A 112,772-nucleotide genomic window follows, 5' to 3' on the forward strand; every position below is an offset into this window, starting at 1 on the left:
TCTTCAGCGGCTACGAGGACGGCAAGGACCGGGAGAAGGTCCTCATCGGGCACACGGCCCCGGCCTTCTACAAGTCCCAGTGGTGCAGCATCGACGCGAACGGCGACGGCCAGGTCACGGACGTCCGGCTCGGCAACGTCGGCACCAAGGGTGCCGGTGGCGCCAAGGACCCCGCCGACATCGCCGTGAAGGAGGCGCCCACCTGGGTCTACGCCGCCTACACCCAGCCGGACAAGAGCGTGGTCACGGCGGACAAGCCGGTGGAGTACACCACGAAGTCGGGGGTCAGGGGGAGTTACGTCAAGGCGCGCTCCTCGGGTGCCCAGCGGCCCAACCGCTGCGCGGGCGACGGCCAGGCGGTCGTCTTCGGCTTCAAGAACTCCCGGGGCGACCTCGTCTCCTGGGACTTCTACGGCCGCACGGGCGTCCCCGGCGCCGTCGACGACGCCCTGATCATGCGCATCCTGAGCACGGTCCGGCTGGCGGGCGACCCGAAGGACCCCGGCCCCGGACCGTGACCGCCCGCGGCCGTCCGCCCGCCGGTCCGCGCGGTCGCACCAGCCCTTCAGGAGCCGGGCCTCCGCCTCCTCGGCCAAGCCGTCCGCGAGGGTCAACTCGGGCTCGGGTACCGACAGCTGCCAGGCCCAGGTGTCGGTGACCGTTTCGGTGACCGGGCGGCATTCCAGGCCCGTTCTGGCGGAGCGCCTCCGGGGAGACCTCGCCGTCCAGCGTGAAGGCCCCGGTCTGCAGGTAGTAGGAGTCCTCGCCACCGCCGATGAACTCGAGCATCCGCCGCTGTTGAGAGGAGACGGGATGGAGAACTGCTTCTCCCGAAGACACTTAGATTCCCTCATTCGGTGAAGAATCGGCACTGCCGCTCGGCAGGCCGTCGGTGGGGCCGTCGGTGCGGCTCTCCGTGCTGCCGACGGCGACGGCGACGGCCTGGTCGAAGGCCTTCACGTTGGCCTCCAGATGCTCCACATCGGTCGTTCCGGTCAGAACCAGAGCACGCCGAAAATGCGTGACGTGGTACGTGAACGGGTTCGGGCCGCCGGCGAGGGCGCCCGAGGCCATGGGCCGGTTGAGCAGGGGGAGGACGGTGCCGCGCGCGTACTCGTAGGCCTCGGCGAGAACGGTGTTGCCGGTGTTGGCCGGGAACTGCACGGTGTCGAAGACCTGCGTGTCCAGCGCCAGGCGCAGGGCGTCCGGCGTGGACACGCTGGCGCCCAGGGCCGTCACCTGCATGGACGCCTTCAGGGCGGCGAACCAGCCGATGAGCGCGTCGTCGGCGAAGTCCGCGGCGGTGCACTTGTGCAGTTGCAACAGGTCGATCCGCTCCAGCCGTTCGATCGACGTGTCGAAACTGCGTCGCACGGCATCCAGGCTGTGATCGGTCCGTCCGCCCTCCTGCGGCGACCACTCCTCGCCGCACTTGGTGGCGATCAGCAGCCGGTCGCGCTCGGACCTCGGCAGGGTCGTCAGCCAGTCGCCCAGCCGCTGCTCGCTGGCTCCGTAGGCTGCCGCAGTGTCGAAGAACCGGATGCCGAGCGCGTGGGCGCGGTCCAGTAGGGTCCGGGTCTGATCGGCGGTGCTCACCGGGCTGTCCGAGCCGGGCCACGGCCGACCGATGCCGATGAGCCCGAGGCCGAGTTCCAAGCCCCGGAAGTCCTTGACACCCGTGCCGTTCATGCCTTGCTCCTGGGGTGGTAGGCGAGTTGGCGCTCGATCGGTGCCGAGGCGAAGTCGCCGGCGCCGTTCACGACGTCTCCGGTGTTCAGCCGCACGGCTCTGGCGAGTCCGAAGCCCTTCAGGACGGCGCCGCGCAGGTCAGGGTCCGGGCCGGTGAAATCCTGGCCGCCGCCCAACTCGACGCTCTGGGCAGCGACCGCTCCGATGATCTGCGAGCCGTCTCCCAGGAGGCTGGAGCCGACGATTTCGGCCCCGTTGAGCAGCCGAACCCCGTTCCCGATGCGCAGATCCGTCTTCGGCTGGTTGGCCTTGATCTGCACTCCGCCCGGACCCAGGGAGCAGCCGTCGCCGATGGTGACCCGACCCCCTGCCGCGGCAACTACGAGCGTGGCCGGGTGGAAGGTGTTGGCGTCGCCGATGCGGCATTCACCACCGCTGTCGCAGCGCACCACGACGCCCGGGTAGAAAACATTGCCGGAGCCGATCCGGGCGTCTCGGGCAATCAGAGTGGAGTAGGGGTCGAAGACGGTGTTCCGGGCCGCGAGGTCCATCATGTCCTCAAGCGTCAGGAACCCGTTCTGGACGCGGACGTCATTCAAGACGGTGTGCCAGGTGTTGTTTTGCATACTAATGACTACCTTGTGTGATCAGATCGTAGGAATCCATGGGGCGGCGCGTCACGTTTCTCTGTCCCAAGACGGAGAACACATGGCTCGCCACGACGTTGGCGCTGTAGGGAGCCTCGGTCATCTTTCCGGGGAGTACGACGACGGCGCTTTCTCCGAGGGGCAGCATGCGGATGTTCAAGGACCGGGCGCTGCCGGTGTGCTCCGTATAGTCGACCTTGACGCATGCCGTCCGTTGGGACCGAGTCATGTCAGCCTGCGGGAAGCGCCACCTCACGGCTTCGTCGAGTCGGTCGGCGACCTCGGCGTCGACTTCGAACGTGGGCGCATCGACGATCGTGGCGTCCTCGTTGAAGCCGACGATGCTCCACTGGTCGCGGTTGATCATCGCGGCCTGCTGGGGAGCGATGCCGAACACTGAGACGGGGGCCACCTTCGGCACGGTCACCAAATGGCTTCGCCAGAAGCGGACCTGGACTGCTGGCAGTTCAAGTTCCTTGCAGGCGCGCTCCATTCCGTATCCGGCCGCGCACACGATGAAGCGGTGCTGGAGCGCGAACGTCTCCTGGCGGGTCCCGATGTGCAGGTGTCGCCCGTCCGGCCCAGGATGGCCGCGCCCAAATGGATCCGGACGCCGCGGCTCTGGAGTTCGGACATCGGACTCGCTGCGAGCATCCGGGTGTTGATTCCCAGGTCATCGACGGCGAAGGCCGCCTCGTCGGCCTCGGTGCGGACATGGTCCGCCAGTTCCCGGCGGTGCTGCGCGGACAGGGCTGCGTGTCCGACGCGGCCTCCGCCCATCGGTCGAGGGTGGGGTCAGAGAGGCGCCGGGCACGATCGCGATGGCCTTCCCCTTCTCGAATTCCACGCACTCGGGAAAGGCTGCACCCGGGCGAGGTGACCGATCTCTCCGAACGGACGGTCGCCGCCTCCGCCTTCCCGCGGATCCGGCTGCACGATCCGCGGCACGTCGCCGCCTCGCCCCTGCTCGCGGCCGGCGTCGACGTCAAAATCGTGTCCGAGGCCCTCGGGCACTCCGACTCCCGGATCACTCGGGACATCTATCAGTCGGTCATGCCGAAGGCCGCCGCCGAGGCTACGGCCACCATGGTTCCGAGGGGGCCGTACGGCCCCCCGTTCAGGTCGCCGCTCCGGCCGAGGATGAGTTCGAGGTCACACCGGTACCTGCTCGGCAGAATGGGCACGCAATGGGCACGCAGGACGGCGCGAAGATCATCGCGTTCCGCCCCCGATTGGTCCGGACATAGCAAAAGCCCCGGGTCACGGCGAGTGATTCCCGGGGCTTCTACAGAGCCGCCTTCGGGATTCGAACCCGAGACCTACGCATTACGAGTGCGTTGCTCTGGCCAACTGAGCTAAGGCGGCGCCGCTGCTCAGACAAGTGTTCCCTCGAAGAGGGGCGCTCATCAGCAGCGGCGCCAAGTCTACAGGGTCTGGACGGGTGCCCTGAACCAGGTTTCGCAGCGGCGCGACGTAGGTCACATATCAGGGTGATTGCCGCATACCCGGCACGTTTTGCTACCCCGCCGGACGTGGGTCCCGCAGGTGCGCCGGGAGCAAGCCGTTCACCGGGGCGGCGGCCTCAGCACTTCTTGCCGTCCTGCGGGGCCTTGCCCTCCAGGAGGTAGCGGTTGATCGCGGTGTCGATGCAGGCGCTGCCGCGCCCGTACGCCGTGTGACCGTCGCCGTCGTAGGTGAGGAGCGTGCCCGATTCGAGTTGGCCGGCCAGCGCCTTGGCCCACTTGTACGGGGTCGCCGGGTCGCGCGTGGTGCCCACCACCACGATCGGCGCGGCGCCCTTCGCGGTCAGCTCCCTCGCCTTTCCGGTGGCCTTCACGGGCCAGTACGTGCAGTTCAGCGCGGCCCAGGCCAGGCCCGCGCCGAAGACCGGGGAGGCCTTCTCGAAGGACGGCAGGGCGGTGTCGACGGCCTCGGGGCCGCTGAAGGCCGGGGGCTGGTCGAGGCAGTTGACGGCGGCGTTCGCGAACATCAGGTTGGCGTACTTGCCGTCCGCCTCCCGCTCGTAATAGCTGTCCGCCAGGCTCAGCAGGCCCGACCCGTCGCCGTTCATCGCCGAGCTGAGCGCCTCGCGCAGCTGCGGCCAGGCGCTCTCGTCGTACAGCGCCGCGATCACCCCGGTCGTCGCCAGGGCCTCGCCCAGCGGGCGAGTCGGGTCGCCGCTCGCCACGGGCTGGGCGTCGACCTTGCGGAAGAAGTCCTTCAGGCGCGCCTCCACCGCGTCCGGGTCGCCCTTGCCGAGCGGGCAGTCGGGCTGCTTCGCACAGTCCTTGGCGAAGGCGGTGAAGGCCGTGTTGAAGCCCTCCGTCTGGTCCCGGTTCAGTTCGAGCGCGGGCCGGGTGGGGTCCATCGCCCCGTCCAGGACCAGTCGGCCGACCCGGCCCGGGAAGAGGTCCGCGTACGTGGCACCCAGGAAGGTGCCGTACGAGGCCCCGACGTAGTTGAGCTTCTCGTCCCCGAGCAGCGCGCGCAGCAGGTCCATGTCCCGGGCGGCGTCGACGGTGGAGACGTGCGGCAGGACCCGCCCGGAATTCGTCTGGCAGGCGGCCGCGAACTCCTTGAAGGCCTTCACCAGCTCGGCGCGCTCGGCCGGGTCGTCCGGCGTCTGGTCCACCTGCGTGTACTTGTCCATGGCCGGGCCGCTCAGGCACTCGACGGGGCTGCTGCGTTCCACCCCGCGCGGGTCGAAGGACACCATGTCGTACTGGGCCCGGACGGCCGCGGGATAGCCGATGCCCGCGTACGCCTGGAGGTAGCCGATCCCGGAACCGCCCGGGCCGCCCGGGTTGACCATGAGCGAGCCGAGGCGCTTGCCGGGGCCGGTGGCCTTACGGCGAGACACCGCGATGTCGACGTCCTGCCCGGAACCGGGGTTCGCGTAGTCCAGCGGGGCCTTCATGGTGGAGCACTGGAATCCGGGGACACCGCAGTCGCGCCAGGTCAGCTTCTGCTCGTAGTACGGGCGCAGCGCGGCCGCATCGGGGGACGGCTGCGCCGCGGCCGTGCCGGACTCCGGTGGGGAGAACGCGGCGGCCCCGGGTTCCCCCAGCCCACCCGAGGTGCACCCGGAGAGCAGCAGCCCGGCAGCTGCGATCACGGTTCCGGTGGTACGCAGCAGGCGACTGGTGTCCATCTCCGGAGCCTACGTCTTACCGGAGGACATGAGCGGGCGATCCGGGACCGGACGGCCGCACGCCTTCCGTGGTCCCCTCCGGACCCGGCACGGACCGGCCCCCGCACGGCCCCGGTAACCGGTTCGCCCGCACGGGTGACGCCGTCAACCGGGCGTGGACCACCGCCCGGCGGCCCGGACGCGGTCAGCCCGCGCGCAGGGCCATCGTCATCGCCTCGACCGCGAGGAGCGGGGCGACATTGCGGTCGAGGGAATCCCGGCAGGCGATGATCGCCTCGATCCGGCGCAGGGTCCGCTCGGGGCCCGAGGCACGGGCGACCCGGTCCAGGTCGTGCCGTATCTCCTCGTTCGCGATGGCCACGGACGAGCCGAGCTGGAGGGCCAGGACGTCCCGGTAGAAGCTGGTGAGGTCGGTCAGCGCCAGTTCGAGGGTGTCGCGCTGAGTGCGGGTGCGACGGCGCTTCTGCCGGTCCTCCAGCTCCTTCATCACGCCCGCCGTGCCGCGCGGCATCCGGCTGCCGGCGCCCGCTGAGGCGCCGAGCGCGGTCCTCAGCTCCTCGGTCTCCTTGGCGTCGACCTCCTCCGCGACCTGCTTGGCGTCCTCGGCGGCGGCGTCCACCAGCTCCTGGGCGGCCTTGAGGCAGGCCCCGACGTCGTCCACCCGGAGCGGGAGCTTCAGGACCGTCGCCCTGCGCTCCCGGGCCGCCTCGTCGGTGGCCAGCCGACGGGCGCGGTCGACGTGCCCCTGGGTGACCCGGGCGGCCGTCAGGGCCGCCGCCGGCTCGACGCCGTCGCGCCGCACCAGCATGTCGGCGACGGCCGCGACCGAGGGGGTGCTGAGGTTGAGGTGGCGGCAGCGGGAGCGGATGGTCGGCAGCACGTCCTCCACGGAGGGCGAGCACAACATCCAGACCGTGCGGGGCGCGGGCTCCTCCACGGCCTTGAGGACCGCATTGGCGGACTTCTCGTTCAGCCGCTCGGCGTCCTCGACCAGGATGACCTGCCAGCGGCCGGTGGCCGGGGACGTGTAGGACTTGCGGACGGTGTCCCGCATGTCGTCGACGAGGATCTGGCTGCCGACCGCGACGACGGTGGAGACGTCCGCGTGCGTGCCGACCATCGTGGTGTGGCAGCCGTCGCAGAACCCGCAGCCGGGCTCACCACCGAGGGCGCGGTCGGGACTGGTGCACTGGAGGGCGGCGGCGAAGGCCCGGGCGGCGGTGGTCCGCCCGGATCCGGGCGGACCGGTGAACAGCCAGGCGTGGGTCATCTTGGACGCCGCGGGCGGCTCGGTCCCGGCCGTGATGGCCGTGACCAGTGCGTCGGCGTCGCGAGCGGCGGCGGCCAGCTGCGCCTGGACCCGCTCCTGTCCCACCAGGTCGTCCCATACGGGCATCCCGCCCACCACCTTTCACTCTCCGTGCACCCATTGTGGCGGGCGGCACTGACAATCCCGTCCCCGCCGAGGTCAGCGGCGGCGGCGCGGTCCCCGCTCGCCCTCGTCGCCGTCCTCGTCGTCCCGGTGGCGGCCCAGCAGTTCGTCCGCCAGCGTCGGCAGGTCGTCCAGCGGGGTCTCCTCGGCCCAGTCCGGGCGCGGCCGGCGCGGCCGGCCCTCGCCGTCGAAGACGGGGAGCTCCCGCGTCCGATCGTTGCCGGAGTCCCGGAAGATGCCCGACGGCACCCGGTCGGCCGGGTTCTCCTCGGGACGCTGGGCCGTCGGCCGCGTGGCGGAGCGGGCGCGCCCGGTACCGCTGTCCTGCGGCGCCTGCGGGGCGGCCGGACGGACGGGCGGCAGCACCGCCGTCTCGTCGGCCGGGCGCACGGGCGGCAGCACCGCCGTCTCGTCGGCCGGCCGGACCGGCGGCAGCACCGCAGTCTCCGCGACGGAGGCCGGGTCGATCTTCGGCACCGGAACGGTCTGGGTGACGTCGTCCGGCTGGACGACCCTCTTGACCGGCTTGGCCGCCGGAGCCGCCGGGACCACCGGGGTCTCCACTGTCACCGCGTCGCCCGGGTGGGGCTCCGGCTCCGGCTTCGGCTCCGGCTTCTTGGTCATGGCGACCTTCGGCGCAGGGGTCGGAGCAGGAGTCGGAGCAGGCGCGGGCGCGGGAGCCGCCGGGGCGACCGCAGCAGCCTCCGCGGCCGCCACGGCCGCGGCAGCCGCCGCCTTCGCCGCCGCCTCGGCCGCCACCAGCCGGCGCGCCTCCTCGGCCTTCAGCAGGGCCTCCTCGGCCCGCCGCTGCTTCTCCAGCCGCCGTTCCTCGGCCTCGGCCCGCAGCCGGGCCTCCTCCTCGGCCTGCCGGCGCAGCCTCTCCGCCTCCGCCGCGCGCGCCTTCTCCTCGGCCTCCAGACGCAACCGCTCGGCCTCGGCCCGGGCCCGGGCCTCCTCCTCGGCCCTCAGCCGCGCTTCCTCCGCCTTACGGGCGGCCTCCGCCTCGGCCTTGATCCGCGCCTCCTCGGCCTCCCGGGCCAGCCGGGCCTCCTCCTCGGCCCGCAGGCGCGCTTCCTCCGCCTTGCGGGCGGCTTCTTCCTCGGCCTTGCGCCGGGCCTCCTCCTCGGCGAGGCGCCGGGCCTCCGCCTGGGCGGCGACCTCGGCCTCCGAGAGCGGAAGCATCCGGTCCAAGCGGTGCCGTACGACGGTGGTCACCGACCCCGGGTCCTGGCCCGCGTCGACCACGAGGTAACGGCCGGGGTCGGCCGCGGCGAGGGTCAGGAACCCGGACCGCACCCGCTCGTGGAACTCCGCCGGCTCCGACTCCAGCCGGTCCGGTGCCTCCGTGAACCGCTCGCGCGCCGCCTCCGGCGATACGTCGAGCAGCACGGTCAGGTGCGGGACGAGCCCGTCGGTGGCCCAGCGCGAAATCCTGGCGATCTCCGTCGGGGAGAGGTCACGGCCGGCGCCCTGGTAGGCCACCGAGGAGTCGATGTAGCGGTCCGAGATGACGACCGCGCCGCGCTCCAGGGCCGGGCGCACCACCGTGTCCACGTGTTCCGCCCGGTCGGCGGCGTACAGCAGTGCCTCGGCGCGGTTCGACAGACCGGCCGAGGAGATGTCGAGCAGGATCGAGCGGAGCCGCTTGCCGACGGGGGTCGCCCCGGGCTCCCGGGTCACCACGACCTCGTGGCCCTTGCCCCGGATCCAGTCGGCCAGCGCCTGGACCTGGGTGGACTTGCCGGCCCCGTCGCCGCCCTCCAGGGCGATGAAGAAACCGGTGGCGGACGCCGCCTGTGCGGGCTCCCCGCCGCGCAGCGCCTCGCGCAGGTCCCGCCGCAGGGGCACGCCCCGGCGGTCGTCGGCCTTGGTGAGCACCACCACGGCGACCGGCAGCAGCAGGGCGCCGACCAGCATCAGGGTGAAGGCGGCGCCGCCGTGGGCGAAGACGACCTCTGCGCCGGTCAGCCGGTGCGGGCCGATGGCCGCGGCCAGGACGGGCGCGGCAACGGCGCCGAGCGCCACGGCCACCCGTACGACCGCCTGGAGGTGCTCGGTGATCCGGGCCCGCCGGAACTCCTCGGTCTCCTGGTCCAGCAGGGTGTGGCCGGTGTTGGCCGCGACGCCCGCGGCGGTGCCGGCGAGCAGCGAGAGGAACAGCACGGTCGCCGTGTCGGGGACGAGCCCGGTCAGCAGCAGCGCGAGCCCGGTGACCGCCACGGCGAGGGCCATCAGCCGGCGGCGGGACAGGGCGGGCAGCACCTTGCCGGCCTGGGTGGCGCGGATGCCGGCGGCGGTGCCGCCGACCAGCGCGAGGACGAACAGCGCGAAGGCTGCCGGGCCGCCGCCCAGGTCGAAGGCGTGCAGTACGGACACGGACGCGGCGCAGGACACCGCTCCGGCGACCGCGGCGCAGCTCATGACGAGGAGGGGGATGGCGCCCGTCCGGCCCTTGTCGGGCCGGTCGCCCGCCTTGGGGGTGCGCAGGCCCTCCAGCGGCGATCGCGGACGCGGGGTCGCCCCGCCGGGCAGCACCAGCGGCAGCAGCAGCGAGACGGAGGCGGCGAAGAGTCCGGAGGCCACGTACGAGCCGAGGGCGGCCTGGTTCGCGGCGAACCAGTCGATGCCGAGGCCGAGCGCCTTGCCGACCAGGGTCGCGGCGAGCAGCGCGGCCGCGGCGATCGGGAGCGCCGCGAAGGACGTGCGCAGGGTCAGCCGCCGCAGCGCGTCCAGGTGGTCCGGGAGCGGCCGTACGGTCGCCCCCTCCGGCGGCGGCGCGGGCAGCAGGGTGGGCGCCGCGCTCTCCTTGGCCAGGGTCCACAGCCGCTCGGCGGCGCCGGAGACGAAGACGGTGGCCAGCAGCGCGATCAGCGCGTGGCCCGGGATCCAGTCGAGCCACAGCGGGGCGACGACGAAGAGCCCGAGGCGGAGCCCGTCGGCCCCGATCATGGTCCAGCGGCGGTCCAGCTTGCCGCCGGCGCCCAGCAGCCCGGCCAGCGGGCCGAGGAGGACCGCGCCGAAGAGCAGGGTGGCGAGGATCCGGACCCCGAAGACGGCGGCGACGGCGAGGGCCTGGCCGCGGTACCCGCCGCCGAAGCCCCCTTCCGAGGCCGCTGCCTGGAAGGCCAGCAGCACCAGCACCAGCAGGGCCAGGGCATCACCGATGCCGCTCACCAACTGGGCGCTCCACAGCCGGCGCAGCCTGGGAGTGCGCAGCAGTGCGCGCACCGCACGCTCGCGGGAATCCGCGGCTAGGGCTTCGTCGTAGGTGGGGTTCGCCGGGGCGGTCACGACCGCCGGCTGCTCGGCTCGCGTCATCCGCCCAGCCTATCCGCTGCGCTATGCGGGTGCGGAAGCCTGTGGACGAGGCCGCGTGTGACCCCGGACCCACCTTCAGGGGCTTCCGCCCCGGGCCCGGACCCCGGGGAGCGCCCGGGGTCCGGGCGCAGCGCCGTTGCGGGGGCGCTGCACCCGAGCCCCCGCGCCTCAAACGCCGGCGGGGCTGACGGTGCGAACGACTACTCGTCCGCGGGGGCCGCGGGGGCTGCGGCGGCCTTCTTGGTCGCCGTCTTCTTCGCCACGGTCTTCTTGGCGGTCGTCTTCTTGGCCGCCGTCGTCTTCTTCGCGGCAGCGGCCTTCGTCGCCGTCGCCTTCTTCGCCGGGGCCTTCTTGGCGGGAGCCTTCTTCGCCACCTTCTTGGCCGGGCCCTTCGCCCGCTTCTCCGCGAGCAGCTCGTAGCCCCGCTCCGGCGTGATCGTCTCGACGTCGTCGTCCCGCCGCAGCGTCGCGTTCGTCTCGCCGTCCGTCACGTACGGCCCGAAGCGGCCGTCCTTGACCACGACCGGCTTCTCGCTGACCGGGTCGGTGCCCAGCTCCTTCAGCGGCGGCTTGGCCGCGGCCCGGCCCCGCTGCTTGGGCTGCGCGTAGATCGCGAGCGCCTCGTCCAACGTGATCGAGAAGAGCTGGTCCTCGGTCTCCAGCGACCGCGAGTCCGTGCCCTTCTTCAGGTACGGGCCGTAGCGGCCGTTCTGGGCCGTGATCTCCACGCCCTCCGCGTCCGCGCCGACCACGCGCGGCAGCGACATCAGCTTCAGTGCCTCGTCGAGGGTGACCGTGTCCAAGTCCATGGACTTGAAGAGCGAAGCCGTCCGCGGCTTGACCGCGTTCTTGCCCGTCTTCGGGGTGCCCTCGGGAAGGATCTCCGTCACGTACGGCCCGTAGCGACCGTCCTTGGCGACGATCTCGTTCCCGCTGACCGGGTCCTTGCCGAGCTGGAACTCGCCGCTCGGCTTGGCGAACAGCTCCTCCGCGTACTCGACCGTCAGCTCGTCCGGAGCCATGTCGTCCGGGACGTCGGCCCGCTGGTGGCCCTCCGCGTCCTTCTCACCGCGCTCCACGTACGGCCCGTAGCGGCCGACGCGCAGCACGATGCCCTCGCCGACCGGGAAGGAGGAGATCTCCCGGGCGTCGATCGCGCCGAGGTCCGTGACCAGCTCCTTCAGGCCGCCGAGGTGGTCCCCGTCGGCCGGCACGACCTCGGTCGCGTCCTCCGAGCCGAAGTAGAACCGCTTCAGCCACGGCACGGACTGGGCCTCGCCCCGCGCGATGCGGTCGAGGTCGTCCTCCATCTTCGCGGTGAAGTCGTAGTCGACGAGCCGCCCGAAGTGCGTCTCCAGCAGGTTCACCACGGCGAACGACAGGAAGGACGGCACCAGCGCCGTGCCCTTCTTGAAGACGTAGCCGCGGTCGAGGATCGTGCCGATGATCGACGCGTACGTCGACGGCCGGCCGATCTCGCGCTCTTCGAGCTCCTTGACCAGCGAGGCCTCGGTGTAGCGGGCCGGCGGCTTGGTCGAGTGCCCGTCCGCCGTGATCTCCTCGGCCGCGAGCGCGTCGCCCTCCGCGACCTGCGGCAGGCGCTTCTCGCGGTCGTCGAGCTCGGCGTTCGGGTCGTCCGCGCCCTCGACGTAGGCCTTCATGAAGCCGTGGAAGGTGATCGTCTTGCCGGAGGCGGTGAACTCGGCGTCGCGTCCGTCCGAGGCACGGCCGCCGATCTTCACGGTGACGCTGTTGCCGACCGCGTCCTTCATCTGGGAGGCGACGGTCCGCTTCCAGATCAGCTCGTACAGGCGGAACTGGTCGCCGGTCAGACCCGTCTCGGCCGGGGTGCGGAAACGATCACCCGAAGGACGGATCGCCTCGTGCGCCTCCTGCGCGTTCTTGACCTTGCCGGCGTAGACGCGCGGCTTCTCCGGCAGGTAGTCGGCCCCGTACAGCTGGGTGACCTGCGCCCGCGCCGCCGACACCGCGGTGTCGGACAGCGTGGTGGAGTCGGTACGCATGTAGGTGATGAAGCCGTTCTCGTACAGCTTCTGCGCCACCTGCATCGTCGCCTTCGCACCGAAGCCCAGCTTGCGCGAGGCCTCCTGCTGGAGCGTCGTCGTGCGGAACGGGGCGTACGGGGAACGGCGGTACGGCTTGGACTCGACCGACCGGACGGCGAACGAGGTGTCGGCCAGGGCGGCGGCGAGCGCCCGCGCGTTCGCCTCGTCGAGGTGCAGCACCTCGCTCTTGAGCTGCCCGTTCGAGCCGAAGTCACGGCCCTGCGCGACGCGCTTGCCGTCCACCGTGTTCAGGCGGGCGACCAGCGTGGAGGGGTCGGAGGCGTCACCGGCGCGGCCGGTGGAGAAGGTGCCGGTCAGGTCCCAGTACTCGGCGGAGCGGAAGGCGATGCGCTCGCGCTCCCGCTCGACGACGAGACGGGTGGCCACCGACTGGACGCGCCCGGCCGACAGCCGCGGCATGACCTTCTTCCACAGGACCGGCGAGACCTCGTAGCCGTAGAGGCGGTCGAGGATGCGGCGGGTCTCCTGGGCGTCGACCATGCGCTGGTTCAGCTCGCGCGGGTTGGCGACGGCGTCGCGGATCGCGTCCTTGGTGATCTCGTGGAAGACCATCCGGTGGACGGGGACCTTGGGCTTGAGGACTTCCTGCAGGTGCCACGCGATGGCTTCGCCCTCGCGGTCCTCATCGGTGGCGAGGAAGAGTTCGTCGGACTCGGCCAGCAGCTCCTTGAGCTTCCTGACCTGGGCCTTCTTGTCCGCGTTGACGACGTAGATCGGCTGGAAGTCGTGCTCGACGTCCACACCGAGGCGGCGGACCTCGCCGGTGTACTTGTCGGGAACCTCGGCCGCGCCGTTCGGGAGGTCGCGGATGTGCCCGACGCTCGCCTCGACGACGTATCCGGGGCCGAGGTAGCCCTTGATCGTCTTCGCCTTGGCTGGGGACTCGACGATGACGAGTCGGCGGCCGCCCTTTGCGGTCTCGCTAGTCGGGGACAACTTGGCTCTTCTCTCCGGTCGGCACTCGGTCGCAGTACGGCGACGCTGCGGAGTGTGACGGTACAACCCGCCCCCGTGTCAAACGGCAGAAGCCCGCAACGGCCACTCGAACGGTAACCCGACAAGTGCCGTTTCTGCCGCCCGGATGCCGCGCCGGGGCGTTCCCGATCACCGGGCAGGGTGGCCTGGGGGCCGTCTGGCCGCGCCTTCGTGCCTGGTCCCGGGCCTGCTGCGACCTCGGCTTTCCGGACCGGATCCGCGGCCGCGTCCGGGTCCGCCCGGGTCCCTCGATCTCGGTGCCGGAGCCGCGCGGGGCGCCCCGGCCCCAGGGCCTTCGCCGCCCCGCGGACGAGCCCGGCCGGCGCTTCGACCGAGACGGGGCGCGCGCCCTCCGCCACCAGCACACGGTGGAAGAGCACGCGCCCCCGTCAGGCCTGCTGAGCGGCCCCGAACAGCGGGAACACGGCCGCCGCGAAGATCGCCGGACCGTGTTCCGCGCCGATTCCCCTTACCCCCGGGCCGCTCTCGGGATCCCCCCGGATCCCCCTGCGCAGGAGACTGACAGCCCTGTGGATACGGCGGGCGAACCCCGGGTTACATCCCGGGGTCGACTACTGCGCGGGGCCCGCCACGGGGTCCAGGAAGCCCTGCTCGACCAGCAGCCGGATGGCCTCCGGAGTGCGGTCCCGCAGCACGATCGGGTCCTCCTGGACCAGCTGCGCGATCGCGTCCAGGATCCGGCCCGCGCTCAGTGAGCCGTCACACACTCCGGCGAAGCCGGCGCCGACCGTGTCGACCTTGGTGGCGCGCCGCATTCCGCGGTTCTGCCGGAGCACGACATGTTCCGGATCCTCCGCGCCGGGCGCGCCGACCTGCTCCTGGACCACTTCCTCGGCCAGCGCGAAGTAGGCCTCCAGCAGGGCCGCGTCGTCGTGCTGCCGCAGGTAGTCCTGGCGCGCGAAGTGGGCCAGGACGGCCTCGCCGAGCGGCTGCTCCACCGTGTGGGGCCACTCCTCGACCACGATCGAGGGCTCGGCCGCGTCCGTCCGGCGCAAAGTGATCCATCCGAAGCCGACGGACTTGGTCCCGCGGGCCTCGAACTCGTCCAGCCAGTCCTCGTACCGCTGGGTGTACTCGGCGGGGTCGGTCCGGTGGTCGCCGGCGTCGCGCAGCCACAGTTCGGCGTACTGCGTCACGTCCTGCACGTCACGCTGCACGATCCAGGCGTCGCAGCCGCGCGGCACCCAGGAGCGCAGCCGGTCGCGCCAGTCCTCGCCCTCCACGTGCTGCCAGTTGCCGAGGAACTGCGCGTACCCGCCCGGGTTGAGCCGCGCACCGGCCTCCTGGACGAGGGTCCGGCACAGGTCGTCGCCGCCCATACCGCCGTCCCGGTACGTCAGCCGGGCGCCGGGGGAGATCACGAACGGCGGGTTCGACACGATGAGGTCGTACGTGGCCTCGCCGACCGGCTCGAACAGTGACCCTGCGAGCAGCTCGGCCTCCGGGGCCCCGGACAGGGCCAGCGTCAACCGGGTGAAGTCCAGGGCCCTGGGGTTGACGTCGGTGGCGGTGACCCGGGTGGCGTGCCGGGACGCGTGCAGCGCCTGGATTCCGGATCCGGTGCCGACGTCGAGGGCGGAACCGACCGGGGTGCGGACGGTGATCCCGGCCAAGGTGGTGGAGGCGCCGCCGACGCCGAGGACCACGGCTGTGCCCGGCTGACGCCCCCGGCTGCCGATCCCGCCGGCCCCGCCGACGGAGCAGCCGAGGTCGGAGACGATGAACCAGTCCTCGCCGTCCGGGCCGCCGTACGGGCGTACGTCGACGGTGGCGTGCACGGTGTCCTCGCCATCGGCGACCTCCTCCAGCCGCAGCCAGCCGTCGGCCAGCGCCGCCTCGACGGGCAGCGCCGCCTCGGCGTGCGCGTACGGCTCCGGCTGCTGGAGCAGGAACAGCCGGACCAGGCTCGCGAGCGCTCCGTCGCCCGGACCACGGGTGGCGCGCAGGGCGGGGACGGTCTCGCTGCGGGCCAGCGCGGCGTAGGCGGGGGCGCCGAGCAGGTCGAGCAGCCCGTCGGCGGTGAAACCGGCGGCGAGCAGGGCGGCGCGGAGCTCGAGGGCGCGATCGGGCTTGGGGAGGCTGGTGGTACTCACGCGTCCCATTGTGTCCGCTGGGACCCGTCCTGCCGATCACACCGGGCCGCGAACGCGAAAGGGCGGCCGCGGCCCCTTCCGGGACCCCGGCCGCCCTGAACGACGTACCGCGCGCAGCACCGCCTGAGCGGTCGGCCGCGCTACTGGCCGGACGCCGGCGCCGCCGCGACCTGGCAGCCCTTCTGGCTGTTGATCGCCGGGCCGAGGCCGCCCGCCTTGAGCTGGGCGAGGGCGTCCTGGCCGCCCTTCGTCACGTCCTTGAGTCCGCCCGCGACCTCCTTGAGGCCGTCGGCGAACTTCGTCTTGTCCTGGGGGTCGAGGGCGTCCGTCTTCGCCTTCAGGTCGGCGTAGCCCGTGGAGGTCGTCTCGAAGCCCTTGGCAGCCGCATCCTGGGTCGCGGAGCCGTTCTTGACCGGCGGAACGCCCGCCGACCGCAGGGCGTCCGCCATCGCCTTGTACGACTCGGTCATGGTCGCGAACGCCGCCGAGTCGGTCTTCTGGACCTCGTCGGGCTTGCTGCTCTCCGAGGCCACTCGCTTGATCTCGACGTTGGCCGCTTCGATCTTCTCGATCTGAGGCTGCCACTGGTCACAGACCTTCTTGGCCCAGGAGCTGGCCTTCTGGTCAGTATCGTCCCCGCCGCCGCATCCGGACAGGACGAGCATCAGTGCCGCACCGCCCGACAACGCGGCCGCAATCTTCTTGTTCACCGGATTGGTCCCTTCGAAGGCTCTCGGCCCGGAAGATACACGCCCACCCTGCGCAGACGCACAAAGGCGGACAGACGGCGCGTGAGTCCGCGCCGCCCATCCGCCTTTCGGGCGTACCGGCCGGCCCTGCCCGGCCCTACCCGTACCGCTGACCGGACCTCGGGTCAGGAGACCGTCGCGGGGTCGGCCGGCTGGGCCACCCGCTCGGCGGCTCCGCCTTCGGGCTCGTCACCGACGGCGATGCCGCGGCGCTTGGAGATGTACACCGCGCCGATGATCACCCCGATGGCGAGGACCGCGACGATCGCCCGCACGATCGGGCTGCTGTCCCCGCCGTAGCTGAACTGCACGACCGCGGGGGCGATCAGCAGCGCCACCAGGTTCATGACCTTGAGCAGCGGGTTGATCGCCGGTCCGGCGGTGTCCTTGAACGGGTCGCCGACCGTGTCGCCGATGACGACCGCGGCGTGGGCCTCGCTGCCCTTGCCGCCGTGGTGGCCGTCCTCGACGAGCTTCTTCGCGTTGTCCCACGCGCCACCGGAGTTGGCGAGGAAGACCGCCATCAGGGTGCCCGTGCCGATGGCGCCGGCGAGGAAGGCACCGAGGGCGCCCACGCCGAGGGAGAAGCCCACGGCGATGGGGGTGAGCACGGCGAGCAGGCCGGGCGTGGCGAGCTCGCGCAGCGCGTCCTTGGTGCAGATGTCCACGACGCGCCCGTACTCGGGCTTCTCGGTGTAGTCCATGATCCCGGGGTGCTCGCGGAACTGGCGGCGCACCTCGTAGACGACGGCGCCCGCGGAGCGGGAGACGGCGTTGATGGCGAGGCCGGAGAACAGGAACACGACGGCCGCGCCCAGGATCAGCCCGACGAGGTTGTTCGGCTGTGCGATGTCCAGGCTGAGGTTCATCTCCCCGGCCTTGGCGCCGACTTCCTTGACCGCGGTGGCGATCGCGTCGTTGTACGAGCCGAACAGCGCCGCCGCGGCGAGCACGGCCGTGGCGATGGCGATGCCCTTGGTGATGGCCTTCGTGGTGTTGCCCACGGCGTCCAGGTCGGTCAGGACCTGCGCACCGGCGCCCTCGACGTCGCCGGACATCTCGGCGATGCCCTGGGCGTTGTCGGAGACGGGCCCGAAGGTGTCCATGGCGACGATGACGCCGACGGTGGTGAGCAGGCCGGTGCCGGCCAGGGCCACCGCGAAGAGCGCGAGCAGGATCGACGTGCCGCCGAGCAGGAACGCGCCGTAGACGCCGAGGCCGATGAGCAGGGCCGTGTAGACGGCGGACTCCAGGCCCACCGAGATTCCGGCGAGGACGACGGTGGCCGCGCCGGTCAGGGAGGACTTGCCGATGTCCCGGACGGGGCGCCGGTTGGTCTCGGTGAAGTAGCCGGTCAGCTGCTGGATCAGGGCCGCGAGCACGATGCCGATGGCGACGGCGACGACGGCCAGGATCCGCGGGTCACCGGTGTGGTTGGTGATCGCCGGGTTCTCGACGCCGACGAGCTCCTTGTAGGTGGCCGGCAGGTAGGCGTAGACGGCGATCGCGACCAGCGCCAGGGAGATCACGGCGGAGATGAAGAACCCGCGGTTGATGGCCGTCATGCCGCTGCGGTCGCTGCGGCGCGGGGAGACCGCGAAGATGCCGATCATCGCGGTGATGACGCCGATCGCGGGCACGATCAGCGGGAAGGCGAGGCCCAGGTCGCCGAAGGCGGCCTTGCCGAGGATGAGCGCGGCCACCAGGGTGACGGCGTAGGACTCGAAGAGGTCGGCCGCCATTCCGGCGCAGTCTCCGACGTTGTCGCCCACGTTGTCGGCGATGGTCGCGGCATTGCGCGGGTCGTCCTCCGGAATGCCCTGCTCGACCTTGCCGACCAGGTCGGCGCCGACGTCGGCGGCCTTGGTGAAGATTCCGCCGCCCACGCGCATGAACATCGCGATCAGGGCGGCACCGAGACCGAAGCCCTCCAGGACCTTGGGGGCGTCGGCGGCGTAGACCAGGACGACGCAGGAGGCGCCGAAGAGGCCGAGGCCGACGGTGAACATGCCGACGACGCCGCCCGTCCGGAAGGCGATCTTCATCGCCTTGTGGGAGACCTCGGTCAGGTCCTTGGCGGGCTCCCCCTCGGCCGGGGTGGCCTCGCGTGCGGCAGCGGCGACACGGACGTTGGCGCGGACCGCCAGGCGCATGCCGATGTAGCCGGTGGCGGCCGAGAAGATGGCGCCCACGAGGAAGAAGGCGGAGCGCCCGCCCCGCTGCGTCCAGTCGTCGGCGGGGAGCAGGAAGAGCAGGAAGAAGACCACGACGGCGAAGATGCCGAGCGTGCGCAGCTGGCGCCCGAGATAGGCGTTGGCGCCTTCCTGGACGGCTGCGGCGATCTTCTTCATGCTGTCGGTTCCCTCGTCGGCGGCGAGGACCTGGCGGACCAGGATCTGCGCGACGACGAGTGCGGCGAGTGCCACGGCCGCAATGACGATCACGATGAGCCGATTGTCATCGGTAAGTACTGCGGCTGCCAGATCTGTGGTGCGATCGGGCGCGATAGGGGTGAAGAGCCCCGTCATTCGTCCTCCTTGACGTGATGAGCTCAAGATGTGGACGGATTGTAGGGAGCGCGCCCCGATCAAAACAGTGCGCAGGAAACGCAATTGGCGCGCTCTCGCTCCTCAGCAATAGATCGCGTCACTCCATTACCCTCGAAAGTGGTAATGGGGCAAAGGCATTGACGCCTCATCATGGATCTAGGGAAATGAAAAAGGCCCTGCTCAGCAGGGCCTTGATAAAGATCAGAAGATACGAAGGATTGGGCGCGGAGCGGATCCCGCTGGACCTCAGGGAAGCTCGGAAACTCCGGAGACGGGCCAGCTCATCCGGATGGTCCCGCCCGATTCCCCGCTGCTCACCTCGACGTCGTCGACGAGCCCGCTGATCACCGCGAGACCCATCTCGTCCTCGGTCTCGCCCTCGGACTCCAGGACGGCGGTGATGCCGGACACCGCATCGGTCGTGCTGCCGGACGGCCCGGGGACCTCGTCGCCGACCTCGATGGAGAACGTCTTGTCCTCCTCGGTCAGCACGACCCGTACGGGCGCAGTCAGTCCGTTGCTCCGATGGAGTCCGACGGCACGCGAACAGGCTTCGCCCACGGCGAGGCGGACCTCGTCGAGGACGGCGTCGTCCACGCCGACCCGGCGCGCCACGGCGGCCGCGACCAGGCGGGCCGTCCGGACGTGTTCGGGCTGGGCGCTGAAGCGCAGTTCAACGGTGGCCATGCGCATCCCCCTCGGACTACGGGCGTGCCTTGACAGGGGCCCCGGCCAACCATGGCCCGGTACCCCCGCTCTCCTTGTCGGCTCCCTGCCGCCCGAAGGCCACAGGGAGCCGCGCGGAGCCGTCAGTCGGTGGCGTTGACTGCGTCTTCCACCGTGGTGTGGATCGGAAACACCTTGGTCAGACCGGTGATGCGGAAGATCTTCAGGATGCGCTCCTGGTTGCACACCAGACGGAGCGAGCCCTCGTGCGCACGGACGCGCTTGAGGCCTCCCACCAGCACACCAAGGCCGGTGGAGTCGAGGAAGTCCACCCGCTCCATGTCGACAACCAGGTGGTAGCTGCCGTCGTTCACCAACTCGACCAACTGCTCGCGCAGCTTGGGCGCGGTATACACATCAATCTCGCCACCGACCTCCACGACCGTACGGTCGCCGACAGTGCGAGTCGACAGGGACAGGTCCACGGATCCTCCAGCACCTTGCTATCGAGCGACGCCCCCTCACCCGAAGGTAGGCGAGGGATTGGCTGCCGCGATGGCATTCAATCACTTACCGGCAGGCGCGCACGACGCCTTCGGACCATTGTCCCGCACGCCGGTGACACACTCGGTTCCGATGGCCCACACTCACGGTCCCGGACGGCCCACGGCACCCACGGACCCACGACCCACCCCCGACACGGTCCTGGACCGCCTGTCACGGGGGCCTTCCCGTGCTGCGCGCATCACTCATACGGAGCACTTGCCCCCTCGGGCGGGTCGTCATGCCGTCTGGCCGGACCGCATCCGAACAGACGTCGTAGCCGCGATCGGATCGGCCGGAATCGACCATCCGTGGGAACACCAGGCCGCGGCGGCCGAGCTCGCCCTCGACGGAACGTCCGTGGTCGTGGCCACCGGAACCGCCTCGGGCAAGTCCCTCGCCTACCTGGCGCCCGTGCTCTCCGCCCTCGCGGACGGCGCCGAGGCCCCGAACGGCCGGGGCGCGACCGCCCTGTACCTGGCCCCCACCAAGGCCCTGGCGGCCGACCAGCGGCGCGCCGTACGGGAACTGGCCGCCCCGCTGGGCAACGCCGTACGCCCGGCGGTCTACGACGGGGACACGCCCGTCGAGGAACGCGAATGGGTGCGCCAGTACGCGAACTACGTCCTGACCAACCCGGACATGCTGCACCGCGGGATCCTCCCGGCCCACCCGCGCTGGTCCTCCTTCCTGCGTTCCCTGCGCTACGTCGTGATCGACGAGTGCCACACCTATCGCGGGGTCTTCGGCTCCCACGTGGCACAGGTACTGCGCCGACTGCGACGGCTGTGCGCCCGCTACGGCGCGGAACCCGTCTTCCTCCTGGCCTCCGCCACCGCGAGCGACCCGGCGGCGGCCGCGTCCCGGCTGACCGGCGTACGGGTGACCGAGATCACCGACGACGCCTCACCGCGGGGCGAGGTGGTCTTCGCCCTCTGGGAGCCGCCGCTGCTCACCGAACTGCGCGGCGAGAAGGGCGCGCCCGTACGCCGTACGGCCACCGCCGAGACCGCCGACCTGCTGACCGACCTGGTGGTCCAGGGGGTGCGAACGGTCGCTTTCGTCCGCTCCCGGCGCGGCGCCGAGCTGATCTCCGTGATCGCCCAGGAACGGCTCGCGTCCGTCGACCGGTCCCTGGTCCGCCGGGTCGCCGCCTACCGGGGCGGCTACCTCCCCGAGGAGCGCCGGGCCCTGGAGCGGGACCTGCACTCCGGCGAGCTGCTCGGGCTGGCCGCCACGACGGCCCTGGAGCTGGGTGTGGACGTCTCCGGCCTCGACGCCGTCCTGATCACCGGCTACCCGGGTACGAGGGCCTCCCTGTGGCAGCAGGCGGGCCGCGCGGGGCGCTCGGGCCAGGGCGCCCTGGCCGTGCTGATCGCCCGGGACGACCCGCTGGACACCTACCTCGTCCACCACCCGGAGGCGCTGTTCCAGCGGCCGGTGGAGGCGACCGTCCTGGACCCCGACAACCCGTACGTCCTCGCCCCCCACCTGTGCGCCGCGGCGGCGGAGCTACCGCTGACCGACGCGGACCTGGAACTCTTCGGCCCGGCGACCGAGGAACTCCTTCCCCAGCTCGAAGCGGCGAAGCTGCTGCGCCGCCGGGCGACCGCCTGGCACTGGACCCGCCGGGAACGGGCCTCGGACCTGACCGACATCCGCGGTGGCGGCGGCCGCCCGGTGCAGATCGTCGAGGCCTCGACCGGCCGGCTGCTGGGTACGGTCGACGAGTCGGCGGCCCACACTGCCGTCCACGAGGGGGCCGTCCACCTCCACCAGGGCCGCACGTATCTCGTGAAACACCTGGACCTGGAGGATTCGGCGGCCCTCGTGGAGCAGGCGGACCCGCCCTTCTCCACCACGGCCCGCGACACCACCTCCATCTCCGTCCTGGAGACCGAGACCGAGATCCCGTGGGGCTCGGCCCGGCTCTGCTTCGGCTCCGTCGAGGTCACCAACCAGGTCGTCTCCTACCTGCGCCGCAAGCTGATCACCGGCGAGGTGCTGGGCGAGGCCAAGCTCGACCTGCCGCCCCGCACCCTGCGCACCCGGGCCGTGTGGTGGACGGTGACCGAGGACCAGCTCGACGAGGCCCGGATCAACCCGGAGATCCTGGGCGGCGCCCTGCACGCCGCCGAACACGCCTCCATCGGCATGCTCCCGCTGTTCGCCACCTGCGACCGCTGGGACATCGGCGGAGTCTCCGTGCCGCTGCATCCCGACACCCTCCTCCCCACGGTCTTCGTCTACGACGGCCATCCCGGCGGCGCCGGCTTCGCGGAGCGCGCCTTCAACACCGCCCGTGCCTGGCTGACGGCGACCCGCGACGCGATCGCGGCCTGCGAGTGCGAGGCCGGCTGCCCTTCCTGCATCCAGTCCCCCAAGTGCGGCAACGGCAACGAGCCCCTGCACAAACGCGGCGCCGTCCGCCTCCTGACACGCCTCCTCTCCGAATCCCCGACCACCCCGACCACACCGCCCGCCGCACGCGCCGAGCCCTCCGAGGCCTGACGGGACCCGCCACGGCCCCGTACCGGGCCCCGGGCCCCCAGGGCCTCAGCCCGGCGGGCCGGGCGGGCCCGCTCTAGCCCGGATCGCCACGGTGAACGGGCCAGCGGTGACCCGGGCGGTGACCTCGGCGACCTCGCCCCGGAGCAGGCACCCGCCGAGCGCCGCGCCCTGCGCCCGGGCCACCCGCAGGGCCGCCGCGCACGCCGTCTGCGGCCCGTGGGCCCAGGTGGCCGCCGCCGCGAGCGCCGCCAGGTCGGCGGCCGCCGCCGCCCGGTGGCGGGCCACGACCGCCTGGCCGAGCAGCAGCACCCCGCCGAACACCGCCCCCAGCACCGTCGCCACCAGCGCCGCCCACACCGTGGCCGAACCCCGGTCCCGGCTCACGGCGGCGGCCCCACGCTGTCCTCCGCCAGGGCCACCGCCTGCGCGCCGAGCCGTACCGGCAGCCCGCCCGGCCCGGGCGCCTTCGCCGCCACCCGGACCCGCCAGAGGTCGCCCGTCCGCTCCAGCTCCACCCGCGCCCCCGGCGGGGCGGCCTCCCGGGCCGCCGCCTCCGCCACCTCCACCGGCTCCGACCTGGCCGCCGCCCGGGCTCCGGCCCGGGCCGCGTCCACGCACCGGATCTGCGCGGCCGCCGCCATCAGAGCCCATACGAGCAGCGCCGCGAACAGCACCAGCGCCGGAATCACCAGGGCGGCCTCCGCCGTCACATATCCCCGGTCCGACTTTCCCCGGGCGCGCCGTGACGCACCCTCAGAACGGCACATCGAGCGCCTTTCCGATGGTCGACTGAAGGGCCGTGGCGACGACTTCACTCGTCACCACCTTGTAGAGGACGGCCGCGAATGCGCAGGCCGCGATCGTGCCCATCGCGTATTCCGACGTGGACATCCCCTTGTCGCCCCCGTGCGCCCCGAACGCCGTCCGCACACGAAACCAGATGATCCTCATGACACCCTCCTGTGAATTTCCGCTGTTGCTACTTGTGACCCATGCGACTTCAGGGGCTCGAGAGAAGTCCCGAGGCCATACCGATCACCACCGGAGCGACCCCGATCGCGAGAAAAGCGGGGAGGAAACACAGCCCCACCGGTGCAGTGACGAGGACCGCCGCCCGCTGCGCCCGCGCTCCCGCCGTCCGGGCCCGGTCCTCCCGGAGCCCGGACGCGAGACGGGAGACCGGCTCCGCCGCGGGCGCCCCCGTCCGCGCGGCCCGTTCCAGGCACTCCGCGAGCGCCCGGGCACCCGGTATCTCCGCCAACCTCCCCCATCCGGAGCCCGGTTCGCCGCCGAGCCGCAGCTCCGCCCCAGCCCTCGCCAGCCGGTCGCCCACCGGGCCGCCCAACGACTCCCCCACCACCTCTGCGGCTTCCACCGGGCCCGCCCCGGCCGCCAGGCACGCGGCCAACAGGTCAGCTGCGAACGGCAACTGACGCTCCGACTCCCGCGGATCCGCTCCGGCCGGCGGCCGCGCCCTGGCCTGCCACCGCCGCACACCGAACGCGGCCAGAGCGCCGACAGCCACCCCCGTCGCCCCGCCCACGAGCACCCAGCCCACCAGCAGCGCCCCGGCCGGCCCGGCCCACGCGGACACCACACCCCTCAGCATGGAGCCGAACACCGGCCCTCTGAGCCGCGGTCCAGCTCCCCACAGGGCCGCGGCCCTGCGCCCGGCCGCCCGCGTACGGAACCGCGCTATCACCGCCGACACCAGCCACAGCGCGACCACGGCCGTGCAGGCGGCGATCCCCAGCCTGTGGACGACGAAGCCGCCCATCACCGCTCCCCCGCCCGGACGATCCGCCGGCACCACAGCAACCCGAGCGCCTCCAGCACCCCGCCGGCCAGCAGACAACCCCACCCCATCGGCGTGTGCAGCAGCACGCGCAGCGGATCCGCGCCCAACCCGGTGCCGATCAGCAGGCCCACCAACGGCAGCAGGGCGAGCACCAGCACCGTCGACCGCGCCCCCGCCAGTTGGGCCCGCAGCGATTCCTGCCGGTCCCGCTCGGCCCGCAGGGCTCCCTCCAGCCGTTCCAGTCCGGCGGCCAGTCCCGCACCGCCGTCCACCGACACCCGCCAGCAGGCCGCCATCCCGGCCAGCCCTTCCGCCCCGGGCTCCCGCGCCGCCTGGCGCAACGCACCGGGCACGTCCCCGCCGAAGGCCGCGGCGGCCAGCACTCCCGTCTCCGCCGCACCCGGCCCGCCGGGGCCGACGGCCGTCCTGCGCATGGCGGCCGTCAGCGCCTGCCCGGGCTGAGCTCCCGCCCGCAACTCACCCACCACCGCCCCGCACAGGGCGACCACCTCGGCGGCCCGCGCCGCCCGAGCCCGCTCCCGCGCCCGTACCCGCAGCCACCGGCGCACCAGCGGCACCGCCGTCGCCCCCGCCAGCAGCGGGATCACCGATCCGCCGAGCACCGCCACCAGCAGCCCCGCTGCGAGGCAGACCCACTCCCGCCACCGCGCCGCCCGCACCCGTACGGCGATCAGCAGCCGCTCCCGACGCAGCGGACCGACCGGAACCACCGGACCGCTCCCGGCGAGCACCACCTGGGCCCGCCGGGACACCCGGTCGCCACCGGCCAGCCCCCAGGCGGCCGCCCCGGCACACAGCACCCCGGCGAACAGCGGCACCGGCAGCCCCGCCCCCGCGTTCACCGGACGCCTCGCAGCAGCGGGCGGAGCCGTTCCCAGCCCCGCTCCCGTACGAAGCCCCGGGCGGCCCAGCGCAGCGCCGGTACGGTGACCACCAGTCCTGCGGCGTCCCGCTCCAGCACGTGCACCTCGGCCAGTCGGCGCCGTCCCTCCCGGTCCCGGACCAGATGCAGCACCAGGGTCAGCGCCGCGGCCAACTGGCTGTGCAGGGCCGCCCGGTCGAGCCCGGCGGCCGTCCCGAGCGCCTCCAGCCGGGCGGGGACATGGGCGGCGGCATTGGCGTGGACCGTCCCGCAACCCCCCTCGTGCCCGGTGTTCAGGGCTGCGAGCAGGTCCGCCACCTCGGCGCCCCGCACCTCGCCCACCACCAGCCGGTCGGGCCGCATCCGCAGCGCCTGGCGGACCAGGTCCGCCAGGGTCACCAGACCCGCCCCCTCCTGGTTGGCCGGCCGGGCCTCCAACCGCACCACGTGCGGATGATCGGGGCGCAGCTCGGCCGAATCCTCGGCCAACACGATCCGCTCGCCGGGACCGACCAGCCCCAACAGGGCACTGAGCAGGGTGGTCTTGCCCGTTCCGGTACCGCCGGAGACGAGGAACGACAGCCGCGCCTCGACCATGTCCCGGAGCAGACGCTGTCCGCCCGGTGGCAATGTCCCCGCGGCAACGAGCTCTTCCAGCGTGAACGCCCGCGGCCGCACCACCCGCAGCGAGAGGCAGGCCGAACCGACCGAGACCGGGGGCAACACGGCATGCAGCCGGGTGCCGTCGGGCATTCGGGCGTCCACCCAGGGCCGGGCGTCGTCCAGGCGCCGCCCCGCGACGGCGGCCAGCCGCTGGGCGAGCCTGCGCACGGCCCCGGCGTCGGCGAAGGTCACTCCGGTCAGCTCCAGTCCACCACCGCGGTCCACCCACACCCGGTCGGGGGCTGCCACCAGCACATCGGTGACCTCCGGATCGCCGAGCAGCGCCTCCAGCGGGCCTGCGCCGACCAGCTCGGACCGTAACTCGGCGGCCACACCGAGCACTTCGGCGTCCCCGAGCAGCCTGCCCTGGGCCCGTAGGGCGGCCGCCACCCGCGCCGGGGTCGGTTCCGCCCCGCTCTCGGCGAGCCGTCGGCGCACCGCGTCCAGGAGCACCGCGCTCATGCCGGCACCCCCTGGGCGGAGCCGAGGGCCCGCTGCCAGAAGCCGTCGCAGAAACGGGCCAGCGCGCCCTTCCCCTGCGTCCCCGGCGGTTCGCCCTCGGCCACCCGCCCGGGAAGTCCCACCTCGACGGGCACCTCCCCGGCCAGCGGCGCCCCCAACAGCCCGGCCACGGACTCCGGATCGAGGCCGCCCGCGCAGCGTCCCCGTACGACGACCCGCACGTCCCGGGCCACCATCCGGACCCCGGCCGCCACCCGGCCCGCGGCGGCCACCGACCGCAACTCGCCCGGCACCACCATCAGCACCAGGTCCAGCTGGGCCAGCACCTCGGCCACGGGTTCGTCGACCCGCCGCGGAAGGTCGACCACCACCACCCCGCCCCGGCGACGCGCGGCAGCCACCACCGACCGGATCGCAGCGGGCGGCACCACCACCCGGTCACCACGGTCCCAGCTGAGCACGCGGAGGTCGTGCAGCTCGGGCAGGGACTCCTCCAGCGCTCCGGCGCCGACCCGGCCCCGCGAGGCCGCGAAGTCCGGCCAGCGCAGCCCTTCGGCGCTCTCGCCCCCGAGCAGCACGTCCATGCCCCCGCCCAACGGGTCGCCGTCGATGAGGATGGTCCGCTCCCCGGCACGGGCGGCCCGTACGGCGAGCGCGCAGGCCAGGGTGGAGGCTCCGGCGCCACCGCTGCCGCCGATCACCCCCACGGCGAGGGCGGGGCGCCCGGCGCCCTCCACGACATCGGCGATGCGGTCGACGAGCCGGCTCTCGGCGTCGGGGAGCCGCAGCACCTCCTCGGCGCCGATCTCCACCGCCCGTTGCCACACCTGGGGGTCGTCCAGGTCCCGGCCGACGAGGAACACGCCGGTCCTGCGCGGTGCGCCGCGCATCCGTCGGGCGGCGTCGTCGCCCACCAGCACGAGCGGTGCGGATTCCCATCCCGCGCTCCCCGCCTCACCGCCCACCCCGACGGCCCCGCCCCGCTCGGGAACCCCGTGGCGCACATGCGGCTCGGCACCCGCCGCGGCACACAGCCTCAGCAGATCGTCGAGCAGCAGCGGGTCCTCGGTGATGATCAGCGGCCGCCCGCCAGCGGGTGCGGATCCGGCCACGGAACCGGTTCCGAGGCCCGCCCCGACCCCCGTCCCCCTTCCGCCGACCACGGACTCCCGCGTTTCACACGACTTCGATCGGGCCACGATCTCCGCCCCCTTCTCACTGCAAATGCTTCCGCCACGGACTTCGCGGCTGGAATCACCGTGCAGCGATCAGGAAAAAGAAGTGGATCTTGTTGGATAACTGTGGACAACCCATCGGTTGTGAATAACTCGGTCACCCTCTCAGGTGAGTTCCGGAGCGCGGCGGAACCACTACGCAGCGTCACGAGTCTGATGGGGTGAGGGCCTTCGCCACGTCGGCCCCGCACAAGAGGAGGGGCCGGAGGATGGTCACTTGGGGCCGAAGGCAGGGCCGCGAACCGCGTCCGGACATGCGACGACCCCCGCCGGGGGGGAGAGCGGGGGTCGTCCCCACGGTCCGACTCGGGGGGGGAGGAGCCAGACCGGGTTAGCACGGTCGCGAACGATCCGTGACTTCCATGGTGTACCCGAGAGCCTTCTCAGGCAAACCCACGCGCCACACCTTACGCCGAATGGTGGGCGCATATGCTCGGGGCGTGGAAAATCAGCCCTTGCCGCGCTCCTCGCCTCGCACCGCAGCCTTCTTCGACCTGGACAAGACGGTCATTGCGAAGTCGAGCACCTTGACGTTCAGCAAGTCCTTCTACCAAGGCGGTCTGATCAACCGGCGAGCCGTGTTGCGCACCGCGTACACCCAGTTCATCTTCCTGGCCGGCGGCGCCGACCACGATCAGATGGAACGGATGCGGGAGTACTTGTCCGCCCTCTGCAAGGGGTGGAACGTGCAGCAGGTGCGGGAGATCGTCGCCGAGACCCTGCACGACCTCATCGACCCGATCATCTACGACGAGGCCGCGTCCCTGATCGAGGCCCACCACACCGCGGGCCGCGACGTGGTGATCGTGTCCACCTCCGGCGCGGAAGTCGTCGAGCCCATCGGGGAAATGCTCGGCGCGGACCGGGTCGTCGCCACCCGCATGGTCGTGGGTGAGGACGGTTGCTTCACCGGCGAGATCGAGTACTACGCCTACGGGCCCACCAAGGCGGAGGCGGTACGCGAACTCGCGGAGTCCGAGGGGTACGACCTCACCCGCTGCTACGCCTACAGCGACTCGGCCACCGACATCCCGATGCTCGAAGCGGTCGGACACCCGCACGCCGTCAACCCCGACCGGGCGCTGCGGCGGGAAGCCGTGGCGCGCGAGTGGCCGGTCCTGGTCTTCAACCGGCCCGTGCGGCTGAAGCAGCGCCTTCCCGGGCTGTCCATGCCGGCCCGGCCCGCCCTGGTCGCCGCGGCGGCCGTGGGCGCGGCAGCCGCCACGGCCGGGCTGGTCTGGTACGCGAGCCGGCGCCGCGCCCATGCGCTGGCCGCAGCCGGCTCTGCCTGAATGTCCTGACCTGCGCGGATAAAGGCTGTCCGGTTCGCCCTCGGTCGTCCCGGAAAGTAAAAAGTGGAGCTAGGGGTTTCGCATGGCTCCGAAGCGGAGTACAAATAAAGCAACGGCCCGCGAGACCAAAGAACATCCGAGAGGATCATCTTTAAAACGCAGTAAGGCCCACGGACCGAAGCATGAGCGCCGAGCACCCACGCGACGTCGACCCGTCGATTACGGGCCAGCCGCACCAGGTAACGGGCAAAGACCCCGACCTGATGGGCAACTTTCGAGGACGCTTGGTAACTGGGCGTAAATGCCAGCGGCGACACCAAAGCAAGACGGTGTCGCCGCAACCCATGTCCGGGGCCCGAATGCTCCGGACACGGGCCGAACGGGTGGAGCGGACCGAACGGATAGAACGGGCGGTTCAGGCCGCGCCGCGCTGCAGGGCTTCGCAGACCGCCGTCGACTCGCGGACACCCAGCTCGACCGCCCGGCCGCAGTGCGCGATCCAGGCGGACATGCCCTCCGCGGTCCCGGACACGTAGCCCTCGAAGGCGGCCAGGTAGGCGTCGGTCCCCTGCTCCGCATGGCCGACCTCCGCCGGGCAGATGGCCTTGGGGTCCAGACCGCTGTTGATCAGGACGATCCGCTCTGCCGCCCGCGCGACCAGCCCGTTGTACGAGGCGAACGGACGCAGCGCCAGCAGTTCGCCGTGCACCACCGCGGCCGTGATCAGGGCCGGGGCGGAACCGCCCGCGATGATCAGGCGGGAGAGCCCGTCGAGGCGGCCCGCCACCTCCTCGGCGCTCGGGAGCGGGAGTCCGACCAGGGGTTCGGTCACCGGCTCGCCCGCCAGCCGGGGCCGGCCCACCACATCGCCGTCCGCCGTCGACCCGCACGCCACCAGGTGCAGCCGCGCCAGGACCCGTAGCGGCGACTGCCGCCAGATGCTCAGCAGCTGTCCGGCCTCCGCCGTGAGCCGCAGCGCCGCACCCACCGTCAGCGCCTCCGGCTCCGACCCGAAGTCGGTCCGGCGGCGCACCTCCTCCAGCGCCCAGTCCGCGCCGGACAGCGCCGCGCTCCCGCGGGCCCCGCGCAGGGCGGCCTCCGAGGTGATCTCGCCGCTGCGGCGCCGCATCACGCGGTGCCCGTAGACGCGGTCCACGGCCTTGCGTACGGAATCCACGGACTCGGCCACACCGGGCAGCCCGGCCAGGGGGGCCAGCGGGTCAGAAGCGCTACTCATAAGTAGGGAGCCTACGCACTGCGCACCCATAGCACCGACCCCTCCTTGGAGTGGTCTTCTTCACTCACCTTGACAACACAGCGCTATCGAACCGCTACGCTTGGTGAACATGAAGATCGCTTTCGTAGGGAAGGGCGGCAGCGGCAAGACGACCCTGTCCTCCCTCTTCATCCGCCACCTCGCCGCCAATGAAGCCCCCGTCGTCGCGGTGGACGCCGACATCAACCAGCACCTGGGCGCCGCGCTCGGACTCACCGAAGAGGAGGCAGGGGAACTGCCGGCCCTCGGCGCGCACCTGCCCCTGATCAAGGAGTACCTGCGGGGTTCCAATCCGCGCATCCCGTCCGCCGACGCGATGATCAAGACCACCCCGCCCGGCCGCGGCTCGCGCCTGCTGCGCGTCACCGAGGACAACCCGGTGTACGAGGCCTGCGCGCGCACGCTCCTGCTCGACGGGGAGCCCGTACGCCTCATGGCCACCGGACCGTTCACCGAGGCCGACCTGGGCGTGGCCTGCTACCACTCCAAGGTCGGAGCGGTCGAGCTCTGCCTCAACCACCTGGTCGACGGCCCCGACGAGTACGTGGTCGTCGACATGACGGCCGGCTCGGACTCCTTCGCCTCGGGCATGTTCACCCGCTTCGACGTGACCTTCCTGGTCGCCGAACCGACCCGCAAGGGCGTCTCCGTCTACCGCCAGTACAAGGAGTACGCGCGGGACTTTGGGGTCACGCTCAAGGTGATCGGCAACAAGGTGCAGGGACCCGAGGACATCGAGTTCCTCCAGGACGAGGTGGGCGAGGACCTGCTGGTCACCGTCGGGCACTCCGACTGGGTACGGGCCATGGAAAAGGGCCGGCCGGCCCCCTTCGAGCTGCTGGAAGCGTCCAACCGGCTCGCCCTCCAGGAGCTCCAGGACGCCGCCGACGACTCGTACGCGCACCGCGACTGGGCCCGGTACACGGAGCAGATGGTGAGCTTCCACCTCAAGAACGCGGAGAGCTGGGGCAACGCCAAGACCGGGGTCGACCTGGCGGACCAGGTCGACCCCGGATTCGTCCTGCGCGAGGGTACCGAGGCGCTCGTCAGCCCTCGTCCGCACTCCCCCCGGCCGGCTCCTCAGCCGGCTTGACGCCCGCGGGGGCGGCCGGCGCCGCCGGCGGCCCCGCGGTCAGGAACTTCCCCCAGCCCTCCTTCGGCACCTCGCCGACGTCGAGCGTGCGCATCCACTCCAGGGCCTTCGGGTCCTGCGCGTCCAGCCAGTCCGCCAGCTCCCGGAACGGGACGCAGCGGACCTCCTTCTGGGTGCACATGGTCTTGATGGACTCCTCGACGGCGCGCATGTAGGTGCCGCCGTTCCAGGACTCGAAGTGATTGCCGATGATCAGCGGCGCGCGGTTGCCCTGGTAGACGCGGTCGAAGGCCTCCCGAAGGCCGTCGCGCATCTGGTCACCCCAGTACGCGTGCTGGGAGGGGTCACCCTGGGAGGTCGTCCCGGACTGGTTGACCATGTAGTTGTAGTCCATGCTCAGGGTGTCGAAGGCACGCCCCGGCATGGGCACCAGCTGGAGCGGGATGTCCCAGAGCCCGTCCGTCTTCTTGGGCCAGATCTGCTTGCTGATGCCGCTGGAGTCGTAGCGGAAGCCCATGTCCTTCGCCGCCAGCATGAAGTTCTTCTGGCCTTCGAGGCAGGGCGTGCGGGCGCCGATGAGCTCCTTGTCGTAGTTGAAGGGGAGCGCCTCCTGGTCCTTCAGGCCGGAGTTGGTCTTCCAGTTCTTGACGAAGGACTTCGCCTGGTTGATCTCGCTCTTCCACTCCTCCACGGACCAGGTGCCGACGCCGCCGTCGGGCCCGCAGAAGTGCCCGTTGAAGTGGGTGCCGATCTCATTGCCCTCCAGCCAGGCCGCGCGGACCTGGGTGGCGGTGTCCTTGATGCCCTGGAGGTCGCCGAAGCCGATGTCGGAGCGGCCGGGCGAGTGCTGGGGCGCCGTATAGAGGGAACGTTTCTCTTCCGGGAGCATGTAGACGCCGCTGAGGAAGTACGTCATGCGGGCGTTGTACTTCTTGCCGACCTCGCGGAAGTGCGAGAAGAGCTTCTGGCTGTCCTCGCCGGCCCCGTCCCACGAGAACACCACGAACTGCGGCGGCTTTTCTCCGGGCTTGAGCTTCTGCGGCTTCTGCACGTTCGGCTGCATACCGGTGTACGCGGTCGAACCGTCACCGATGGGCCGGTTGACGCTGCCCGGAGCCTCCGGAGCGGCGGCCCCCTTCAGCGCGTTCGGGGCCCCGGGAGCCGGGGACTTGGCGGGTTCCGAGGTACTGCACCCGGCGGCTCCCAGGACCAGCGCCGTGGCGACAAGGCCGCCGGCGATCTTCTTCGTGGCGGCGATCATCCGCCCCACCTCTCCCTCGCAGTTCCATCGCAGGACTTCCGCGCCGCAACGTCCCATGCGGTCCGCTCGGGAGAAGGTATGACAAGCCGTACAAAATGCTTAATCACCCTTGAGTGCTAATTCGTACGTCATTTGCCCGTATTATTCACCACTCACCTTTACTCTCCATTACCATTCATTTACCGAGCGTTGAGACTCCCGCCCCTTCATCCCTCCCCAGAGGAGACGGGAACCCATGACAGCCACCTCCCCCACGAGCACCACCCCACAGATCCGCAAGGACCTTCCCGCGGATCTCTCCGCCTCCATCGCAGTCTTCTTGATCGCCCTGCCACTCTCGCTCGGGATCGCCCTGGCCACCGGCGCGCCGCTCCAGGCGGGGCTGGTCGCCGCGGCCGTCGGCGGGATCGTCGCCGGGCGGCTCGGTGGCGCCCCGCTCCAGGTCAGCGGGCCCGCCGCCGGACTCACCGTGGTCACCGCCGAGTTGATCCAGCGCTACGGATGGCGCACCACCTGCGCCATCACCGTGCTCGCCGGCCTCTGCCAACTCGGCCTCGCCGCGCTGCGCACCGCCCGGTCGGCGCTCATGGTCAGCCCGGCCATCGTGCACGGCCTGCTCGCCGGGATCGGCGTGACCATCGCACTGGCTCAGCTGCACATCGTGCTCGGCGGCAACCCTCAGAGCTCCGCCGTGGCCAACGTCCTCGGACTGCCGGCCCAGTTGGCCGATCTGCATCCCGCGGCACTCGGCGTCAGCGCCCTGACCCTGGTCGTCCTGCTGGCCTGGTCGTGGCTACCCGGACGGGCCGGACGGATCCTGCGCAAGGCCCCCGCCGCGCTGGCGGCCGTGGCCGGGGCCACGGCCGCCGCCGCGCTGTCCGGGCTCGCCCTGCCCAGGGTGGACCTGCCGTCCTGGCGCAGCCACGCCCTGCCCGAGCTACCCGACGGGCCCGTCCTCGGCATCCTCGCCGCCGTCCTGACCATCGCCCTGGTCGGCAGTGTGCAGTCCCTGCTCTCCGCGGTCGCGACCGACAAACTGATCGCCTCCGAGCGGCGAACGGGCAACCGCCCGCCGCGCGCCGACCTCAACCGCGAGCTGTGGGGTCAGGGTGCGGCAAACATCGTCTCCGGCGCGCTCGGCGGACTGCCCGTCTCGGGCGTGGCCGTCCGGAGCGTGGCCAACGTCAAGTCCGGCGCGGTCAGTCGGAGGTCGACCATGCTGCACGGCCTCTGGGTGGTACTGGCGGCCGGGCTGCTGGTCCCGGTCCTCGACCTGATCCCGCTCGCCGCGCTGGCCGCCCTCGTCATGGCGGTCGGCGTGCAGATGGTCAACATCACGCACCTGCGCAGCGTCACGCGCCACCGGGAGATCCTGGTCTACGGAACGACGATCGTCGCCGTGGTGCTCGGCGGGGTCCTGGAAGGCGTGGCCATCGGTATCGCCGTGGCCGTCGCGCTGGCCCTGTACCGGCTCACCCGGACCCGAATCACCGTGGAGCGGCTGGACAGCGGGGCCCACCGGGTGCGGGCACGCGGGCAGTTGACCTTCCTCGCGGTGCCCCGGCTGAGCCGGGTGCTGAACCAGATTCCGCACGACGGGCACGCAGTGGTCGAGCTGGACGGCTCGTTCATGGACCACGCGGCCTACGAGACGCTGCACGACTGGCAGGATTCCCACCTGGCGCACGGGGGCTCCCTGGAGGTCACCGGCCGCGCCGGATCGTCGGCGCGACTGCCCGAGTCCTCGCCCGGAGCCGCGTCCGCAGCCGCGCCCGACGACGGGCCCGCTGACGGGAGCCACCACGCGGACCGCTCCCGCCGCGCGCCGCAGCGCGGCGTGCACCAGTGCTGCCGCCCCTGGACCCCGTGGCAGAACCACTGCGACCACCGCCCCGTCGGCACCCGTACGATCACTGCCGCGGCCGCGGCCAAAGCAGCCGAGGCGGCCACCGAGGCGAAGCCGGAGGCAGCCGCCGAGCAGGCCGGCTCACCCGCTCCCCGGCGGCGCGGCGCGGGCCAACTGGCCAATGGAATCAGCGCCTTCCAGCGCGACACCGCACCCCACGTGCGGGACGAGCTGGCCCGGCTGGCCCGCGAGGGGCAGCGGCCCTCCCAGCTCTTCCTCACCTGCGCGGACTCCCGCCTGGTGACCAGCATGATCACGGCCAGCGGACCGGGCGACCTGTTCACGGTCCGCAACGTCGGCAATCTGGTCCCGCTGCCCGGCGCGGAATCCACCGACGACTCCGTCGCCGCGGCCATCGAGTACGCCGTGGACGTACTCCAGGTGGACAGCATCACGGTGTGCGGGCACTCGGGCTGCGGCGCCATGCAAGCCCTGCTCTCCTCCACGCCCGGCGCCCCGATGACCCCGCTGCGCCGCTGGCTGAAGCACGGGCTGCCCAGCCTGGAGCGGATGGCCAGCCGCCACCACGCATGGGCCCGGATCTCGGGCCGGCTCCCGGCAGACGCGGTGGAGCAGCTGTGCCTGACCAATGTGGTCCAGCAGCTGGACCATCTGCGGGCCCATGAATCCGTGGCCAGACGACTCGCCGAGGGCACCCTCGAACTGCACGGGATGTACTTCCACGTGGGCGAGGCACAGGCGTATCTGCTGTCCGAGGGCGAGGACTTCTTCGACTGCCGGGTCTTCGACAGCGTGGGTCAGCACGCCTGAACCGATACCCTCCCGTATTCGTGCAATCGTTTGGCCCCTTCCCGCCCCCTGCCGCGGGGAGGGGCCATTCGCACTCCGTTCTCGCGCGGACCAGAACGTGATATAGGTCTAAACCAATTCTCGGCTACCCCTTGTCACCTGGGCCGCTGACTGATGAGCTATGCCCGGGGACACAACGGACACCCTGGGAAAGGGAGATGTCGTGAGCAATGAGAGCCTGGCCAATCTGCTCAAGGAGGAGCGGCGGTTCGCACCGCCCGCCGATCTGGCCGCCGCCGCCAATGTGACCGAGGCTGCGTATGCACAGGCCGACGCGGACCGGCTGGGCTTCTGGGCCGAGCAGGCCCGGCGGCTGACCTGGGCCACCGAGCCGACCGAGACGCTCGACTGGACGAACCCGCCCTTCGCGAAGTGGTTCGCGGACGGCAAGCTCAACGTCGCGTACAACTGCGTGGACCGCCACGTCGAAGCCGGCAACGGCGACCGCGTCGCCATCCACTTCGAGGGCGAGCCCGGCGACAGCCGCTCGATCACCTACGCCGAGCTCAAGGACGAGGTCTCCAAGGCCGCCAACGCCCTGACCGAGCTGGGTGTCGAGGCCGGCGACCGCGTCGCCGTCTACCTGCCGATGATTCCCGAGGCGGTCGTCGCGATGCTCGCGTGCGCCCGTGTCGGCGCCGCGCACTCCGTGGTCTTCGGCGGTTTCTCCGCCGACGCCGTCGCCTCCCGCATCCAGGACGCCGACGCCAAGCTGGTCATCACCGCCGACGGCGGCTACCGCCGCGGCAAGCCCACCGCCCTGAAGCCCGCCATCGACGAGGCCGTCGCCAAGTGTCCGCAGGTCGAGCACGTGCTCGTCGTGCGCCGCACCGGCCAGGACACCGCCTTCTCCGAGGGCCGCGACCTCTGGTGGCACGACGTGGTCGGCCGGCAGTCCGCCGACCACACCCCGCAGCCGTTCGACGCCGAGCACCCGCTCTTCATCCTCTACACCTCGGGGACCACGGGTAAGCCCAAGGGCATCCTGCACACCTCCGGCGGCTACCTCACGCAGGCGGCGTACACCCACCACGCGGTCTTCGACCTGAAGCCGGAGTCCGACGTCTACTGGTGCACCGCCGACATCGGCTGGGTGACCGGGCACTCCTACATCGTCTACGGGCCGCTCGCGAACGGCGCCACCCAGGTGATGTACGAGGGCACCCCCGACACCCCGCACCAGGGCCGGTTCTGGGAGGTCGTCCAGAAGTACGGGGTGACCATCCTCTACACGGCGCCCACGGCCATCCGCACGTTCATGAAGTGGGGCGACGACATCCCCGCGAAGTTCGACCTGTCGAGCCTGCGCGTACTGGGCTCGGTCGGCGAGCCGATCAACCCTGAGGCCTGGATCTGGTACCGCAAGCACATCGGCGGCGACCGCTGCCCGATCGTGGACACCTGGTGGCAGACCGAGACCGGCGCGATGATGATCTCCCCGCTGCCGGGCGTCACCGCCACCAAGCCGGGCTCCGCACAGCGCGCCCTGCCCGGAATCTCCGCCACCGTCGTGGACGACGAGGCGCACGAGGTCCCGAACGGCGGGGGCGGCTACCTGGTCCTCACCGAGCCGTGGCCGTCGATGCTGCGCACCATCTGGGGCGACGACCAGCGGTTCATCGACACCTACTGGTCGCGCTTCGAGGGCAAGTACTTCGCGGGTGACGGCGCCAAGAAGGACGACGACGGCGACATCTGGCTGCTCGGCCGGGTGGACGACGTGATGCTGGTGTCCGGCCACAACATCTCGACCACCGAGGTCGAGTCGGCCCTCGTCTCGCACCCCTCGGTCGCCGAGGCGGCCGTGGTCGGCGCCAACGACGAGACCACCGGTCAGGCCATCGTCGCCTTCGTCATCCTGCGCGGCAGCGCCTCCGAGACCGAGAACCTGGTCGCGGACCTGCGCAACCACGTGGGCAGCACCCTGGGCCCGATCGCCAAGCCCAAGCGGATCCTGCCGGTCCAGGAACTGCCGAAGACCCGCTCGGGCAAGATCATGCGCCGTCTGCTGCGCGACGTGGCGGAGAACCGCGCGGTCGGTGACGTCACCACGCTCGCCGACTCCTCGGTCATGGACCTGATCCAGTCCAAGCTGCCCGCCGCCTCCAGCGAGGACTGACACGGGCCGACGGGCCGATCGGGCTCGGGAGGGCGTCCGGTGCGCAACGCGCCGGACGCCCTTTTCGCGCATAAAGTGATGATCGCCGGATACGCCCTCGGTTACACCCTGTAAGATATTGAAAGCATCAAGAAAGTCCACAGGGTGAGCCGGGAAGTCTGGTCGGCAACTGCATTCGTCATGCCGTCGACCAACCGGAGGTTCCCTTCCGTGGCCACGCCCAACCCGACCGAACCCCAGCGCCGCAAGTTCCTCGGCCGGCTCTCGCTACCCGAGCACCGCTTCGTGGCCGATGCCCTGCGCGCCGAGACCGTCGGCGGCGTGCTGCTGCTCGTGGCCACGATCTGCGCCCTGGTCTGGGCGAACACCCCTGCCCTTGCGGCCAGCTACCAGACCGTCAGCGACTTCCACATCGGCCCCGCCGCCATCGGCCTGGACCTGTCCATACAGCACTGGGCGGCCGACGGCCTGCTCGCCGTCTTCTTCTTCGTCGCCGGTATCGAGCTCAAGCGCGAGCTGGTCGCGGGCGATCTGCGCGACCGCAAGGCCGCCGCCCTCCCGGTCATCGCCGCCATCTGCGGCATGGCCGCCCCGGCGCTGGTCTACGCCCTCGTCAACCTGCTCGGCGACGGCTCGCTGGCCGGCTGGGCGGTCCCGACCGCCACCGACATCGCCTTCGCGCTCGCCGTCCTCGCGGTCATCGGCACCTCGCTGCCTTCCGCCCTGCGCGCCTTCCTGCTGACCCTCGCCGTCGTCGACGACCTCTTCGCGATCGTCATCATCGCGGTGTTCTTCACCAGCGACATCAACTTCCTGGCCCTCGGTGGCGCCGTCGTGGGCCTCGCCCTGTTCTGGTTCCTGCTGCGCCGAGATGTCCGCGGCTGGTACGTCTACGTCCCGCTCGCCCTGGTCATCTGGGGCCTGATGTACAACAGCGGGGTCCACGCCACCATCGCCGGTGTCGCCATGGGCCTGATGCTGCGCTGCCACCGCAAGGAGGGCGAGGAGCAGTCCCCCGGCGAGCACATCGAGCACCTCGTACGGCCCATCTCGGCCGGGCTCGCCGTACCGCTCTTCGCGCTCTTCTCGGCCGGAGTCTCGCTCTCCGACGAAGCCATCGCCCAGGTCTTCACCCGGCCGGAGACCCTCGGCGTCGTCCTCGGCCTGGTCGTCGGCAAGGCCGTCGGCATCTTCGGCGGCACCTGGCTGGCCGCGCGCTTCACCAAGGCGGAGCTGAACGAGGACCTCGCCTGGCCGGATGTGTTCGCCGTCGCCTCGCTCGCCGGCATCGGATTCACGGTCTCGCTGCTGATCGGCGAACTCGCCTTCACCGACGACCGGACCCTCATGTACGAGATCAAGGCCGCGGTCCTGATCGGTTCCCTCATCGCTGCGATCGTCGCCTGTGTCCTGCTCAAGCTCCGCGACCGCAAGTACAGGGCGCTCACCGAGGCCGAGGAGCGCGACGAGGACCTCGACGGCATCCCGGACATCTACGAGGAGCACAATCCCGCGTACCACCTGCGGATGGCGGAGATCTACGACGAGAAGGCCGCGGAGCACCGCCGCAAGGCCGAAGCGGCGGCCGCGTCCAGCATCGAGGGCGACGGTCCGGCATGATCTGACTGGGACCGGCGGCGCAGGACAGCCGCCGGCAGCTGACGACAGAGGGAGAGAGCGATGAGCGCAGTGGACCAAGGGGCGCAAGGAGTCGAGCGCACGCTCGGCCAGCTGGTCGCCTCGGCCACCGCCGAGATGTCCGCCCTGGTGCACGACGAGATCGCCCTCGCCAAGGTGGAGATCAAGCAGGACGTCAGGCGCGCGGGCATCGGCAGCGGTGCCGCGATCGTCGCCGGGGTGCTCGTGCTCGCCTCCGTACCGATGCTGAGCTTCGCCCTGGCTTACTGGATTCACACCTCCGGGCTCGGGCTCCCGTGGTGCTTCCTCATCGTCGCCGGGGTGTTCTGGCTGCTCGCGGGCGTGGTCGGGCTGCTCGCCTACGGCAAGTTCAAGAAGGTGAAGCCGCCGGTGAAGACCATCGAGGCCGTCAAGCAGACCGCCGCGCTGGTCGGGACCGTCAAGCCGCACCCGCGGCCGGTAAGTGACAAGGCTGTGGGTGTGGCACGCTCGTCCTCATGACAGCGCCCACGCCGGACTCCAGCGTTCCTCCCACAGCTGCCACGGCGGTACGGCTCGACCTCCCCGGCGGGCGGGCGGTGACGCACCGGGACGTCGCCGCGAACGGCGCCCGCTTCCACGTCGCCGAGCTCGGTGACGGGCCGCTGGTGCTGCTGCTCCACGGCTTCCCGCAGTTCTGGTGGACCTGGCGGCACCAGATGGCCGCGCTCGCCGACGCCGGGTACCGGGCGGTCGCGATGGACCTGCGCGGGGTCGGCGGCAGCGACCGCACCCCGCGCGGATACGACCCCGCCAACCTGGCGCTCGACATCACCGGAGTCGTACGGTCCCTCGGCGAGCCGGACGCCGCGCTCGTCGGGCACGACCTGGGCGGGTACCTCGCCTGGACGGCAGCCGTGATGCGGCCCAAGCTGGTGCGCCGACTCGTGGTCTCCTCCATGCCGCATCCGCGCCGCTGGCGCTCCGCGATGCTGTCGGACTTCGGTCAGACCCGGGCGAGTTCACACATCTGGGGCTTCCAGCGGCCGTTCGTTCCCGAGCGGCAGCTCGTCGCCGACGGCGGGGCACTCGTGGGGGAGCTGATCCGGGACTGGTCGGGGCCGCGGCCGCCCGAGGACGAGGATCTGGCCGTGTACCGGCGGGCCATGTGCATCCCGTCCACCGCGCACTGCTCGATCGAGCCGTACCGCTGGATGATGCGGTCGATGGCGCGGCCCGACGGAATCCAGTTCAACCGGCGGATGAAGCGTCCGGTGCGGGTGCCGACGCTGCACCTGCACGGCTCGCTCGACCCGGTGATGCGTACGCGCAGCGCGGCCGGTTCCGGTGAGTACGTCGAAGCCCCGTACCGCTGGCGGCTGTTCGACGGGCTCGGACACTTCCCGCACGAGGAGGACCCGGTCGCCTTCTCGTCCGAGCTGGTGAACTGGCTCAAGGACCCCGAGCCGGACCGCTGACGGGACGCCAGGCCCTTCCGCCGCCGTACGGGCTGCGGAACGGGCCGCGGCCCCGGCGACCGTCCCCTGACGGGACGGGAGTTCGATCGTGCGCTTGTCTTACGAGCATTCAATTGCCTGGCGCATAGGCCAATTGGCCGCCCCTGACGGGGTTACGGACCTTGGGCCACGGGCAGAGCTCGGAGTATGAGCTGGACGCACGACTACGGTGACACCGCGCACGAACGCCGCTCGGCAGCTACGCCGGGCACCCACGAGAGGGCCGGCCGACACGGCCACGACCCCCGCCTCGGGATTCCGCTCATCCTGCGCCGACGGGCCCGCTGGGTCTCCGCGCGCCTGCGCCATCCACGGACGTAGGGACCCGGCGGGAGCGGCGCCTCAGAGCGCGCAGCCCTGGCTGTCGACGCGGCGCACGGCGTCCTTGCCGACCCGGATGTCGTCGCGGATCTCGTCCGCCGTCAGCACGTAACCGGTGTTGGGGTCGTCGAGGGACTTCGCGAAGACGACTCCGTACACCCTGCCTTCGGGCGTCAGCAGCGGTCCGCCGGAGTTGCCCTGGCGGACCGTCGCGAACAGCGAGTAGACGTCCCGTCGGACCGTACCCCGGTGGTAGATGTCCGGGCCGTTGGCGTTGATCCGCCCCCGGACTCGGGCCGATCGGACGTCGTACCCGCCGTTCTCCGGGAAGCCTGCGACGATCGCGTCGTTGCCGCTCGCCGCGTCCTTCTCGGAGAACTCCAGGACCGGGGCCTTCAGCTTCGGCACGTCGAGGACGGCAATGTCGCGCGCCCAGTCGTAGAGCACGACCTTGGCGTCGTACAGCCTGCCCTCGCCGCCGATCTGGACGGTCGGCTCGCTGACCCCGCCGACGACGTGCGCGTTGGTCATCACCTTGCCGGGTGCGAAGACGAAGCCCGTGCCCTCCAGCACCTTGCTACAGCTGGGGGCGGTACCGACGACCTTCACGATCGAGCGCTTCGCCACCTCGGCGACGGGGCTGCTGACGAGCGTCGGGTCGGGCGCCTGCACCTCGGTGATGGGCTCGTTGGAGAACGGGCTGAACACCTGGGGGAAGCCGTTGCGCGCGAGGGTGGAGCTGAAGTCCGAGAACCAGGTGTTCGCCTGGTCGGGCAGCACCCGTGACACGCCGAGCAGGACCTTGGAGTTACGGACCTCCTTGCCCACGCTGGGCAGCGCCGTCTGGGCCACCAGCAGCCCGATCAACCACGCCACGAGCAGCATCGCCACCACGTTGACCAGGGCACCGCCGGTCGCGTCGAGCGCGCGCGCCGGCGACCAGGTGATCTTGCGGCGGAGTCTGCTCCCGAGATGGGTGGTCAGGGCCTGGCCGATCGAGGCGCAGATGATGATCACGACCACGGAGATCACGACGACCGTGGTGGATACCTTGGTGCCGTTGTCCGTCACCCGGTCCCAGACCAGCGGGAGCAGGGACACGGCGACGAGGCCACCGCCGAGGAAGCCGATCACCGACATGATGCCGACGACGAACCCCTGGCGGTAGCCGATGATCGCGAACCATACGGCGGCGAGCAGCAACAGGATGTCCAGCACGTTCACGTGGGCCACCGTCTCATGCGCGCCAGTCGAGCGGGACCTGTCGTGAGCGGTCCCACGGACGCTCCCAGCCCGCGAAGTGAAGGATGCGGTCGATCACTCCGGCGGTGAAACCCCAGACCAGAGCCGATTCGACGGTGAATCCCGGTCCCAGGTGGCCGCTCGGATGAACGGTCGTGACCCGGTGTTCGGGGTTCGTGAGATCGGCCACGGGAACCGTGAAGACCCGCGCCGTCTCGGCGAGGTCCACGGCTCCGACCGGGCTGGGATCGCGCCACCAACCGAGGACCGGGGTCACGACGAACTTGCTGACCGGAATGTAGAGGCGGGGCAGCACGCCGAAGATCTGCACGCCGGAAGGATCCAGTCCGGTTTCTTCTTCGGCCTCGCGCAGCGCGGCGAGCAGCGGGCCGGTGGTGTGCGGATCGCCGTCCTCGGGGTCCAGCGCGCCGCCGGGGAAGGACGGCTGGCCCGCGTGCGAGCGCAGGGTGCCGGCACGCTCCATGAGGAGCAGCTCGGGGCCGCGGGCACCTTCCCCGAAGAGGACGAGCACGGCGGACTGCCGCCCGCGGCCGTCCTCGGGCGGCAGGAAGCGGCTCAACTGCCCCGGCTGGACGGACCGGGCCGCCTCGACGACGGGGTCGAGCCACTCGGGCAGGCCGTCGGTGGTGACGGCCGGGCCGTCGCCAGGGCGGGCTCCCACCTTGGTTCCGGTCTCGTCCGGTGTACCGCGCGTCATAGGCACCCCTGTCCGCGTTGTCCTGTCCAGCACCATCTCCCACACCGCAAACGCAGTCCGGGTACCGATTCGTTCCTAAGTCCCCAAGTCCGCAGGCTTTCACGCCCCCGCACCCCTGCGCCGCGTCCCCGTTCGCCCCCGTCCGTCCCTGTCCGTCCCCCGTCCGCCTTCTCCCCGCTGCCCGCTGCCCGCTGCCCGCAGAGCACCCGTTACGGCGCCGCCACGGCCCCGCCCAGCGGCGGGGCCGGCAGGCCCGGGTAGTCCGGGGGCGGGGTCAGCCGCTGGCCCGGCTGACCGCCCTTCTCGTACTTGAGGAGCTTCTTCGCCTTCTCCGGGTCCGTCTCGCCCTCCCCGTACGCCGGGCAGAGCGGGGCGATCGGGCAGGCCCCGCAGGCGGGCTTGCGCGAGTGGCAGATCCGGCGGCCGTGGAAGACGACCCGGTGCGAGAGCATCGTCCACTCGCTCTTCGGGAAGATCGCGCAGATCTCCGCCTCGACCTTCTCCGGGTCCTCCTGCTCGGTCAGCTTCCAGCGGCGCACCAGTCGACCGAAATGGGTGTCCACCGTGATCCCCGGCACACCGAACGCATTGCCGAGGACCACGTTGGCGGTCTTTCGGCCCACTCCGGGCAGCTTCACCAGGTCCTCGATCCGGCCGGGCACCTCCCCGCCGAAGTCGTCCCGCAGGGCCTGCGACAGACCGAGCAGCGACCTCGACTTGGCCCGGAAGAACCCGGTCGGCCGGATCAGCTCCTCCAGATCCTCGGGAGCGGCCGCGGCCATGTCCTCGGGGGTCGGGTAGGCCGCGAAGAGGGCCGGGGTCGTCTGGTTCACCCGCAGGTCGGTGGTCTGGGCGGACAGCACCGTCGCGACGAGCAGCTCGAAGGGATTGCGGAAGTCGAGCTCCGGATGGGCGTACGGATAGATCTCGGCCAGCTCGCGGTTGATGCGCCGCGCCCTGCGCACCATGGCCAGGTGCGATTCTTGCTTGGCCGACTTCGGTTTCTTGGCCGAAACTTTGCCCTGAGGGGTGGCCGCAGCCCTCCCGGACGTCTTCACTGGGACATGTTCGCCCACGGCAGAATTTGGGGGCTCCGTCACTCCGGCGGACCCCTTGGCCTGTGCTCTCACCGGCTTATTGGACACCCGGCCAGCCTAAGGCCGGCCGCTGACACCCGCCCGGACCTCAGGTAACACCACTCCGATTGGCTCCTCGCCGCACAGCACGCCCGTCCGTCCGGCATCCTTGTGATTGATCGCACTGTTTGAGCCGTCCGGCAAAATGGGGAGCACGGTCCCCTGAGCTGGTCGACATAGGAGAGAGACTCGTGGACGACGTTCTGCGGCGCGCCCCGCTCTTCGCGGCGCTCGATGACGAGCAGGCCGCGGAGCTCCGCGCCTCCATGGGCGAGGTGACCCTCGCACGCGGTGACGCCCTGTTCCACGAGGGCGACCCCGGCGACCGGCTGTATGTCGTGACCGAGGGCAAGGTGAAGCTCCACCGCACCTCCCCCGACGGCCGCGAGAACATGCTGGCCGTCCTCGGCCCCGGCGAGCTGATCGGCGAGCTGTCGCTCTTCGATCCGGGCCCGCGCACCGCCACCGCCACCGCGCTGACCGAGGTCAAGCTCCTCGGCCTCGGCCACGGTGACCTCCAGCCCTGGCTCAACGCCCGGCCCGAGGTCGCGACCGCGCTGCTGCGCGCCGTCGCCCGCCGCCTGCGCAAGACCAACGACCAGATGTCCGACCTGGTCTTCTCCGACGTTCCCGGCCGTGTGGCGCGGGCGCTCCTCGACCTGTCGCGCCGCTTCGGCGTGCAGTCGGAGGAGGGCATCCACGTGGTGCACGACCTCACGCAGGAGGAGCTCGCCCAGCTCGTCGGCGCCTCGCGCGAGACCGTGAACAAGGCCCTGGCCGACTTCGCGGGCCGCGGCTGGCTGCGCCTGGAGGCCCGTGCGGTCATCCTGCTGGACGTGGAGCGCCTCGCGAAGCGCTCCCGCTGACGCCGGCCACGGCCGTTCGAAGGGGTCCTGCCCGACCGGGCACGGGCCCCTTCGCGCTTCCCGGACCCTGCAGCGCCTGCGGAACGGTCCGGGCCTGCGGAGCGCTCCGGAGGCCTGCCGAGCGGTCCGCAGGCCTCCGAGCGGTCCGGCCGACGCACGGCGTTCGGTCCGCCGCCCCGGGCGGGCAGCCAGGCACAGTGGAGCCATGGAGCACAGGGGACTGGACGCGTACGGGTACTTCGAGCGAGAGGGGTCCCTCGGTCGGGTGCAGGGCGAGTTCAAGGGCCTCGTTGCGGCCGCGCGGACCCGGACCGGCGAGGCGTACGGCCGACGGCTGCACAGCGCGTACCTCTACGGGTCAGTGCCGCGCGGGACGGCCCGGCCCGGGCGGTCGGACCTGGACCTGCTGCTCGTACTGCACCACGAGCCCTCCGAGGAGGACCGCGACACCGCCGAGGTGCTCGCCCGCGGGCTCGACGAGGACTTCCCGGAGGTCGACGGGGTCGGCATCCTGCTCCAGGACAAGGTCGCCGTGCTGAGCGAGGCGGAACGATTCGACCTGGGCTGGTTCCTCGCCTGCCTGTGCACCCCGCTGCTCGGCGCGGACCTGGCCGAGCACCTGCCGCGCTACCGGCCGGACAGCCTGCTCGCCCGCGAGACCAACGGCGACCTGGCCGACCTGCTGCCCGCATGGCGGACGCGGGTGCGGGAGGCATCGACCCCGCAGGAGTACCGGAAGCTGAGCCGCCTCTTCTCCCGACACCTGGTGCGCACCGCCTTCACGCTGGTCATGCCGCGGTGGGGCGGCTGGACCAGCGACCTCGGCGAGTCCGCGGAGATCTTCGGCATGTACTACCCGCAGCGCGCGGCACAGGTGGAGGCCGCGGCCGCCGTCGCACTGGATCCCGTAGCGGACCCGGAGGTGCTGCGCGGTTACGTCGAGGACCTCGGGCCGTGGCTGGCGGACGAGTACACGGCCCGGCACGGGACGAAGACGCCGCGCCGGGGCTGAGCGCCGCGGGCGCCGGCCCCGGGCCGGCTCAGGCCTTCTCGGCCGCGGCGAGGGCGTCGACGGCCAGCTTGGCCTCCGCCAGGCCCGCGCCGGTGATCCGCCGGTACTCCTTGATCGCCGAAATGTGCCGGTCGGCCCTCAGATGGGCCCGTACCTCGTCCATCCCGGCCGGCTCCGGTTCCTCGATGCCGAAGTGGTCCAGCACCAGGGCCAGGCGGCGCTCCATGCGGTCGGCCTTGTTCTGCAGGCTCTGCACCCGCAGCGTCACCGTCGAAGTGATCCATCCGGCCGTCGCGACCAACACGACCAGCAAGAACACGGTGTTCATTCAGGCCCTCCCGGGATCAGTCCGTGATCTTGAAGGTACTCCAGCTGCGCCCGGACGGACCACTCCGCGGCCGGCCACAGGGAGCGGTCCACGTCCGCGTAGACCTGGGCGACGACCGCCTCCGGAGTCAGGCAGCCGTTCTCGACGGCGGTCTCGACCTGGGCGAGCCGGTGCGCGCGGTGGGCCAGGTAGAACTCGACTGCGCCCTGCGCGTCCTCCAGGACCGGCCCGTGGCCCGGCAGGACCGTGTGCACCCCGTCGTCCACGGTCAGCGAGCGCAGGCGGCGCAGGGAGTCCAAGTAGTCGCCGAGACGACCGTCGGGGTGGGCGACGACGGTGGTGCCGCGACCCAGGATGGTGTCGCCGGTCAGCACGGCCCGGTCGGCGGGCAGGTGGAAACAGAGCGAGTCGCTGGTGTGGCCGGGGGTCGGCACCACGCGCAGCTCCAGCCCGCCGGTCCGGATCACGTCCCCCGCGGCCAGGCCCTCGTCGCCGAGGCGCAGCGCCGGGTCCAGGGCGCGGACGTTCGTACGGGTGAGCTCGGCGAAGCGGCCCGCGCCCTCGGCGTGGTCCGGGTGGCCGTGGGTGAGCAGGGTGAGGGCGATCCGCTTGCCCGCCTGTTCGGCGGTGGCGATGACCGCCCGCAGGTGTACGTCGTCCAGCGGGCCGGGATCGATCACGACGGCGAGGTCGGATCCGGGCTCGGACACCAGCCAGGTGTTGGTGCCGTCGAGGGTCATCGCGGAGGCGTTGGGAGCCAGGACGTTCACCGCGCGGACGGTCGCCGGCCCGGAGGTGACGACTCCGCGGGGCTGTCCGGGCAGTGCGGCGGCGTCGGTCATGCGGGGCCTCCGGGACCAGCGGAATCGGCGGGACGTCCGGGGCGGACGCGCTTGGTGAACTCGTCGTGCCCCGGCCAGCTGAGCACGAGCTCGCCGTCCTCCAGCGTGGCTTGGGCCAGTACCGGGGCGAGGTCCTGCTCGGCCGCGGCGGCGAGCGCGCCCCCGGCGCTCCCGTACGGCTCCAGCGACCGCAGCGTGGAGATGGTCGGCGGCATCATCAGCAGCTCGCCCTTGTCGTATCCGGCGGCCGCGTCGGCCGGGCGGATCCACACGGTCCGGTCGGCCTCGGTGGAGGCGTTGCGGGTGCGCTGGCCCTCGGGGAGGGCGGCGACGAAGAACCAGGTGTCGTAACGGCGCGGCTCGAACTCGGGGGTGATCCAGCGCGCCCAGGCCCCGAGCAGGTCGGAACGCAGCCGCAGGCCGCGACGGTCGAGGAACTCCGCGAAGGACAGCTCCCGCGCCACGAGGGCCTGCCGGTCGGCCTCCCAGTCGTCGCCGGTGGTGTCACCGACGATCTCGTCCGGGGTCTGCCCGGCGAGCAGGACGCCCGCCTCCTCGAAGGTCTCCCGTACGGCGCCGCAGACGATGGCCTGGGCGGTACGGGGGTCGGTCCCCAGCCGGGCCGCCCAGTCCTCCCGGGACGGACCGGCCCAGCCGACCTGGTGCTCCTCGTCGCGGGGATCGACCCCGCCGCCCGGATAGGCGTACGCCCCCCCGGCGAAGGCCATGGAGGCCCGCCTGCGCAACATGTGCACGGCGGGGCCGTCGGGGGTGTCGCGCAGGAGCATCACGGTGGCGGCGCGCCGCGGCTCCACCGGGACGAGCGAGCCGTCCGCGAGCGCGCGGATGCGGTCGGGCCACTCCGGCGGGTACCACTGGCCTCCGGCGGGGGGCTGCTGCTGACCATGCTGACCATTCGGCATGGCCGGATGCTACGGCCATCCGGCCCGATGTTCGAGGGTCCCCCGTCACGGGCGGCCGACACGGTGGCCGACACGCCTGGCCGGCACGCGTGGCCGGCACCGGCGATCCGGCCGCCGGGGAAGCACGCGGGACGGGCCGGGAACCGCGCGGCGCGCGACCCGGCCCGTCCCGGCGGAACCCGCCCCGAGGGGTCAGGCTCCGGCGACGAGCTCCACCTGGATCTCGACCTCGACCGGGGCGTCCAGCGGCAGGACCGCCACGCCGACCGCGCTGCGGGCGTGGACGCCCTTCTCACCGAGGACCTCGCCCAGCAGCTCGCTCGCACCGTTCAGCACGCCCGGCTGGGCCGTGAAGTCGGGGGCGGAGGCGATGAAGCCGACGACCTTCACGACACGCGCGATCTTGTCGAGGTCACCGACGACGGACTTGACGGCGGCCAGGGCGTTCAGCGCACAGATCGCCGCCAGCTCCTTGGCCTGCTCCGGCGAGACCTCGGCGCCGACCTTGCCGGTGATCGGCATGCTGCCCTTGACCATCGGGAGCTGGCCCGCGGTGAAGACGTACGAGCCCGACCGCACGGCGGGCTGGTACGCGGCCAGCGGCGGGACGACGCCCGGGAGCGTCAGGCCGAGCTCGGCCAGCTTCGCCTCTACGGCGCTCATGCCTTCTCCCGCTTGAGGTAGGCCACGAGCTGCTCGGGGTTGTTCGGGCCGGGCACGACCTGGACGAGCTCCCAGCCGTCCTCGCCCCAGGTGTCCAGGATCTGCTTGGTGGCGTGAACCAGCAGCGGGACCGTCGCGTATTCGAACTTCTTGGTCATGGGAGCGAGGGTAGTGCCTGGAGCGCGGGACGCATGCCGCCCCCGGAACCGCCGGTCGGACACCTCACCCGGGCAGGCGCCGCACCGACCCGGACGGGGGCTCCGACGGGGCCAGGACGGCTCGGACGGCGCCTAGACGGGGCCGATCCGGGTCGAACGTAACGGAGCTCACCCCCGAACACTCCGGCAGAACCACCCGGCACCACCGGAGTCGAACCCGAGGAATTAGGCTCGGACGCTGTGAGCAGGCTCCAGGTGGTCAGCGGCAAGGGCGGCACCGGCAAGACCACGGTCGCCGCAGCACTCGCGCTTGCCCTCGCACGCGAGGGCGGACGGACTCTTCTGGTGGAGGTCGAGGGCAGGCAGGGGCTCGCGCAGCTCTTCGGCGCCGAGGCCCTCCCCTACGAGGAACGGAAGATCGCCGTGGCGCCCGGCGGGGGCGGTGAGGTCTACGCGCTCGCCATCGACGCCGAACGGGCGCTGCTGGACTACCTCCAGATGTTCTACAAGCTCGGCTCGGCCGGCCGCGCGCTCAAGAAGCTCGGCGCCATCGACTTCGCGACGACCATCGCCCCCGGGCTGCGCGACGTGCTGCTGACCGGCAAGGCGTGCGAGGCGGTGCGGCGCAAGGACAAGTCGGGCCGCTACGTCTACGACCACGTGATCATGGACGCGCCACCGACCGGTCGCATCACCCGGTTCCTGAACGTCAACGACGAGGTGGCGGGCCTGGCCCGGTTCGGGCCGATCCACAACCAGGCCCAGGCCGTCATGAAGGTCCTCAAGTCCCCCGAGACCGCGGTGCACCTGGTCACCCTCCTGGAGGAGATGCCCGTCCAGGAGACCGCGGACGGCATCGAGGAACTGCGCCAGGCCGGACTGCCCGTCGGGCGGGTCGTCGTGAACATGGTCCGGCCGCACCATCTGGACGAGGACACCCTGCGCACCGCGGCCGGCGACCACCGCGCCGAGGTGGCGAAGTCGCTGTCCCGGGCGGGCCTCGGCGGCGCGCGGCGCGGCGGGCTGGCCGAGCGGCTGGTGGACCCGCTGCTCACGCAGGCCGCCGAGCACGCGAGCCGGGTGGAGCTGGAGCGGGCGCAGCGTGCCGTACTGGCGGGGCTGGACCTGCCGACGTACGAACTGCCCCTGCTCGGCGCGGGGATGGATCTGGCCGGACTGTACGCGCTGGCCAAGGAACTGCGGAAGCAGTCGGTGGCCGAATGAGCGAGGGGGTGGACACCGTGAGCATGGACACTCCGCCGCTGCTGGCGGTCGACCGGCTGTTGGACGACCGGGAGACCCGGATCATCGTGTGCTGCGGGGCGGGCGGGGTCGGCAAGACCACCACGGCCGCGGCGCTCGGCGTACGGGCGGCCGAGCGCGGGCGCAAGGCCGTCGTGCTCACCATCGACCCGGCGCGGCGGCTCGCGCAGTCGATGGGGATCGACTCGCTGGACAACACCCCGCGGAAGGTGGAGACCGTCGGGGCGGGAGACGGCGAACTCCACGCCATGATGCTGGACATGAAGCGGACCTTCGACGAGATCGTCGAGGCGCACGCGGACGCCGAGCGGGCCCGGGCCATCCTCGCCAACCCCTTCTACCAGTCCCTGTCGGCCGGCTTCGCGGGCACGCAGGAGTACATGGCGATGGAGAAGCTCGGGCAGCTGCGCGCCCGGGACGACTGGGACCTGATCATCGTCGACACTCCGCCGAGCCGGTCCGCGCTGGACTTCCTGGACGCGCCGAAGCGCCTCGGGTCCTTCCTGGACGGGAAGTTCATCCGGGTGCTGATGGCTCCGGCGAAGGTGGGCGGCCGGGCCGGGATGAAGTTCCTGAATGTCGGCATGTCGATGATGACCGGCACCCTCAGCAAGCTGATGGGGGCCTCACTGCTGAAGGACGTCCAGACCTTCGTGGCCGCGATGGACACGATGTTCGGCGGCTTCCGCACGCGCGCGGACGCGACCTTCCGACTGCTCCAGGCTCCCGGCACGGCCTTCCTGGTGGTCGCCGCGCCCGAAGCGGACGCCCTCCGCGAGGCGGCGTACTTCGTGGAACGGCTGGCCGCGGAGAACATGCCGCTGGCCGGCCTGGTGCTGAACCGGGTGCACGGCAGTGGCGCCGACCAGCTGTCCGCCGAGCGGGCGTTGGCCGCCGCAGAGAATCTTGAAGAAGGCGGCATTGTCGATCAGGAGTCCGGGAAAGCTGGACTTCGTGACTCGGGAGCGGAAGCCACCGAGCCCACTGGAACTGCCGAGACCGCCGGGTCCGCCGAGACTGCGCGGACCGCACACAGCGCACGGACCACACGCACCACCCGGACCGCGAACCCTCCCGAGACAGGCTCCCCCGGCACCGAAGGCGATACCGCGGTCGTCGACCGGATCACGGCAGGACTGCTGCGCCTGCACGCCGAACGCATGCAGGTGATCGCGCGTGAACAGCGCACACGCGATCGGTTCACCTCACTGCACCCCGAAGTGGCGGTGGCTGAAGTGGCCGCCCTGCCCGGCGATGTGCACGACCTCGCCGGGCTACGGGCCATCGGAGAACGACTCGCGGCCGGGGTGCCGGCCGGAGCGTAGGCGTTCGTACGTCGTGGCGGCCGTGTGATCTACCCGGCTGCCGCGTACGTCTCGTACGACACGTCGATCTCCGCGTCTGCATCCATGGTGAGGATGCCCGTACTGCGCTCGTACTCCGTACGTGCGGTTTCGAGCAGCCGTCGCCACGAGGTGACGGTGGGACGCCGGCGCAGCAGCGCACGTCGTTCCCGCTCGGTCATTCCGCCCCATACGCCGAACTCGACACGATTGTCGAGCGCGTCGGCCAGGCACTCGGTCCGCACCGGACATCCGGTGCACACCGCCTTGGCCCTGTTCTGTGCCGCTCCTTGAACGAATAGTTCATCCGGATCGGTAGTGCGGCAGGCTGCCTGCGCACTCCAGTCGGTAACCCAGCCCATCCCGGCGCCGTCCTCTCCCGAATCGAGGCTCCCCCACGGCGGTAGCGGCATATTCACCGCTGCCAGTTGAGGACGTTACGGAAGGCGGGCACCGTGCAACACCCCCGACGGGCCCAATCTTGAATGGTCCGAACGGACTATGGGTAAGCGGCAGATCACCCGACGGAGTGATCCGGCGACATGCCCGACCATTACGGCAATTCGGGTGTAATCGTCGGTTCGACTTCAGTAGAGGGGCAAGATTCGGACATACGTCCACCCCGTTCGGGAAGGGTGAAAATCAAGCCGAGGGGTTGATGTCGCACCACACTGCTGTGACAGTTGGGGACAGCTTAGGCCAAGGCATTCGCGCGTGTCCGGCGAATGAGAACGTAGACACCTCACGTTGTTATGCCGTCAAGTTCAGGGGATGAGGCCTCCGAACACGGCGCGGTCGTAGAGGCGCTGGTGCCACTCGTTTGCGCCAGAAGCGGGCTTGCTGGTCAGCACGGGATTCGGGCCGGTCTCGATGAGGTGTAGCAGGGTCCAGGCCACGCCGTAGCAGTCGTCCGGGCCGAAGCAGGAGACGAGAGCCTGCGCCTCGTCCCTAGTGACCGGCTTGGCGATCGCGCGGAGCTGCTGGTCACGCCGGTCGATCTCTTCTTCGCTCGCGTCCCAGTCGGGGAGCGGGCCGTCATCAACGAACGTCTGCACTTCGGGTCTCATGCTCGAATGATCGGTCGCCGGCGCCACCGCGAGCAAGGCTTCTTCCCAGGTCACGCCGCTTGTGCTTCTGCCGACGACGGTGCCGGGAACGCGGACTGCTCGTCAAACAGCTTGTGGTGCTGAAGGCAGTGGTAGAGCTGGCCGATCATGCGGTTGAACACGTTGCGCTGGGCGGCTGCGTGCCAGTCGCCTTCTTCGCGTCGGCGCCGGTAGTGCGCGTTGGCGCCGGTCGATGCCCTCAGGGAGGCGAAGGCCCAGAGGTAGCCGGCGTGGTTGAGCCGGTCGTTCTTCACCCACCGTCTGGTGATGGCGGACTTCTTGCCCGAGGCTCGGGTGATGGGTGAGGAACCGACGTAGGCCTTAAAGCCGCGGGCATCAGCGAGACGGGCGCGGTCGTCTCCGATCTCGGCAAGAACTCGGGCGGCGAGCTGGATTCCGAGGCCGGGGAAGCTCAGCAGGACCTCGGCGTCCGGGTGCTGGGGGAAGGCTTCTTCCACCGCTTCGGCGAGCTGGTCTGCAGCGGTGCAGGCCGCATCAAGCTGGATGAGGAGGGCGAGCATCTGCTTGCCGAGCGCATCCTCAACCAACGGCGGCTGGTGGGCCCATTCGTCTCTGAAGACCTCGCGGAGGCGCTCGGCTTCGGCCTCGACGCCGCGCTGGCGGCCGGCGCGCTTGAGGGCGGCCTGGATCTGGGTGCGGGTCAGACGTGCGGCCCTGGTCGGGGTCGGCGCGGTCTTGAGGAGTTCGCGGGCTTCGGGGCGGCACAGGCCGTTGGTCCAGGCCGCGAAGGCGGCCAGGGCGGCGGGGTAGTACTCACGCAGCAGGGAACGGAGCTGGTTGGCGAGCTGCTGCCGGTTCCACAGAGAGTCTTGCTGTGCTCGGGCCAGGACGGCGATCGCGCGGCCGAGGTCCGAGTCGTCGGGCACGGGCCGGTGCGCGTGCATGTCGGTGCGCAGGATGTTGGCTAGGACCAAGGCGTCGCCGGGGTCTGACTTCTTGCGCGAGACGCTGTGTCGGTCGCGGTAGCGGGCAGCGGCCATGGGGTTGATGGCGAACACCTTGCGCTTGCCGGTCCGCAGGACTGCGACCAGCAGGCCGCGGGAGGTCTCGATCGCGACCGGGATCGGGTCCTCGGCGGTGTCGCCGTACTCGGCGAGCAGTTCCAGCAGGATCTTGTAGCCGGCCGCGTCGTCGGTGATGCGCCGCTTGGCCAGCAGCTGGCCGGTGTCGTTGACCAAGGCGACGTCGTGGGTTCGTTCTGCCCAGTCGATTCCGCAGTAGATCAAGATTCCCTCCCCAGATTTCGGTGTTTGCGCTGGTCACGAGCTCATGCGGGCCACGCAGCGACCTAATCCCAGGACTCGGCACAAGGGCCGGTCCGCCACCTCACTAGCCGTTCGTGACGCCAGCTCACCCCACGGGCCTCGGTCTCAGCAGGAGCTCAGAAAGCTCGGGCGTATCAAGAGGTCGCCGCGCCGCGCACCCGGTCTACGTTGAGGCCTTAACGGCCCGGCTGCCCTTGGATGTCACGGTCTGGTACTCGAACATCCCGACAGACCCCTGGTCTCGCGGAATGCCGCTAACAACGGATTAGGCTGCCCCCTATGGGAAAGAAGCGCTCGGGCGGCGGGCTCACGGGGAGCCAGCAGGCCGCCAAGTTCCTCGGAGTGTCCGTCCTCTCCGGGGTTGTACTGGCCGGCATGGCGATTCCGGCCGCAGGCGCCCTGGGCCTGGCGGCCAAGGGGACGGTCGAGGGGTTCGATGAGATCCCGGCCAATCTCAAGACTCCGCCGCTGAGTCAGCGGACCACGATTCTGGACGCCGAGGGTGTCTCGATCGCCACCATCTATTCGCGCGACCGTCAAGTGGTCCCGCTCACGGCGATCTCCCCGTACATGCAGAAGGCGATCGTCGCCATCGAGGACTCGCGTTTCTACGAGCACGGCGCGGTCGACCTCAAGGGCATCCTGCGCGCGGTCAACCGCAACGCACAGGAGGGCGGCGCCGCACAGGGCGCCTCCACCCTCACCCAGCAGTACGTGAAGAACGTGTTCGTCGAAGAGGCCGGCGACGACGAGACCAAGGTGCGCGAGGCCCAGGAGAAGAGCCTCGGCCGCAAGATCCGCGAGTTGAAGTACTCGATCCAGGTCGAGGAGGAGCTCGGGAAGAAGAAGATCCTCGAGAACTACCTCAACATCACCTACTTCGGGCAGCAGGCGTACGGAATCGAATCCGCCGCCCAGCGCTACTTCAGCAAGCCGGCCAAGGACCTGACGCTGGAGGAGTCCGCACTGCTCGCGGGCGTCGTGCAGTCGCCGAGCCGGTACGACCCGGTGAACGACGCGCAGGAGGCGACGAAGCGCCGCAACGTCGTCCTGCAGCGGATGGCCGACACCAAGGACGTCTCGCAGGCGGAGGCGGACGCGGCGAAGGCGAAGCCGGTCACCCTCAAGGTGACCAAGCCGAAGAACGGCTGCATCACCGCCGTCAAGGGCGCGGGCTTCTTCTGCGACTACGTGCGCAACTCCTTCCTGACGGACCCGGCCTTCGGCAAGACGCGCGAGGAGCGGGCGAAGATCTGGAACCAGGGCGGCCTGACGGTACGCACCACCCTGGACCCCCAGTCACAGGACGCGGCCAACGAGTCGATCAAGGACCACGTCTACCAGGAGGACTCGATCGCGACGGCCGTGACCATGGTCCAGCCGGGCACCGGCCGGGTGCTGGCGATGGGTCAGTCCAAGCCGTACGGCTTCGGGAAGAACGAGACGCAGATCAACTACTCCGTGGACAAGCGGATGGGCGGCTCGAACTTCGGCTTCCAGGTCGGCTCGACCTTCAAGCCGTTCATCGCGGCGGCCGCCATAGAGCGGGGCATGCCGCCGACCAAGGTGTACCAGGCGCCGAACAAGATCGACTATCCGACGCCGATCCCCAAGTGCGACGGCACGCAGTGGCTGAACCTGCCGATCGACGGCAAGATCCAGACGGCGAAGAACGAGACCGAGGACGAGATCGGTCCGTACGCGCTGCGGACGGCGATGGAGAAGTCCATCAACACGTACTTCGTCGAGATGATCGGCGAGATCGGCCTCTGCCCGGTGACGGAGATGACGCAGAAGCTCGGCGTGGTCCCGGCCGACGGCTCCAAGCTCCCCGAGGCCCCGTCGATCGCCCTCGGCTCCGCCGAGCTCTCCCCGCTGACGATGGCCAACGCGTACGCGACCTTCGCCAACCGCGGTGTCTACTGCACGCCCGTCGCCATCGAGTCGATCACCGACGCGCACGGCAAGGCGCTCGCCGTGCCGAAGTCCAAGTGCGACCGGGCGATGGCCACCGAGACGGCCGACACCATCAACACCCTGCTGCGCGGAGTGGTCGACTCCGGTACCGGTGAGCGGGCCGGTCTGAGCGACCGCGACAGCGCCGGCAAGACCGGTACGACGGACTCCCGCTACAACGCCTGGTTCGTCGGCTACACGCCGAACGTCTCCGGCGCGGTGTGGGTCGGCTCGGGTGGCGCGAAGAAGATCACGATGGAGAACATCGTGATCGGCGGCAAGCCCTTCGACAAGGTCTTCGGCGGCGGCCTGCCCGGCCCGATCTGGAAGGACGCGGTCAGCGGCGCGCTCTCCGGCCGCGAGTCGGGGAACTTCGTCACGGTCGGCATCCCGGAGCCGACCGTCCCCTCCGGCGGCCCGCGCGGCAACAAGCCGACCACGCCCCCGACCCGGACCGGCAAGCCCGGCGGTGACGGCAAGCCCGGCGGCCGGCCCGGCGGTCAGACCGGCGGGAACCACGGGGGTGCCACGGGCGCCACGGGCGACGTCCAGCCGCAGCCCCCGTTCCCCGGGATCTCGATCGACCCGAACACCGCCGGAGTGATCGGCGGCCGCGACGACCAGTAGCGGTCGACGCACAGCGCGAAAAAGGGGGAGGGCCCCGGCCGACACCGGCCGGGGCCCTCCCCCTTTTCGTTCTTTTTCGCTCCGCGGTCCTACGAGAGCTGCTGCTTGACGACGGCGGCGACCCGCCCGCCCTCCGCCAGCCCGGCGACCTTCGGGTTCACGATCTTCATGACGGCGCCCATGGCCCGCGGCCCCTCGGCACCCGCGGCCTTGGCCTCCTCGACGGCCGCCGCCACGATCGCCACGAGCTCGTCGTCGCTGAGCTGCTTGGGCAGGTACGTGTCGAGGAACTCGCCCTCCGCGGTCTCGCGCGCGGCCTGCTCGGGACGGCCGCCCTGGGCGAAGGCCTCCGCGGCCTCGCGGCGCTTCTTCGCCTCCTTGGCGATCACCTTGAGGACTTCCTCGTCGGAGAGCACACGTGCCTCCTTGCCCGCGACCTCCTCCTTGGTGATGGCGGAGAGGGTCAGGCGCAGCGTGGACGAGTGCAGCTCGTCGCGCGCCCTGATGGCGGTCGTGAGGTCTTCCTGGAGCTTGGCCTTGAGCGTGGTCATGCAGGTGAGTCTGCCAGGTGCGGGGGCAGTGGCGCTCACCTGTTTTCCGGGTCTGAGACGATGGGTCCATGCGTGCGCGTTACGGAGTACCCCTGAAGGCGGCTGCCGGAATCGCTGCGGTGGGGGCCGCAGGTGTGGCCTATGCCGCCGGTTTCGAGGCGCGGTCCTTCCGCCTGCGCCGGGTCACGGTGCCTGTCCTTCCCCAGGGGATGCGCCCGCTGCGCGTGCTCCAGGTGTCCGACATCCACATGGTCGGCGGACAGCGCAAGAAACGTGCCTGGCTGCAGTCCCTGGCCGGCCTGCGCCCCGACTTCGTCGTGAACACCGGCGACAACCTCTCCGACACCGAAGGCATCCCCGAGCTGCTCGACGCGCTGGGCCCCCTGATGTCGTTCCCGGGTGTGTACGTCTTCGGGTCGAACGACTACTACGGGCCGCGGCTGCGCAACCCCGGGCGCTACCTGATCGAGCGGACCCAGGGCCGGCACGGGCTGAACGGCAACAAGCCGGTCGTCGGTGCCGTCCACAACCCGTGGGAGGAGATGCGGGACGCCTTCGACGCGGCCGGCTGGCTGAACCTCACCAACACCCGGGCGCGGCTGAAGTTGGACGGCCTGGAGCTGGCCTTCACCGGGCTCGACGACCCGCACATCAAGCGGGACCGCTACGCGAGCGTCGCCGGCGGCCCGGAGGCGGACGCGGACTTCTCGATGGCAGTGGTGCACGCCCCGTACCTGCGCGTCCTGGAGTCCTTCACGGCCGACCGGTACCCGCTGATCCTCGCCGGCCACACCCACGGCGGACAGCTGTGCATCCCCTTCTACGGGGCGCTCGTCACCAACTGCGATCTGGACACGAAGCGGGTGAAGGGGCTCTCCACGCACGAGGCGGCCGGCAATCGGGCGTACCTGCACGTCTCGGCCGGCTGCGGCACCAACCGGTTCACCCCGGTCCGCTTCGCGTGCCCGCCGGAGGCGACGCTCCTGACGCTCACCCCGAAGGGGTAATACGCTGCCGGGATGACCACCCCGTCGCACCTCGTCCCGGTGGTGTTCCGTGGCCTGATCGCCGCGGCGGCCGTGGTGGGGGTGGGCATCGACTGCGCGTACGGCAGCGTGCCCGTCGTCCTGAGCTACTTCACGATCTGGACGAACATCCTGGTCGCGGTCGTCCTCGGTCTGTCCGCCGCGCGCGCCTGGCGGCGCCGGCCCGACGTCGCTCCCCTCTACCGGGGCGGGGTCCTCCTCTTCATCCTGATCACCGGGCTCGTCTTCCACCTGGTTCTCGCCAACCCCTCCAGCCCCTTCAACGTGGTCGCGGACCTCGACAAGCTGACCGGCGCGAGGGCCGTGGCCAACCAGCTCCTCCACACGGTCACCCCGGCCGGCGCCCTCCTGGACTTCCTCCTCCTGACTACCCCGCGCACCCTGCGCCCGCGCCACGCCGCCCTGTGGCTGGCCTACCCGTTGGCGTACGTGACCTTCGCGCTGCTCCGCGGCGCCCTCCTGGCCCCCGGCACCGCGCGCCGGTACACGTACCCCTTCATCGACGCAGCCCGGTACGGCTACGCCCACGTGGCCCTGAACGCGCTGGTCCTGGGCGCGGCCTTCTACGCACTCGGCCTCGCCCTGATCACGGCGGACCGCTTCCGCCCGACGCCTTCCCTGGCCCCGCGCCCACTCCGCGAAAACCGGATTTCGTCTCCGGCGAGAGGTCCGCTAAAGTAATCGATGTCGCCAGGACAGCAAGTGCTGCAAGGCGGCGATCGGGGTGTAGCGCAGCTTGGCAGCGCGCTTCGTTCGGGACGAAGAGGTCGTGGGTTCAAATCCCGCCACCCCGACAGAGTAAGACCAGGTCAGCCACCTACCAATATTGGTAGGTGGCTGACCTGTTTGTGCTGGACCCGCTGGGTACGGAATCCGAAGGGGCCTCCGATCGGTCGAGGGAGTGTCGGAATGGCTTATGTGCTGCAAGCCGTGATCGCCGGAGACGAGCTGCTCCGTGATGCTTTGCGGGACCTGCCCGCGGCCAAGGTGGCGCCCCTCAGCCAGGGCCTGTCGCTGGCGCCGATGACCAGCGCGTTGTTCGATGCCGTCGCGGACGGAACCGACGTGGACCATTTGGGGTTCTGGCGCCTCCCGGGAGGCTTCGACCGGCTCCTCGCCGACTGGTCGACCGCCGGGCCGCTGGCCTACGTGGAAGCCGAGTACTTCGGTGGCGTGGGCGAGCAGCACGCTGCGGTCTGGGCCGGCGGAGCCATCGTGCTGGGACCGCTCCACGTGCACGAGGGCCAGCCGACACCGCCTGCCGGCAGCCCGATCTCGCAGGCCCTGCGGCGGCTGGGCCTGCTGACGATCGGTGCAGAAGACGAGTTCTCGGCGGCGGGCCTGGTCCGGCATCGCCACAGTGGGGGATGGATCGCCTGAGCGATGGCTTCCGGATTCCCGCATGGTCGGGCAAGTTCCGCGCTCCGCCCGCGGGTTGTGCCCGTGCCGATCTGAGTGACCTACCCGATGAACGAGGTGCCCGATGACGGTCTTCCAGTGCCGTGGCTGCCTCCGTGCGGTGACGCCGGCCGTCACCGAGCGACCCCTGCCGGACCCGCATACGGATGACGGGTGGTACCGGCCGGAGGCCGGGCCCACCGATGCGAACGGTCACTGCGACCGGCCGATCGTGCGGATGGCCCCGGGGACGTTCGCCGTCGACCCCGATCCTTCCGGCCCGCCGTACGTACTGGACGAGTCGTCCGGCCTGCTCGTCGAATCCGGTCCGAGCCGCACCGTCGTGCTCAACCCCGGCGACGGCATCGGCCTGGAGGAGCACCCGGACGTCGCGATGCGCCGCGGCTACTGCTGTGGGATGGACGGCGAATGGGGGCCCAACCTGGTCTGCAGGTGCGGGGCGGTCATCGCCACCGTCCATTCGGACTGCTATCAGGTCCAGGAGCTGAGGCTGCAGCCGGGCGCCGTCGAACGCTCCGATTGACCGGGCTTCCCCGCGGCGTGCGGGGTCACCTCTCCGCCTTCGGCGCCGTCGCCGGCGAGAAGAGGAACGAGAACCGCTCCATCACGTTCCTGCGCTGCGTGTTGTGGAAGGCGGCGATGCGCCAGGTGCCGTCCGGGTCGCGGACCAAGGTGTACGTCTGGACCTTGGAGAGCTCGGTGGGGCCGGGCTTCGCACCCGTGTAGTCGTCGCCGCGGCCGGTCAGGACGGCGGCGTCGGCTCCTAGGAAGCGCAGGTCGAGGAAGGTCGCCGCGAGTTCGGTGCCTTTGACGAAGTCCTTGAAGAGCGCGCGGTGGCCCTCGGTGATGTCGGAGCGGCCCTCGTAGTGACTGCCGACGTAGGTGGTGTAGGTGGCGTTCTCGGTGAACTGTCGGCCGTACGCGTCCGCGTCGCCGCGGGCCCAGGCGGTGGTGAGGGCGTCAATGGTGGCGCAGATCGCCTCGCCGTCGGCGCGGTTCGCGCCCGCCGGTATGACGTCGGCGCAGGTTTCCGTGCCGGTGCGGCGGACGTCGGAGGTGGTGTCGAGGTAGAGGTACGCGCCGCCGGCGCCGAGGGCGAGGAGGGCGGCGGTGACGAGGGCGGCGCGCTTGAGGATCTTGGTGTTCACGGGGTGCCTCTCGGTCTAGGGCACGAGCGGATGACGGCCGCCGCCGCGTTGATTACACTGACGCAGCAACTGCACGCATGCATTATCTGCACGTGTGCAGATAAATGACAAGGGGAAGGGTTCGCGATGGCGGAGCAGGACGACCGGCGGGCGGTCTTTCGGGGCTACGTCGACGCCGTGGGGCTGCACGGCATGGCGGGCGCGGAGGCGGCCGGCCTCCAGGCGTCCGAGTGGTACGCGCTCAGCCGGATCACCCTGGCAGGCGGGCTCACCTCCGGCGAGCTCGCGGCCGGGACCGGCCTCACGACGGGGGCGACGACGCGGCTGATCGACCGGCTGGAGCGTGCGGGGTACGCGCGACGCACCGCCGACCCGGCCGACCGGCGCAAGGTCGTGGTAGAGGCCGTGCCCGGAGCGCTGGCGCAGGTCGAGGCCGCCGTGGGGCCGGCCCGGAAGCGGATCGGCGAGGTGCTCGCCGGGTACTCGCCGGAGCAGCAGGAGTTGCTGTTCGACTACTTCAGGCGCGCGGCCCCCGCGTTCCGGGAGGCGACGGAGGAGATCCGGTCGGCGACGCTGGAGCGCAAGGAGAGCCGGTAGCCGCCGCCGTCAGTAGGGGCGGGGGGACATGATGTGCGGCTCGATGGCCGGGGCCTCGAAGATGCAGCGGGGTACGCCCGGCCCGGGTGTCGCGCGGACGGAGACCTGTGTCGGTGGATCCGTCGGCAGTTCGACGTGCACGGTCACGGGATGGTCGTCGTGCGTCGTGGCGTGTCCGGTCTCCTTGCCGTCGACCAGTACCTCCACGACGGCGGTGTGCCCGGTCTGGACCGTGGCGCTGACCGAATGTCCGTCGTGGTCGATGTGGAAGTGATGGCGCCGACCCATGAGATCGCCTCCCTGCGTTACCCCCTCACGACAAGCGTAGCCACGGCGGCGCGGGACGGCTCCTTCCCTGCCCGCTCACGGCTCCTCGGGGGCGGCAAGGGCAGCGAGGGCGGCGAGTTCCTCCCGGGCCAGGGCGAGGAAGGCCGCGGAGGGCCGGGCCTCCACGGCCCGCGCCCCGGCCAGGTCGTCGAGGTGGTCGAGGAGCGCGCCGAGGGTGGTGAAGGGGCCGACCGGGCGGAGCAGCCACAGGCGCCCCCGCGGGCGGGGCGGGAGCCCGAGCCCGGCGAGGGCCTCGTCGGCCTCCCGGTCGAGGTCCCGGAGGTCGGGCTCGGGCAGCGGGGCGCACTCCACGCCGGTGATGTGGCCGTGGCCGTCGAGGGCGGTGTCCACCGCCCAGTGGGTGGACCGGTCCGGGATCCAGGTGCGGTCCGCGGGGGGCCAGACGTACGGGAGGAACACCCAGCGCAGGTCATCGGGGGCCGGCTCCCAGCCGAGCACCTCCAGCTCCCGCATCTCGGGCAACCGGTCCGGCTCCAGTTCGCTGCGGCCGGTGCGGCGCAGTGCGAGCGGGTGCGGCGTTCCGTCCTCGTCCCACGACATGCGGGCACGTTATCCGACACGGTGACCGATATGTGTGACCTCCGCGTACGGGCTACCCCTGCGGCCGCTCCAGCGGGTTGGCCGCGATCCGGGTGGCCGCGCCGCCGGCCACGTACGCGGCCGCCGCGCAGTCGGGCTTGCGGGCGGCCTGGTCCTGGACCAGCGCGAGGAACGCGGCGCCGAAATCGCCCCGCGGGTACGCGGCGAGGAGGTCGGCCGTGAAGGCGGGATCGAACTCGGCGACGCGCAGGCCCGAGACGTCCGCGCTCGTCCCGACCTGCAGCAGGTGGCTCTCCGCGTCCTCGGCCGCGCTCACGTCGTCCCGCATGTGCAGGACGATGACCTCCTCGGCGCGCGCCCGGCGGGCCGCCGGCCAGCCCAGGCCCGCCGTCAGGACGCGCGCGACATGGCCGCCCGCCTCCTCGAAGGGCAGGGTGTGGCTGTCGAAGGGCGCGGTCAGGCCCAGATCGTGCACCAGGGCGCTGACGTAGAGGAGTTCCGCGTCGTACGCCAGCCCGTTCTGCTCCGCGTACCGGGCTCCGAAGGCGTAGGAACGGACCGAGTGGTTCAGGAGGGTCGTGTCCGCGTACTCCGAAGCGATCTCGAGAGCTGCGCGGGCCGATGCCGTGTCAAGCGTCCACGTCTTCATGGGGCGTCAGCGTAGGCGGCGGCTGAAATCGATCTCGGACGGGGGCTCCCCCGGCCAGTTCAGCCGGGTCGGGGCGGGCGGGGTTTCGGCGAGGACGGTGCCGCGCGAGACGACGTACCGCGGGCGGACCTGGCGACGGATCGCCTCCTCGGGCGACGGCGCCGGGAGGAGTACGAAGGAGGCGGGGGCGCCCGCGGTGATGCCGTACTCGGTCTCCGCGAGGCCGAGCACCCGCGCCGCACGTTCCGTCACCATCGAGAAGGCCAGCGGGATCTCGTCGGCGCCGGTGAGCTGGGCGGCGTACAGCCCGACGAGGGCGGTCTGCAGCGGGTTGGCGGTGCCCAGCGCGTTCCAGGGGTCCATCACGTCGTCGTGGCCGAAGGCGACGTTGACCCCGGCCGCCAGCATCTCCTTGACCTGGGTGAGGCCGCGCCGCTTGGGATAGGCGTCGAAGCGGCCCTGGAGGCCCAGGTTGGCGAAGGGGTTGGAGACCAGGTTGATGCCGGAGCGGGCGAGCAGGCGCTGGAGTTTGAAGCTGTACGCGCCGTTGTAGGAGCCCATGGCCGTCGTGTGCGAGGCCGTGGCGCGCCCGCGCAGCCCCGAGCGCAGGGCCAGCGTCGCCAGCACCTCCACGAAGCGGGACTGCTCGTCGTCGATCTCGTCGCAGTGCGCGTCCACCCGTAGGCCGTGCTCCTCGGCCAGCGCGAAGGCCGTGTGCAGCGAGGCGAGGCCGTCCTCGCGGGTGTCCTCGAAGTGCGGGATCGCGCCGACGACGTCCGCCCCGCGGGCGACGGCCTCGCGCATCAGCCCCTCGCCGCCCGGGAAGGAGACGATGCCCTCTTGCGGGAAGGCCACGATCTGCAGGGTCATGAAGTCCCGGACCCGGTCGCGCACCTCCAGCAGCGCCTCGAGCGCGGTGAGGTCCGGGTCGGTGACGTCGCAGTGGGTCCGCACGTGCAGCACCCCGTGGGCGGCCTGCCAGCGCAGCACCTCGGTGGCCCGCGCGACCACGTCCTTGCGGGTCAGGGTCCGCTTGCGCTCGCTCCAGCAGGCGATGCCCTCCCAGAGGGTGCCGGAGGCGTTGGGGCGGGGCTCGCCGACGGTCAGCGCCGTGTCGAGGTGGATGTGCGGCTCGACGAAGGGAGGCGTGAGCAGGCCGCCGTGGGCCTCGATGAGGATGCCGGTGACCGGTGGTTCCTTCTGATCGTCGTACGGGATGACCCGCGCGATGCGGCCGTCCTCCGCGACCTCGACGTCGGACAGGCCGTGGGTGTGCAGCAGCCGGGCGCCCCGGACGATCATCCGCATGACGCCAGCCTAGACAGACCCTTCGCCGGAGCGGGCCTAGCCGCGCTTGGCCTGGGCCTTCTGCTGCATGCCGCGCGTCTTCGCGGCGGTGCTGTGGACGTCCCGGACCGCAGCCTTGGCACGGGCCTCGGCAGCCGTGTTCTTGGCCAGCGCGCGCTCGGAGTCCTGGTGGCTGTGGTGGCCGGTGCGGGCCTTCTTGGCCATGATCGTTCCTCCTCGGACGGAACGGCCGACGCGTTCCACTGTGCGCCCGTTCCGAGCGGTCGGCATCCCGGGGAGTGCTGCGGCCGGAGCGCTGCGGCCACAATGGGGCGCATGACCAGCGACAGTGAGATGACCCCCGACATGCCCGACTGGGAGAAGCGGTTCCGGGCACCGCGCGTCGGGCTCCCCGACTGGGCCGAGGACGCCCCGGACCGTTCGCTCTTCGTCTCCAATGCGACCGGAACCTACGAGATCTACGCGTGGGACCGCGCCACCGGCGAGCAGCGGCAGGCCACCAGCCGCCCCAACGGCACCACCGACGGAACCCTCTCCCCCGACGGCGAGTGGATCTGGTGGTTCTCCGACACCGACGGCGACGAGTTCGGCACGTGGGTGCGCCAGCCCTTCGCGGGCGGCTCCGACGAACCGGCCACCCCTGGCCTTGCGCCCTCGTACCCCGCCGGGCTGGCCATCGGGCGGGACGGGACGGCCGTCGTGGGGCGCTCCACCGACGAGGACGGCTCGACCGTCCACGTGGTCCGGCCGGACGGCTCCGCGCCCACCGTGATCTACCGGCACCGGGAGTCGGCCGGCGTCGGCGACCTGTCCCGCGACGGAACGCTGGTGGCCGTCGAGCACACCGAGCACGGCGACGCCATGCACTCCGCCCTGCGCGTCCTGACCTTGGACGGGACCACCGTCGCCGAGCTGGACGACTCCCGGGGCGGGTCCGAGGAGCTGGGCCTGGAGGTCCTCGGTTTCGCGCCGGTCCTGGGCGACACCCGGCTGCTCGTCGGCCACCAGCGGCGCGGCCGCTGGGAGCCGATGGTCTGGGACGTGGCCACCGGCGCCGAGCAGGAGCTCGCGATCGACCTGCCGGGCGACGTCAGCGCCGAGTGGTACCCGGACGGATCCGCGCTGCTGGTCGCGCACAGCTTCGAGGCCCGCAGCGAACTGTGGCGCTACGACCTGGCCGCACGGGAGCTCGTACGCGTGGACACGCCCGCGGGGTCGGTGTCGGGGGCCACCGCGCGACCCGACGGGACGGTGGAGTACCTGTGGTCCTCGGCCGCCGAGCCCTCGGCGGTACGGTCCACCGCGGGCGGCATCGTCCTGGACCCGCCCGGTTTCCGGGCTCCCGGCTCGGTACCGGTCGAGGACGTGTGGGTGGAGGGCCCGGGCGGGCGGATCCACGCGCTCGCGCAGCGGCCGGCGGGTCACGGCGAGGGCCCCTTCCCGACGGTCTTCGAGATCCACGGCGGGCCGACCTGGCACGACAGCGACTCCTTCGCGTCCGCCCCGGCGGCCTGGCTGGACCACGGCTTCGCCGTGGTGCGGGTCAACTACCGCGGCTCGACGGGGTACGGCCGCGAGTGGACCGACGCCCTCAAGCACCGGGTCGGGCTGATCGAGCTGGAGGACATCGCGGCGGTGCGGGAGTGGGCGGTCTCCTCCGGCCTCGCGGACCCGGCCCGCATGGTGCTGTCGGGCGGTTCCTGGGGCGGGTACCTGACGCTGCTGGGCCTGGGCACGCAGCCCGAAGCCTGGGCCGTGGGCCTGGCCGCCGTACCGGTCGCGGACTACGTGACGGCGTACCACGACGAGATGGAGGCGCTGAAGGCGCTGGACCGCACGCTCTTCGGCGGTACGCCGGAGGAGGTCCCGGACCGCTTCGAGGCGTCCTCGCCGCTGACGTACGTGGACGCCGTGAAGGCGCCGGTCCACATCGCGGCCGGCGTGAACGACCCGCGCTGCCCGATCCGCCAGATCGACAACTACGTGGACCGGCTGGCCGCGCGCGGCGCCGTGCACGAGGTGTACCGGTACGACGCCGGTCACGGTTCGCTGGTGGTGGAGGAGCGGATCAAGCAGGTCCGGATGGAGCTGGAGTTCGCGCTGAAGCACCTGCCGCACTGACCCTGCGGGAGGGCCACCGGTGCACCCCCCGTACGGTGGTGGGGTGCACCGGTTTCTCCTGACCCCGCGCTGGTGGGGGATCAACGTCTTCGTCGCGCTCGCCGTTCCCTTCTGCCTGTTCATGGGGTCCTGGCAGCTCGGCCGGTTCGAGGACCGCGTCGACAGCCACAAGGAAGCGAGCACGGAGCGGCCGGCCGACCAGGTGGCCGCGCCCCTGGACTCGCTCCTTCCGGTCGACAAGACGACCTCCGGACGGCTGGCCTCCACGGCCGGGGAGTACGGCGACCAGCTGCTGGTGCCCGAGCGACGGCTGGACGGCCGGTCCGGGTTCTACGTGCTGACGCTGCTGAAGACCGACTCCGGCAAGACCGTCCCGGTGGTCCGGGGTTGGCTGCCGGGGGTGGCGGATCCCGCGAGGGCGCCGGTCCCGCCGACCGGCCGGGTCGAGGTCAGCGGGGCCCTGCAGGCCTCGGAGAACGCCGGTACGAAGGGGGTCCACTCCCAGGGCGGGCTGCCGGCCGGGCAGCTCGGGGTGATCAGCGCGGCCTCGCTGGTCAACATCGTCCCGTACGACCTGTACGACGCCTGGCTGACCGTGCAGACCCCGTCGGAGGGGATGGTTCCGGTGCCCGCGCAGGCGCCGACCAACACCGGGCTCGACCTGAAGGCGTTCCAGAACCTCGGCTACACCGGCGAGTGGTTCGTCTTCGTCGCCTTCGTGCTCTTCATGTGGTTCCGGCTCTACCGTCGCGAGGTGGAGACCATCCGCGACGCCGAGGCGGGCCTGCTGGAGCCCGCCGCGCGCTAGCCCTGCCGCCCGGAACGCCGACACCGCCTCTGGGCCCGCCCGGGGACGGTGGCTAGGACAGCGGGATCGCGCCCGTCCGGTAGACCGTACCGCCGCAGGCCTCGGGGATCGTCGTCCGCGTGGTCGTGGCCCCCGACTGCGGGGTGTGCGAGACGGCCACGCCGGACGGGGCCGGGGACGCGCCCGCCTGTGGTTCGACGACCGGTCCGCTCCCCGTGCCGCCCGTGGCGCCCGCCGGCTCGGTCTGCGGGGGCTTCCCGCCCGTGCCCGTGTTCGCCGGGGCGCAGGTCTGTCCCGACGGCACCCACGCGAAGCGGACCTCGTACGCCGTGTTCGGAGGGAGCACCAGCGCCGGAGCCGCCGCCGCCGGGTCGGGCAGCAGCCCGCTCGCCGGATCCCCCGCCGTGTGGCCGACCACGGCGACCCCGGGACCCGAGCCGGCCCCGGTACCGGGCGCCGCGGCCGCGGTCAGGGTGTCCTGGCCGTTGACGGCGCAGCCCTGCGCCGAGACGTTGGTGACCCGGAAGCTGCCGTACACCCTGCCGTCGGTCTCCGGGGCCCGGGCAGAGCCCACCACCCCGAGCTGGTCCGCGCCGCACCCGGGCACTCCTGGCGCCGCCACCGGCGGCAGCGGGCCCGAGCCCGCCGCCGAGCCGCCGGAACCGGCCGGTCCGGCGGAGGTCCCGGCGCCCGACGGGCCTGCCGTCAGACCGCTCGCCGAGGGGCCCGCCGTGGCGTTCGGCTGCCCGGTGACCCCGCCCACGGACGGGACCTCGCCGAAGGAGTCGGTCGCCTTCGGCAGGGACCCGAAGCCGTTCTGGTGGGGGTCGGAAACCGGCGAGTCCCGCTTCTCGCCCGTGGCCTCACCGTGCCCGGCCATCGCGGGGTGGTCCGTGGCCGGGCCCTCGGCAGCGGACAGGTGCAGTGCGGTCGGGATCGCCGTCCCTACGAGCAGCACGGCCGCGGCGGCGCCGACGAGGGCGGCCCGGCGGTTGCGGGTCCGGCGCGCGGGGACGGCGTCGCGCAGTCGATCCAGCGCGTCGGCGGAGGGCTGCAGGCCCTCGACGGCGCCGCGCAGGAGGATGCGTAGCTCTTCTTCCCCGCTCGCCCCGCCCGGCGGTGTGTGGTCGTCCATCATGACTGCGCAGCCTCCATCGCCACCCGCAGCGCGGCAATGCCCCGCGATCCGTACGCCTTCACCGAGCCGAGCGATATTCCGAGCGTCTCGGCGACCTGGGCCTCCGTCATGTCGGCGAAGTAGCGCAGCACCAGCACCTCGCGCTGGCGGCGCTGCAGTCCACGCATCGCCTTGATCAGATCGTCCCGCTCCAGCTGGTCGTACGCGCCCTCTTCGGCGCTGGCCATGTCCGGCATCGGCTTCGAGAGCAGCTTGAGGCCGAGGATGCGGCGGCGCAGGGCGGACCGCGAGAGGTTCACGACGGTCTGGCGCAGGTACGCCAGGGTCTTCTCCCGGTCGCGGACCCGGTTCCGGGCGGAGTGCACCCGGATGAAGGCCTCCTGGACCACGTCCTCGCAGGAGGCGGTGTCGTCGAGGAGCAGTGCGGCCAGGCCCAGGAGCGAGCGGTAGTGCGCCTGGTAGGTCGCGGTGAGGTGGTCGACGGTGGTTCCGGCCACCACCTCGGGCGTCTCGGCCGCCTCGGCCGCCTCGCTCTTGCTGCTCCCGTCCGTCTCAGCGCCGTCGCGCGGCGCGGGCACGAGACCGCCCCGGATCGGTACGGCGGTCCGTGCGGGTGCGGCCGACGGTCCCGCTGAGGGCCCCGCCGGCGGGACGGGCACGATCACGGGAAGACCGCCCCCGGGTGTGCGGAGACGCCGGCGCGACGGGATGATCCCGATCTGCGCCGGCCGGACGGCCTGGTCGAGCAGTGTGTCTGCCACGCCGGTTGGACACGCGTCCCCCCATCAGGGTTGTACGCGCGAGGCGGCCTCACCAGCAAAATCCTTATTGCCCTCATGCGTACCCGCTCTTCCCGATTGCCCCGTCTTTATCGAGACGGCAGTCGGGCCATCACCTTGATCAAGGGATCAGCACCGATCCTACAAAGCGAATTACGCAAATTCACCTGCGATCAGTTCCGCAATCTGTGTGGCATTCAGCGCTGCGCCCTTGCGGAGATTGTCGGCGCACACGAAGAACTCCAGGGCGTGACGGTCGTCGAGCGAGGCCCGCACCCGCCCCACCCAGGCGGGATCCGTCCCGGCGGCGTCCACGGGAGTGGGGAACTCCCCGGCCGCCGGGTCGTCCACGAGCACCACGCCGGGGGCGGCCTCGAGGATCTCCCGGGCGTGCGCGGCCTCCACCTCGCGCTCGAACCGGGCCCGCACGGTCAGCGAATGCCCGGTCAGTACGGGCACCTGAACGCAGGTCACCGACACCGGGAGCTGCTCCAACTGCAGGATCCGGCGCGTCTCCCCGCGTACCGCCAGCTCGTGCGAGGACCAGCCGTCCGCGCGCAACTCGCCGGACCAGGGCACGACATTGAGGGCGAGCGGGGCCGCGAAGGGGCCGGTGTCCTCGCCCACGGCGCGGCGCACGTCTCCGGGCTGCTCGCCCAGGGAGGTCCCGGCGACCAGCGACTGCTGGCGGCGCAGCGCCTCGGCTCCGGCCCGGCCGGCGGCGCTCGCGGCCTGGTACGAGGAGACGACCAGATCGCAGAGGGAGTACTCGGAGTGCAGCGCGCCCAGGACCGTGACCATGGTGGCGGTCACGCAGTCCGGGCCGGCGACGATCCCGCGCGGCCGGATCCGTACGGCGTGCCCGTTGACCTCGGGCACCACCAACGGGACCTCGGGGTCCTCCCGGAAGGCGGCGGACAGGTCGATGACGACCGAGCCGCGCGTGGTGACCACGGGGGCCCACCGGGCCGAGACGTCGGCCGGGGTGAGGAAGAGGGCGATGTCGCCCGGTCCGAGGCCGTCGAAGGCGTCCTCGGTGAGGGCGATCACCTCGGTCTCCTCCGCGCGGACGGCCAGCATGCGGCCGGCCGAGCGCGCGGAGGCGATCAGGCGGATCTCGCCCCAGACGTCGGCCCGCAGGGACAGCATCTGGAGCAGGACCGAACCGACTGCTCCGGTCGCCCCGACCACGGCGAGTGCCGGGCCGGAGGACCGGGTGCGGGTCATCGTCCGGTGCCTCCGTAGACGACGGCTTCGGCACTGTCGGAGTCGAGGCCGAAGGCCGTGTGCACGGCGCGGACGGCCTCGTTGACGTCGTCCTGGCGGGTGACGACGGAGATGCGGATCTCGGAGGTGGAGATCAGCTCGATGTTCACGCCCGCGTCGGACAGCGCCTGGAAGAAGGAGGCGGTGACGCCCGGGTTCGTCTTCATGCCGGCGCCGACCAGGGAGATCTTGCCGATCTGGTCGTCGTAGCGCAGGGAGTCGAAGCCGATCGCGCCCTTCGCCTTCTCCAGCGCCTCGATGGCCTTGTGGCCCTCGGTCTTGGGGAGCGTGAAGGAGATGTCCGTGAGGCCCGTGGAGGCCGCCGAGACGTTCTGCACGATCATGTCGATGTTGATCTCGGCGTCCGCGATGGCGCGGAAGATCGCCGCGGCCTCGCCCGGCTTGTCCGGGACACCGACGACCGTGATCTTGGCTTCGGAGACGTCGTGCGCGACTCCGGAGATGATGGCGTGCTCCACCTGCGCGTCCCCTTGCGGATTCTCGTTGCTGACCCAGGTGCCCGGCAGTCCGGAGAAGGACGAGCGGACGTGGATCGGGATGTTGTAGCGGCGCGCGTACTCGACGCAGCGGTGCAGCAGCACCTTGGAACCGGAGGCCGCGAGCTCCAGCATGTCCTCGGAGGAGATCCAGTCGATCTTCTTGGCCTTCTTCACGACGCGGGGGTCCGCGGTGAAGACGCCGTCGACGTCGGTGTAGATCTCGCACACCTCGGCGTCCAGCGCCGCGGCGAGCGCGACGGCGGTGGTGTCCGAGCCGCCCCGGCCGAGGGTGGTGATGTCCTTGGAGTCCGCGGACACGCCCTGGAAGCCCGCGACGATGGCGATGTTGCCCTCGTCCAGCGCGGTGCGGATCCGGCCCGGCGTGACATCGATGATGCGCGCTTTGTTGTGGACCGAGTCGGTGATCACGCCTGCCTGGCTACCGGTGAACGACTGGGCCTCGTGGCCCAGGTTTTTGATCGCCATGGCCAGCAGGGCCATGGAGATCCGCTCCCCGGCGGTCAGCAGCATGTCGAATTCGCGCCCGGCAGGCATCGGCGATACCTGCTCGGCGAGATCGATCAGCTCGTCCGTCGTGTCGCCCATCGCGGAAACCACGACGACCACCTGGTGGCCGTTCTTCTTGGCATCCACGATCCGCTTGGCGACGCGCTTGATGCCTTCGGCATCCGCTACGGAGGAGCCTCCGTACTTCTGCACGACAAGGCCCACGTGCGCTCCTCGCTCAGTCCGTCTCATTGCTGGTGCAGTGTAACGAGCGACCGGGATCCGACCGCCTCGTACCACATCATGAGACGAGAAGATCAGAGAATGAGTTCCCGGTCCGGCCGCCGCGTTCGCTCAGGTGCGGCCGAGGCCGCCGAGCTCCTCGGCCATCACCTGTCCGGCCTGTTCCGCGAGGTCGTCCTCGGCCAGGTCCTCGTCCGTGTCCAGGCCGTCCAGCGCCGCCAGCGGCTGGTCCAGACGTACGTGGGCCACCAGCGACTGCAGTGCGCGCAGGGTCGCCGAGGCCGTCGGACCCCAGTTGGTGAAGTACGAGAACTGCCACCACCACAACGCCTCGGTGGTCCGCCCCGCCCGGTAGTGCGCCAGCCCGTGCCGCAGGTCCGCCACCACGTCGGCCAGGTCGTCGGAGATCCGGTGCGCGACCGGGGCCTTGCGCGGCTCGTAGGGGTCGAAGACCTCCGAGTACACGTCGACCGGCTCGAGCATGTAGGCGAACCGCTCGCGCAGCTCGTCGACGTCCGGCTCCGGGCCGAGGTCGGGCTCGTAGCGCTCGTCGGGCAGCACGTCCTGGTACGCGCCCAGCCGGCCGCCCGCCAGCAGCAGCTGGGACACCTCCAGGAGGAGGAAGGGCACCGCGCTGTCCGGGTCCTCGCCCTTGGCCACCTCGGTGACCGCGACGATGAAGGACTCGATCTGGTCCGAGATCTGGACGGCGAAGTCGTCCGGATCCTGGCCCAGGGCGTGCAGCGTTGCGTCAGACATCGAGAAGTCGCCTTCCTTCAAAGGCCCGCCCGAGCGTGACCTCGTCCGCGTACTCCAGATCTCCCCCGACGGGGAGTCCGCTGGCCAGGCGGGTGACCTTCAGGCCCATGGGCTTGATCATGCGGGCGAGGTAGGTGGCGGTCGCCTCACCCTCCAGGTTCGGGTCGGTGGCCAGGATCAGCTCGGTCACCTCGCCGTCCGCCAGGCGCGCCAGCAGCTCGCGGATGCGCAGGTCGTCCGGGCCGACGCCCTCGATCGGGCTGATCGCGCCGCCGAGGACGTGGTACTTCCCCCGGAACTCGCGCGTCCGCTCGATCGCGACGACGTCCTTCGGCTCCTCGACGACACAGATGACCGTGGTGTCCCGGCGCGGGTCGCGGCAGATGCCGCACCGCTCCTCCTGTGCCACGTTCCCGCACACCGCGCAGAACCGGACCTTGTCCTTGACCTCCAGGAGCGCGTGCGCGAGGCGGCGGACGTCGGTGGGCTCGGCCTGCAGGATGTGGAAGGCGATCCGCTGCGCGCTCTTGGGCCCGACGCCGGGCAGCCTGCCCAGTTCGTCGATCAGGTCCTGAACCACGCCTTCGTACAACGGACTGCCTTCTTTCGTCGGGTAGGGGAGAGGGTTAGAACGGGAGGCCGGGGATACCGCTGCCGCCGCCCAGGCCCTGGGCCAGGGGGCCCAGCTTCTGCTGCTGGAGCGCCTGCGCATTCTCGTTGGCCGCCTGCACCGCGGCGACCACCAGGTCGGCGAGCGTCTCCGTGTCCTCGGGGTCCACGGCCTTCGGGTCGATCACCAGCGCCCGCAGCTCACCGGATCCGGTGACGGTCGCCCTCACCAGACCGCCGCCGGCCTGGCCCTCGACCTCGGTCCGTGCAAGCTCCTCCTGCGCGGCCGCGAGATCCTGCTGCATCTTCTGGGCCTGCTGGAGCAGCTGCTGCATGTTGGGCTGGCCACCACCGGGAATCACAGGGCACTCACTCCATACGTTGTACGTCGAGACCTTCGGAACGCTGGTCAATCCGAGCCTACGTGCTCCCCGGGCCCCGCGCCCTACGCCGTGAGGACCAACTCTTTCGAGTGAGAGACGAGGCGTGCGCGTACCTGATGGAGACCTCCTTGCGGGCGGAAATCCCGGGAATCGTCGCCCATCGCCCGTCATTCGAAGGTAGGAAGAGCATGCGCATCATTGCGCACACGCGCACCACCACACGTCAGCGCAGGCAGAGGGAGTGCCGGGTGAGCCAGCCGGAGATGCAGCCCGAGGGGCCACCCCGGGATCCCCGGGAGGAAGGCGGCGGACCGATGGCGGCGGGCGATCTGACCGGCCGGCCGTTCCCCCTCGGGGACTGGGGCGAGCCCGCCGAGCGGCTCGACGAGCTCTACCGGCGGGTCGAGGCCGATGCCCTGCGCACCGCCGAGTGGTACCTGTCCGACCGGGCCTGGAAGCGGCGCGGTGCGCGCGTGCTGCGCGCCGCGGCGGCCGTGGGCGCCGTCACGGGTGCCTCGATGCCACTGCTGGAACTGACGGGCTCGATCCCGGGCGCCTCCACGTACGGCTACCTCGCACTGCTGCTGGGCGCGGCCGCGCTGGCCTGCGACCGGTTCTTCGGGCTGACGTCCGGGTGGATGCGGAACGTGGCGACGGCCCAGGCCGTGCAGCGCCGGCTCCAGACCCTCCAGTTCGACTGGGCCTCGGAGAACGTGCGCGAGGTGCTCGGCCCCACCGAGGGCACGGCCAGCGAGGCCGCGGAGCGGTGCCTGACCGTGCTGCGCCGCTTCTCGGAGGACATCACCGAGCTGGTGCGGTCGGAGACGGCGGACTGGATGGTGGAGTTCCGGGCCGGGCCCGCGCCGCTGGTGATGCAGTCGCTGGGGGCCTCCGGGGGACGCCCGGACGCGAACGTCCCGCCCGCCCGCTTCCCGCTGCCGCCGGGCACCAGACCGAACATGCCCCGGCAACGGCCGCCGGAGCAGCCGCGCTGAGACCGGGCGGAGCCGGTGGGGGCCGGGGTTCCGCGCAGCGGACCCGCACCCGTACCCGTACCCCGCCCACCAGCACCGCTCAGCTGAAGATGATCATCGAGCCCTGGCCGAGGCTCCGCGTCGCGGCCGCGTGCAGTCCCAGCCACACGTGCCGCTCGCGGGCGAAGGGGCTGTCGTCGTACGGAATCGGCCCCGCCGGCTCCTCCAGCAACGTCGGCCGCCCCGGCGGCGCCGGCGCGGCGGGCGGGTTCCCCGGGTCTATCCCGATGGCGGGAGCCACGAACAGCAGCTCCCGCAGCAGCCCCTGCCCGGACCCCAGCGGCCCGCCCCCGGCCAGCAGCTCCTCGTTCGCCAACGGAGCCGCGAAGTCCACCGGGACGTAGGCCCCGGCGTGGTCGTAGTGCCACACCAGGTGCGACTGCTGGGCCGTGGGCTCGAACATCTCCAGCAGTTGCTCGTAGTCCCCGCCGAGCTCGTCCACCGGGGTCACGGGCAGCCCGCAGAGCTGGAGCATGTACGCCCGCCTCAGGAAGTGCAGGGCGTCGTAGTCGAAGCCGGCGACCGGGGCGACGTCCCCGCTCAGGCCCGGCATGTACGCGAACACGGGCACGGTCGGCAGTCCGGCCGCGCCCAGCGCCCTGTCGTACGAGGCGATCTCTTCCGCGAAGGGGTTGTCGGGGCTGTGGCACAGCACGTCGACAAGGGGGACCAGCCACAGGTCACAGGCCACTCGGCCTCCGATCAGTCGTTGTCGCCGATCCGGCCAGCGTAGTGGGCCGGACACCCTCCGCGAAGGGGTGCGCAGAACCTCGGCGCTCAGAGGCGGGCGGCCCAGGCCAGCGCGTGCTCGTTGTAGCCGTGCACGATGCCGCGCACCGCGTCGGCGTCGGCCAGCGTCACCGCGTCCACCAGCTCGCTGTGGCCGTCCCACAGTGCCGCCCGCAGCTGCGGCTCGCGCTGGAGGTGGGGGACGGCGAAGACCCAGCACTGCACGCGGATGCGGTGCAGGAACTCGGAGATGTAGGTGTTGGCGACCAGCCCGCTCAGCTCCCGCCAGAAGCGCAGGTCGTAGCCGATCAGCACTTCGAGCGAACCGCTCTGCGCGGCCCGTCGGGCCTCCTCGCCCCGGCGGCGCACCGACACCAGCAGCTCGGCGGAGCCCGGGGTGGTGCCGCGCTCGGCGAGGCGGCGGAAGATCCCGTCCACGACGAGCGAACGGGCCTCGACCATGCCCCGGAAGTCGTCCACGGAGAAGATCCGGACGCGGAAGCCGCGGTGCTGGACCAGTTCGAGCAGCCCTTGGGCCGAGAGGTCCACGAGCGCCTCGCGCACCGGGGTCGCGGAGACCTCGTACTGCTCGGCGATCTGCTTGACGGTGAACTCGGTTCCCGGAGGCAGGCGCCCCGCGAGCACCTCGTCACGCAGCGCGTCCGCGATCTGCTGGCGAAGTGTGTTGCGGGTGACAGCTCCGCTGCCTGGCATAGGGGTCCGTCTCCTGTCGTAGAGCTCCGGACACCATAGGCCAGACAGCGCGGCCGAAAACCGATCGGTAGCTAACCGATATCCGACATCCGCACCCGGTGCCCGGGGGCGGGTCCGGATCCGGGTGTGGACGGCGACCGGACCCGTTCCCCCGGGCGGGCGGGTCTAGCCGGCCGTGGTGTGGCGGTCGGCGACCGTCAGCGCCTCGTCCAGCAGGGCCAGGCCCTCCTTGGCCTCCGCCTCCGTGACGTTGCAGGGCGGGACCACGTGGATGCGGTTCATGTTCACGAAGGGCCACAGGCCCGACGCCTTGCAGGCCGCCGCGAACTCGGCCATCGGCGCGTTGTCCGCGCCGGCCGCGTTGTACGGCACGAGCGGCTCGCGCGTCTCCTTGTCCCGTACGAGTTCCAGGGCCCAGAAGGCGCCCAGCCCGCGGACCTCGCCGACCGAGGGGTGGCGCTCGGCGATCTCGGCGAGGGCCGGGCCGATCACGTTCTCACCGAGGTGGGCGGCGTGCTCGACGATGCCCTCCTCTTCCATCGTGTTGATCGTCGCGACGGCGGCGGCGCAGGCCAGGGGGTGGCCGGAGTACGTCAGTCCGCCCGGGTAGGGGCGGGTGGCGAAGGTCTCGGCGATGGCGGCCGAGATGGCCACGCCGCCGAGCGGGACGTAGCCGCTGTTCACGCCCTTGGCGAAGGTGATCAGGTCGGGGGTGACGCCCCAGTGGTCGGCGGCGAACCACCTGCCGGTGCGGCCGAAGCCCGACATGACCTCGTCCAGGATGAAGACGATGCCGTGGCGGTCGCAGAGCTCGCGCACGCCCGCGAGGTAGCCCGCGGGCGGGGTCATGATGCCGGCGGTGCCGGGCACGCTCTCCAGGATGATCGCCGCGATGGTCTGCGGCCCCTCGAAGGCGATGGTGTCGGCGAGGTGGGCGAGGGCGCGGGCGCACTCCTCGGCCTCGGTGGTGGCGTGGAAGGCGGAGCGGTAGAGGTACGGGCCCCAGAAGTGCACGACGCCGGCGGCGGCCGTGTCGGAGGGCCAGCGGCGCGGGTCGCCGGTCAGGTTGATCGCGGCGGCGGTGGCCCCGTGGTAGGAGCGGTAGGTGGAGAGCACCTTGGCGCGGCCCGTGTGCAGACGGGCCATGCGCACGGCGTTCTCGACGGCCTCGGCGCCGCCGTTGGTGAAGAAGACCTTGTCCAGGTCGCCCGGGGTCCGCTCGGCGATGAGGCGTGCGGCCTCGGAGCGGACGTCGACGGCGAAGCCGGGCGCGAGGGTGCAGAGCCGGGCGGCCTGCTCCTGGATCGCGGCGACGACCTTGGGGTGCTGGTGGCCGATGTTGGTGTTCACCAGCTGGGAGGAGAAGTCGAGGTACCGCTTGCCTTCGTAGTCCCAGAAGTACGACCCCTCGGCCCCGGCGACGGCGAGGGGGTCGATCAGGGCCTGGGCGGACCAGGAGTGGAAGACGTGCTTCCGATCTGCGTCCTTCACGGCGGCAAGGGTGTGCGAGGTGACATGAGGGGTCATGTCGTCACGCTAGAAGTGCGCAGGTGGGGCGGGATATCGGCGGACTGTATGGGGGTGGGGGGCCACTCTCGGCAGTCTGTCTGCGAGGGGCTCGAACCCCAGCCATGGATTGACAGCATCCTGTCGTTATGACAGTCTATTGTCATAGAGCAGGAACCACGCTGGAGGCGAAAGCACCATGAGCGAGACCCCGCGCAAGCCCGTCCACCTCGCGGTCTACGACACGTACGCGGACTGGGAGACCGGCCACACCACCGCGCACCTCACCCAGCGCGGCCACACCGTGCGCACGGTCGGCCTGAGCGCCGCGCAGCAGGTCACCACCATGGGCGGCGTCCGCATCCAGCCTGACCTGGCCCTGGCCGACCTGCGACCGGAGGACTCCTCGCTGTTGATCCTCACGGGCGCGTCCCTGTGGGACACGAGCGACGATCTGGCGCCGTTCGCGGCCAAGGCGCGGGAGTTCCTGGCCGCCGGAGTGCCGGTCGCGGCGATCTGCGGAGCCACCGCCGGCCTCGCCCGCGAGGGCCTGCTGGACGGCCGGACCCACACCAGTGCCGCCTCCTTCTACCTGGCCGAGCAGCCCGGTTACGGTGGCGCCGAGCGCTACGTCGAGGCCGACGCGGTGACCGACGGAGACCTGATCACGGCGGGGCCGACGGAGCCGGTGGCCTTCGCCCGCGAGGTCTTCGCCCGTCTGGACGTCTACAAGCCGGACGTCCTGGACGCCTGGTACGGGCTCTTCCACGACTCGGACGTCAGCGCGTACCCGGTCCTGATGGCGGCATCGGCGGCCGGCGATGCGTGAGGCGACGGACCTTGGCGATCGTGCGGACCCCGAGGAGGCCCGTACCCAGCAGGACCTGCTGAGCCGCACCGCGCTCGGGGTGTTCCGGCTGAACGGACAGTTCCTCGCCATCTCGGAAGAGCTGGCCAAGCCGGCCGGGCTGACGGCCGCCTGGTGGCAGGTCCTGGGCGCGGTACTGCGGGAGCCGCTGCCCGTCGCGGGCATCGCCCGGAGCATGGGCATCACCCGGCAGAGCGTGCAGCGCATCGCGGACCTGTTGGTCACCAAAGGGCTGGCGGAATACGCCCCGAACCCCGCCCACCGGCGGGCGAAGCTGCTGCGGCCCACGGAGGAGGGGCGGGGCGCGGTGGACCGGATCGGCCCGGGACACGCGGCCCTGGCGGCCCGCCTCACGGCGGAGCTGGGCGATGCCGCCTTCGCGGAGACGGTCCGCGCACTGGAACGGCTGGCCACGGCACTGGACGCGCTGGAGTCCGCCGGACCGTCCGCCACACCGTCCGCCGCCGTTCCTGCGCCCGCACCGGAATGAGCCCCGGACGGCACCGTCCGCGGCGCCGTGCACGCACCGCGAAGGCCCGCCGCAAGCGATTGTGTCGAAGTCAATAAGCCTGCAAGCAAAGCTTGTTACGTATAACGGGGCTGTCGGACACTGCGGCACATGGAGCCGTTGAAGGTAGTGGCACAACTGTGGGAGCGAATCGAGGCGCGCGACTGGGACGGCGTGGCCGGGCTCATCGCCGAGGACGCGGTCATCGAATGGCCCGTGAGCGGTGAGCGCATCGTGGGGCGCGCCAACTTCATAGCCGTGAACAGCGACGACGGCTACGCGGACGAGAGATCCGTGGAACTGCTGCGGATCCTGGCCGACGGGAACCTCGTGGTCACCGAGGTGGAGATACCTCAGGACCACGTCGTCTACCGGGCCGTCTCCCTCTGGACCGTGCGGGACGGGGAGATCGTGGGTGCGAGGGAGTACTGGACCAGCCCCGGCCAGGACCCGGCACCCCGCTGGCGGGCGGGCTACGTCGAACCCCTGGTGGCAGACTGAGCCGCGTGCTCACCGCTCTTCTCGGCGCGACCGGGGTCCTGGCGCTCCTCACCCTCGTCCCCGGCCCGGACATGGCGATCGTCACGAAACGGGCCATCACCCGGGGGCGCGGTGACGGGCTGCGCACCGTCGCCGGGATCGCCGTCGGGCTGCTGATCTGGGGCGCCCTCACCGTGGCGGGGCTCGCGGCGCTGCTCGCCGCCTCGACCGAGGTGTACCTGGTGGTGAAGCTGACGGGGGCCGCGTACCTGTGCTGGCTCGGCGCCCGGGCCCTGCTGCGGCCGGGTGCGGAGCGCGTGGCACCCGGGGAGCGCGGGGAGCCCGGGGAGCGCGTGCTGGAGCGGTCCGGGCCGGGCGGCGGCGGAGCCTGGCGGACGGGCCTGGTCGCCAACGTCCTCAATCCCAAGATCGCCGTCTTCTACACGGGACTGCTGCCCGCCCTCGCCCCGCCCGGCCTGCGGCCGGAGGTCGGCATGGCGCTGCTGGTCCTGCTCCACGTGCTGCTGACGGTGGTCTGGCTGGGCACGTACGTGTACGTGCTGTCGCGCGCCGGGCGGTTCTTCGCGCGGCCGCGGGTGCCGCGGGCACTGGACCGGACGACGGGAGTCGTCCTGATCGGCTTCGGCGTGCGGGTGGCGACGACGTGATGGTCATGGCGTCGCGGCGGTCGTGACGTTGCGGCGGTCGTGACGTTGCGACCGTCGTGCCCCTGGCTCGCAGGTATCCCCCGTCATACCTGAGAGCTACGCGCGAACACGGCTCCATGGCGTGACGCCGACCACGGGCCGGGATTTCTAACTTCGGTAGCAGAGAAGAGCGTTCACGGCTCTTCCGGCGACCGAAGGAAGAGGACCATGGCAACGGGGACGGGGACGCAGGCCGGGGCGGGGATCCAGACCGGGACCACCGGAAGGACCCGCGGGTCGGGCACGCGGCTCTCCACGGGCAGGGCGGGATCCGGTGGTGGCCGGCTGCGCCGCGGCCTGCTGGCCGCTCTGGTCGCCGCGGCCGTGGTGGTCCCCGTGTCCGCCGCGGCCTCCCCGAACGTCCCGGCCCCTGCGCCCGCCACGTTCTCCGAGGACGCCGCTCCCCGCAGCCGGTACGCCGCCAACAGCGCCAACCTCGCCGAGGCGGCCCGTACCGCCGAGGACGCCGACCGCCCCGGCCGGGCAGCCAGGCTGCGCGCCATGGGGTCGGGCGGAGCGGCCCAGTTCCTCACCTTCGACGGCCGCGGCAGGGGTCGCGCGGTCGAGGTGTTCGGCGAGCTGGAGAGCGCCGACCGGGTCGCCGTCCTGGTGCCCGGGTCCGACACCACGCTGGACACCTACGAGCGGTTCCGTGCCGGAGCCGTCTCCCTCCAGCAGCGCCTGCAAGCCGAGCATCCGCGCTCCGCCGTGGTCGCCTGGCTCGGGTACGACACCCCCGGAACGGTGAGCACCACCGTCCTGAGCGCCGACCGGGCCGACGCGGCCGCTGCCGAACTGGCCCCCTTCCTGGACCGGTTGCGCGACATATCGGGGCCCGGTGCCCGGCTCTCCCTCCTGTGCCACTCCTACGGCTCCGTGGTCTGCGCCCGGACCGCTACCGGGTCCGCGGTCAGCGACATGGCGCTGTTCGGTAGCCCGGGCACCGGGGCCGGATCCGCCCGTGAGCTGCCGACCGGGGCCCGGGTCTGGGCCGGCCGGGGCAGCGGCGACTGGATAGGCAACGTCCCGCACGTGCGGTTCGGCGGGATCGGTTTCGGCACCGATCCGGTCGATCCCGCCTTCGGGGCCCGGGCCTTCACCGCCGGCGCCGTCGGGCACAGCGACTACCTCAAGCCGGGCACCGAGTCCCTCGACAGCCTGGCCGCCATCGTCCTCGGCACCACCACCGCATCGGAGGCCGACCATGGTTGAGTTCCGCGCCCGGTGGTCCACCCTGGCCGCGGGCATCGACGCCGCCACGCCGGCCGACCGCGACCGGGCCGTGGACGCGCTGCGGGCCTTCGCGATCCTCGGCGTGGTCCTCGGCCACTGGTTGGTCACCGCGCTAACTGCGCGCGACGGCGGTCTGAGCACCACCAGCCCGCTGGCACACATGCCGTGGCTGGCTCCGGTGTCCTGGGTGTTCCAGACGTTGTCCGTCTTCTTCCTGGTGGGCGGCCATGTCGCCGCCCGCGGGTACGCGTCGGCGCGCGAGCGCGGCCTCTCGTACGGCGCGTGGGCCGGGCAGCGGCTGGGGCGGCTGTTCCGACCGGTCGCCGCGGTGCTGGTCCTCTGGACGGTCGTCGCGGTCGGGATGCTGATCGGCGGGGCGGAGTTCGCCACCGTCCGGTCGCTGGTCAAGCTGGTTCTGTCGCCGCTGTGGTTCCTGCTGGTGTTCGCCGCGCTCACCGCCGCGACCCCGCTCGTGGCCCGGCTCAGCCCGCTGTGGCCGCTGGCCGTGGTGGCTGCCGTCGACGTGTGGCGCTTCGGGCTGGCGGGCCCCGAGTGGATCGGCTGGGTCAATGTGGCCGCGGGTTGGCTCGTCCCCTTCACCCTGGGCGCCGCCTGGTCCCGCGGGGCGTTCGCCCGGCGCGACCGGGCGCTGCTCCTGCTCGGCGCGGGAGTCCTGGCCACGGCCGCGCTGATCCTCTGGGGCGGGTACCCGGCTTCGATGGTGGGTGTCCCTGGGGCCGCCGTCTCGAACCTGAACCCGCCGACGCTGGCGGCGGCCGTCTTCGGGCTGGCCCAGTGCGGGCTGGCGCTCCTGGTGCGCGACCCGCTCGCCCGGGCCCTGCGACGGCCGACGGCCTGGGCGAAGGTGGCTCTGGTGAACCTCTCCGCCATGACCGTCTTCCTGTGGCACCAGACCGCCATGATGGCCGTCACCGCCCTCGGGCTGCTGGTCTCGGCCGTCCTGCCCGGGCTACACACGGTGCCCGACTCGGTGGGCTGGATAGCGGCCCGGCTGCTGTGGTTGCCCGTGTTCGCCGCCGCGCTGTCGCTCTGTTGGGCCGCGTTCCGCATCCACGAACAGGCCACCGGCCGTCCGAAGCCGTCCCGTACCGCCCGTACTACCGCGGTCCCCCGCCCCAGGACGGACCCCGCCGAGGAGATCAACCATGTCTAGGGCCCGCCTTAGCCTGGACGGCGTGAACCAGCAGACCGAGCCACCTGCCGCCGACGCCCGCATCCGCCTGCCGCGCGGCCTGGCCCGGGAGTTGTTCACCCTGCGACGGGACCCCCTGCCAAGGATGGCGCGGCCGCGCTGGCTGGCCTGGCTGCCGCACGTGGTCCTCTGCTACGTGGCCATTCCCTGCGGTGTCCTCTCCGCAATGCTGATGAACGACCATTACAAGGTGCGCGGTTCGGCCCTGGTGGTGCTGTCACTGTTGACCTCCGCGTCCGTCGTGCTCAGCATGTTCCGGCCGATCGCCGCCTGGTGGCTCGGGCTCCTCACCTCCGGCCTGATCGCCTGGGCCATCCACGACCACGTCGGCCAGGGGCAGTCCTGGCCCTGGACGCCCGCCGGGCCGTTCACGCTCGCGCCCGTGCTCCTGATGGTCGCCCTGCGGGTGCCGCCCCGGGTGAGCGCCTCGGTCATCGGCATCACGCTCGCCCTCAACGGACTGGCCGACATCGTCCTCAGGCCGCCGCAGAGCCAGACCATCATCGGCGGAGTGGCCCTCCTCTTCGGGTTCGTGGGGATCCTCGGCTACGCCCTGCGGGCCACCCGCCTCGCCCGCGGCAAACTCGTCGAGCAGGAGACCCTCACCGAGGAGGAGCGGGCGCGGCGCACCCTGCTGGAGGAGCGCAGCCGGATCGCCCGCGAACTGCACGACGTCGTCGCCCACCACATGTCGGTGATCTCCATCCAGGCGCAGGTCGCCCCGCACTTGGTGGAGAACCCGTCAGAGGAGCTCAAGGAGAATCTGGCCGGCATCCGGGAGAACGCGCTGGAGGCGCTGACGGAGCTGCGGCGGGTGCTGGGCGTGCTGCGGTCCGAGCGGCCCGACGATCCCGCGAACCCCCATCATCCGCAGCCCACCCTCGGTGAGCTGGACGGCCTCGTGGACAACGTGCGGGGGGCCGGTCTGGACGTCACGACCGAGATCGCGGGGATACGCCGGCCGCTGACCCCGGGCGTGGAGCTCACCGCGTACCGGATCGTGCAGGAGGCGCTGAGCAACGCCCTGCGCCATGCGCCCGGTTCGCGGGTGGAGGTGGGCATCGCGTACGGGCCGCGTGATCTGCACCTGTGCGTCGCGAACAGCGCGCCGACCCGGGCGGCCCCGCCCTCGCCCGGTGCGGGGCACGGGCTGCTGGGGATGCGGGAACGGGCAGGCATGCTGGGGGGCGAACTGGCCGCCGGCCCGCGCCCCGACGGGGGGTACGAGGTGAGCGCCGTACTCCCGATGGATCCGCAGGACTTGTCCGCGGTCCCCGACTCCGAGACGAAGAGGACCCCATGAGCACGCCGATCAAGGTGATGATCGCCGACGACCAGATGATGGTCCGGCAGGGCTTCACCGTGCTTCTCAACGCGCAGCCCGACATAGAGGTCGTGGGGCAGGCGGTGGACGGGGCGGACGCGGTGGCGAAGGTCGCGGAGCTGGCTCCGGACGTGGTGCTGATGGACATCCGGATGCCGGGGATGGGCGGGATCGAGGCCACGTCCGTGATCACCGCGGTTCCGGACGCCGCGGTGAAGGTGCTGGTGCTGACCACCTTCGATCTCGACGAGTACGTGTACGAGGCGCTGCGGGCCGGGGCCTCCGGGTTCCTGCTCAAGGACGCGTCCGCCGACCAGCTCGCCGAGGCGGTGCGGGTGGTGGCGGCCGGCGAGGCGCTGCTCTCGCCGAACATCACGAAGCGGCTGATCACGGAGTTCTCCCGGCTGGGAGCTCCGCGCGCGCCGTCACGGGCCAGGATCGAGGCGCTGACCGAGCGGGAGACGGAGGTGCTGTCGCTGATCGCCCAGGGCCTGTCGAACGCCGAGATCTCGGAGCACTTGGTGCTGGCCGAGCAGACGGTGAAGACGCATGTGAGCCGGATCCTGGTGAAGCTGGGGCTGCGGGACCGTACGCAGGCCGCGGTGTTCGCGTACGAGACGGGTCTGATCCGCCCGACGGGCTACTGAGCGGGCTTGGGTAGTACTTGAGGGGGACCCCGGGAAATCCCCATCAGCGGCGACGCGGACGAGGCCGGTACGGACCTACGGTGGTGCGTATGACCGAGACGACCACCGGGGAGACATCCCGGGCACCTGAGTTCCGACTGGCATCTGAGGTGATCGCGACCCTTCGCCGGGATCTCGTCACCGATGCCTTCGCCTACCGGCCGCTGCCCCTGGCGGAGACCTCCGGGCGCTTCGTGCGCCGGCTTCCCGGGGTGCTGCGCCGGTACGCGCCGTACCGGCGCTATGCGGCGGTGGGGTTCCTGGCCTTCCTCGTCGGGCTGACCGCGCTCAACACGCAGTCGGCCGCCTGGGGCGACCTGGGGCCGATCGCCATGGCGATGCTGTCCGCCGCCCCGGTCCTGATGACGGCGGTGCGGCCGGTCGGCGCGTGGTGGGCGGCCATCGCGATGACGGTGGTGACGGCCGGCATTGACAGTGGCTTCAACTGGCCCTGGACCGAAAGCAGTTTCCCCGCCTACATCGTGGTCATGTTCCTCGTCACGCTGCGGACCGGGCCGCGGTTGGCGGCCTGGATGTGGACGCTCACCCTGGTGCTGGGATCCGCACTCTCCGTACTGTTCAGCGGCCACTGGGGGTCGAACCTGCCCGAGATGGCGGTGGCCTCGGCCTTCGCCCTGGTGATTGCCAGCAGTATCCGGATACGCCGTGATGCCCGGGCCGAGGTGAGCGCCCAGCAGGAGGTCACGGCCGTCGAGCGGGACAAGCGCACGCTGCTGGAGGAGCGGACCACGATCGCGCGGGAGTTGCACGATGTGGTGGCCCACCACATGTCGGTGGTGGCGATCCAGGCGGAGGCCGCACCGTACCGGGTGAAGAACCCGCCGCCGGAGCTGGAGGCGGCGTTCGTCACCATCCGGGAGAACGCGGTGGCGGCCCTGACGGAGCTGCGGCGGGTGCTGGGCGTGGTGCGCTCCGAGGACTACGAGGCCCCGGACGCCCCACAGCCGACGCTGGCCTCGCTGGAGGGGCTGCTGGCCAACGTGCGGGACGCCGGCCTGAGCGTGGAGAAGACGATCACGGGCTCGGTGCGGGAGCTGCCGCAGGGCGTGGAGCTGTCGGCGTACCGCATCGTCCAGGAGGCCCTCAGCAACACGCTGCGGCACGCGCCGGGAGCCGCGGCCGAGGTGGAGGTCTCGTACGTGCTGGGCGGTCTGGGCCTACGGATCGTCAACGACCGGGCGACCGGGGACGCGCGACCCTCGCCGGGGGCCGGGCACGGGATCACCGGTATGCGGGAGCGGGTGGCCATGTTGGAGGGTGAGATGACGGCCGGCCGGACGCCGGCGGGCGGGTACGAGGTGGCGGTGTTCATACCGGTGGCCCACCGTGCGGAGCCGGCGCCGGAGCCGCGGGAGGGGACGGCATGACGATCAGGGTCCTGATCGTCGACGACCAGGTGATGGTGCGCGAGGGGTTCTCCGTTCTGCTGAACGCGATGGACGGCATCGAGGTGGTCGGCGAGGCGGTCGACGGCCGGGAGGCCATCGAGCAGGTGGCGGCGCTGCGGCCGGATGTGGTGCTGATGGACATCCGGATGCCGCGGATGAACGGGCTGGAGGCCACGCGGGAGATCGTGGCCGCCGACACGGACGCGAAGGTGCTGGTCCTGACGACCTTCGACCTCGACGAGTACGTGTACCAGGCGCTGCGGGCCGGTGCCTCCGGGTTCTTGCTCAAGGACGCGTCGGCCCGTCAACTGGCCGACGGGGTACGGGTGGTGGCAGCCGGGGAGGCCCTGCTGGCGCCCTCGGTGACCAAGCGGCTGATCGTGGAGTTCTCGAAGATCTCCCAGGCCCGCCAGCTGGCGGACCCGGCGGGTTCGGGGGAGCTGACGGAGCGGGAGACGGAGGTGCTGGTACTGATCGCGCAGGGGCTGTCCAATGCCGAGATAGCCGACCGGCTGGTCGTCGCCGAGTCCACCATCAAGACCCATGTGAGCCGGATCCTGGTGAAGCTGGGCTTGCGGGACCGGACACAGGCGGCCGTGTACGCGTACGAGACCCGCTTGGTGACACCCGCCTGATCGGGCTCGGCTGCGTTTAGGGTGCAGGGATGGGTTTTGATCCGTGGGATGCCGCGTTCGTCGCCGATCCGTATCCGGCGTACCGGGAGTTGCGGGAGCAGGGGCGGGCCGTGTGGTGGGAGGCCACCGGGCAGTGGCTGGTGCCGCACTACGCCGACGTGAGTGCGCTGCTGCGGGACCGGCGGCTGGGGCGGACCTACCTCCACCGGTTCTCGCACGAGGAGTTCGGCCGCGAGGCGCCGCCGCCGGAGCACGAGCCCTTCCACGTGCTCAACGGCAACGGACTGCTCGACCTGGAGGATCCCGCGCACGCGCGGGTGCGCCGGCTGGTGGCGAAGGCCTTCACCCCGCGGACGGTGGAGCGCCTCGTGCCCGCGGTGCAGCGGCTGGCCGGGGAGTTGGTGGGGCGGCTGCGTGCCGACGGGGGTGGGGATCTGCTCACCGTCGTCGCCGAGCCGCTGCCGGTGGCGGTGATCGCGGAACTACTGGGCGTGCCCGAGGCGGACCGCGGATTGCTGCGGCCCTGGTCGGCGGACATCTGCGGGATGTTCGAGCTCCGGCCCGACGAGGAGACGGCGCGGCGCGCGGTGCGGGCGAGCGTCGAGTTCAGCGCCTACCTCCGGGGACTGATCGCCGAGCGGCGGAGCCGCCCCGGGGAGGATTTGATCTCCGGGTTGATCGCCGCCCACGATGAGGAGGGGCGGCTCAGCGAGCAGGAGATGATCTCCACCTGTGTGCTTCTGCTGAACGCCGGGCACGAGGCCACCGTCAACACGACCGTCAACGGGTGGTGGGCGCTGTTCCGCAACCCCGCGCAGCTCGCCGCGCTCCGCGCGAGCCACGATCCCGAAAAGTTGTCCACAGCTGTGGATGAACTCATGCGCTACGACACTCCGCTCCAGATGTTCGAACGCTGGGTGCTCGACGACATCCGGATCGGTGACACCGTCATCCCCCGCGGGGCCGAGGTCGCGCTGCTCTTCGGGTCCGCGAACCGGGATCCCGCGCGCTTCGACGATCCCGACGCGCTGGACCTCGTACGGGCCGACAACCCGCACCTGACCTTCGGGGCCGGGATCCACTACTGCCTCGGCGCGCCGCTGGCTCGGCGGGAGTTGGAGGCTTCCTTCGGGGCGCTCCTGGCGGACGGAGTCCCGCCGCTGCGGCTCGTCGAGGAGCCGCAGTGGCGGGACGGGTACGTCATCCGGGGGCTGGAGCAACTGTTGGTGGAGTTCTAGGCGACCATGTCGCGGCGGCGCAGGGCGCCGAGGCCCGCCGCCGTCAGGGCCGCCGCCAGCACGGTCAGCACCAGTAGCGGCGCCGGGTCCAGGGCCTGCGCTCCCGGGAGCCGGGGCAGGTGGGCGAAGGGCGAGAGGTTCAGGGCGGCCTGCGGGAGGTTCAGCGCCGGGCCGACCCAGCCCAGGGCGAGCGCACCCCCGGCCACCGCCCAGGCAGCCGCCGCGTACTGCGGGACGGCGCCGTACAGCAGCGCCGCCAGCGCCCCGATCAGCCACACCGCCGGGAGCTGGGCGAGCGCGGCGCCGATCGCCGCACCCGGCTCCCGGCCGTGCCCGAGGCCGAGACCGACGCCCGCCAGCAGCAGGATCAATGCCGAACCGCTGAAGGCCACGGCCAGGTGGCTGCCGGCCCAGCGCAGCCGGCCGACCGCGTTCGCGAGCAGCGGCTCCGCGCGCCGGCCCGACTCCTCACCACTCAGACGGAGCACGGAGGAGACTGCGTACAGGGCGGCGACCATGCCGAACATGCCGGCCATCGTGGCGAGGAAGGCGTCGGTGAGCGCACCCTGCGCGACCTGCGCGCCCGCCCCGCCCTGCCCGCCCTGCCCGCCCATCCGCTCGATGATCTCGCGGGTCCGGTCGTTGTCGCCGACCAGGTCCGCGGCGCCGTCCGCCATCCCGCCGAAGACGACACCGGCGACCAGGAAGCCCGCGCTCCAGCCCAGCACGCTGCCGCGCTGCAGCCGCCAGGCCAACGCACCCGCCGTGCCCAGCCGTCCCTCGGCCGGCCCCGGCCGCGACGGCAGGAAGCTCATGCCCAGGTCACGGCGCCCGGCCAGGGCGTACGCGGCGCCCGCCTGCACCGTGACGGCGGCGGCGAACAGGAGGAGCACCCACCAGCGTTCGGCGGCGAAGGCCCGTACGTTCTCCACCCAGCCGAGCGGCGAGGCCCAGGTCAGGGCCGACCGCCCGCCCCCCGTTCCGGCGTCGCCCGCGGCCTTCAGGACGAAGGCGGCGCCGAGCACGGCCGCCGTGATCCCCTTGGCAGCACGGGCGCTCTCGGTCAGCTGGGCGGCGATCGCGGCCGTGCAGGCGAAGAACGTCCCGGTGGCCGCGACGGCCAGGCCGAGGGCGACTGCGCCCGGCGCTCCCTGCCCCGCGAGACCGCCCGCCACGAGCAGGGCGACACAGGCGTTGGCCACGAGGGCGGTGAGCAGGGCGGCGGTCAGCGGGGCGCGCCTGCCCACCATCGCGGCGGAAAGCAGTTCCTGACGGCCCGTCTCCTCCTCCTCGCGGGTGTGCCGGACGACGATGATCAGGCTCATGGCGGCCGCGAGGACGGCGGCGTAGACGCCGCCCCGCCAGGCGGTCAGGGCACCGAGCGAATCACCGAAGACCGGTCCGTACAGGGCGCGCATCGAGCTGTTGGCGTTCATCGACGCGGCGGCCCGGGCGCGTTCGGCGGCGGTGGCGTACACGCTGCCCAGCGAGCCGGGCATGCTCACGACCATGACCGTGGTGACCAGGGTCCACACCGGCATCATCACGCGGTCGCGGCGCAGGGCGAGCCGCAGCAGCGCCCCGGTGCCGGCCAGTTGGTTCTTCATCGGGACGCCTCTTCGGTGTAGTGGCGCAGGAAGAGCTCTTCGAGGGTGGGCGGGGTCGAGGTCAGCGACCGCACCCCCGACGCGGTGAGGGAGCTGAGTACGGCGTCCAACTTGTCGGTGTCGGCCTGGAGGCGGACCTTCAGCCCCTGCACCTGGACGTCGTACACGCCCGGCAGGTGTGCGAGGCCGTTCGGCGGGCCGGCCAGCTCGGCGCTGATCGACGTACGGGTGAGGTGGCGGAGTTCGGCGAGGGTGCCGGTCTCCACCGTGCGGCCCTTGCGGATGATGCTGACCCGGTCGCAGAGGGCCTCGACCTCGCTGAGGATGTGCGAGCTGAGCAGGATGGTGCGCCCGGCGGCGCGCGCCTCGCTGACACAGTCCTGGAAGACCTCCTCCATCAGCGGGTCGAGGCCGGAGGTGGGTTCGTCGAGGACGAGCAGTTCGACGTCGGAGGCGAAGGCGGCGACGAGGGCGACCTTCTGCCGGTTGCCCTTGGAGTACGTGCGCCCCTTCTTGGTGGGGTCCAGCTCGAACCGCTCGACGAGCTCGGCGCGCCGGGTCCGGTCGAGGCCGCCCCGGAGACGTCCGTAGAGGTCTATGACCTCGCCGCCGGAGAGGTTGCGCCACAGGGTGACGTCTCCGGGGACGTAGGCGACGCGGCGGTGGAGGGCGACCGCGTCGGCCCAGGGGTCGCCGCCGAGGAGCTCGGCGGAGCCGGAGTCGGCGCGCAGCAGGCCCAGCAGGACCCGGATGGTGGTGGACTTGCCGGCGCCGTTCGGGCCGAGGAAGCCGTGTACCTCGCCGGTGGTGACCGAGAGGTCGAGTCCGTCCAGTGCGCGGGTGCGGCCGAATGCCTTGTGGAGGCCGGCAACGCTGATTGCCTTCGTCATGCTTCCGAACGTACGCTACTTTCACAAATTTGTGAAGCTTGAGAATCTCAGGAATCGCGTAAAGTCGGGAAGGTGGCAGATGACATGGTGAATGTGGACGCGGGGACCAATGCCGGGACCGGTGCCGGCACCGATGCCGGCACCGATGCCGGTGTCCGGGACGGCGACGCGGTCTCCCGCTTCGTCGAACGGTTCGCCGCGCAGCTGACCGAGGCCGGGATGCAGCGGATGGCCGCACGCGTCTTCGCCCAGCTGCTGGCCAGCGACGGCGGCGCGATGACCTCGGCGGAGCTGGGCGAGGCCCTACAGATCAGCCCGGCCGCGGTGTCGGGCGCCGTGTCCTACCTGACCCAGGTCAACATGGTCAGCCGCGAACGCGAACCGGGTTCGCGCCGCGACCGGTACGTCCTGCACAACGAACTCTGGTACGAGACCTTCACGCGCCGCGACCAGGTCCTGACCCTGTGGGAGAAGACCCTGCGCGAGGGCGCGGCCACCCTCGGCACGGACTCCCCCGCCGGGGCGCGCGTCGCGGAGACGGCGGCCTTCTTCGAGTTCATGCAGGGCGAAATGCTGGGTCTCATGGACCGCTGGCGGGCCCACAAGGCGACGATCGGCCTGGGCTGAGCGGACCCGAGCCGGCCCGAACGGCTCACACCTGGTCACGCCCCGACCCGGGATCCGAGCCGGTGAGAAATCGGCGATGCACGGAGCGCAAAGCCCTCGATCACCCCGGCCGAGGATGACTATGGTGATCCTCCGTCAGCCGCGCCGTCCGGAGGGGACATGGGGACAGACCCGACGCCAGGTGTGCCACCGAGACCTGCCTACGCTCCGACCGTACCCGCCGAACCTCCCCGCTCCGGACCGCCCCGCTGGGCTTGGTGGGTTGCCGGGATCGTCGTTCCCCTTGCGGGCATCGCGGCCAGCATCTTCGTCGCCACCACCAACAACTCGGCGCCTGCGGCCAAAGCCCCGCCGGCGCCGGCGCCGACCACGGGGAACAGTTCTCCGGGGAGCCAGGCGAACGGTCCCGCCCTCAGCACCTCGCCGCCGGCGTCCGGCATCGCCCCTCCCCCATCACTCTCACCATTACCTTCGAAGACGCCGCCCCCCGCGGCTGACCTGGCATCCCCTGCCGGGTACACGTTGAACCAGACGATGTTCGGCATCACTCCCGGCCAGTGCACCAACTTCGAGGAACAGCTGACCGACCTCGACACGGGCCAGAGCCGGATCGTCGTGCCGCAGAACGTCACCAGGCCGACAGAGGTCGAAGCGGGGGGCGCGGAGCTCCTGTACTGGAACGAAAGCTGCGACTACCGCCTCCGGGCGATGCCCCAGGCCACGGTCGGGATCCTGCGCAAGGGCACCCCCCGGTCTTTCGCCTCGTGCAAGGCCGCGGCCAACACCGGCCTGGGCCCCGTAAACATGACAAGGATCGCCGACCGGGAGGCTAGAGGGCTCGTCGTAGGCGCCTCCTTCTGCTCCGTCACCGACCGGGGGGCCATCGCCATGGCGGTGATCGAGCACATCGCAGGTAGTTACGGCGACGATCCGACGGTGACGGGCACCCTCTACGTGTGGTCGAAGACGCCCTGAAGGGTCGTGCAGAACACCCGGCGCGGGGCGATGCGCCCGCTGGCGCCGCTGCTCGGGACCTCTGCGGCCACGGCCTGCCGGTCCGCGCGCCGGCGCCGCGCAAGAGATCCGGAAGCACCGGTACCCGCAGACGGGAAACCTCCTGCGTGCCATGCTGGAACGCATGAACCTGGAGGACCTGGTACGGCTGCGCCGCGCCCGGGACATGATGGACCGCGCGTACGCGGAGCCGCTGGACGTCCAAGCACTCGCGAACGTCGCCCTCATGTCGCCGGGCCACTTCTCCCGCAGCTTCCGCACCGCCTTCGGGGAAACCCCGTACAGCTACCTCATGACCCGCCGCGTCGAGCGCGCGAAGGCGTTGCTGCGACGCGGCGACATGAGCGTGACGGACGTCTGCTTCGCCGTCGGATGTACCTCGCTGGGGTCCTTCAGCTCGCGCTTCACCGAGCTCGTCGGCGAGACCCCGAGCGCCTACCGGGCCCGCAGCCACGACGACGGCGCCGCGATCCCGGCGTGCGTCGCCAAGATCCTCACGCGACCGGTCAGGAACGGAGAAGCGAAATCCGCACCCTCCTCGTAGCGTCGACGGCATGGACATCAACCTCTCGCAGTGCTTCATCGCAGTCGACGACCACGACAAGGCGCTCGCCTTCTACCGCGACGTCCTCGGCCTGGAAGTCCGCAACGACGTCGGGTTCGAAGGGATGCGCTGGGTGACCGTCGGCTCCCCCACCCAGCCCGACGTGGAGATCGTCCTCGAACCGCCGCTCGCCGACCCGGGCGCCTCGGCGGCCGACCGGCAGGCCATGGCGGAGCTACTGGCCAAGGGCCTGCTGCGCGGCGTGATCTTCTCCACCGACGACGTCGACGCCACCTTCGAACACATCCGGGCCGCCGGCGGGGAGGTGCTGCAGGAGCCCGTCGACCAGCCGTACGGCGTCCGCGACTGCGCCTTCCGGGACCCGGCGGGCAACATGCTCCGCTTCAACCAGCCCCGTAATTCCTGACCGCCGACTGCCGCAGGAGTCCGCGCAGGCGGCCCGCCCGAGAGATGGAGACACGATGAGCAGGGCCACCGCGCCGGACCCCGAGCAGACGCCGCACGCTGCCGACAGCCACGGTCTGATCCGCGTGCACGGTGCGCGCGTGAACAACCTCAAGGACGTCAGCATCGAGATCCCCAAGCGCCGGCTGACGGTGTTCACCGGGGTCTCCGGTTCGGGCAAGAGCTCCCTGGTGTTCGACACGATCGCCGCCGAGTCCCAGCGGATGATCAACGAGACCTACAGCACCTTCGTGCAGGGCTTCATGCCCACGCTGGCCCGCCCCGAGGTCGACGTGCTCGACGGACTCACCACCGCGATCACCGTCGACCAGCAGCGCATGGGCGGCGACCCCCGCTCCACGGTCGGCACCGCCACCGACGCCAACGCGATGCTGCGCATCCTCTTCAGCCGACTCGGGAAGCCGCACATCGGCCCGCCCAGCGCCTACTCCTTCAACGTCGCCTCCGTCCGGGCGAGCGGCGGCATCACGGTCGAGCGCGGCGAAGCCAAGACCAGGACCGTGAAGGCGACCTTCTCCCGCACCGGCGGCATGTGCGTGCGCTGCGAGGGCCGCGGCTCTGTCTCCGACATCGACCTCACCCAGCTCTACGACGACTCCAAGTCGCTCGCCGAGGGCGCCTTCACCATCCCCGGCTGGAAGTCCGACAGCTTCTGGACCGTGCGGGTCTACGCCGAGTCGGGCTTCCTCGACCCGGACAAGCCGATCCGCAAGTACACCAAGAAGGAGATGCAGGACTTCCTCTACCGGGAGCCCACCAAGGTCAAGGTCGAGGGCGTCAACCTCACCTACGAGGGCCTCATCCCCAAGATCCAGAAGTCCTTCCTGTCCAAGGACAAGGAAGCGATGCAGCCGCACATCCGGGCCTTCGTGGAACGGGCGGTCACCTTCACCGTCTGTCCCGAGTGCGAGGGCAGCCGGCTCAGCGAGGGCGCCCGGTCCTCGAAGATCAAGAAGATCAGCATCGCCGACGCCTGCACCATGCAGATCAGCGACCTGGCCGAGTGGGTACGCGGCCTCGCCGAGCCCTCGGTGGCCCCGCTGCTCACCGCACTGCAGCTCACCCTCGACTCGTTCGTGGAGATCGGCCTCGGCTACCTCTCGCTCGACCGGGCCTCCGGCACCCTGTCGGGCGGCGAGGCGCAGCGCGTCAAGATGATCCGCCACCTCGGCTCCTCGCTCACCGACGTCACCTACGTCTTCGACGAGCCCACCATCGGCCTGCACCCGCACGACATCCAGCGCATGAACGACCTGCTCCTGCGGCTGCGCGACAAGGGCAACACCGTGCTCGTCGTGGAGCACAAGCCGGAGACCATCGCGATCGCCGACCACGTCGTCGACATCGGCCCCGGCGCGGGCACCGCGGGCGGCACCGTCTGCTACGAGGGCACCGTCGAGGGGCTGCGTTCCGGCGGCACCATCACCGGCCGCCACCTCGACGACCGGGCCAAGCTCAAACCGTCGGTGCGCAAGCCCACCGGCGCGCTGGAGATCCGCGGAGCCACGGCGAACAACCTGCGCGACGTCGACGTCGACATCCCGCTCGGGGTGCTCACGGTCGTCACCGGCGTCGCCGGTTCCGGCAAGAGCTCGCTGCTGCACAAGTCGCTCTCCCCCGACGCGGACGTGGTTTCCATCGACCAAGGCGCGATCCGCGGCTCGCGCCGCAGCAACCCGGCGACCTACACCGGGCTGCTCGACCCGATCCGCAAGGCGTTCGCCAAGGTCAACGGGGTGAAGCCGGCGCTGTTCAGCGCCAACTCCGAGGGCGCCTGCCCCACGTGCAACGGCGCCGGCGTCATCTACACCGACCTGGCGATGATGGCCGGTGTCTCGACCACCTGCGAGGACTGCGAGGGCAAGCGGTTCGAGGCGTCCGTGCTGGAGTACCACCTCGGCGGCCGTGACATCAGCGAGGTGCTCGCGATGTCGGTGACCGAGGCCGAGGAGTTCTTCGGCGCGGGCGAGGCGCACACGCCCGCCGCGCACCGCATCCTCACCCGGCTCGCCGACGTGGGGCTCGGCTACCTCAGCCTCGGCCAGCCGCTCACCACGCTGTCCGGCGGCGAGCGGCAACGGCTCAAGCTGGCCACCCACATGGCGGAGAAGGGCGGCGTCTACGTGCTCGACGAGCCGACCACCGGCCTGCACCTCGCCGACGTGGAGCAGCTGCTCGGACTGCTCGACCGGCTGGTCGACTCCGGGAAGTCGGTCATCGTCATCGAGCACCACCAGGCGGTCATGGCGCACGCCGACTGGATCATCGACCTCGGTCCCGGCGCCGGTCACGACGGCGGCCGGATCGTCTTCGAGGGCACCCCGGCCGACCTCGTGGAGGACCGCTCCACCCTCACGGGCGAGCACCTCGCGGCGTACGTCGGCGTCTGACCCGGCCCCTCCCCGGACCTGCGGCCACTGCGGTGGCAGGGGTCCGGGGAGCTGCCTAGCGTGGTCGGCGGACGTATGAGTACCGTCCCGACGACCGAAGGTGCGACCTCCATGACGGACAAGCCCGCCATCGTCCTGGTCCACGGGTTCTGGGGCGGCGCCGCCCACTGGGCCAAGGTCATCCCCGAGCTCCACCGGCGCGGGTTCGGCTCGCTGCACGCGGTGGAGAACCCGCTGACCTCGCTGGCCGACGACGCCGAGCGCACCCGCAAGATGGTCCGCCAGATCGACGGTCCGGTGCTGCTCGTGGGGCACTCGTACGGCGGCGCGGTCATCACCGAGGCCGGGGACCTGCCGAACGTGGCCGGGCTGGTGTACGTGGCGGCGTTCGCCCCGGATGCCGGGGAGAGCCCCGGGCAGATCAGCCAGGAGCTGCCGCCCGCGGCCTTCGAGAACATCGCGCCCGATTCGGAGGGCTACCTGTGGATCAAGCAGGACACGTTCCACGAGAGCTTCGCGCAGGACCTCTCGGCACAGGAGGCGCTGGTCATGGCCGTGACCCAGAAGGCTCCGCTCGGTTCGACCTTCGGTGACGACGTCACCGCACCGGCCTGGAAGACGAAGCCCACCTGGTACCAGGTGTCCACGGCGGACCGCATGATCCACCCGGACAACGAGCGGCGGATGGCCGCGCGGATGAAGCCGCGCAAGGTGATCGAGCTCGACGCGAGCCACGCGTCGCTCGCCTCGCAGCCCGCGGCGGTCACCGACCTCATCGAAGAGGCCGCACTCGCCCTGACCGCGCCCTGATCGGGAGCGCGGGCGCGCGGCGCGCGGGCCGGGCGCAGCCCAGAGCGCCGGAGTGCGGGGCCCACACGACACCGCCCGCGGCCGGGTCACCCGCGAGCCGCACGACCACCGTGGCCGGGGCGGTGGCGGTACGGGGCCACGGGCGCGGCGGCAGCACCCGCCGGCCCAGCAGGCCCAGGGTCAGCAGGTGCCGCCCGTCGGCGAGCGCCAGCACCGGCGGCCGCCATCCCGCCCGGACGACCACGGCCTCGTACGGGGTCCAGCGCACCGCAGGATCCCGCAGCAGGCGCCGGACCCGCCGGACGGCCAGCAGCTCCCGCGCCCCGAGCAGCACCGGACTCAGCACCACGCCCAGCGCGGCCACCGGTGCCGGCGGCCGGGCGATCACGGCCGCGACCACCACCGGCCAGCAGAACACCGGCAGCAGGCACAGCAGCAGCGCGTCGCGCCGCCAGTCGTCCAGCGCGTCGCGCGCGGCCGGTTCGAACCGCGCGGCCGGATCGAACCGTGCACCCGGATCGAACCGTGCACCCGGTGTGGTCACCGGGGCACGGTGAGCGTCCACGCCCCCGGACGCAGGGTCCAGGTACGGCGGCGGACCGGGCCGGTCAGCGCCGCGTCCGCGCGGTAGCGGAAGTCCGCGCCCGACACCGTCACCGTCTTCGCCCGGGCCGTGACCGTCGATTCGGCGGAACTTCCGCCACCCGTCCGGACCACGACCTCCGCCGCACCGCCGTCGTCGCGGGTGCGAACCGAGACGTCCTCCACGGGCCGGTCCACGTCCGCCAGCAGCACCCCGTCGGCCTCGACCCGCAGCCGGTGCCGGCTCGTGGCCGCGCCGCCGGCCGCCGCCACCGGCCGGACCAGCGTCCGCACCAGCGAGCGGTACGCGCTCCACACCGACGGCCCGGCGGGCCGTGGGACCCCGTGCACCGGCGGAATCCGCAGCCCGCCGAGCACCACCCCGTCACTGTCGTCGACCAGCAGGTCAAAGGCGCGCACCGAACCGTCGAGGACCGCCCGGGCCGCGGCGACGGCGGAAAGCGGCACGCCGAGGGACCTCGCCAGCCCCAGCGAACCCACCGGGCCCACGGGGACCAGAGCCAGGGGTCCCTCCCCCAGCCCGCGCTCCCGGTGCAGCAGCCCCACGGCGCGCACCAGGGCCCGGTCGTCACCGACGATCACCAGCCGTCGATGACCCCGGCGGGCGAGCGCCCGCGCAAATTCCTCCTGCGAATCCGGGAGGCAGATCTTCGCTGCCGCGCCCGCTGACAACACATCCTTCGCGATCCGCACGGACTCGCCGTCAAGACGGCGGGCGACCGGGTCGACGAGCACGAGCAGGCCGCCTACCGGCGCGCCCGCTTGGCTCATGGTGGGCTCTGGAGCCGACACCTCGGTCCTTCCTCGGGTAGCATCTTTGTGCAAGAGGCCCTTGCGCTATTGCGCCAGGGCCTTCGTCTATTCCGGGGTACCGGTCCGACGGCTCAGCCTGCGGTGTACATCGTCGTACGCCCCCTGACCTTGGACATGCCCCATCCGGAAGAGGTGTACGCCTGTGCCCGCTCTTGTGCTGCTCGGAGCTCAGTGGGGTGACGAGGGCAAGGGAAAGGCCACCGACCTGCTCGGTGGATCCGTTGACTATGTAGTGCGCTACCAGGGCGGCAACAATGCCGGCCACACGGTCGTCGTAGGCGACCAGAAGTACGCGCTGCACCTTCTCCCTTCCGGCATCCTCTCCCCCGGATGCACCCCGGTCATCGGTAACGGTGTCGTCGTCGACCCGGCTGTCCTGCTCTCCGAGCTGCGCGGCCTGAACGAGCGCGGCATCGACACCTCCAAGCTGCTCATCAGCGGCAACGCGCACCTGATCACGCCGTACAACGTCACCCTCGACAAGGTCGGCGAGCGTTTCCTCGGCAAGCGCAAGATCGGCACCACCGGTCGCGGCATCGGCCCGACGTACGCGGACAAGATCAACCGCGTCGGCATCCGCGTCCAGGACCTCTACGACGAGTCGATCCTCATCCAGAAGGTCGAAGCGGCGCTGGAGGGCAAGAACCAGCTCCTCGCGAAGCTCTACAACCGCCGCGCGATCGACGCCGCCCAGATCGTCGAGGAGATGCTCCAGTACGCGGAGCAGATCAAGCCGTACGTCGCCGACACCACCCTGATCCTCAACAACGCGCTGGACGAGAACAAGGTCGTGCTGTTCGAGGGCGGCCAGGGCACCCTGCTCGACGTCGACCACGGCACCTATCCCTTCGTCACCTCGTCCAACCCGACCGCCGGCGGCGCCTGCACCGGCACCGGCGTGGGCCCGACGAAGATCAGCCGAGTCATCGGCATCCTCAAGGCCTACACGACCCGAGTCGGCGCGGGCCCGTTCCCGACCGAGCTGTTCGACCAGGACGGCGAGGACCTGCGCCGCATCGGCGGCGAGCGCGGCGTGACCACCGGACGGGACCGCCGCTGCGGTTGGTTCGACGCGCCGATCGCACGTTACGCCACCCGTGTGAACGGCCTCACCGACTTCTTCCTCACCAAGCTGGACGTATTGACCGGCTGGGAGCAGATCCCGGTCTGCGTCGCGTACGAGATCGACGGCAAGCGCGTCGAGGAGCTGCCGTACTCGCAGACGGACTTCCACCACGCGAAGCCGATCTACGAATACCTCCCCGGCTGGTCCGAGGACATCACCAAGGCCAAGACCTTCGAGGACCTGCCGGCGAACGCCCAGGCCTACGTCAAGGCCCTGGAGGAGATGTCGGGCGCCCCGATCTCCGCGATCGGCGTCGGCCCCGGCCGTACCGAGACGATCGAGATCAACTCGTTCCTCTAGGAAACCCGGTCCCCCCGGAGGGGCGGCAGGCGCACCCCGCGCCCGCCGCCCCTCCGGCGTTCCCGGGCGGGCGCGGGAGGCCCGGAGAACACCACCCGGAACGCCGCCCGGGACGCCACCCGGACCCGCAGCGCGAAAAAGTGTGCCGCCCCCTGTCACATCCGTGCGCTCCCCTCCGTCAGTGCTGTGCAGACACCGACCGAAGGAGAGAGCGACCATGACGAACACGAACACCTCCCCCACCTCCGTCTCGCGGATGCCGAACCCGGCCGATTTCGTCCCCGAGCTGAACGACATCAGCGCCGCCCTCTTCCGCGCCACGGGCAACCGCTCGGTGCCGCGGACCACGATGAGCCTGGTCCACCTGCGCGCCGGGCAGATCGTCGGCAACACCTACCTGACCGTCCTGAACACCGGCTTCCTCCGCAAGGCCGGGGAGTCCGAGGAGCGCATCACGGCCGTCTCCTCCTGGCAGGACGCCCCCTACTTCACGGCCGCCGAGCGCGCCGCCCTCGCCCTGGTGGAGGCCACCCTCCAGCCCGCCCCGCACGGCCGCGAGCGGGTCACCGACGAGCTGTACGCCGAGGTCGCCTCGCACTACGACGAGAAGGCCCTCGCCACCCTCACCATCGCGATCGGCCAGATCAACTTCTTCATCGCCCTGGCCGTCATCGGCAAGCCGCAGCCGGTCGGCTCGCTGGCCGACGAGCAGTGGGGCTGAGGCTCCGTACGGGCCCCCCACCGGCCCCCGTAGGCGTTGCGGACGCTGCGGGCGCTGGGGGGCCGCTGGGGGCCGTGCCGGGCGGCCCCTGGTCTCGGGGGGCGGGTTCCGGGTGGGCGGAAATATGATGTGCACGGGCTTTTCGCGCAGCGGAAGCAGGGACGAATGGATGCACCTCGGAGCGTTCCGTGACTCCTCGCCGTGCCCCGCGGGCGGCCAGCGCCGACCTGCTCAGCACGCTCGGGCGGCTCGCCGACCAGGCCCGCCGCGGGGTGGAGCTGCAGCAGGCCCGGGTGGACCTGGCCGAGGCGCTGCAGAGCGAGATGCTGCCCGCCTCGCTGCCCGCACTGCCGGGCCTGCGGACCGCCGCCCGGTACGCACCCGCCCGGCACGGCCTGGACATCGGCGGCGACTGGTACGACGGCTTCCGGCTGCCCGAGGGCGCGCTCGCCTTCTGCATCGGTGACGTCCAGGGGCACGACGTGGAGGCGGCCGCCTTCATGGGGCAGGTACGGATCTGCCTGCGCGCCGTGGCCGCCGTCGTCGTCGATCCGGGCGAGGTGCTGAGCCGGGCCAACGAGGTGCTGCTCTCCATGGACCGCGACCTCTTCGCGACCTGCAGCCTGATCCGCTTCGATCCGGAGACGCAGGAGCTGGAAACCGCCCGGGCCGGCCACGTTCCGGCGGTCTGGGCCACCGTCGACGGCGCGTACGGCATCTCCGAGGACGACGGCGGCCCGCCGCTGAACCTGGTGCCCGGGGCGGGGTACGCGGTGACCCGGCGCCGACTGACGCAGGCGGGGTCGATCGTGCTGCTCACCGACGGCGTGGTCGAGGGTCCGAAGTTCCCGATCGAGGTGGGACTGGAGCAGGTGGCCAAGGTGGTGCGGGAGGCAGCGGGCACCGATCCGGGCGAGCTGGCCGCAGAGGTGATGAAGGTGGCCGACTCCACCGGCCACGCCGACGACGCCGCCGTGCTCGTACTCAGCCACGACGCCCGGCCCGATCCGGAAGAGCCGGGCTAGCGCGTGTCACGGCCCGCGGGGGCACCGGGCTGTTGTCTGATGCTGTGGTGCGCACCGAGGGATGGCGACGTCTGCCCGCAGCTCTGCTGCCGATCCTGGCCGTCGCCGTCGCCTACTACCTGGGCGGACTGATCGGGCTGTACCAGCGCGTGGTCGTCAACGACGCCGAGGTCACACCCCTGTGGCTGCCGACGGGCATCGCGGTGACCTCCCTGCTCTGGCTGGGCCTGCGGGCATGGCCGGGGATCGCGATCGGTACGTACCTCACCATCGAGCAGATCACCGATTTCGACTGGCCCGGCCTGATCATCGTCGCGGGGAACGTCCTCGCCCCCGTGTGCGCGTACCTGATGCTGCGCCGGGTGGGTTTCCGTACCGAGATGGACCGGCTGCGGGACGCCCTGGCGCTGGTCTTCCTGGGCGGTCTGCTGCCCATGCTGATCAGCGCGACGATCGGGACCTGGACGCTGGTGCTCACCGGGGACCTGCCGATGTCGCAGTTCTGGCCGGTCTGGTCGGCCTGGTGGGCCGGGGACGCGATGGGCGTGCTCGTGGTGACCCCGCTCCTGCTCGTCCTGCGCCGGCTCCTGACGGTCCGGCGGTCCCGGGATGGCTACCGTGCGGCCGAGGCGGCGGCCCTGGCGGTCGCCTCCGTCGCCATCACGCTCGTGGCCACGCGGAGCCCCCTCTCGCTGCTCTTCCTCGTCTTCCCGCTGATCATCTGGGCGGCCGTGCGCTTCCAGCTCGCCGGGAGCGCTCCGATCACCCTGCTGGTGTCGGTCCTGACGATCGCTGCGGCAACCGCCCACGACGGGCCGTTCGCCCATCACACCCTCTTCGAAATCATGATCAACCTCCAGGGCCTCAACGGCGCGGCGGCACTGACCGGGCTGCTGCTGTCGGCCCTGGTCACCGAGCAGAACAACGTCCGCCTGAAGATCGAGCAGGTCTGCGATGACCTGGCCGAACTGGTGGAACAGCTGACCCCGGGCAAACCGGATCGCTAGGCGGGCCCCCTGTCGGAGGCGGGGGTTAGGGTCGTGGCGCGCGACACGAACAAGGGGGGCGTCCATGCCGTCGGGGCATCCGCAGCAAAGCACCGCTCAGGTCCGGCCGGCCGGGCCCCGGCCGCTCGCACCGATCCCCTTCGACGTGGAGGCGGCCTTCCCGGAACTGACCGGCTCGGCCCGCGAGGTCACCCTGCTCTACCCCCGGGCGGGACGACCGGGCCCGGGTGACAGCTCCCTCGGCGGCCCGCTGCTGTGGCCGGCGGACGAGCCGTGGCCGATGTGCGCCGAACCGGACCACTACAAGCCGCTCAGCCCTCCGGTCGGACCCGAGCCGGTCGCGATGCTCCCGGTGGTCCAGCTGTACGCACGGGACGTGCCGGGCCTCGTCTTCCCCGCCGGAACCGACCTGTTGCAGATCCTGTGGTGCCCCCTGGTCCACGGGGCGGCCCCGTACGCGGCCGCCCCCCGGCTGCGCTGGCGCAGCGCGGCGACGACGGCCGCGGGTGCCGTCGTCGGGGAACCGCCCCGCCCGCACACCGTCGAGGAGGACTTCCTGCCCCGCCCGTGCACGGTGTCCCCCACACCGGCGGTGGAGTACCCGAACCGGGACATGCCCGAGGGGCTCGGCGATCTGCTCGACGAGCGGTTCGAGGCCCTTCGGGAGGAACGGGGCTACAGCTACTTCGAGGTGGCCACCACGGAGCAGAGCAAAGTCGGCGGCTACCCGGGGTGGACCCAGCAGCCGAACTGGCCCGACTGCGCGGGCTGCGGCACCCGGATGGAACACCTGCTCAGCGTCACCGCGACCGAACCGGGCGCGGGCCGTTGGCTTCCCCTGGACGACCGGGACCCCCGCCAGGAGGGGGCCGCGACCGCGTCGTGGCGGGCCGAGGCGGACCCGGCCGCCCTGGACGGGTTCGGGCACGACATGTGCCTGGGCGACTTGGGCGGCATGTACTTCTTCGTCTGTCGCAGCTGCCCGGACACCCCGTACGCCCACCGCTACGACTGCTGACCACCGGCCCGACCGGGGGGCAGCGCCGGGCGCTACCAGGCCAGCTGCGAGATCTCCTCGGCGACCACCGCGCACGCGTCCGCCGCCGGGTCGATCAGCGGGAAGTGACCGACCGCGTCCAGCAGGGTCAGCCCGACCATCTCCCCGGCCTTCGCGGCCGCCGCCACGTACGCCTCGGCCACCTGCTGCGGGACCACGATGTCGTCCCGGCCCTGGACCACCGCCGTGGCGATCCCCGTCGGCAGCAGCGCCGCCGGATCGGCGTACGGCAGCCGCTCGTCCCAGTGGTCGGCCCCGCCCAGCAGCTGCGCGCTCGCGCCGCCGCACACGTCCAGCTCCTCCGCCACGGCGAAGTCCGCGATCGGGGCCAGCGCCACCACGCCCCGCAGCATCGGCGGGGAGGGCAGCCGCCACGGGGAGCCGGCGGGGAGCACGTGCCGGGCCGCGGCCCACAGCGCGAGGTGGCCGCCGGCCGAGTGGCCGGTGACGACCGTGCGGCGGACATCGGCCTGCGGCAGCGCGTCGGCCGCCAGCCCCGGCAGGGCGTCCATCGCAGCGGCGACGTCGTCGAAGGTCTCCGGCCAGCGCCCGGCGACCGGCCCCTCGGCGTTCTGGTGCGGGACGGAACTGCCGCGCCGGTACTCGACGTTGGCGACGGCGAAACCCCGGCGGGCCAAGAAGTCCGCGAACGGCGTGACGTGCTGCCGGTCGTACGGTGCCCGCCACGCGCCCCCGTGCAGCAGCACCACGAGCGGGGCCGGTTCCTGGGTGTCGCCGCGCGGGGCGTAGAAGTCGACGACGTGGTCGGGGTGTTCCCCGTAGGCGGCGGTCGCGTCCGGCGCCACGGCCGGGTGGGCGAAGGCCGAGGCGGCCTCCGCGGCATCCCGTTCCACTGCGGCGGGGTCCGTCATCGGCTCAACCTCTCGGTAACGCGTGGGACAGCGGGGACAGATGTTCCGGTGTTCCGGCAGAGCGGGACCGTATCAGTCTGGAACGGGCGCTTCCGTGCGGGGCCCGGAATATGACCGGGCGGACGGGGCCGTAGCCCCGCCCGCCCGGTGATGTGACGTTTCGCTACCGAGTCACCCGAAAATGTGACCCAGTGTCCGCGCGGCACGCTCGGCGTCGGCGAAACCGACGTAGAGCGGGGTGAAGCCGAAGCGCAGGACGTCGGGTGCCCGGAAGTCACCGATGACGCCGCGGGAGATCAGCTCTCCCATGACCTCGCGGGCGTTCTCGGTCCGCAGTGAGATCTGGCTCCCGCGGCGGCCGTGCTCGGCCGGGGTGACCGACTCGACCCGGCCCTGCGGGACGTACGCCGCCACGCATTCGAGGAAGAAGTCGGTCAGGGCGAGGGACTTGGCCCGTACGTCTTCGACGGACACCCCGTCCCAGGCGTCGAGCGCCGACTCCAGGGCCAACATGGACAGGATGTCCGGCGTGCCGACGCGCCCGCGGGTCGCGCCCTGGGCCGGCTCGAAGGCCGGGGTCATCGCGAACGGATCCGCGTGGCCGTTCCAGCCCGGGAGCGGGGAGTCGAAGCCGGCCTGGTGGCGGGCGGCGATGTACAGGTACGCGGGCGCGCCGGGGCCGCCGTTGAGGTACTTGTACGTGCAGCCCACCGCGAGGTCGACGGCGTGTGCGTCGAGGCCGACGGGGAGGGCCCCGGCGGAGTGGCACAGGTCCCAGACCGTGACCGCCCCGACGGCGCGGGCCGCCGCGGTGAGGGCGGGGAGGTCGTGGAGCCGTCCGCTGCGGTAGTCGACGTGGTTGAGGAGCACCACGGCGGTGTCCCCGTCCATGGCCTCGGCCGCGTGCGAGGGGTCCACCGGGACGACGGTCAGGCCCGTCATCCGGGCCGCCGACTGCGCGATGTAGCCGTCGGTGGGGAAGGTGGCGGCGTCGACCAGCAACTTCGTCCGGCCGGGGGCCGCGAGCCGGGCGGCACCGACCAGCGCCTTGAAGAGGTTGACGCTGGTGGAGTCACCGACGACCACCTGGCCGGGGGCCGCGCCGATGAGCGGGGCGAGCTTGTCGCCGATCCGCTCGGGCGCGGTCCACCAGCCGCTCTCGTCCCAGGACCGGATGAGGAGCTCGCCCCACTGCCTGGCGACGACGTCGGCGGTGGTGTCCGCGACACCGGCCGGGAGGGCGCCGAGGGAGTTGCCGTCCAGGTAGACGACCCCGTCGGGAAGGGTGAAGCGCTCGCGGAGCTTGGCGAGCCCGTCGGCGGCGTCCAGCTCGGCCGCACGGCTGCGGAGGTCCGCCGAAACGTCCGCCGTAGGGTCAGCCGAGAGGTCCGCTGCTATGTCCGTGGAGTGGTCAGACATAGCTGCGGGCCGTCCAGAGCTCCGGGAAGACGTTCTTCGTCGCGCGCTTCTCCAGCCAGGTCACGCCGGCCGAGCCGCCCGTGCCCGTCTTCGCGCCCATCGCGCGGCGGGTGGCCACGAGGTGGTCGTTGCGCCAGCGCCAGACGAGCTCGGCGACATCCGTGAGGACCTCGCCGAGGCGGTGCAGGTCCACGGTCCCGTTGTCGTCCGGGGCGGCGTACAGGCCCGTCCAGACGGCCTCCACCTCGGCCGAGGGCTCGTAGCGCAACGACAGGTCGCGGTTCAGGACGGCGTCCGGGACCGGCAGGCCGCGGCGGGCGAGCAGGCGCAGCACCTCGTCGTAGAGGCTGGGCTCGTGCAGGGCCTTCTCCAGCTCCGCGTGGACGCGCGGGGCGCCCCGGTGCGGGACCAGCATGGAGGAGGACTTCTCGCCGAGCAGGAACTCCATCCGGCGGTACATCGCCGACTGGAAACCGGAACCTTCGCCGAGGGCGGCGCGGTAGGCGTTGAACTGTCCCGGGGTGAGCTGGGCGAGCGGGCGCCAGGAGGCGTTGAGGGCCTCAAGTTCGCGGAGGGAACGTTTCAGCGCATCCATCGCGACCGGGATGCGGTCCTCGCGCAGGGCCTTCGCGGCGGTTTCCCACTCGTGGACGATGACCGTGAACCACAGCTCCATGACCTGGGTCGTGACCAGGAAGACCATCTCGCCCGGGTCGTCCGAGCGGAGGTGCTGGAGGTGGGTGAGGACGTCCGCCTGGACGTAGTCCTCGTACGGGGTCGTGCCGTCGAAGTCGAGGTTCGGGGTTTCCGACCCGCCGACTCCGGAGGCATCAAGGGTTTTCGACATCGCTGTCTCCTCGACACGTGCTTCCGGGTAGCGGTCCGCCCCTTCCGTGAGGTGAGTGGAGCCCCGGTCCCCTGCCCGCATCATAGGACCCCCTCGCACCAACGCTCCAGCGGAGAGTGACACAGACCACACAATTTCGGTGCGTGTCACTCCCCGCCGTGCGGACTCAGGCGCTCAGCGTGTCCGCGGCCGTCGGCGACGAGTCGCGCAGGAAGGTCGAGCAGCGCTCGTACTCCTCCTTCTCGCCGATCGCCTCGGCCGCGCGGGCCAGGGCGTGCAGGGCGCGCAGGAAGCCGCGGTTCGGCTCGTGCTCCCACGGCACCGGGCCGTGGCCCTTCCATCCGGCGCGGCGCAGCGCGTCGAGGCCTCGGTGGTAGCCCGTACGGGCATAGGCGTACGACTCGACCGTGCTACCGGCGGCGAAGGCCTCGTCGGCGAGGATCGCCCAGGCGAGGGACGACGTGGGGTGCGCGGCCGCCACCTCGACGGCGGGGGTGCCGGCGGCGACGGCCTCGCGGCCGGGCTCGTCGGGCAGGTGGGTGGGGGCGGGGCCCCCGAGCAGGTTCTGGTGAATGGACATGCCCCCAGTCTGCCGGGTGCGGTGGCCCGCAAAACCCGCTGTCCCCTCGCTGTCCCCTCGCTCTCGCCGCCCCGCCGCGTGCGCTGGCCCGCGACCCCACGCCCCTGCCGCGTCAGGCGCATTGCCGGGTGCGGGAGCGTGGGACCCGATGTCCTTCGGCGTTGCCGCACCGCCGTGTGCGGCTCCTGCGGGGCTCTGCGGGCCCTTGAGGTGGGGAAGGGCCGGGTCAGTTCGCGGGGGCGGTCGCCCCGACCGGCTCGCGGGGCGCGGGCGGACGCGACGTCAGGGCCGGCTGCGTTGCCCGGCGGGTTCGCACGGCGCGGTCCTGCTCCACCTGCGTGCGTTCGGCCCTCATGTTCAGACCATCGTGCGGTCACCGTCCACCGCCGCCACCCCTGCCGGGGAGGGGAACGCCGCAGGGCCCGGCCCCCGTCGTGGGACGGGGGCCGGGCCCTGCGGTGCGGCTCGCTGTGGGCGACTACTTCAGCTTGGTGCCGGTGGAGCGCAGGTTCGCGCACGCCTCGGCAACGCGCGCGGCCATGCCCGCCTCGGCGGCCTTGCCCCAGGTGCGGGGGTCGTACTTCGACTTCGTGCCGACCTCGCCGTCGACCTTCAGCACACCGGCGTAGTTGCTGAACATGTGGTCCACGACCGGGCGGGTGAAGGCGTACTGGGTGTCGGTGTCGAGGTTCATCTTCACGACGCCGTTCTCCAGCGCGGTGGCGATCTCCTCGGCCGTGGAGCCCGAACCACCGTGGAAGACGAAGTCGAACGGCTGGTTTCCGGCAGCCGTGCCGTACTTCTCGGCGACACCGGCCTGGAGGTCCTTGAGGAGCTCGGGGCGCAGGACGACGTTGCCCGGCTTGTAGACGCCGTGGACGTTGCCGAACGAGGCGGCCAGCAGGTAGCGGCCCTTCTCGCCCAGGCCGAGGGCCTCGGCGGTGCGGATCGCGTCGTCGACGGTGGTGTAGAGCTCGTCGTTGATCTCGTGGCTGACGCCGTCCTCCTCGCCGCCGGTCGGGGTGATCTCGACCTCAAGGATGATCTTGGCGGCGACGGCCTTGGCGAGCAGCTCCTGGCCGATGGCCAGGTTGTCGGCCAGGGTCTCGGCGGAGCCGTCCCACATGTGCGACTGGAAGAGCGGGTTCAGACCGCGGGCCACGCGCTCGGCGGAGATGTCGAGCAGCGGACGTACGTAGCCGTCCAGCTTGTCCTTCGGGCAGTGGTCCGTGTGCAGGGCGACCGTGATGTCGTACTTGGCGGCCACGATGTGCGCGAACTCGGCCAGGGCGACAGCGCCGGTGACCATGTCCTTGTTGTGCTGGCCACCCAGGAACTCCGCACCACCGGTGGAGATCTGGATGATGCCGTCGCTCTCGGCCTCCGCGAAGCCGCGCAGGGCAGCGTGCAGGGTCTGGGAAGAGGTCACGTTGATGGCCGGGTAGGCGAACTTGCCTGCCTTCGCCCGGTCGAGCATCTCGTTGTAGACCTCGGGGGTTGCGATGGGCATCTGCCGGCTCCTTGGGTGTGCGGGGAGTGTGCTTCTTGCGGGCCCTGACCTGGGGGCGACGTCATCGTCGCGCCTATCTTTCCAGACTCAGCGCAGGGGTCCAGACTGCCGGTCTCACGTGGTGGGCGAACGGCCCGGGATGTTTCACGTGAAACACCCCGGGCGCCCGGGAAAGGGCAGGTCAGGCCGGCCCGAGGGGCGGCCGAGGACCATCGTCACCAGTTCTCGCGGTGGCCGGACGAGGCTGGACCGGAGCTGACCCGCGGCGGGCTCGGGGCCGGCTAGGGGCCGGTTAGGGGCCCGACCGAGGCACTCCCCTGTCCCCCACCGGAACCGGGGCCGGGGCCGGGGCCGGCTAGGGGCCGGGCCTAGGACAGGCCGAGGTCCTCGAGGAGGTATCCGGTGAGGTAGGGCAGGCCGGCCGCGGCGATCGCGTCGGCCGCGCCGCGGTCGACGATCGTGGCGACGGCGACGACCTCGCCGCCGGCCTCGCGGACCGCCTCGACGGCGGTCAGCGGGGAACCGCCGGTGGTCGAGGTGTCCTCGACCACCAGGCAGCGCTTGCCCTTCACGTCGGTGCCCTCGATGCGGCGCTGCATGCCGTGGGCCTTCTGCGCCTTGCGGACGACGAAGGCGTCCAGGCGCTCGCCGCGCGCCGCGGAGGCGTGCAGCATCGAGGTCGCGACCGGGTCGGCGCCCAAGGTCAGACCGCCGACGCAGTCGAAGTCGAGGTCGGCCGTGAGGTCGAGCATGACCTGGCCGACCAGCGGGGCCGCCTCGCCGTCGAGGGTGATCCGGCGGAGGTCGATGTAGTAATCGGCCTCGAGACCGGAGGAGAGGGTCACCTTGCCGTGCACGACGGCCTTGTCCTTGATCTGCTGCAGAAGCGCATCGCGTACGTCACTCATGCCCCTGAGCTTAGAGGGGGGCGAGAAGCGGACCTAGCCGAGCCGGCGCCACGTCCAGGTGGTGGAGACCTCCAGCGGATCCACCGGGGTGACCAGGCGCGGGAGGGTGTTCAGCCCGTTCGGCGGACCCGACTGGGGCTCGACGCACACGGCCTCGGGCTCCTCGTCGTAGATGACCACCCATTCGGCCCGACTGGTGACCCGCAGTGCGAGGGCGCCGGGCCAGGTGAGGGTGACGTCGACGCCGTGGGGCATGCCGAAGCAGTCGTCCCAGGGGCGGGGCTTCGGGTCGATGCGGTTGCCGGTGGGGATGTGGTCGGCGCCGCGCTCCTCCTGCCACGCGGGGTCGAAGGAGACCTCCGCGTCCGGGCCGCCGGCCCCGAGGTTGCGCAGGAACCAGGGGTGCCAACCGACCTGGGCCGGGAAGGAGTCCCCGTACGTCTCGACGCCCATCGTGAGGGTCAGCGAGTCCTCGGTGAGCGTGACGACCTGGGTCACCCGGCCGGGGTACGGCCACGGGTCGGCGAGGTCGTAGGCGAAGGCGGCCTCGGTGGCGGTGGCCCCGGCCGGGCGCCAGGGCGCGTCGCGGCCGAAGCCGTGCAGAGCGTGCGGTGGGTGGTTGAGCGGCATCTGATGGACGGTCGCGCCGTCGCGGAACTGCCCGTTCGCCGTCCGGCCGCACCAGGGGACCATCGGGAAGGCCCCGAACCTCGACCCCTGGCGCAGCAGTTCCGTTCCGTCGATGCGCAGGCTGCTGATCCGGCAGCCGTTCTGCTGGTCGACCGTCACCTCGGCGCCGCCGGCGCTCAGTTGCGTACTCATGCGGTCGACCCTAATGCGGTCCGGGCCCGCTGATCAGCGACGGCGCCGCAGGGCTCGGCCGATGACGACCGCCGAGGCGAGCGCGAAGGCGGCGGCGGGGGCGATCCAGCGCAGGCTGTCACCGGCGGAGGCGGAGGCGGGCGCGGGGACCGGGGCGTACCGGCCGCGCGGCGGAGCGTGATCCACCTCCTCAGCACTGCGGCCGATCATGGTGCGGCGGGCGTGCGCGGCCTCGGCCGGGGGCCGCGGGGCTCCGTCGGAGCCCTCGAACCGGCCGGCGAGGAAGGGGTCCAGGGACGACGGCGGTACGTCGGTCTCGAAGAGGGAGGCCGTGACCTCGGTGCTGTCGTCCTCGACGAACCCGGGGCCCGCTCCGCCCTCCGCTTCCTCGGCTTCGGCCACCGGGTCGCCCACGGCGTCGGGTGCGGAGCCGATGGTCAGCAGGCCGGCGGCCCGGTCCAGCAGCCGCCGCACGGCGGTGGTCGTGGCCTCGGGCGGGAAGGCGGCGGCGCGCCCGTCGGCGGTGGTCTCGGTGGTGAAGTCCAGCCGGGTCCCGTCCGGGACCGGGATCAGTCGCAGGTCGAGGGCGAACTTCACGGTCCCGCTGCCCCGGGCCTCCGTGCCCTCGCCCACGAAGGCGAAGTGCCCGGGGTCGCGCTCGGTGACGGTCAGGGCGCCCCGGTAGGTCACGGTGCTCCCGCCGACGCGGACCTTCAGCCGGCCCGAGACCGGCCCGGCATCGGTGTCGGCGTCCTGCTGGAGTCCCGGCACGCACCGGGCCACCCGGGCGGGGTCGCGCAGCACGGCGCGGAGATGGTCTGCCGGTACCGGAACGAACACCTGATGCTCCATGTGGACGAGCCTACCGACGAGACCCGCACCGGGTCACGAATACCGCGGGTGCGGCAGCGTCGACGGCGGCAGTCCGGGCACCCGGGTGCGTTCCGCGTCCCGTGCGGCGTCCTGCAGGGAGCGGGTCGACAGCGAGCGCAGCGCGGGCGTGTCGCGGTCCATCCGCAGGGGCGGGTCCTGGTCCTTGGCGGCCAGGACGAAGCCCCAGTCCTGCGGCGGCGCGTCGCTCTCGCCGAGCGGGGTGCGGTCGGGTCCGGCGGCGAAGCCCGTGAGGCGGCCGCCCGCGCTGTAGGGGGTGGTGCGCAGGCCGGCCGCGCGCAGGGTGGAGTCGACGGTCCAGTACGCGCGCGGACGCGTGGCCAGCGGTCCGGCGTGCACGGCCATGCGGCCCCCTGGGCGCAGGGCCCGCGCGGCCAGCCCGTAGAACTCCTGCGAGTACAGCTTCGTGCTGGGGGTGATGCCCGGGTCGGGGAGGTCGGAGACGATGACGTCGAAGCGGTCGTCGGCGGCCGGCCCCCGCAGCCAGCGGAAGGCGTCCTGGGTGACGACGGCGAGCCGCGGGTCCTCGTACACCCGGGCGTTGAGCGCGGAGAGCATCGGATCGGTGCGGGCGAGGCGGACCACGCCGGGATCGAGTTCGACGACGGTGACGGAGGAGACGTCCCGGTAGCGGAGCACCTCGCGCGCGGCGAGCCCGTCGCCGCCGCCGAGGACCAGGACGCGGGCGTGCGGACCGGTCATCGCGGGGTGGACCAGGGCCTCGTGGTAGCGGTACTCGTCGTAGCCGCTGACCCGCAGCCGCCCGTCCAGGTAGAGGTCGAGGGAGCGCGGGGAACCCGTCCGCGGCCCCGTGAGCACCAGCTCCTGCACCCCGGTCTGGACGGCGACCCGCACCTCCCCGCCGTAGACGGCGTGCCGGGCGGTCCGCTCGAAGTCGTCGGCGAGGACGGTGGCGGAGGCGAGCACGGCCAGTACGGTCACGTTCGCGCCGATCAGCAGCCAGCGGCAGCGCCGGCTCAGGTCCCGGCGGAACAGCCACAGGACCAGCCCGCCGCCGACGATCACGTTGACGGTGCCGGTGACCATGGCGCCGGTGAGCTGGCCGAGCACCGGGAGCAGCAGGAAGGGGAAGGCGAGGCCGCCGACGAGGGCGCCCACGTAGTCGGCGGCGAACAGGTCGGCGACGGCCCCGCCCGCGTCCTGCCGGCGGATGCGCTGGATGAGGACCATCAGCAGCGGGATCTCCGCGCCGATGAGCACCCCGATGGCGAAGGAGAAGGTGACGAGCGCGGGGCGGGACTCCCCCAGCCAGGCGAAGCTCGCGTACAACGCTATGGCCGACAGCCCGCCGAGGAGGGCCAGCCCGGCCTCGATGGCGCCGAAACCGAAGGCGGGCCGGTGGCGGAAGCGCTTGGCGAGCAGGGAGCCGACGCCCATGGCGAAGACCATGACGGACAGTACGACCGACGCCTGGGTGACGGAGTCGCCGATGAGGTAGGTGCCGAGGGCGAGCAGCTCCAGCTCGTACACGAGCCCGCAGGCGGCGCAGACGAACACGGTGGCCAGGACGAGGAGTCGGCCGGTCCGGGGCCGTACGGGCAGGGCCGCCGGGGCGGTCGCGGCGCCCCGAGGATCCGGAGCCGGGAGGACCCGGCGCGGGACGGAACGGTCGATCATGAAGCGAACCGTACGTCACCTCCCACCCACATCCGGTCACCCACATGGGTGTAACTGGCGTACTGATCCGGCCAGTTGGCGTAACCATGGCGGGATAATCGCGCCCCCGGCGCCCGCTACGTCAGCGCGGGCGATTCCAGGGCCGCCGCCGCGGGCGCCCCGACCCGCACCCCGACCCGCGTCCGGGTGGCCACCAGCTGACCCTCCTGCGGGTACGCGTGCCAGGTCCGCCAGCGCACCTGACCCTCGTAGCGCTGCGCGAGCATGGCGGTGAAGGCGTGCGGGCTTCCGGGAAAGGTCCCCGCTAGTCCGTTCGGGTGGTCCGCCACCAGTGCGAGCAACTCCTGGGCCCGCCCGGCGAAGGAGCCGCGGGAGAGGGTCTCGACCCGCGCGGCGAACTCGTACTCCCAGTCGCCCACCCGCTTGGCCACGCCGAGCGGCAGCGGCGTACTACTGCCGGGCATACAGGCGACGGTCTCCGAGCAGAGCACCTCCCCCTCCTCCAGGAGCACCTGGTGGGACGCCCCGAGCAGGCGCAACTCCACCTTCGCCCCCGAAAGTTCGAGGTTCAGTACGGCCAGGGCGGGCAACCGGTCCCGACCCAGGGCCCAGGCGAGATCGGCGGCACGCGTGTCGGTGTATGAGGTCTGGAGGGTCGTGAGCATGAGTCGGCTCCGCAAACGCGCGAGGGAGATGGGCCGGGGCCCGCCAGCGGTAGCAAGCACGGGTGGGGGGAAACCGGCACGGGTCCACAGGAAGTCCAGGGAGGTCCGAGGACTGGTCTACTCAACCGAGGGAATCATGAAAGGCACGGCACTCACAGCGTTTTTACCCAACTTGACGGGGTTTACATCCCCCCGGGGGCTTCGCAGTTCACGTGTTCAAGAAGTTGCGTCCCGCGCGTCGTCATGCATCGGCGAACAAGAGGGCGCCGGACGGTAGTCGGACCGCCGAACGCCCTCGTCCGCGCAGTGCCGCACGGGTGTTTCGCAGGGTGTTTCGCAGGGGTGTTTCGCAAGTACCGGGCCGAGGCCTCGCGCTGCCCCGTGTCAGCTGGAACCGCCACCGCACCCGCCGCCCCCACCGCACGAGGAGGACGAGCCCCCGCA

General features: G+C 71.7%; 108 protein-coding genes, 2 tRNA genes and 1 pseudogene (1 of these 111 cut by a window edge). 46 read left to right on the forward strand and 65 right to left on the reverse strand.

Features of this window, described 5'->3' with window-relative positions; all coding sequences use genetic code 11:
- Positions 1-518, forward strand: the 3' portion of a protein-coding gene (locus OG386_RS20815) for a hypothetical protein (protein ID WP_328789403.1). The gene continues 331 nt to the left of window position 1, outside the view; the window shows 518 of its 849 coding nt (coding positions 332-849); its start codon lies beyond the left edge, outside the window; it ends in the stop codon at positions 516-518.
- Positions 519-840: 322 nt separating this feature from the next.
- Here the strand turns inward: OG386_RS20815 and OG386_RS20820 are convergent, their stop codons facing one another.
- The 3 genes from OG386_RS20820 to OG386_RS20830 are packed head-to-tail and all read right to left on the reverse strand — an operon-like array spanning position 841 to position 2,829.
- Positions 841-1,689, reverse strand: a complete 849-nt coding sequence (locus OG386_RS20820) for an aldo/keto reductase (RefSeq protein WP_328789404.1) — start codon at positions 1,687-1,689, stop codon at positions 841-843.
- Positions 1,686-2,315 carry a hypothetical protein gene (locus tag OG386_RS20825; protein WP_328789405.1) on the reverse strand — a complete coding sequence of 210 codons (630 nt, stop codon included), beginning with the start codon at positions 2,313-2,315 and terminating at the stop codon, positions 1,686-1,688. The genes OG386_RS20820 and OG386_RS20825 overlap by 4 nt, the downstream gene beginning before the upstream one ends.
- A gap of 1 nt (position 2,316) precedes the next feature.
- Positions 2,317-2,829, reverse strand: coding sequence for a hypothetical protein (locus OG386_RS20830; protein WP_328789406.1), 513 nt, complete (start codon positions 2,827-2,829; stop codon positions 2,317-2,319).
- 368 nt (positions 2,830-3,197) lie between these two features.
- On the opposite strand from OG386_RS20830, the pseudogene OG386_RS46950 reads away from it, so the two are divergent.
- A pseudogene (locus tag OG386_RS46950) lies at positions 3,198-3,431 on the forward strand (tyrosine-type recombinase/integrase); the annotation flags it as partial.
- 196 nt (positions 3,432-3,627) lie between these two features.
- Here OG386_RS46950 and OG386_RS20840 read toward each other — a convergent pair.
- From OG386_RS20840 to bldG, 10 genes are all read right to left on the reverse strand, one after another.
- A tRNA-Thr gene (locus tag OG386_RS20840) sits at positions 3,628-3,701 on the reverse strand.
- Positions 3,702-3,918: 217 nt separating this feature from the next.
- Positions 3,919-5,487: an alpha/beta hydrolase gene (locus tag OG386_RS20845; RefSeq protein WP_328789407.1), complete on the reverse strand. Its 1,569-nt coding sequence runs from the start codon at positions 5,485-5,487 to the stop codon at positions 3,919-3,921.
- A 184-nt stretch (positions 5,488-5,671) separates the two neighbouring features.
- A complete protein-coding gene (locus tag OG386_RS20850; protein WP_328789408.1) occupies positions 5,672-6,883 on the reverse strand; it encodes a DNA polymerase III subunit delta' in 1,212 nt (403 codons plus the stop codon).
- Positions 6,884-6,955: 72 nt separating this feature from the next.
- Positions 6,956-10,237 carry a dTMP kinase gene (gene tmk, locus OG386_RS20855; RefSeq protein ID WP_328789409.1) on the reverse strand — a complete coding sequence of 1,094 codons (3,282 nt, stop codon included), beginning with the start codon at positions 10,235-10,237 and terminating at the stop codon, positions 6,956-6,958.
- Positions 10,238-10,437: 200 nt separating this feature from the next.
- Positions 10,438-13,260, reverse strand: a complete 2,823-nt coding sequence (gene topA, locus OG386_RS20860; protein WP_328789410.1) for a type I DNA topoisomerase — start codon at positions 13,258-13,260, stop codon at positions 10,438-10,440.
- Positions 13,261-13,871: 611 nt separating this feature from the next.
- The gene (locus OG386_RS20865; RefSeq protein ID WP_328789411.1) at positions 13,872-15,422 is read right to left on the reverse strand and encodes a DUF7059 domain-containing protein; all 1,551 of its coding nucleotides are present in this window, start codon (positions 15,420-15,422) and stop codon (positions 13,872-13,874) included.
- 131 nt (positions 15,423-15,553) lie between these two features.
- Positions 15,554-16,123 carry a small secreted protein gene (locus tag OG386_RS20870; RefSeq protein ID WP_328789412.1) on the reverse strand — a complete coding sequence of 190 codons (570 nt, stop codon included), beginning with the start codon at positions 16,121-16,123 and terminating at the stop codon, positions 15,554-15,556.
- A 164-nt stretch (positions 16,124-16,287) separates the two neighbouring features.
- Positions 16,288-18,690, reverse strand: coding sequence for a sodium-translocating pyrophosphatase (locus OG386_RS20875; protein WP_328789413.1), 2,403 nt, complete (start codon positions 18,688-18,690; stop codon positions 16,288-16,290).
- 267 nt (positions 18,691-18,957) lie between these two features.
- Positions 18,958-19,398 (reverse strand): ATP-binding protein, encoded by a 441-nt coding sequence (locus tag OG386_RS20880; protein ID WP_328789414.1) that lies wholly within the window; start codon positions 19,396-19,398, stop codon positions 18,958-18,960.
- 122 nt (positions 19,399-19,520) lie between these two features.
- Positions 19,521-19,862 (reverse strand): anti-sigma factor antagonist BldG, encoded by a 342-nt coding sequence (gene bldG, locus OG386_RS20885; RefSeq protein WP_008743037.1) that lies wholly within the window; start codon positions 19,860-19,862, stop codon positions 19,521-19,523.
- A gap of 70 nt (positions 19,863-19,932) precedes the next feature.
- Between bldG and OG386_RS20890 the strand changes: the two genes are divergently transcribed.
- A complete protein-coding gene (locus OG386_RS20890) occupies positions 19,933-22,431 on the forward strand; it encodes a DEAD/DEAH box helicase (RefSeq protein ID WP_328789415.1) in 2,499 nt (832 codons plus the stop codon).
- A 45-nt stretch (positions 22,432-22,476) separates the two neighbouring features.
- On the opposite strand, the gene OG386_RS20895 is transcribed toward OG386_RS20890, so the two are convergent.
- The 7 genes from OG386_RS20895 to ssd are packed head-to-tail and all read right to left on the reverse strand — an operon-like array spanning position 22,477 to position 27,349.
- Complete coding sequence (locus OG386_RS20895) at positions 22,477-22,815, reverse strand: Rv3654c family TadE-like protein (protein ID WP_328789416.1); 339 nt, start codon at positions 22,813-22,815, stop codon at positions 22,477-22,479.
- Positions 22,812-23,141, reverse strand: a complete 330-nt coding sequence (locus tag OG386_RS20900) for a TadE family type IV pilus minor pilin (RefSeq protein WP_384832329.1) — start codon at positions 23,139-23,141, stop codon at positions 22,812-22,814. The genes OG386_RS20895 and OG386_RS20900 overlap by 4 nt, the downstream gene beginning before the upstream one ends.
- Before the next feature lie 43 nt (positions 23,142-23,184).
- Positions 23,185-23,382: a DUF4244 domain-containing protein gene (locus tag OG386_RS20905; protein WP_051880731.1), complete on the reverse strand. Its 198-nt coding sequence runs from the start codon at positions 23,380-23,382 to the stop codon at positions 23,185-23,187.
- A gap of 49 nt (positions 23,383-23,431) precedes the next feature.
- Positions 23,432-24,208, reverse strand: a complete 777-nt coding sequence (locus OG386_RS20910) for a type II secretion system F family protein (protein WP_328789417.1) — start codon at positions 24,206-24,208, stop codon at positions 23,432-23,434.
- Positions 24,208-25,092, reverse strand: coding sequence for a type II secretion system F family protein (locus OG386_RS20915; protein ID WP_328789418.1), 885 nt, complete (start codon positions 25,090-25,092; stop codon positions 24,208-24,210). Before OG386_RS20915 ends, OG386_RS20910 begins: the two co-directional genes overlap by 1 nt.
- Positions 25,089-26,237 carry a TadA family conjugal transfer-associated ATPase gene (locus OG386_RS20920; RefSeq protein WP_328789419.1) on the reverse strand — a complete coding sequence of 383 codons (1,149 nt, stop codon included), beginning with the start codon at positions 26,235-26,237 and terminating at the stop codon, positions 25,089-25,091. The genes OG386_RS20915 and OG386_RS20920 overlap by 4 nt, the downstream gene beginning before the upstream one ends.
- Positions 26,234-27,349, reverse strand: a complete 1,116-nt coding sequence (ssd, locus tag OG386_RS20925) for a septum site-determining protein Ssd (protein ID WP_328789420.1) — start codon at positions 27,347-27,349, stop codon at positions 26,234-26,236. Before ssd ends, OG386_RS20920 begins: the two co-directional genes overlap by 4 nt.
- 539 nt (positions 27,350-27,888) lie before the next feature.
- Here ssd and OG386_RS20930 point away from each other — a divergent pair.
- Positions 27,889-28,764, forward strand: coding sequence for an HAD family hydrolase (locus OG386_RS20930; protein ID WP_328789421.1), 876 nt, complete (start codon positions 27,889-27,891; stop codon positions 28,762-28,764).
- Positions 28,765-29,179: 415 nt separating this feature from the next.
- Here the strand turns inward: OG386_RS20930 and OG386_RS20935 are convergent, their stop codons facing one another.
- Entirely contained in the window at positions 29,180-30,001 is an 822-nt protein-coding gene (locus OG386_RS20935) for an oxidoreductase (protein WP_328789422.1), read from the reverse strand.
- Between the two features lie 109 nt (positions 30,002-30,110).
- On the opposite strand from OG386_RS20935, the gene OG386_RS20940 reads away from it, so the two are divergent.
- Positions 30,111-31,133, forward strand: coding sequence for an ATP-binding protein (locus OG386_RS20940; protein ID WP_328789423.1), 1,023 nt, complete (start codon positions 30,111-30,113; stop codon positions 31,131-31,133).
- Here OG386_RS20940 and OG386_RS20945 read toward each other — a convergent pair.
- Complete coding sequence (locus OG386_RS20945) at positions 31,087-32,394, reverse strand: hypothetical protein (RefSeq protein WP_328789424.1); 1,308 nt, start codon at positions 32,392-32,394, stop codon at positions 31,087-31,089. The two genes, OG386_RS20940 and OG386_RS20945, sit on opposite strands and share 47 nt — an antisense overlap.
- Before the next feature lie 235 nt (positions 32,395-32,629).
- On the opposite strand from OG386_RS20945, the gene OG386_RS20950 reads away from it, so the two are divergent.
- The 5 genes from OG386_RS20950 to OG386_RS20970 all read left to right on the forward strand — a co-directional run bounded on the left by OG386_RS20950 (position 32,630) and on the right by OG386_RS20970 (position 40,324).
- Positions 32,630-35,071, forward strand: a complete 2,442-nt coding sequence (locus OG386_RS20950; RefSeq protein ID WP_328789425.1) for a SulP family inorganic anion transporter — start codon at positions 32,630-32,632, stop codon at positions 35,069-35,071.
- A gap of 160 nt (positions 35,072-35,231) precedes the next feature.
- A complete protein-coding gene (gene acs, locus OG386_RS20955; protein WP_328789426.1) occupies positions 35,232-37,229 on the forward strand; it encodes an acetate--CoA ligase in 1,998 nt (665 codons plus the stop codon).
- Between the two features lie 180 nt (positions 37,230-37,409).
- The gene (gene nhaA / locus OG386_RS20960) at positions 37,410-38,849 is read left to right on the forward strand and encodes a Na+/H+ antiporter NhaA (protein WP_405790776.1); all 1,440 of its coding nucleotides are present in this window, start codon (positions 37,410-37,412) and stop codon (positions 38,847-38,849) included.
- 60 nt (positions 38,850-38,909) lie between these two features.
- Positions 38,910-39,368 carry a phage holin family protein gene (locus OG386_RS20965; protein WP_328789428.1) on the forward strand — a complete coding sequence of 153 codons (459 nt, stop codon included), beginning with the start codon at positions 38,910-38,912 and terminating at the stop codon, positions 39,366-39,368.
- On the forward strand, positions 39,365-40,324 hold the full coding sequence (locus OG386_RS20970) for an alpha/beta fold hydrolase (protein ID WP_328789429.1): 960 nt from the start codon (positions 39,365-39,367) through the stop codon (positions 40,322-40,324). The genes OG386_RS20965 and OG386_RS20970 overlap by 4 nt, the downstream gene beginning before the upstream one ends.
- 381 nt (positions 40,325-40,705) lie before the next feature.
- On the opposite strand, the gene OG386_RS20975 is transcribed toward OG386_RS20970, so the two are convergent.
- The 3 genes from OG386_RS20975 to nth form a co-directional block, all read right to left on the reverse strand.
- Complete coding sequence (locus tag OG386_RS20975; protein WP_328789430.1) at positions 40,706-41,908, reverse strand: MarP family serine protease; 1,203 nt, start codon at positions 41,906-41,908, stop codon at positions 40,706-40,708.
- A gap of 13 nt (positions 41,909-41,921) precedes the next feature.
- Positions 41,922-42,644, reverse strand: coding sequence for an NUDIX hydrolase (locus OG386_RS20980; RefSeq protein WP_328789431.1), 723 nt, complete (start codon positions 42,642-42,644; stop codon positions 41,922-41,924).
- 209 nt (positions 42,645-42,853) lie between these two features.
- On the reverse strand, positions 42,854-43,702 hold the full coding sequence (nth, locus tag OG386_RS20985) for an endonuclease III (RefSeq protein WP_266594470.1): 849 nt from the start codon (positions 43,700-43,702) through the stop codon (positions 42,854-42,856).
- A gap of 269 nt (positions 43,703-43,971) precedes the next feature.
- Here nth and OG386_RS20990 point away from each other — a divergent pair, with 269 nt between their 5' ends.
- Together OG386_RS20990 and OG386_RS20995 are read left to right on the forward strand one after the other, a co-directional pair.
- Entirely contained in the window at positions 43,972-44,646 is a 675-nt protein-coding gene (locus OG386_RS20990; RefSeq protein WP_003981529.1) for a Crp/Fnr family transcriptional regulator, read from the forward strand.
- A 205-nt stretch (positions 44,647-44,851) separates the two neighbouring features.
- On the forward strand, positions 44,852-45,658 hold the full coding sequence (locus OG386_RS20995; RefSeq protein ID WP_328789432.1) for a nucleotidyltransferase domain-containing protein: 807 nt from the start codon (positions 44,852-44,854) through the stop codon (positions 45,656-45,658).
- Between the two features lie 28 nt (positions 45,659-45,686).
- Here OG386_RS20995 and OG386_RS21000 read toward each other — a convergent pair whose 3' ends face one another.
- The 5 genes from OG386_RS21000 to OG386_RS21020 form a co-directional block, all read right to left on the reverse strand.
- Complete coding sequence (locus tag OG386_RS21000) at positions 45,687-45,986, reverse strand: hypothetical protein (RefSeq protein ID WP_030009541.1); 300 nt, start codon at positions 45,984-45,986, stop codon at positions 45,687-45,689.
- The gene (locus OG386_RS21005; RefSeq protein ID WP_327384043.1) at positions 45,983-46,828 is read right to left on the reverse strand and encodes an MBL fold metallo-hydrolase; all 846 of its coding nucleotides are present in this window, start codon (positions 46,826-46,828) and stop codon (positions 45,983-45,985) included. The genes OG386_RS21000 and OG386_RS21005 overlap by 4 nt, the downstream gene beginning before the upstream one ends.
- Complete coding sequence (locus OG386_RS21010; RefSeq protein ID WP_328789433.1) at positions 46,825-47,751, reverse strand: NUDIX hydrolase; 927 nt, start codon at positions 47,749-47,751, stop codon at positions 46,825-46,827. Before OG386_RS21010 ends, OG386_RS21005 begins: the two co-directional genes overlap by 4 nt.
- A 192-nt stretch (positions 47,752-47,943) precedes the next feature.
- Positions 47,944-48,414, reverse strand: coding sequence for a RidA family protein (locus OG386_RS21015; protein ID WP_030009544.1), 471 nt, complete (start codon positions 48,412-48,414; stop codon positions 47,944-47,946).
- The gene (locus OG386_RS21020; RefSeq protein WP_007264966.1) at positions 48,411-48,572 is read right to left on the reverse strand and encodes a DUF4177 domain-containing protein; all 162 of its coding nucleotides are present in this window, start codon (positions 48,570-48,572) and stop codon (positions 48,411-48,413) included. The genes OG386_RS21015 and OG386_RS21020 overlap by 4 nt, the downstream gene beginning before the upstream one ends.
- A gap of 240 nt (positions 48,573-48,812) precedes the next feature.
- On the opposite strand from OG386_RS21020, the gene OG386_RS21025 reads away from it, so the two are divergent.
- On the forward strand, positions 48,813-49,796 hold the full coding sequence (locus tag OG386_RS21025; RefSeq protein WP_328789434.1) for an ArsA family ATPase: 984 nt from the start codon (positions 48,813-48,815) through the stop codon (positions 49,794-49,796).
- A gap of 23 nt (positions 49,797-49,819) precedes the next feature.
- On the forward strand, positions 49,820-51,160 hold the full coding sequence (locus OG386_RS21030; protein WP_328793306.1) for an ArsA family ATPase: 1,341 nt from the start codon (positions 49,820-49,822) through the stop codon (positions 51,158-51,160).
- 29 nt (positions 51,161-51,189) lie between these two features.
- On the opposite strand, the gene OG386_RS21035 is transcribed toward OG386_RS21030, so the two are convergent.
- From OG386_RS21035 to OG386_RS21045, 3 genes are all read right to left on the reverse strand, one after another.
- Positions 51,190-51,540, reverse strand: coding sequence for a WhiB family transcriptional regulator (locus OG386_RS21035; RefSeq protein ID WP_030009547.1), 351 nt, complete (start codon positions 51,538-51,540; stop codon positions 51,190-51,192).
- Positions 51,541-51,942: 402 nt separating this feature from the next.
- Complete coding sequence (locus OG386_RS21040) at positions 51,943-52,245, reverse strand: hypothetical protein (protein WP_328789435.1); 303 nt, start codon at positions 52,243-52,245, stop codon at positions 51,943-51,945.
- Positions 52,246-52,295: 50 nt separating this feature from the next.
- On the reverse strand, positions 52,296-53,531 hold the full coding sequence (locus OG386_RS21045) for an IS110 family transposase (RefSeq protein WP_328789436.1): 1,236 nt from the start codon (positions 53,529-53,531) through the stop codon (positions 52,296-52,298).
- Positions 53,532-53,849: 318 nt separating this feature from the next.
- Here OG386_RS21045 and OG386_RS21050 point away from each other — a divergent pair, with 318 nt between their 5' ends.
- Positions 53,850-56,153 (forward strand): transglycosylase domain-containing protein, encoded by a 2,304-nt coding sequence (locus tag OG386_RS21050; protein WP_328789437.1) that lies wholly within the window; start codon positions 53,850-53,852, stop codon positions 56,151-56,153.
- Between the two features lie 89 nt (positions 56,154-56,242).
- Here OG386_RS21050 and OG386_RS21055 read toward each other — a convergent pair whose 3' ends face one another.
- On the reverse strand, positions 56,243-56,704 hold the full coding sequence (locus tag OG386_RS21055) for a GatB/YqeY domain-containing protein (protein WP_030009270.1): 462 nt from the start codon (positions 56,702-56,704) through the stop codon (positions 56,243-56,245).
- A gap of 68 nt (positions 56,705-56,772) precedes the next feature.
- On the opposite strand from OG386_RS21055, the gene OG386_RS21060 reads away from it, so the two are divergent.
- The 5 genes from OG386_RS21060 to OG386_RS21080 all read left to right on the forward strand — a co-directional run bounded on the left by OG386_RS21060 (position 56,773) and on the right by OG386_RS21080 (position 59,692).
- A complete protein-coding gene (locus OG386_RS21060) occupies positions 56,773-57,711 on the forward strand; it encodes a metallophosphoesterase (RefSeq protein WP_327384047.1) in 939 nt (312 codons plus the stop codon).
- Positions 57,712-57,723: 12 nt separating this feature from the next.
- Complete coding sequence (locus OG386_RS21065) at positions 57,724-58,431, forward strand: Pr6Pr family membrane protein (protein WP_328789438.1); 708 nt, start codon at positions 57,724-57,726, stop codon at positions 58,429-58,431.
- A 39-nt stretch (positions 58,432-58,470) separates the two neighbouring features.
- Positions 58,471-58,544 (forward strand) — tRNA-Pro (locus OG386_RS21070).
- Between the two features lie 115 nt (positions 58,545-58,659).
- Positions 58,660-59,130, forward strand: a complete 471-nt coding sequence (locus OG386_RS21075) for a hypothetical protein (RefSeq protein WP_328789439.1) — start codon at positions 58,660-58,662, stop codon at positions 59,128-59,130.
- Positions 59,131-59,386: 256 nt separating this feature from the next.
- Positions 59,387-59,692: a hypothetical protein gene (locus tag OG386_RS21080; protein ID WP_328789440.1), complete on the forward strand. Its 306-nt coding sequence runs from the start codon at positions 59,387-59,389 to the stop codon at positions 59,690-59,692.
- A 25-nt stretch (positions 59,693-59,717) separates the two neighbouring features.
- Here OG386_RS21080 and OG386_RS21085 read toward each other — a convergent pair whose 3' ends face one another.
- Positions 59,718-60,317: an SgcJ/EcaC family oxidoreductase gene (locus OG386_RS21085; protein ID WP_328789441.1), complete on the reverse strand. Its 600-nt coding sequence runs from the start codon at positions 60,315-60,317 to the stop codon at positions 59,718-59,720.
- Between the two features lie 126 nt (positions 60,318-60,443).
- On the opposite strand from OG386_RS21085, the gene OG386_RS21090 reads away from it, so the two are divergent.
- Positions 60,444-60,914 carry a MarR family winged helix-turn-helix transcriptional regulator gene (locus tag OG386_RS21090; protein ID WP_328789442.1) on the forward strand — a complete coding sequence of 157 codons (471 nt, stop codon included), beginning with the start codon at positions 60,444-60,446 and terminating at the stop codon, positions 60,912-60,914.
- Positions 60,915-60,923: 9 nt separating this feature from the next.
- On the opposite strand, the gene OG386_RS21095 is transcribed toward OG386_RS21090, so the two are convergent.
- The 5 genes from OG386_RS21095 to OG386_RS21115 form a co-directional block, all read right to left on the reverse strand.
- Complete coding sequence (locus OG386_RS21095; RefSeq protein ID WP_189743857.1) at positions 60,924-61,202, reverse strand: hypothetical protein; 279 nt, start codon at positions 61,200-61,202, stop codon at positions 60,924-60,926.
- Between the two features lie 75 nt (positions 61,203-61,277).
- Positions 61,278-61,802, reverse strand: coding sequence for a DUF5956 family protein (locus OG386_RS21100; protein WP_328789443.1), 525 nt, complete (start codon positions 61,800-61,802; stop codon positions 61,278-61,280).
- A 52-nt stretch (positions 61,803-61,854) separates the two neighbouring features.
- Positions 61,855-62,451: an HD domain-containing protein gene (locus OG386_RS21105; RefSeq protein WP_328789444.1), complete on the reverse strand. Its 597-nt coding sequence runs from the start codon at positions 62,449-62,451 to the stop codon at positions 61,855-61,857.
- Positions 62,452-62,457: 6 nt separating this feature from the next.
- A complete protein-coding gene (gene codA, locus OG386_RS21110) occupies positions 62,458-63,759 on the reverse strand; it encodes a cytosine deaminase (protein WP_328789445.1) in 1,302 nt (433 codons plus the stop codon).
- A 36-nt stretch (positions 63,760-63,795) separates the two neighbouring features.
- Entirely contained in the window at positions 63,796-63,963 is a 168-nt protein-coding gene (locus OG386_RS21115) for a hypothetical protein (RefSeq protein ID WP_301368538.1), read from the reverse strand.
- 111 nt (positions 63,964-64,074) lie between these two features.
- Here OG386_RS21115 and OG386_RS21120 point away from each other — a divergent pair, with 111 nt between their 5' ends.
- Together OG386_RS21120 and OG386_RS21125 are read left to right on the forward strand one after the other, a co-directional pair.
- Positions 64,075-65,880 (forward strand): S9 family peptidase, encoded by a 1,806-nt coding sequence (locus OG386_RS21120; RefSeq protein ID WP_328789446.1) that lies wholly within the window; start codon positions 64,075-64,077, stop codon positions 65,878-65,880.
- Positions 65,881-65,923: 43 nt separating this feature from the next.
- Positions 65,924-66,688 (forward strand): SURF1 family protein, encoded by a 765-nt coding sequence (locus OG386_RS21125; RefSeq protein ID WP_328789447.1) that lies wholly within the window; start codon positions 65,924-65,926, stop codon positions 66,686-66,688.
- A gap of 52 nt (positions 66,689-66,740) precedes the next feature.
- Here the strand turns inward: OG386_RS21125 and OG386_RS21130 are convergent, their stop codons facing one another.
- The 7 genes from OG386_RS21130 to OG386_RS21160 form a co-directional block, all read right to left on the reverse strand.
- Positions 66,741-67,826 (reverse strand): hypothetical protein, encoded by a 1,086-nt coding sequence (locus OG386_RS21130; protein WP_328789448.1) that lies wholly within the window; start codon positions 67,824-67,826, stop codon positions 66,741-66,743.
- Complete coding sequence (locus tag OG386_RS21135) at positions 67,823-68,587, reverse strand: SigE family RNA polymerase sigma factor (protein WP_443053185.1); 765 nt, start codon at positions 68,585-68,587, stop codon at positions 67,823-67,825. The genes OG386_RS21130 and OG386_RS21135 overlap by 4 nt, the downstream gene beginning before the upstream one ends.
- A 171-nt stretch (positions 68,588-68,758) precedes the next feature.
- On the reverse strand, positions 68,759-69,832 hold the full coding sequence (locus OG386_RS21140; RefSeq protein ID WP_328789449.1) for an aspartate-semialdehyde dehydrogenase: 1,074 nt from the start codon (positions 69,830-69,832) through the stop codon (positions 68,759-68,761).
- Positions 69,829-71,103 (reverse strand): aspartate kinase, encoded by a 1,275-nt coding sequence (locus OG386_RS21145; protein ID WP_030726444.1) that lies wholly within the window; start codon positions 71,101-71,103, stop codon positions 69,829-69,831. Before OG386_RS21145 ends, OG386_RS21140 begins: the two co-directional genes overlap by 4 nt.
- Before the next feature lie 129 nt (positions 71,104-71,232).
- The gene (locus tag OG386_RS21150) at positions 71,233-71,880 is read right to left on the reverse strand and encodes a DUF5063 domain-containing protein (RefSeq protein ID WP_266594517.1); all 648 of its coding nucleotides are present in this window, start codon (positions 71,878-71,880) and stop codon (positions 71,233-71,235) included.
- Positions 71,873-72,472, reverse strand: coding sequence for a recombination mediator RecR (recR, locus tag OG386_RS21155; protein WP_030010802.1), 600 nt, complete (start codon positions 72,470-72,472; stop codon positions 71,873-71,875). Before recR ends, OG386_RS21150 begins: the two co-directional genes overlap by 8 nt.
- A gap of 34 nt (positions 72,473-72,506) precedes the next feature.
- Positions 72,507-72,851 (reverse strand): YbaB/EbfC family nucleoid-associated protein, encoded by a 345-nt coding sequence (locus OG386_RS21160; protein ID WP_094744798.1) that lies wholly within the window; start codon positions 72,849-72,851, stop codon positions 72,507-72,509.
- Positions 72,852-73,120: 269 nt separating this feature from the next.
- On the opposite strand from OG386_RS21160, the gene OG386_RS21165 reads away from it, so the two are divergent.
- Entirely contained in the window at positions 73,121-73,867 is a 747-nt protein-coding gene (locus tag OG386_RS21165) for an SLATT domain-containing protein (RefSeq protein ID WP_328789450.1), read from the forward strand.
- A 79-nt stretch (positions 73,868-73,946) separates the two neighbouring features.
- Here OG386_RS21165 and OG386_RS21170 read toward each other — a convergent pair whose 3' ends face one another.
- The 3 genes from OG386_RS21170 to OG386_RS21180 all read right to left on the reverse strand — a co-directional run bounded on the left by OG386_RS21170 (position 73,947) and on the right by OG386_RS21180 (position 76,876).
- A complete protein-coding gene (locus tag OG386_RS21170; protein ID WP_328789451.1) occupies positions 73,947-74,597 on the reverse strand; it encodes a hypothetical protein in 651 nt (216 codons plus the stop codon).
- 86 nt (positions 74,598-74,683) lie between these two features.
- Complete coding sequence (locus tag OG386_RS21175) at positions 74,684-75,349, reverse strand: GntR family transcriptional regulator (RefSeq protein WP_328789452.1); 666 nt, start codon at positions 75,347-75,349, stop codon at positions 74,684-74,686.
- Between the two features lie 165 nt (positions 75,350-75,514).
- Complete coding sequence (locus OG386_RS21180; RefSeq protein ID WP_328789453.1) at positions 75,515-76,876, reverse strand: aspartate aminotransferase family protein; 1,362 nt, start codon at positions 76,874-76,876, stop codon at positions 75,515-75,517.
- 178 nt (positions 76,877-77,054) lie between these two features.
- Here OG386_RS21180 and OG386_RS21185 point away from each other — a divergent pair, with 178 nt between their 5' ends.
- The 11 genes from OG386_RS21185 (at position 77,055) to OG386_RS21235 (ending at position 87,156) form a co-directional block, all read left to right on the forward strand.
- Complete coding sequence (locus OG386_RS21185; protein WP_328789454.1) at positions 77,055-77,684, forward strand: DJ-1/PfpI family protein; 630 nt, start codon at positions 77,055-77,057, stop codon at positions 77,682-77,684.
- On the forward strand, positions 77,677-78,213 hold the full coding sequence (locus OG386_RS21190; RefSeq protein WP_328789455.1) for a MarR family winged helix-turn-helix transcriptional regulator: 537 nt from the start codon (positions 77,677-77,679) through the stop codon (positions 78,211-78,213). The genes OG386_RS21185 and OG386_RS21190 overlap by 8 nt, the downstream gene beginning before the upstream one ends.
- 129 nt (positions 78,214-78,342) lie before the next feature.
- Positions 78,343-78,732, forward strand: coding sequence for a nuclear transport factor 2 family protein (locus OG386_RS21195; RefSeq protein WP_030010939.1), 390 nt, complete (start codon positions 78,343-78,345; stop codon positions 78,730-78,732).
- 5 nt (positions 78,733-78,737) lie between these two features.
- On the forward strand, positions 78,738-79,379 hold the full coding sequence (locus OG386_RS21200) for a LysE family translocator (RefSeq protein WP_328789456.1): 642 nt from the start codon (positions 78,738-78,740) through the stop codon (positions 79,377-79,379).
- Positions 79,380-79,586: 207 nt separating this feature from the next.
- Complete coding sequence (locus tag OG386_RS21205) at positions 79,587-80,630, forward strand: alpha/beta hydrolase (protein ID WP_328789457.1); 1,044 nt, start codon at positions 79,587-79,589, stop codon at positions 80,628-80,630.
- Positions 80,623-81,825, forward strand: a complete 1,203-nt coding sequence (locus OG386_RS21210; protein ID WP_328789458.1) for an acyltransferase family protein — start codon at positions 80,623-80,625, stop codon at positions 81,823-81,825. The genes OG386_RS21205 and OG386_RS21210 overlap by 8 nt, the downstream gene beginning before the upstream one ends.
- Before the next feature lie 22 nt (positions 81,826-81,847).
- The gene (locus tag OG386_RS21215; RefSeq protein ID WP_328789459.1) at positions 81,848-83,167 is read left to right on the forward strand and encodes a sensor histidine kinase; all 1,320 of its coding nucleotides are present in this window, start codon (positions 81,848-81,850) and stop codon (positions 83,165-83,167) included.
- Positions 83,164-83,835, forward strand: a complete 672-nt coding sequence (locus tag OG386_RS21220; protein WP_030383691.1) for a response regulator — start codon at positions 83,164-83,166, stop codon at positions 83,833-83,835. The genes OG386_RS21215 and OG386_RS21220 overlap by 4 nt, the downstream gene beginning before the upstream one ends.
- An 89-nt stretch (positions 83,836-83,924) precedes the next feature.
- Positions 83,925-85,262 (forward strand): sensor histidine kinase, encoded by a 1,338-nt coding sequence (locus tag OG386_RS21225; RefSeq protein ID WP_328789460.1) that lies wholly within the window; start codon positions 83,925-83,927, stop codon positions 85,260-85,262.
- A complete protein-coding gene (locus OG386_RS21230) occupies positions 85,259-85,918 on the forward strand; it encodes a response regulator transcription factor (protein ID WP_327384073.1) in 660 nt (219 codons plus the stop codon). Before OG386_RS21225 ends, OG386_RS21230 begins: the two co-directional genes overlap by 4 nt.
- Before the next feature lie 29 nt (positions 85,919-85,947).
- Positions 85,948-87,156, forward strand: coding sequence for a cytochrome P450 (locus tag OG386_RS21235; protein ID WP_328789461.1), 1,209 nt, complete (start codon positions 85,948-85,950; stop codon positions 87,154-87,156).
- Here the strand turns inward: OG386_RS21235 and OG386_RS21240 are convergent.
- Positions 87,153-88,763 carry an ABC transporter permease gene (locus tag OG386_RS21240; RefSeq protein WP_328789462.1) on the reverse strand — a complete coding sequence of 537 codons (1,611 nt, stop codon included), beginning with the start codon at positions 88,761-88,763 and terminating at the stop codon, positions 87,153-87,155. The two genes, OG386_RS21235 and OG386_RS21240, sit on opposite strands and share 4 nt — an antisense overlap.
- Entirely contained in the window at positions 88,760-89,653 is an 894-nt protein-coding gene (locus OG386_RS21245; protein WP_328789463.1) for an ABC transporter ATP-binding protein, read from the reverse strand. The genes OG386_RS21240 and OG386_RS21245 overlap by 4 nt, the downstream gene beginning before the upstream one ends.
- Positions 89,654-89,737: 84 nt before the next feature.
- On the opposite strand from OG386_RS21245, the gene OG386_RS21250 reads away from it, so the two are divergent.
- Positions 89,738-90,280 (forward strand): GbsR/MarR family transcriptional regulator, encoded by a 543-nt coding sequence (locus OG386_RS21250; RefSeq protein ID WP_405790774.1) that lies wholly within the window; start codon positions 89,738-89,740, stop codon positions 90,278-90,280.
- Positions 90,281-90,480: 200 nt separating this feature from the next.
- On the opposite strand, the gene OG386_RS21255 is transcribed toward OG386_RS21250, so the two are convergent.
- Positions 90,481-90,720 (reverse strand): hypothetical protein, encoded by a 240-nt coding sequence (locus OG386_RS21255; protein ID WP_328789465.1) that lies wholly within the window; start codon positions 90,718-90,720, stop codon positions 90,481-90,483.
- Positions 90,721-90,814: 94 nt separating this feature from the next.
- Between OG386_RS21255 and OG386_RS21260 the strand changes: the two genes are divergently transcribed.
- The 5 genes from OG386_RS21260 (at position 90,815) to OG386_RS21280 (ending at position 95,524) form a co-directional block, all read left to right on the forward strand.
- The gene (locus OG386_RS21260) at positions 90,815-91,255 is read left to right on the forward strand and encodes a hypothetical protein (protein ID WP_328789466.1); all 441 of its coding nucleotides are present in this window, start codon (positions 90,815-90,817) and stop codon (positions 91,253-91,255) included.
- 163 nt (positions 91,256-91,418) lie between these two features.
- Positions 91,419-91,838, forward strand: coding sequence for a helix-turn-helix transcriptional regulator (locus tag OG386_RS21265; RefSeq protein WP_327384078.1), 420 nt, complete (start codon positions 91,419-91,421; stop codon positions 91,836-91,838).
- A 10-nt stretch (positions 91,839-91,848) separates the two neighbouring features.
- A complete protein-coding gene (locus tag OG386_RS21270; RefSeq protein WP_328789467.1) occupies positions 91,849-92,265 on the forward strand; it encodes a VOC family protein in 417 nt (138 codons plus the stop codon).
- Positions 92,266-92,320: 55 nt separating this feature from the next.
- A complete protein-coding gene (locus OG386_RS21275; RefSeq protein WP_328789468.1) occupies positions 92,321-94,714 on the forward strand; it encodes an excinuclease ABC subunit UvrA in 2,394 nt (797 codons plus the stop codon).
- A 111-nt stretch (positions 94,715-94,825) separates the two neighbouring features.
- Positions 94,826-95,524, forward strand: a complete 699-nt coding sequence (locus tag OG386_RS21280; protein ID WP_328789469.1) for an alpha/beta hydrolase — start codon at positions 94,826-94,828, stop codon at positions 95,522-95,524.
- Here OG386_RS21280 and OG386_RS21285 read toward each other — a convergent pair.
- Positions 95,487-96,068 (reverse strand): hypothetical protein, encoded by a 582-nt coding sequence (locus OG386_RS21285; RefSeq protein WP_328789470.1) that lies wholly within the window; start codon positions 96,066-96,068, stop codon positions 95,487-95,489. The two genes, OG386_RS21280 and OG386_RS21285, sit on opposite strands and share 38 nt — an antisense overlap.
- A complete protein-coding gene (locus OG386_RS21290; RefSeq protein WP_328793308.1) occupies positions 96,065-96,898 on the reverse strand; it encodes a diacylglycerol kinase in 834 nt (277 codons plus the stop codon). The genes OG386_RS21285 and OG386_RS21290 overlap by 4 nt, the downstream gene beginning before the upstream one ends.
- 184 nt (positions 96,899-97,082) lie before the next feature.
- Between OG386_RS21290 and OG386_RS21295 the strand changes: the two genes are divergently transcribed.
- The 5 genes from OG386_RS21295 (at position 97,083) to OG386_RS21315 (ending at position 102,137) form a co-directional block, all read left to right on the forward strand.
- Entirely contained in the window at positions 97,083-98,366 is a 1,284-nt protein-coding gene (locus OG386_RS21295; protein WP_328789471.1) for an adenylosuccinate synthase, read from the forward strand.
- Positions 98,367-98,583: 217 nt separating this feature from the next.
- Positions 98,584-99,087, forward strand: a complete 504-nt coding sequence (locus OG386_RS21300; RefSeq protein ID WP_328789472.1) for a carboxymuconolactone decarboxylase family protein — start codon at positions 98,584-98,586, stop codon at positions 99,085-99,087.
- Between the two features lie 188 nt (positions 99,088-99,275).
- Positions 99,276-100,112, forward strand: a complete 837-nt coding sequence (locus tag OG386_RS21305; RefSeq protein ID WP_328789473.1) for a PP2C family protein-serine/threonine phosphatase — start codon at positions 99,276-99,278, stop codon at positions 100,110-100,112.
- A 44-nt stretch (positions 100,113-100,156) separates the two neighbouring features.
- Complete coding sequence (locus tag OG386_RS21310; protein ID WP_328789474.1) at positions 100,157-101,119, forward strand: MASE1 domain-containing protein; 963 nt, start codon at positions 100,157-100,159, stop codon at positions 101,117-101,119.
- Positions 101,120-101,183: 64 nt separating this feature from the next.
- Complete coding sequence (locus OG386_RS21315; protein ID WP_328789475.1) at positions 101,184-102,137, forward strand: hypothetical protein; 954 nt, start codon at positions 101,184-101,186, stop codon at positions 102,135-102,137.
- 32 nt (positions 102,138-102,169) lie between these two features.
- On the opposite strand, the gene OG386_RS21320 is transcribed toward OG386_RS21315, so the two are convergent.
- From OG386_RS21320 to OG386_RS21365, 10 genes are all read right to left on the reverse strand, one after another.
- Positions 102,170-103,048 (reverse strand): alpha/beta hydrolase, encoded by an 879-nt coding sequence (locus OG386_RS21320; protein WP_328789476.1) that lies wholly within the window; start codon positions 103,046-103,048, stop codon positions 102,170-102,172.
- A 171-nt stretch (positions 103,049-103,219) separates the two neighbouring features.
- On the reverse strand, positions 103,220-104,467 hold the full coding sequence (kynU, locus tag OG386_RS21325) for a kynureninase (RefSeq protein WP_328789477.1): 1,248 nt from the start codon (positions 104,465-104,467) through the stop codon (positions 103,220-103,222).
- Positions 104,460-105,314, reverse strand: coding sequence for a tryptophan 2,3-dioxygenase family protein (locus OG386_RS21330; RefSeq protein ID WP_301368589.1), 855 nt, complete (start codon positions 105,312-105,314; stop codon positions 104,460-104,462). Before OG386_RS21330 ends, kynU begins: the two co-directional genes overlap by 8 nt.
- A 166-nt stretch (positions 105,315-105,480) precedes the next feature.
- Positions 105,481-105,894: a DUF3151 domain-containing protein gene (locus tag OG386_RS21335; protein ID WP_328789478.1), complete on the reverse strand. Its 414-nt coding sequence runs from the start codon at positions 105,892-105,894 to the stop codon at positions 105,481-105,483.
- A gap of 478 nt (positions 105,895-106,372) precedes the next feature.
- Entirely contained in the window at positions 106,373-107,404 is a 1,032-nt protein-coding gene (gene fbaA, locus OG386_RS21340; protein WP_328789479.1) for a class II fructose-bisphosphate aldolase, read from the reverse strand.
- Between the two features lie 368 nt (positions 107,405-107,772).
- On the reverse strand, positions 107,773-108,312 hold the full coding sequence (pyrE, locus tag OG386_RS21345) for an orotate phosphoribosyltransferase (RefSeq protein WP_328789480.1): 540 nt from the start codon (positions 108,310-108,312) through the stop codon (positions 107,773-107,775).
- Positions 108,313-108,345: 33 nt separating this feature from the next.
- Positions 108,346-109,134 carry an aldose epimerase family protein gene (locus OG386_RS21350; protein WP_328789481.1) on the reverse strand — a complete coding sequence of 263 codons (789 nt, stop codon included), beginning with the start codon at positions 109,132-109,134 and terminating at the stop codon, positions 108,346-108,348.
- 33 nt (positions 109,135-109,167) lie between these two features.
- Positions 109,168-109,986 carry an SRPBCC family protein gene (locus tag OG386_RS21355; RefSeq protein WP_328789482.1) on the reverse strand — a complete coding sequence of 273 codons (819 nt, stop codon included), beginning with the start codon at positions 109,984-109,986 and terminating at the stop codon, positions 109,168-109,170.
- A 33-nt stretch (positions 109,987-110,019) separates the two neighbouring features.
- On the reverse strand, positions 110,020-111,663 hold the full coding sequence (locus OG386_RS21360) for a polyamine aminopropyltransferase (RefSeq protein WP_328789483.1): 1,644 nt from the start codon (positions 111,661-111,663) through the stop codon (positions 110,020-110,022).
- Positions 111,664-111,779: 116 nt separating this feature from the next.
- The gene (locus tag OG386_RS21365; protein ID WP_328789484.1) at positions 111,780-112,328 is read right to left on the reverse strand and encodes a DUF2617 family protein; all 549 of its coding nucleotides are present in this window, start codon (positions 112,326-112,328) and stop codon (positions 111,780-111,782) included.
- Between the last annotated feature and the right edge of the window lie 444 nt (positions 112,329-112,772).

This window comes from Streptomyces sp. NBC_00273 (assembly GCF_036178145.1).
In the GTDB taxonomy this organism is placed as follows: domain Bacteria; phylum Actinomycetota; class Actinomycetes; order Streptomycetales; family Streptomycetaceae; genus Streptomyces.

Bases quoted from the DNA above. Each gene is read 5' to 3' on its own strand.
- OG386_RS21235 (WP_328789461.1), top strand. From the start codon at position 85,948: ATGGGTTTTGATCCGTGGGATGCCGCGTTCGTCGCCGATCCGTATCCG.
- OG386_RS21040 (WP_328789435.1), bottom strand. From the start codon at position 52,245: ATGAGACCCGAAGTGCAGACGTTCGTTGATGACGGCCCGCTCCCCGAC.
- OG386_RS21115 (WP_301368538.1), bottom strand. From the start codon at position 63,963: ATGGCCAAGAAGGCCCGCACCGGCCACCACAGCCACCAGGACTCCGAG.
- OG386_RS21065 (WP_328789438.1), top strand. From the start codon at position 57,724: ATGACCACCCCGTCGCACCTCGTCCCGGTGGTGTTCCGTGGCCTGATC.
- OG386_RS21205 (WP_328789457.1), top strand. From the start codon at position 79,587: ATGGCAACGGGGACGGGGACGCAGGCCGGGGCGGGGATCCAGACCGGG.
- OG386_RS21030 (WP_328793306.1), top strand. From the start codon at position 49,820: ATGGACACTCCGCCGCTGCTGGCGGTCGACCGGCTGTTGGACGACCGG.
- OG386_RS21000 (WP_030009541.1), bottom strand. From the start codon at position 45,986: ATGAACACCGTGTTCTTGCTGGTCGTGTTGGTCGCGACGGCCGGATGG.
- OG386_RS20935 (WP_328789422.1), bottom strand. From the start codon at position 30,001: ATGAGTAGCGCTTCTGACCCGCTGGCCCCCCTGGCCGGGCTGCCCGGT.
- OG386_RS20820 (WP_328789404.1), bottom strand. From the start codon at position 1,689: ATGAACGGCACGGGTGTCAAGGACTTCCGGGGCTTGGAACTCGGCCTC.
- OG386_RS20950 (WP_328789425.1), top strand. From the start codon at position 32,630: ATGACAGCCACCTCCCCCACGAGCACCACCCCACAGATCCGCAAGGAC.
- OG386_RS21195 (WP_030010939.1), top strand. From the start codon at position 78,343: ATGGAGCCGTTGAAGGTAGTGGCACAACTGTGGGAGCGAATCGAGGCG.
- OG386_RS21250 (WP_405790774.1), top strand. From the start codon at position 89,738: ATGGTGAATGTGGACGCGGGGACCAATGCCGGGACCGGTGCCGGCACC.
- OG386_RS21300 (WP_328789472.1), top strand. From the start codon at position 98,584: ATGACGAACACGAACACCTCCCCCACCTCCGTCTCGCGGATGCCGAAC.
- OG386_RS20945 (WP_328789424.1), bottom strand. From the start codon at position 32,394: ATGATCGCCGCCACGAAGAAGATCGCCGGCGGCCTTGTCGCCACGGCG.
- OG386_RS21265 (WP_327384078.1), top strand. From the start codon at position 91,419: ATGAACCTGGAGGACCTGGTACGGCTGCGCCGCGCCCGGGACATGATG.
- OG386_RS21150 (WP_266594517.1), bottom strand. From the start codon at position 71,880: ATGTCTGACGCAACGCTGCACGCCCTGGGCCAGGATCCGGACGACTTC.
- OG386_RS21090 (WP_328789442.1), top strand. From the start codon at position 60,444: ATGGCGGAGCAGGACGACCGGCGGGCGGTCTTTCGGGGCTACGTCGAC.
- pyrE (WP_328789480.1), bottom strand. From the start codon at position 108,312: ATGAGTGACGTACGCGATGCGCTTCTGCAGCAGATCAAGGACAAGGCC.
- acs (WP_328789426.1), top strand. From the start codon at position 35,232: ATGCCCGGGGACACAACGGACACCCTGGGAAAGGGAGATGTCGTGAGC.
- OG386_RS20920 (WP_328789419.1), bottom strand. From the start codon at position 26,237: ATGAGCGCGGTGCTCCTGGACGCGGTGCGCCGACGGCTCGCCGAGAGC.
- OG386_RS21210 (WP_328789458.1), top strand. From the start codon at position 80,623: ATGGTTGAGTTCCGCGCCCGGTGGTCCACCCTGGCCGCGGGCATCGAC.
- OG386_RS21225 (WP_328789460.1), top strand. From the start codon at position 83,925: ATGACCGAGACGACCACCGGGGAGACATCCCGGGCACCTGAGTTCCGA.
- OG386_RS21080 (WP_328789440.1), top strand. From the start codon at position 59,387: ATGGCCCCGGGGACGTTCGCCGTCGACCCCGATCCTTCCGGCCCGCCG.
- OG386_RS20825 (WP_328789405.1), bottom strand. From the start codon at position 2,315: ATGCAAAACAACACCTGGCACACCGTCTTGAATGACGTCCGCGTCCAG.
- OG386_RS21180 (WP_328789453.1), bottom strand. From the start codon at position 76,876: ATGACCCCTCATGTCACCTCGCACACCCTTGCCGCCGTGAAGGACGCA.
- tmk (WP_328789409.1), bottom strand. From the start codon at position 10,237: ATGACGCGAGCCGAGCAGCCGGCGGTCGTGACCGCCCCGGCGAACCCC.
- OG386_RS21130 (WP_328789448.1), bottom strand. From the start codon at position 67,826: ATGATGGACGACCACACACCGCCGGGCGGGGCGAGCGGGGAAGAAGAG.
- OG386_RS21280 (WP_328789469.1), top strand. From the start codon at position 94,826: ATGACGGACAAGCCCGCCATCGTCCTGGTCCACGGGTTCTGGGGCGGC.
- OG386_RS21105 (WP_328789444.1), bottom strand. From the start codon at position 62,451: ATGAAGACGTGGACGCTTGACACGGCATCGGCCCGCGCAGCTCTCGAG.
- OG386_RS20890 (WP_328789415.1), top strand. From the start codon at position 19,933: ATGGCATTCAATCACTTACCGGCAGGCGCGCACGACGCCTTCGGACCA.
- OG386_RS20875 (WP_328789413.1), bottom strand. From the start codon at position 18,690: ATGACGGGGCTCTTCACCCCTATCGCGCCCGATCGCACCACAGATCTG.
- OG386_RS21365 (WP_328789484.1), bottom strand. From the start codon at position 112,328: ATGCTCACGACCCTCCAGACCTCATACACCGACACGCGTGCCGCCGAT.
- OG386_RS21075 (WP_328789439.1), top strand. From the start codon at position 58,660: ATGGCTTATGTGCTGCAAGCCGTGATCGCCGGAGACGAGCTGCTCCGT.
- OG386_RS21335 (WP_328789478.1), bottom strand. From the start codon at position 105,894: ATGTCCATTCACCAGAACCTGCTCGGGGGCCCCGCCCCCACCCACCTG.
- OG386_RS20995 (WP_328789432.1), top strand. From the start codon at position 44,852: ATGGAGCACAGGGGACTGGACGCGTACGGGTACTTCGAGCGAGAGGGG.
- OG386_RS20980 (WP_328789431.1), bottom strand. From the start codon at position 42,644: ATGACGCGCGGTACACCGGACGAGACCGGAACCAAGGTGGGAGCCCGC.
- OG386_RS21035 (WP_030009547.1), bottom strand. From the start codon at position 51,540: ATGGGCTGGGTTACCGACTGGAGTGCGCAGGCAGCCTGCCGCACTACC.
- OG386_RS21175 (WP_328789452.1), bottom strand. From the start codon at position 75,349: ATGCCAGGCAGCGGAGCTGTCACCCGCAACACACTTCGCCAGCAGATC.
- OG386_RS21270 (WP_328789467.1), top strand. From the start codon at position 91,849: ATGGACATCAACCTCTCGCAGTGCTTCATCGCAGTCGACGACCACGAC.
- OG386_RS21350 (WP_328789481.1), bottom strand. From the start codon at position 109,134: ATGAGTACGCAACTGAGCGCCGGCGGCGCCGAGGTGACGGTCGACCAG.
- OG386_RS20940 (WP_328789423.1), top strand. From the start codon at position 30,111: ATGAAGATCGCTTTCGTAGGGAAGGGCGGCAGCGGCAAGACGACCCTG.
- OG386_RS21230 (WP_327384073.1), top strand. From the start codon at position 85,259: ATGACGATCAGGGTCCTGATCGTCGACGACCAGGTGATGGTGCGCGAG.
- OG386_RS21095 (WP_189743857.1), bottom strand. From the start codon at position 61,202: ATGGGTCGGCGCCATCACTTCCACATCGACCACGACGGACATTCGGTC.
- OG386_RS21015 (WP_030009544.1), bottom strand. From the start codon at position 48,414: ATGAGCGCCGTAGAGGCGAAGCTGGCCGAGCTCGGCCTGACGCTCCCG.
- fbaA (WP_328789479.1), bottom strand. From the start codon at position 107,404: ATGCCCATCGCAACCCCCGAGGTCTACAACGAGATGCTCGACCGGGCG.
- OG386_RS20905 (WP_051880731.1), bottom strand. From the start codon at position 23,382: ATGAGGATCATCTGGTTTCGTGTGCGGACGGCGTTCGGGGCGCACGGG.
- OG386_RS21005 (WP_327384043.1), bottom strand. From the start codon at position 46,828: ATGACCGACGCCGCCGCACTGCCCGGACAGCCCCGCGGAGTCGTCACC.
- OG386_RS20965 (WP_328789428.1), top strand. From the start codon at position 38,910: ATGAGCGCAGTGGACCAAGGGGCGCAAGGAGTCGAGCGCACGCTCGGC.
- OG386_RS21240 (WP_328789462.1), bottom strand. From the start codon at position 88,763: ATGAAGAACCAACTGGCCGGCACCGGGGCGCTGCTGCGGCTCGCCCTG.
- OG386_RS21060 (WP_327384047.1), top strand. From the start codon at position 56,773: ATGCGTGCGCGTTACGGAGTACCCCTGAAGGCGGCTGCCGGAATCGCT.
- kynU (WP_328789477.1), bottom strand. From the start codon at position 104,467: ATGTCTGACCACTCCACGGACATAGCAGCGGACCTCTCGGCTGACCCT.
- OG386_RS21245 (WP_328789463.1), bottom strand. From the start codon at position 89,653: ATGACGAAGGCAATCAGCGTTGCCGGCCTCCACAAGGCATTCGGCCGC.
- OG386_RS21360 (WP_328789483.1), bottom strand. From the start codon at position 111,663: ATGATCGACCGTTCCGTCCCGCGCCGGGTCCTCCCGGCTCCGGATCCT.
- OG386_RS21315 (WP_328789475.1), top strand. From the start codon at position 101,184: ATGCCGTCGGGGCATCCGCAGCAAAGCACCGCTCAGGTCCGGCCGGCC.
- OG386_RS21220 (WP_030383691.1), top strand. From the start codon at position 83,164: ATGAGCACGCCGATCAAGGTGATGATCGCCGACGACCAGATGATGGTC.
- OG386_RS21010 (WP_328789433.1), bottom strand. From the start codon at position 47,751: ATGCCGAATGGTCAGCATGGTCAGCAGCAGCCCCCCGCCGGAGGCCAG.
- OG386_RS21050 (WP_328789437.1), top strand. From the start codon at position 53,850: ATGGGAAAGAAGCGCTCGGGCGGCGGGCTCACGGGGAGCCAGCAGGCC.
- OG386_RS20830 (WP_328789406.1), bottom strand. From the start codon at position 2,829: ATGGAGCGCGCCTGCAAGGAACTTGAACTGCCAGCAGTCCAGGTCCGC.
- OG386_RS21120 (WP_328789446.1), top strand. From the start codon at position 64,075: ATGACCAGCGACAGTGAGATGACCCCCGACATGCCCGACTGGGAGAAG.
- OG386_RS20970 (WP_328789429.1), top strand. From the start codon at position 39,365: ATGACAGCGCCCACGCCGGACTCCAGCGTTCCTCCCACAGCTGCCACG.
- OG386_RS20930 (WP_328789421.1), top strand. From the start codon at position 27,889: ATGGTGGGCGCATATGCTCGGGGCGTGGAAAATCAGCCCTTGCCGCGC.
- OG386_RS20910 (WP_328789417.1), bottom strand. From the start codon at position 24,208: ATGGGCGGCTTCGTCGTCCACAGGCTGGGGATCGCCGCCTGCACGGCC.
- OG386_RS21320 (WP_328789476.1), bottom strand. From the start codon at position 103,048: ATGACGGACCCCGCCGCAGTGGAACGGGATGCCGCGGAGGCCGCCTCG.
- OG386_RS21275 (WP_328789468.1), top strand. From the start codon at position 92,321: ATGAGCAGGGCCACCGCGCCGGACCCCGAGCAGACGCCGCACGCTGCC.
- OG386_RS21140 (WP_328789449.1), bottom strand. From the start codon at position 69,832: ATGACCCGCACCCGGTCCTCCGGCCCGGCACTCGCCGTGGTCGGGGCG.
- OG386_RS20865 (WP_328789411.1), bottom strand. From the start codon at position 15,422: ATGGGACGCGTGAGTACCACCAGCCTCCCCAAGCCCGATCGCGCCCTC.
- OG386_RS21055 (WP_030009270.1), bottom strand. From the start codon at position 56,704: ATGACCACGCTCAAGGCCAAGCTCCAGGAAGACCTCACGACCGCCATC.
- OG386_RS21100 (WP_328789443.1), bottom strand. From the start codon at position 61,802: ATGTCGTGGGACGAGGACGGAACGCCGCACCCGCTCGCACTGCGCCGC.
- codA (WP_328789445.1), bottom strand. From the start codon at position 63,759: ATGCGGATGATCGTCCGGGGCGCCCGGCTGCTGCACACCCACGGCCTG.
- OG386_RS21355 (WP_328789482.1), bottom strand. From the start codon at position 109,986: ATGGAGCATCAGGTGTTCGTTCCGGTACCGGCAGACCATCTCCGCGCC.
- OG386_RS21020 (WP_007264966.1), bottom strand. From the start codon at position 48,572: ATGACCAAGAAGTTCGAATACGCGACGGTCCCGCTGCTGGTTCACGCC.
- OG386_RS21260 (WP_328789466.1), top strand. From the start codon at position 90,815: ATGTTCGGCATCACTCCCGGCCAGTGCACCAACTTCGAGGAACAGCTG.
- OG386_RS21290 (WP_328793308.1), bottom strand. From the start codon at position 96,898: ATGAGCCAAGCGGGCGCGCCGGTAGGCGGCCTGCTCGTGCTCGTCGAC.
- OG386_RS20880 (WP_328789414.1), bottom strand. From the start codon at position 19,398: ATGGCCACCGTTGAACTGCGCTTCAGCGCCCAGCCCGAACACGTCCGG.
- nhaA (WP_405790776.1), top strand. From the start codon at position 37,410: ATGCCGTCGACCAACCGGAGGTTCCCTTCCGTGGCCACGCCCAACCCG.
- OG386_RS21190 (WP_328789455.1), top strand. From the start codon at position 77,677: ATGCGTGAGGCGACGGACCTTGGCGATCGTGCGGACCCCGAGGAGGCC.
- OG386_RS21185 (WP_328789454.1), top strand. From the start codon at position 77,055: ATGAGCGAGACCCCGCGCAAGCCCGTCCACCTCGCGGTCTACGACACG.
- OG386_RS21330 (WP_301368589.1), bottom strand. From the start codon at position 105,314: ATGTCGAAAACCCTTGATGCCTCCGGAGTCGGCGGGTCGGAAACCCCG.
- OG386_RS20845 (WP_328789407.1), bottom strand. From the start codon at position 5,487: ATGGACACCAGTCGCCTGCTGCGTACCACCGGAACCGTGATCGCAGCT.
- OG386_RS20850 (WP_328789408.1), bottom strand. From the start codon at position 6,883: ATGCCCGTATGGGACGACCTGGTGGGACAGGAGCGGGTCCAGGCGCAG.
- OG386_RS21255 (WP_328789465.1), bottom strand. From the start codon at position 90,720: ATGCCGGACGCCGGCGGCGAGGTGCTGAGGGCGGGACCGTTCGCCTGG.